Genomic DNA, 115343 nt, shown 5'->3' with positions numbered 1-115343 from the left:
TTATCTCTTACATAAATATCATAAGGTCCAATATCGGCTAATAGAATATTAGTAGTATTAATAGCTGAGAAATCAGCATCAGTAACTGTATTCCCAGAAGGAATGAAAGCATAGACAAAATTATTATCTCCACCTGATGCTGTCGCGGTTAATGAACCATCGGCACATAAACTTGCATTTACAGGCACCACACTAAGTGAAATTGTTGGAGCAATCGTTATTGATTGTATTGCTGAAGCACAACCATATTGGTCATTTACTTCAACATCATAGGTTCCTTCAGATAAATTACTGAACGTATAAGTTAAGTCGGTTACAGGAGAAGGTGTTTGCCATGCTCCGCCGTTAATTCTAAATGAATAATTACCATTACCATCGGTTACAGTAGCTGTTACCGTACCGTTGCTTAGACCATCATAACATTGTGTAGCTGTTAAATCAAAAGCTATAGTATCTGGTTGAATTACGTTTACTGTTGTTGTTGAAATAACTTCACAGTTATTCTGATCTTTTACCCTAACGTGGTAATTACCAGCAGGTACATTTAGGAATTGTGGTGAGGTACTAAACGCTCTTACAATAGTATTATCTGTTAATTCTAATTGGTACTCATAACCAGGTGTACCTTCATCTGCAGATGCTTGTAAAGTAGCACCGGTATTAAAACATGTAAATTCTGCTTTTTGTTGAAGATCAGCTGTTAATGCGTTTGGTGATGTCAACGTTGCTGAAGTTGCTGAGGTTGCCGTACATGTATCATCGTCAATTTTTTCGACCATAATGTTATATGTACCATCTGTAAGGGTAGAAGGAGTAGTAATTGGAGATGTCGTTTCCGTTATCCAAGTTGTACCACCGTCTACAGAATATTGATATCCGAAAGTAGGATCGAAATTAGAAACCTCAAAACGAATACTACCATTATCGCTACCGTTACATGTAGGGTCGGTACTGCCTAAAATGGCTACTTCAAAAGTTTTTCCAGATTCTACAATTACTGAAATATCTTGTGTTTGTTCACATAATTCTGGAGTCTGTGACGCCTGAATATCATCTAATACCAAGAAGTTACCATTGTCACTATCAAGGTTGGTACGTAATACAACACCAACTGCAGTATTTGCACCAGGATTAAATGTTACTGTTCTTAAATGCCAGTCGTCTGCATTGTTATTTTGAGGAATAGCGGCAGTTGCCTGACTACTGATTACAGTACCTGAGCCATTAACTAATTCTACCAATATTTCTGGGTCGTTACCCGAAGCATTATCAATTAATATGTTGTAGGCGTAGAATGATATCGTTATTTCTTGATTAGCAAGTGCTTCTAAGCCTGTTCTTGACCATAGAACATTGTTATTACCTGCAGACGTACTTACCCCAATTGCCATAAATCTACCATCGGTTATACCTGAATGGTCATTAGGACTTCTCCAAGAAGCATTTGGGTTGGTTATTCTGTTTGTAACCGCATATTCAGCATTTACAAGAATTCCGGCAGGACCTAAATTACAGTCCGTATCAGTACCATCTTGTGGTTCATAGCAATATCCTGCGCCAATTTCCGCAATCTGTGTAGTTACACCAGCTCCAAAATCTTCAAGGAATAATGTGCTTTGAGAAGCAGCAATTGAACTTGTGTACCCAACTGTTATTGTTTGAGTACCTGAAGCAACATTATTGAATACATTACTATCTAATGGTGAGTTTTCGGTACCATTTAATTTATAGGTATATGTAAAGTCTGTAGTATTAGAAGGTGTAATTGTTACTACACCATCTCCATCGCACTCATACGTAATGTCATTCGTAAAAGTAGGGTCAATAGCGGCTGTAGGTACGGTTATTTCTAAATCTGTAGAACATCCTAAAGCATCTTTTATCGCTAATTGATAGTTACCCGGTGTTAATCGTTGCTCGTCAACTGCCGTAAACGTACTACCACCATCAAAACTATATTGGTAAGGTGCTTGTCCGCCACTACCATTTAAAATCTTTACTAAAGCAGTAGGGGTTGCTGCGCCAGATGTATCACATGACGCATCTTCTATAATAGAAGGTGAAGCCGTCAAAAGAAATGGTTGGGTAACTTCATACTCTAAAGTCTCTGTACATGCATTACCAGGATCACTATTGGTATCCATAACCGTAATGGTATAAGTACCAGCAGCTAAATTATTAAAGAAGTTTTCTGTTTGGTACGTTGCGCCACCATCAAGACTATATTGGTATGGTGCATTACCACCAGATGCGGTAATGGTTAATACAGAAGTAGCTGAATCGGCACATATAATATCAGTATTTGAAGCACTTATTGTAATAGTACCCAAATCTTCCATTTGTACGATATTCGATAATCCGTAACATCCATTATCATCTCTAATTACAAATACATATTCTCCATCTTCATTAGGTACATATGTTGAAGGGGTACCTTCATATCCGAATAAAAAGGATGGATTAGATGAGAAATCTGAATCTGGAATGGTAGTTTCGTCAGCGTATGGAGTAATACCATCTTTACTATAGATAGCATATTCGTACCCTGTTGTACCACCAGTTGCTGTTAAATTAATAACACCGGGAGTACATGTAATATTATCTTGATTTGTAGCTGTTAACCTCAGTTCAGGAATTTCGTCTACCGTAATAGTACTTTCGTCAGTACAACCGTCTGTTGTAGTGGTTACGATAACATAATCATCTGCTGAAAGACCTGTAAACGTATGCGTATTGTCAGAAGAAAGTAAATTATTAGCTACCAGGGCTCCTTTACCGCCGCTACCATTATCGAAGTAAAGCTCATAGCTATATTCTGGTGAAACGTTCAATGCCTGTATAGAAATTGTTCCTGCATCGGTACAATCAAATGGAGTTGTAGTGAGTTTTGTCTCAAAAATTCTTTCTGCAATACCAATTTCTTCGGTTTCGAACACACAACTGTTTTCAATTGGTGCACCTGTTGAAGGATTTAGTTGTGTAATCTGTACTTTATAAGTACCACTAGTTGTGATAGCAAAATTAGGACCTTGACCTGCGCTGAACGGTACTGCTATATTGTTATTTTCTACATCGAATAACTGGTAACCATAACCACTACCTAAGTCTATTACTCTTATTGAACCTTCGGTATCACAAATAATATCAGATGAATCTGGTTCAGGAATGTCTAAGGTATTTTGGTATGCATTGAAATAGAATCTACTAAAGCATCCGCCTTCATAACCTATAACTACTCTATATTTACCACTATCGGTTACAGTAAAATTATCTGCATCTGTTTCTTCGTTCCATGTCCAACCACTAGCTGTATTTGCACAATCATCACTTACATCGCCACAAGTAGCTACATTACAACTGGTTTCGTCAAGTCTTTCCCATTTAATACTCAAAGCATCGGTTATTCCTAATTGAATAAATGCACTATCAGTATCACCACAAAGAAATATATGTGGCATTGAGTTGTTGTCATTTGAACAAGTTACGATTTCACCTTGAATATCATTATCAGGATTACTGTCGCCATTAACTTGGTTAAAGTAACTGATGATCGGGTTGGTCTGTGTTTCACCATAACGCTCTACGGTGATTAATTCTGTGTGGTTGGCACAACCAGCACCTGATGTTTTCTCAACGATATAGTTACCTACAGTAGTTACTGTCAACGTGTTTGAAGTACCATCATCTAAAATAGTATCTCCAGAATCTATAGACCCATTATTGTTGTTGTCAATTGCCCAAGTGTATGTATCAAAACCTAAACCGGCAGAAAGTGTTCCGCTAACGCCACAAAGTTCTACTGTTCGTGCAACATTACAATTTGCCAATGCATCAGATACATTGTTGGCCGCTACTTCTAAAGTTGTGGTACATGCACCCGCAGGGTTGCTACCATCTTCGTCTGAAAAGGTGTTGGTATTTAATGTTCCAGAATAACTGGCATATGCGTTATTCTCTAGTTGAGAGGCACAAGCTGCTACGAATTCAGAACAGTCGCCTGCAACAGAAACCGTTATTTTAATCTTATACTCGGGATCATCAATTTCAACTAAAGTATTTGGTATCGTAAATGTTATGGTTCTAGTACTTTCTTCATAACTACTAGTTACACCTGGTGCATCATCAATATTTATATCATCTAAACTTACATTGTCTGGTAATACATTTTTGATTGTAAAACCAGTTGCATGATCATCGCCTGTATTCTGAAATCTTAATACATAGTTGTAAGTATCGCCTAAATCTACATCTTCACCATTTATATCTGTACCACCCAATAATTCAGAAGTGTTACCCAATACAATTACCGGTGCAAATACTTGAGTATAAGACGCTGCATTTACAGTACCATCGGTTGGGTCAACTGCAGGAACTCCCGTTCCATATTCACCGCCATCACCACCGTCAGTTGCATCATCTTTATAAAATTCGTTGGCATCACTACACCCGTCATCATCACTATCTAAATCTAAATGATCAGGATAGCCATCCATATCGGTATCTAGATTCGCACAAAATCCAGAAAAGGATGCTGTATTGTAAGATAAGAAGGCAACATCTGCATTTGAACTTAGTTGTAATCGTAAATAAGCAACGTCTGCTAAACTAGCAGCTGGAATACCAAATTCTGACAATTCTACTGTAGCCAAACGGTAATCTCTAGTGGTATTATTATAGAAGATGCTTCCGTTTGCGTGGTAAATATCTAATCGATACCTACCTACAACATTAGCAAGTGCTCCTCCGCTGTAAGCTTGCACACGTACGGAGTTACCTAGTGGAGCACCAGTTGCATCATAAAGACTTACAACATGACCGACACCACTTGGGTCTGCAACTTGGGTTAATAATATATCTGGTATGCCATCGCCAACGTTAGTCGCTACGATAGGGTCTATTTCATATGTCCATGTATCACCAATATTAACAATACCAGAACCAAGATCTAGTCCGTTTTGCCCGTGAGTCAATAACGGATTCAATGGATCTGTAGATGGGTCATTTACAATGGTCAATCCCAGAGAATTATCATTATTACCATCATTTAAATTAGCCTCAAATGTAGCCTCGTTATAGATGGTATTTGAAGGAGGCAAAGCCATCCAGGTAGATTCTGTGGCTGAAATATCTGAAAATCCATCGTTATTCGAGTCTATGCCATCTGATAAACCATTTCCGTCGGAGTCATTAAGGTTGTCGTCTGCTACCCCAGTGGTAAAAGTGGTGCCTCCAGAGGTGAATGCCAATAATTCATGTGATAAGTTTGGTAAAACTGGATTTATTGAAGTAGTAGAACTTCTCCAAAAACCATAGGAATTGGTGAAAATTTCTGTTATCGCAGTACCACCTTGCACAGTGCTTGATGGTGAAGTGAAATTTACATCATTAGATATGATACACATTTGTTCAATGGAATCATAAATACCATCATTATCATCATCTAAATCTACGCTATCTACAACGCCGTCATTATCGAAATCGTTATGTACTATAATTCGAGCCGAGGGCTCATCTCTTGTAATATTGGCGTCCGTTTGGTTTTGAGTATTGGTAGCTATATTAACGAGGTTGAGTAAAGGCAAGATATCTATTTCGTCTGCAGTTACTTCTAAAGTCAAAAATGCAACTTCACCAGGTGCCAATGTTCCGATATTCCAAACACTTCCATTCCAAGATCCTGTTATGGTAGAAGCCTGTTTCAAGGTTAACCCTGCAGGAATATTATCAGTTACCTGAAGATTAGTAATTGGTAAATACCATAAATTCTCTGCTCTAATGGTAAATGTTGCGGTTTCCCCCTCTGTAATCTCAGGTTTGTCAACTGTTTTTATAATTTGAACATCTGGCTCACAATAGAAAATTTTAATGGTTTGGGAGTCGTACGTACACGGTCCTTTTGTACCTCTTACATAGTAATCACCTGCAATGGTTGCGGCATAATCATAAGCATTCGCTCCAGGGATGGCAACACCATCAAAAAACCACTGGTAGGCATCAAAATTATCATCAGAAGCTTCGAAAATACTTGAACCAGAAAAACATTCTCCCTCTGTACCACCATTAATTTGTAAAACAACTTCTGGTACGGTGTCGAATCCTGAGAAATAACCGGCAACACCACGAGCACCATTAAATCCAAAAAAACCAATAGCCATTGGTCCGGTTGAGGTTACATTAATGTCACCATCTAAATTAGGAATATAGAAAGTTTTCCAATCATCAGAACCTGCAACAGGATCAGAAGCGGGTTTGGAAACCTCTACGCCATCTTCATATACTTTTATATTTGCATCGATAGTATTAACAGAAGCAATAATTGTCAAACCTCCAGTAACATCGGTACCAGCCATATTTCTAATATCTGGAATGTTGTCCATTACATCTGGTAATAAACAGTTAACCGGGGCTACAAAGTTTAAACCTTGGGTGTAATTTGCTGCTGCACCAGCTAAACTTTGGTATGCATAAACATCTTTAGAAGTTTGTACGAACATATTTGCACCTGCAGAATTACTTGAATAATAGGTGCTAGGTATTTTGAAATATTCGCCATTATCAATAGTAGCAATTGCAGTTGTACCACCATTTACGAATACTTGTGTGTTATCTGCTGTAGCAATTACTAGAGGGAATTCTGTAAGTCCGCTAGAAGAACCATTACCTCTTATAAATACATAATCTTTACCTAATTTATTAATAGGTACTGGTTGATCTATACCGGCATCTCTATGGCTTTGACCATCTTGACTACCAAAGTTCATAGATCCATTACTGATTACAATATCTTTTGTAGCTACAATAGAAGCACCGATCCAACCATCTTCGTGAGCCTGTGTTGGTGAAGTACCTATATAAGTTTCATACACAAAAGATTCATTGGCATTTAATGTTATGGTATGTGAGTTAGCAGTTATACCAGCTCTGTTATTACCTACTCTAAACTCACAACCAGGGTCATAACCAGATAAGACAACTGTGGTGTTGTCTTCGGTTGCCATAATACCAAGGGTATTAGATTTAGATACTTGAGCACCTTTGTTAGGTACACCTCCCCATTTAAAATTGGTACCCATTGCTTGTCTACCCTTTGCTGTCAGTGAAGCAGCTTGTGCAGCAGAGTTACCTCTGTAGTTTACATAGAATTTTTCTCCACCTGCAGAAATAAAACGTAAACCACTATTAGAAAGTACCGTACCAGTGTTCGCATTAGTTACAAGGGTAATATTGTTATCACCATTAGCTAAGGTCCATACACCAGGGTTAAGTCTGTCAATGGTAAATGTTCTTACAATTGTGTTAGAAGTACCTTGATAAGCGTAAACGTTGAAAGGCGTGGTTTCTGGAGTAGATAAATGAATTGCTTGGTTCTGTATAGCTTGGTTGTTTAGACCTTGCTTCATTGGTGGTAAATAATGAAGATCGCTTAATTGCGCTGTCCCCAAAAAGGAGCTGAATGCAATTAGAAAAAACAATAAGAATTTAATTTTCGTTTTAGTCTGAGTAATCATCGGTATGGTTTCAAGTAGTACTAAAACAAATAAAGCAAGCTTTTTCCTCTTGGCTAAAAAAATGTTGTATACTGGCTAATTATGTTGCCGTAAGCGTTAATTCTATATGCTTGATAAAAATTAATTAAGTGAAATGATTAATTTGTAAGTAAATTTGAAGCATGTCAGAAGAAAGATTAATGTCAAAGAAAAAACCTGCTTACCCTGTAAGTGAGGCTTTAGATGGCTACTTGGAACACTATAGCAGAAAAATTGAAATCCCAATTTTTTATGACGATTTACTTCGGTTTTCTGGGTCGGTTGTGGTGTATGATAAAAATGATGAAGATACCCTTTGGGTACGTGCTTATTATTCAGAATTTGATCGAAAAGAAATAGACGATAGTTTAAAGAAAGTTTATTCTATTTTACATTCTGATGGAAGCGATAATATTCATCAATATTTAAATGTTGATGCGGTCGATTTCTGTACGTTTGGTAACTCGAAGCCTTTTAGAATTAAAGTCAGAAATATTTTGAACGATAACTTCACTTATTTCTACGTAAAAAAGACGGATGCATCTCGTATTTATGGCTTAGAATTAGAGCATATGCTTTCACCTTACAACTTAAACTTTTTGGTGTATAAAGACACCTTAATTGAAGAGCATATAGCAGGTATACCAGGCGATGAATTTATAAAGCATAATTTACCGAAATGTACCCCAAGAGAAAAAGCGCAACTGGCAAAAGAATTTGTAAAATTCAATGAACGTTGCATGATTCGATTATTAGGCGATATGCGTTCATATAACTATGTAATTGTGCCTACGCATGATTTTGACCATGTAGTGTATAAAATACGTGCTATAGATTTTGATCAACAGTGTTTTGAAGGAAAACTGAAAGTCTATAGACCTCAGTTTTTCAAAGAAAATTTTCAAATGGTTGAGTTGGTTCGTAAAAAACTAACACACGATTCTGTAGATCAATATAAATTAGAAGAACGTTCAATGGTCGCCAAGAGAATTTTAAGTTCTGGAAACAGAATTAAAAAATTACGAGCGATCTGTAAAACCGATGAAATTTCTACCCCAGAAAATATAGCGATGTTAAGAGAACAGATTGAAGTTCTTACGATGGATATGGACTTTCAGACTTGTGAAACTATGGGCGAAGTACTAGATTTAGCATTGAATTTTGTTCGTAGAAATTATGAAGATGTAAGTGTAAAACAAATTATAGAACACAATATTAAAATCAATAACTAAAATATATTTTAGTAGTCAGGTATTTAAAAAGCCCTTTATTTTCTTAAGAAAATAAAGGGCTTTTTTACTTATTGCAAGTTCAGCGAATTTAGGAAAAACTAGCTCTTTTGTTCTTTGTTAAAGTATACTAAGTAGTAATACATTTGTCTTTCTTCATCCCAACCTTTTTCAACAAATTTCTCTGCAGACTCAGGGTTAATGAAATCCATTTTAATTTGAATATTGGTATCCAAATTAATAACGTTCTTTATCTTTTTACGAGCATCTGATACTGCCTTGTTGGCAATGTCGAAGGTAGAAACATCTTCAATACTAAATTTCGGACCTTTCTCTGCTTTGTAATGTTTAAATTCAGGAATCAATTCCGGATTTTCCATTACCTCGTTTAAGAAAGTGGACTCTTCAAAGGAATCATTTTTTGCAAAGTGGTTTACAGCACGGTTCATAAATAAAACCTCTTGTTGCTTGTCTTCTGCTGGTAAAACAACCTCTTTAGCAAAGTCTTGACAAAATTTTAAATAGTTTTTTGTCTTAAAGTTGTCATCTGAAAGTGGTTCAACACCTAAAAAGTTTTCTATCCAATACTTCGTGTCGTACTTATTGCTATCTACTGAAAGTACTTTGTAACCCTCTTCTTTTTCGACATTGAAAATTAAACACCCTTTATCTAATTTATTGATATTGATACCTTGTTGTATAACGATATCTAAATTGCTATTCTTTTCTTCGAACTGAATAAAATCGTGTTTTAACTCACTTTTGAAGATACCAATGGCATCTACTTTTTTGTTATCTAGAAGTAATCCAGAAAGGAAAGCTACATATACTTCACCACTTTTAATATGTGGGTGATTAGATTGTTCGAATAATAAAGAAGCTACTTTTTTGGAATTTAAATGAGCCTTAGAAGGATCTTCAAAAACTTCACTTACTATTTTGTATAATTCGTTAAATTCAACATCAACCTCATTAGCCAGTTTATAGTAATTTTCTTCCTTTTCTCTAAAAGGCTTAAAAAAGTATTCTTTTAGTAAACCAGTAGTTTCATCGTTAAGTCTAAATGGTTCTTCTGAAAGAAAAACACCTTCATTCTTATTTTTGTTACCAACTCTATGTATAGAAATACTTTCAATTTGGGTAGCATATAGGTTAATCATAAAATGTTCTAAATTAAATGGTTAGTAAGCGAAAATATATTTTTTACTCGATAATTGAGATTTAAATGCTCCGACGCTTGCATCGAAGTGTAAATTATGTTTTCAATTCGATGCCTTGCGGACTTGCCCCGAAGTCATTTACTGAAATTTAGTTCCAATTTTCATCGAAATCTAAATCGTCGTAATTTTCAAAAGTATCATCGAAATCGAAATCGCTTTTCTCTGCTTCAAAATTCTTTTCTGGCGGAGTTTCTGGTAGCTCACCAAATGTAAAAAGTACATTAGGGTAAGAGCGGCCATCTTCATTTTCTTGAATATCTGCAAGCTCAACGAAAAACGTCCACATGTTCATGAAATCATAAACGTATATCAGTTTTGGGTTGTTCTCGGTCATAATATCCTCTAAAAAGGTTTCATTCATTAACCGTACATCAGAACCAGATTCACTCATATCAAAAAGCGCAATCTCTTCGTCTTGTTTCCACTCTTCATCACAGGTATAAAAAGAAGCCATTTCATTACCTAAAAAGCCAAATGCCTGAGTAATGGCATTATGAAATTCTTCTAATGAATTGTGGGACTCAATCTCTAAATCTCTGAAAATATCTTCTTCAGCGTCTAGAATTATACGAATTTTATAAATCATACCTTAATTTTTGTGGGTCGGCAAAGTTACGAAGTTTTCGAATCTTTTCTAGGCATTAATGCATCTAAAAGTATGTAGAATTGAACTCCGAATAAGATAGAAGCTAAAACAAGATGTAACGGCTGACTAGCAAACGGAAAATCTAAATAGTTCATGGCAATACCCGTAAATACTTCAACTACCAGTAAAAACAAGACCCAGTAAATTTTAAAGTGACCTAAATCTAATTTTGTAATTCTATATGCTAAGAATGCGTTTATTAATAGGACTAGGATAGAAAATGAACGGTGTATATAAAATAGTAGTTCAGGGTTTCTCAACCAATGATCTCTGGCATTATAGCCGAAAATGTCTATTTGCTCGTCTATAAATTGTCGTACTTGAGTACCCATAGCAATTTGAACAAGTGTCAATACTATTGCTATAATGCTGATATTCAATACTAATTTATCGTATTTAATACGTTTATTCTCTTCATTTGCTAAATAGATAACATAAAGTAACATCGCTACGATTACTAATGCCATAAGCATGTGAACGGTTATTTTTGCGGGCTCTAAAACTGAGTATACAACCGTTGCGCCTAACCAAGCTTGAAAAACCATGCCTACAACCACCAACCATGATAGAATGGGTATACGCTTTTTCTTCTTCCAAAATTTAATAGACATTATGGCTAGCAGTAGTGTGGCGAGACCGGCTAAGGCACCAAAAAGCCTATTTATATATTCGATCCACGTGTGCCATGGGTTGAATTCAGCGTAGTCATGCTTAGTATAGGCTTCCCAATTTGCCGAATTGAACGAATCTTTTGTAGTAAACGATTCTTTAGAAACCTGTAAGGTTTCACGATAAATAATTACTTGACCTTTTTCAAATAATCGGTCTGGTTGCCATTGTATTTCGGTTACTTCTGTTGGTGGTAGGTAGTAGCCAAAACATTTGGGCCAATCTGGGCAACCCATGCCGCTGCCTGTCATTCTAACTACGGCACCTGCGACAATCACTAAATAAACTAATACCAAAGATGTTTTGGCAACTTTTCTAAATGTAATATCCATAAATAATATCCATTCTATTTTGTACTCTGTAGACCTAATTCAGCACCCTTAAGATACATAAAATCTTGAGCAGCTTTATATTCATTCGGAATTTCTCCTTCTAAAATTGCTTCTTTAATCGCTTCTTTTATAATTCCGATTTCCTTTGATGGTTTCAAAGAAAAAGTTTCCATTATTTCTTCACCACTAATAGGTGGTTGAAAGTTTCTAACATGATCGCGAGCTTCTACTTCTTCAATCTTTTGGCGAACAACTTTAAAATTTTGATGATACTTACGCTGCTTTTTGGGATTCTTAGTTGTGATATCAGCTTCGCACAAAGTCATTAAATCTTCTACATTATCACCGGCATCAAAAACCAATCTACGCACCGCTGAATCTGTTACATAATCTTCAGATAGTATAATAGGTCTTGAACTCATTAAAACCATCTTTTGAACGAATTTCATTTTTTCGTTCAATGGCATACGTAAACGCTTGAATAATTTAAAGACCATTTTAGATCCTACGAATTCATGTCCATGAAATGTCCAGCCAATTTTTTTATGGAATCTTTTTGTCGGTGCTTTACCTATATCGTGTAACAAAGCAGCCCAACGTAACCACAGGTCGTCTGTTGCTTCAGATATATTATCGACTACCTCTAAAGTATGCCAAAAGTTGTCTTTATGCTTTTGACCTTCAATTTCTTCTATACCTTGTAGGGCAGTTAATTCTGGTAGAATTAACTCTAGTAATTCTGTTTTATGCAGTAGCGAAAAGCCTAAAGAAGGTTTTTTACACAGCATAATTTTATGAACTTCGTCTAAAATTCGCTCATTAGAAACAATTTTTAGACGGTCTTTATTTTCTGTAATCGCCTGTAAAGAAGGTAGTGCGATTTGAAAATCTAATTGGGTAGCAAAACGAATGGCCCGCATCATACGTAAAGGGTCGTCTGAATAGGTAATACCTGGTTCTAGGGGAGTTTTTATAATCTTGTTCTCCAAGTCGGCAATACCGCCAAAAGGGTCAAGAAGCTCGCCGTAGTTCGATTTGTTCAAGGAAAGCGCCAAAGCATTTATGGTGAAATCGCGTCTTTTTTGGTCATCTTCTAAAGTGCCATCTTCAACGATAGGTTTGCGACTATCGCGCTGATAACTTTCTTTACGTGCACCAACAAATTCAAGTTCGATACCATCACTTTTAATCATGGCAGTACCAAAATTCTTAAAAACCGATACTTGAGGTTTGCCTTCTAATTTAGAAGCAACTTTTTCGGCAAGTTTAATACCGCTGCCAATGGCAACGACATCTATATCTTTAGGTATGTTACGTTTTAAAAAATAATCTCTTACAAAACCTCCAATAACATAACAATCTACAGAAAGTTCTTCTGCAGCTTCTGAAATAATCTTGAAAATTGGGTTGTTTAAAGCGTCTGTATAGCTCTCTTGCATGTTCTTAATCTCGAATAATCTTCACCGTACCATCATTAGCTAATCTAATAATTGACGAGGCGGAGCTATTCTGTTTCTCACGATGCAAATTTACCACATAGTCTACACCTTTTAAAATGGCTGTATCTATATTTTGGAAAGATTTTGGGGTACGCTGTCCAGATACGTTGGCAGATGTAGAAACAATGGGCTTTTTAAACTTACCAATTAGGTATTGGCAGAATTTATCAGAAGCGACTCTTACGGCTAAAGTATTGTCTTCTGCTATTAAGTTTTTAGCCACACCACGGGGTTTATCGAATATTATAGTCGTCGGCTTAGTTGCAAGGTCAATAATATCATAAGCAAGATCAGATACCTTTTCAACATGCTTTTCGAGCATAGCATCATTGGCAACTAAACATATTAATGCTTTGCTGTCTTCGCGTTGTTTTAATTTATATACCTTTTCAACAGCTTCTTCATTAGTAGCGTCACAGCCAATGCCCCAAATGGTGTCGGTAGGGTAGAGTATGAGTCCGCCGTTTTCTAGAACTTCTATGCATTTGTTGATTTCCTCTGTCATTTGTTTTTGGTTGTATTAAAGAAAATTGTTGGGTGTTATGTTGAAGTAGTTAGTTAAAGCTAGCCATTGGGTCTTGTTCTTATCTCCTCCAATATTCGATTTTTTTAGAGATTGCTTTTGTGACCCAATAATGGGTATAGGTGTTTTAGCTTTGTTCTTTGCTTGCAAAGAAACAGTTCCTTTTAAATAAGCCATGGCTTTAAACCATAAGTCATCTGCTTTTGGTGCCAATTCTAAAAATAATGTTGAATCGGTTACTTTTTCTGAAAGAGATTTTGGTGGATATAAAACACCCTCGGCACCAATTGGTATTACGGCAGATTCCCTAAATTTTAGGTTTTTATCAAAGACCCAGCTCTTATACGATTGTAATTCGCCGTCATTATTATATCTAATATATCTAGTCTGATTAGCTATGATTTTTTTTGGATGTGATAGGTGTTCTTCATGCAATAGTCGAAGCCAGTTTGGTCTATAAAGCATATCATCATCACAAGTAACAATTATATCATTGGGAAATAATTTTAAGCTATGAATAAGTTTTCTGTGAGAACAAGTTAAATCAGAATACATGATTTCAAATAAATCACTTTCTAAAATAGTTAGTTTTTTGGGTATTTCATTTCTTAAAGAATGATGTAACCATAAAATTATTTTCTTTGGTCGTGCATCTTGATTTAAGAGACTTCTTATTGTTAAATGAAGGGTGCCTAACCTTGAAGGAATGGAGGTTAAAGAAACAATTACCGGTATTTCTTTCTTGTCCTCGGTTATCATACTTTTAGACGAAAGGGCTAAAAGTTTAACCGAATTGTAAATTGATACAGGAATTTCTTTTAACTTCATTTTACAATGCTGTAATTTGTCCCTTTATTAAGAGACCGTCTTTTCTAGCTCAAAGATAGATAAGAGTTTTATATTTTTGCAGTAATTTGAAACGTAGCATGGAGATTCCTAAAATAAGTATCATCGTTAGTACATATAATGCCGAAGAGTGGCTGAAGAAGGTGCTATGGGGCTTTGAGCAGCAAATATTCAAAGATTTTGAAGTTGTTATTGCTGATGACGGATCTAAGGCACCTACTAAAGAATTATTGGCAGAGATGGCTAAAAAGGTGCATTACCCAATTGTGCATGTTTGGCAAGAAGACGATGGCTTTCAAAAATCTAGAATATTAAATAAAGCGGTAACTGCCTGTTCTGCAGATTATATTATTATGACCGATGGTGATTGTATACCTCGAGAAGATTTTGTTCAGGTGCATTACATTAATAAAGAACCAGGTTATTTTATTTCTGGTGGATATTACATGCTACCCATGAATATTTCTAAACTAATTACTCTTGACGATATAGAAAATCAACGATGCTTCAATATTCAATGGTTGAAGGATAAAGGAATACCACAGACTTTTAAAAATAACAAGCTTACTGCTAAAGGATTTATTTCTAAAATTTTAAATAGGGTTACACCGACCAATGCAAGTTGGAACGGACATAATTCTTCTGGGTGGAAAAAAGATATTGAAAATGTAAACGGCTTCGATGAGCGTATGCAATATGGCGGTCAAGATAGAGAGCTAGGTGAACGTTTGTTCAATTTCGGACTAAAGTCTAAGCAACTACGTTATAGTGCTGTTTGTGTGCATTTAGACCATAAAAGAGGGTATAAAACACCAGAATCTATTGCAAAGAATGTGGGGATAAGAAATGCTACTAAAAAGGAAAAAAGCGTGTGGACGTTTTACGGCATTACTAAGTAATACGCAAGTTCATTTTTCTGTTCTAATCTTTTAAGTTCATTATAGCGTTCTAAAACACCCAGTGAATTTAAGTAACAAATTGTAAAACCTTTTTTACCATCTAGTATACCAAGACGTAAGATGTAATGGTTGAAAAATTTCCAGCCAGTTTTTAAAACCATCATTACATAGCTAAACTTCTTTTCTTTATAAAAAGATTCAATAGCTTTTAAACGACCATATTTCAGCATTTTACCTTTGTAATCTTCGTAGTTCTTGTAACAATAATGAGTCAGTTTTTCCTTTAGAATACCAGAAGTACCATCAACGTCTAATGTTTCATGAACAATTTTGCAGTCAGAAAATATAGCTTTACTTTTTCTAAAAAGTCTGTAGTTTTTATCGGTTTGCCATCCGCTGAAATTCAATTTTTCATTCTTGAACATGAACTGGCGATAAAACCAAAATGCTGCAATATCAGTATCACTAGCTACAGTCTCTGAAATTTCATTTTGTAAAGCATCAGAAACAATTTCGTCAGCATCTAAAAATAAAACCCAGTCATTAGTGGCTTGTTTTAATGCAAATGATTTTTGAGCGGTAAAATTCTCAAACGGATTTTGAATAACTTTTACTTTCGGGTGGTCCTTTAAATATTCAAAGGTACCGTCGGTACTAAAAGAATCAACTACAATAATTTCATCGGCAAAAGAAACTGATTCAATACACTTTTCAATGTACCCAATTTCGTTATACGTAATTACTAATGCGGTAAGTTGTTCCTTTTTGTTAATCATACTTTCCAATTTGATAGGTTTGCTCTAATCGGAGCGAACAAAGTTATAACAAAAAAAGAATTAAAAAATTGTGTAAAGCAGTAAAATTCTTACACGATTGAAATCCAACGTTATAGCATGGTTCAGTTTATAAGAGGGCGTATTTTAGAATGGTTGCGTTCAATTATCAAAAAGTTTTTTAGTTTTTGCTAACGCTGCGCCAATAACCTGGTGCATATCGTAATACTTGTATTCTGCTAGCCTACCACCAAAAATCACTAAGTCTTTGGCAGCCTTGTTCTTATACTGTAAATACCTGTTATTATTCTTGTCATCGTTGATTGGGTAGTACGGTTCAGAGTCGGTTGAAGCTTCTAACGGATATTCTTTTGTAATGACTGTTTTCTTCTGTTGCCCGAACTCAAAATGCTTGTGCTCTAAAATTCTTGTATACGGTATTTCTGCCTCGGTATAATTGATGACAGCATTACCTTGGTAGTTATCTATGTCTAAAATTTTATGATCGAAACGTAACCCACGATATTCTAATTTACCAAATTCGTAGTTGTAGTATTCGTCAATTTTACCTGTAAAAACAGTTTTATGAGCCATGTTGTCAAGAGCTATTTTATCTTTAAAATAGTTGACACCTAGCTGTACGTCGATACCTTCTAAGAGTCCGCCACTTAATTCGTTATATCCTCCTACAGGTATGCCTTGGTAACTATCGTTGAAATAATTATTGTCGAAGGTGAATCTTAAGGGTAGGCGTTTAATTATGAATGCAGGTAATTCAGTGGCTTTTCTTCCCCACTGTTTTTCAGTGTATCCTTTGATGAGCTTAAAATAAATATCTTCGCCAACTAGCGAAAGTGCTTGCTCTTCGAGATTTTGTGGTTGTTTTTTTTGATATTTCTTACTTTGTTCGTCAATGATAGATTTAGCCTCTGCAGGAGTCTTAGTACCCCATAGTTGATAGAAGGTATTCATGTTAAAAGGTAAATTGTACAATGAACCTTTATGGTTGGCAACCGGTGAATTGGTGTATCTATTAAACGGAACAAAGTCATTTACATAGTTCCAAATCTTCTTGTCATTGGTATGAAAAATATGCGCTCCGTAGGCATGCACATTAATATCCTCTATCTTTTTACAAAAGGTATTTCCACCAATATGTTCTCTTTTATCTACTACTAAACAGCTTTTTCCTCTTTTTTTGGCTTCATGGGCAAAAACTGCTCCGTATAAACCGGCGCCTACAATAAGAAAATCATACTTTTTAGTTGACATCATCCTTCAATATTAAAAGCGCAAAGATACTGTTTGAGAAGGAAATTAGTTAACACGAAAAGGTTTACTATAATTGAAATTTTATATTTCATATGTAGTTTTATATCGTTAAAATTGCAATGCTTAAACCATAAATAATAACTGAATGAATTCTGATAATCTCTATTATATTTCTAGGAATTATAAATTTTCAAAAAATGCAGCTTCCAAACCAAAAATGGATTGCGAGACTGTTCTAGAAAAGAACGGATTCAAGAATTTGGGTTTTAAGCAAAGTAATCACCCCAGTTCGGCAATAGGTGCTGTTATCAGCTTTTTCGGAATAACAAAAGGATTGTTTCTACTACCAAGAAAATCAGTTTTCTGTATGCAATATCCGTTAAGCAAGTTTTTTGGATATATAACTAGCATTGTTTCTATAAAGAAATGTACCCTTATCATTATTATACATGATGTGAAGTTTTTAATGGGAAAGTCTACTGATTTGAAAGGTGAGATGGCAAAATTCAATAAAGCCGATTTTATCATCGTTCATAACGAATCTATGAAAAAGTGGTTTCAAGAAAATGGATGTACTGCACAATTGGTAAGCTTAGAATTGTTCGATTATATACATGCAAGTAATAAGCATGCAACACTCAACACACCTTATGATGTAGTTTTTGCTGGCGGATTGGGTAAAGAGAAAAGTGAATTTTTATATAGTATGGACAGTCTAAATCCGTCAAATTATAAACTGAAGTTATATGGTAACGGTTTTAATGCGGCCGATGCTGAAAGAGATAATTCTATTTTAGACTACCAAGGTGTTTTCCCGCCGGACGAGGTAATTGATGAAATACAAGGTTCGTTTGGTTTAATTTGGAACGGTAATGCATTGAATGAATGTTCAGGGGATTTCGGAAAGTATCTGTTATATAATAATCCGCATAAAACATCTTTATATCTCTTGTGTGGACTACCTGTTATTGTTTGGAAAAAAGCTGCAGTTGCCAAATTTATTGAAAAAGAACAGGTTGGTATCACTTTAAATTCTTTAGATGAACTTGATGCTATTTTAGCAAACCTTGACCCAAAAGATTATGCAACTATGGTTTCTAATGTAGAAAAGGTAAAAACCAAAGTTGCCTCTGGTCATTACCTTTCTCAAGCTATTACTAAAGTAGTAGAATTGGTTTAAAAATTAAACCGCAACATCATACTCTCTAAGTGCATCGTTCAATGATGTCTTTTTGTTTGTGCTTTCTTTTCTTTTTCCGATAATTAATGCACACGGCACTTGAAATTCTCCTGCCGGAAATTTCTTGGTATAACTACCAGGTATCACTACTGAACGAGCAGGTACAACACCTTTTGTTTCTACGGGAGTTTCACCGGTAACATCGATAATCTTGGTACTCATCGTTAAAACAACATTGGCTCCAAGTACTGCTTCTTTTTCAACTCTAACGCCTTCTACAACAATACAACGAGAACCAATAAAGGCACCGTCTTCTATAATAACTGGTGAAGCTTGTAAAGGTTCAAGAACGCCACCAATACCAACACCACCACTTAAGTGAACATTTTTGCCGATCTGTGCACAACTACCAACAGTTGCCCAAGTATCAACCATAGTACCTTCGTCTACATATGCACCGATGTTTACATAACTAGGCATTAAAATAGTACCTGGTGCAATATATGCGCCATGTCTTGCTACCGCATTTGGTACAACACGAATTCCTTTTTCCTTGTAACCTCTTTTCAAGGGCATTTTATCGTGGTACTCAAAAATACCAGCTTCCAAAGTTTCCATTTTCTGAATAGGGAAATACATAACTACTGCTTTCTTTACCCATTCGTTAATTTGCCATCCGTCCGTAGTTGGTTCGGCACATCTTAATTTTCCGATATCTAAAAGGTTAATAACCTCTCTTATGCTATCTTGGGTAGCAGATTCCTTTAAAAGGTCTCTGTTGTCCCATGCTTTTTCTATTTGTGCTTTTAATTCTGTCATTTTCATAAAATTTTCTCAAATATAAGTTGAAGTACAGTAATTAGCCATGCGCATGGGCACATATAACAAATTATCCTTTATTTTTGCCAAAAATTAAGTTTGGGAAAGATTCTTGCAATTGATTACGGAGAAAAACGTATTGGCTTAGCGGTTACTGATGATATGAAAATGATAGCATTCGGATTAACGACTGTTGCCACTGCCGAAATCTTTGAATATTTATCTGATTATATTTCCAAAGAAAAAGTAGAAACCATTGTGGTAGGCGAGCCTAAACAAATGGATAATACCGCATCTGAATCTGAAGTGCATATTGCTCCGTTTTTGGTAAAGTTGGCAGAGAAATTTCCAACCATACCGATTAAAAGACATGATGAGCGTTTTACATCTAAAATGGCTTTTCAGACTATGATAGATAGCGGATTAAAGAAGAAACAAAGAAAAAACAAAGCATTGATTGATGAGATCAGTGCTACTATTATATTACAAGATTTTTTAAAAACAGTATAAATGATTTTACCCATTATTGCATACGGTGATCCCGTATTAAGAAAAGTAGCGGATGATATTGATAAAGACCATCCAAAACTGAATGATTTGCTTGCTAACATGTGGGAGACCATGTATAATGCTAGTGGTGTAGGTCTTGCGGCTCCTCAAATAGGATTGCCAATTCGTATATTTTTGGTTGATACGACTCCCTTTTCAGGTGATGAAGATTTAACTGAAGAGGAACAAAAACAGTTAGACGGTTTCAAGCAGGTATTTATTAATGCTACTATTGAAGAAGAAACTGGGGAAGAATGGGCTTTTAACGAAGGTTGCCTTAGTATACCAGATGTTCGTGAAGATGTAAGCAGAAAGGATACCATTAAAATCACTTATTTAGATGAGAATTTTAAAGAGCATGAAAAAACCTTTGATGGCTTATTGGCTCGTGTTATTCAGCACGAATACGATCATATAGAAGGTGTGTTGTTTACCGATAAATTATCTGCACTAAAAAAGAGAATGTTAAAAGGAAGATTAACCAATATTTCTAAAGGAAAGATTAACGTTGACTATCGCATGAAATTTCCTGCGATGAAAAAAGGACGTTAAAATGCCTTTATTATTAATAGAAAAGTGTAATATTTGTCCACTTGAAATTTTAAAATAGTTTATGGGGTTAGAGAAAATTTTATCAGTTGCAGGAAAACCAGGTTTATATAAATTGATTACACAAACCAGAACAGGTTTTGTGGCTGAGTCTTTGTTAGATGGAAAAAGAATAACAGTAAGCTTACGCAGTAGCGTTAGTGTATTGTCTGAAATAGCTATTTATACGCTTGAGGAAGAAGTGCCTTTAAGAGATGTGTTCAAGAAAATACAAGAGAAGGAAAATGGTGGTAAAACATCTATAGGCCATAAAGAAGAGAAAATTAAATTAGAAGAATACTTTTTTGAAGTACTACCTGACTATGATGAAGATCGTGTGTACGTTAGTGATATTAAAAAAGTTATTCAATGGTATAACATTTTAACTGAAAATAAGATTACTGACTTTTCTAGTGAAGAGGTTGAGAGTGAAGAAGCTTCTGAAGAAGAATAGTTTTTCTTACATAATTTGAATAAAAAAGCCCTTATGGGCTTTTTTTTTGTTTAATACTTAAGGTTATGTGTGTTATTAAACTGTTCATCTATAGTTTTTTACCATTCATCTATACCTTTCTTTTATCCATCATATATCAATTCAAATAAGATATTAAATGCTGCAAATTTGTGGTGTAGCTAAATAGCCATAACAAAATTTGATAAATATGATTGAAAGTGATTTTGAAATTAATTGTGAATTGAAAAGTGCTTTTTTCGAAAATGCATATTCGCCTTTTGTGATTTTAGACAGAAATATGAATTTTGTTGATGTAAATCAAGCTAGTGTTGATACTATTGGTATTGAGAAAGAGAATTTTATAGGTAAAAGCATGCTAGACATATTCCCTTATTTAGAAGGGACAGAGCGGTACGATGCTTATAAGAATGTTTTAGATACAGGCGTGCCGTTTGGTTATGATGAGTTGTTATTTAAAGGTGAATTTACTGAAGTAACATTTATGTCTAGGGCATTTAAAATTGGAGATTACTTAGGTATTACAACTCTAGATGTAACGAATGTAATTGATACCGTTCAGAAATTAAAAAGCACTAAAACTTCATTAATAGAGGTCAATGAAAATTTAAAAAAGAAGAATCAAGAGTTAGAAGATTTTTCATATGTAGCAGCACATGATTTAAGAGCCCCGCTGACCAATTTAAAGAGTCTATTGCGAATGGCTTTAGAGACTAATATTAGTCCTAATGAAGTTATGCCAATCGTTGAAAAAATGAATGTGGTTACCAAAGTAATGTGCGATAAAATTACAGCCTTAAATATGGTGATTGCTACAAAGTCTAATTTTGGAGCACCTAAAATAGAATTAGAGTTTTCTGAGGTTGTAAGTAAATTAAAAGCTAGTTATTCTAAAGAAATAATAGAAGGTAGAACAATCATAAAAGAAGATTATTCAGCATGCCCTTCGATCAATTATAACAAGATGCAATTAGAGACAGTTCTTCAAACTCTTATGTCGAATTCTCTTAAGTATAGGCACCCTAAAAGAAAACTTAGTATAAAAATTGAAACAAAAGAAGTCAATGGTAAAGTTCAATTATCGTTTAAGGATAATGGACTAGGCTTTGACCAGGAGTTTTCTGATAAAATATTTGCCTTGTTTAAACGTCTACATACTCATGTTGATGGTTTGGGTGTTGCACTGTACATCATGAAAATTATTATTAGTGAAAACGATGGCGCAATTGATGTAAAAAGTCAAGTAAATAAAGGAACAGAGTTTATCGTAATTTTTTAAAATAAATAATCAAAACCATAATTAAAACCCCACAAAATGATACGAATATTAATAATTGAAGACGATGAGGTAACGAATTTTATAGCTAAAACAAATCTCGAGAAATTTGGATATAAAAACATTACTATAGCCTTAAACGGTCAACTAGGACTTGATCATTTAAAAACTAATGCCTGTCCTGACATAATTTTACTGGACATCAATATGCCTGTTTTAGATGGATGGGATTTTCTTGATAAGGTAAACGAATTGAACCTATGTTCAGATATACCTGTTGTTATAACTACATCGTCATTTAGAAATGATGATAAATTAAAGGCAGATGGTTATCATAATATTATAGAGTATTTAGAAAAACCTATAAATTTTCAGCATTTAAATACTGTTCTAGCTACGTTAAAATCGAAAAAAGTTGAGTTGTAATTAAAAAGCCTTGAATTTTTAAATCAAGGCTTTTTATTATGAAGTGTAATTCGTTAGTCTTTTTTTATGACCTCGTAAGTGTAGTCGCTCTTCTTCCAATCTATTAATTTAGAAGGGTAGTACTTCACATCCATTCTGTCAAGAAATGGAGCTTGGTCTGCTAATCGTACTTTGTAGTTTTCCCAATCTCTATTTTCTTTAATACTCCAGCTTAATTCAGAATAGCCGATAATTCTTGGAAAAGCTAAGTATTCAAGCTCGTCTATATTACTTATGGTTTCTGACCAAAGTGGTGCTTCTACGCCTAAGATATTTTCCATTGGTATGCCATATTCTTCGGGTGACCAAATGTATGCGGTATCTACAGGTATGTAAGCTGCCCAGTGTAATCCGAATTTAGATAGGGTGTCATATTCCATATCTAAATATGCCTTCTTAGCTGGAGAAACGATTATTTGCATTCCTTTATCTACCGCTTTTTTAGCATTCTCTTCGCTTGCCCACCATTGGGAAATAGAAGTGGAATCTACATCGGCAATGGCAACTTCATCCCAACCGATCATTCGCTTACCATGCTTCTGTACTATTTTTTCAACCTTATTAATGAAGTATATATAATCTTTCTTTTTAGTAACGTGACTCTCGTCGCCACCAACGTGAAAATATGGACCGGGAGTTATAGCAGAAATCTCTCTAACCACATCGTCTATAAAAGAATAAACAGTGTCCTTATGAGTGTCAAAGGTGCTAAAGCCAACGCGCATGCCTTCATATAGTTTAGGCGTTTTTCCGTTCCCATTCAAGAAAGGGTAAGATACAGATACTGCATTAGTATGACCAGGCATATCAATTTCAGGTATAATAGTCATGTACCTTTCTGCTGCGTAACTTACAATCTCTTTGTAATCTTCTTGAGTGTAGAATCCGCCAGATTCACCACCAACTTCAGTACTACCGCCAACCTCTGTAAGTTTAGGCCACGATTTAATTTCAATTCTCCAACCTTGATCATCACTAAGGTGTAGGTGAAGCATATTTATTTTATAGTATGATAGCAGGTCAATATATTTTTTAACATCATCAACACTAAAAAAGTGTCGTGCCACATCTAACATAGAACCTCTATATGCAAAATTTGGGTTGTCGGTTATCTTACCCGATGGTACAGGCCATATTTTCTGCAACGCTAAAGTATCGTTACTTTCTAATGGTACTAATTGTCTCAAGGTTTGAATACCTCTAAAAGCACCTTCTGCTGTGTTAGCGTTTATGATAATAGAATCTTGATTAATATATAATTGATATGCCTCTGGCGCTGCCAGATCTGTGCTATCGCTTTGGTTAATGTAAATAACTCGTTCTACAGTATTCGCACCTTCAGTATTTACAGGTATGGTCAGGTTAATTTTATCTTTTAGTTTATCTGCTAAAAAAGTACCTACTTCTTCAAAACATGTAGCATCTTTAGAGGTATAAATTGCGGTAAATTGATCTAAAGCAAAAGCGGAGTTTGTTGGTATGGTTTTTAAAGGCTTAGGTATTAAGCTAGCTTTAGATAAATCTGTCGTTGGCATAGCAATGCGTTCTTTCTTCTCTTCGCCACAAGCGATTAATAAGAGTGTTAAGCTTGCAAAAAATAGACTTCGAATACAAAAGGTCTTCATTGTGTAGTGTAATTAGGGTTGGTTTACTAAATCTTTCATGGCTTCATACCAAATATCGTAACCTTTTTGGTTCATATGTAGGCCGTCTTCAATAAATATATCGGTTTTTAGCTTTCGTTTGTTCAACATAGGTTTCCAAACATCTACGTAAAACAATTGTGGGTCGTTTTTAGTAAAACGTTCCATTTTTTTATTCAACCGCTTATATTTTCCTCGAATCTTCCATCTGCTGATGCTTGGTTTTGCCGCAATTAATATAACCTCAGTGGCAGGATTTTTAGATTTTATTCGACGGATGATCTCTGCAGTCGTATCAAGAACATCAGCAGGACTTTTATCTGCCCATAAGTCATTATCACCTTCGTAAATAAATACTTTTTTAGGGTTATAGGATAAGATCAATTCATCCATGAATAGCAATAAATCTGATGCTTGCGAGCCGCCAAAACCACTATTTACAATTTGATGGTTCGGAAATTCTTGTTCTAACTTTCTCCATAATCGTACACTAGAACTACCAGTGAAGACAATGGTTTCTTTGCTGGAGTCCCAAATGCTGTCGTATTTAACAGTGATATCTTTTACTTCATTTGTAAATACATTTTCTGTTTGTGCGAAACTTGCAGTTGATAATAAAAAGGTGCAAAATGTAAGAATTGCAATTGAGTTTAAGTTTTTCATCTGTGGTAGTTGATACTATGTTATTTATTCGCAGCTACAGTAAAACCTTCTGTTAATGCCCATCGGTAAAACTGAGATATCCAATCATCTGATGCTAGATTTTGAGTTTTCATGCCAAAACCGTGTCCGCCTTTAGAGTACATATGCATCCCGGTGATCTTTCCCTTTGTCAACCATGCCGAATATAAATCTGCACTAGGTTTTGCTAATCCTAATGGGTCATCCGAAGCACATATAACTAACATTGGTGGTGCATCTTCTGGTACGGTATATTCACCTATAACGGTCATCCAAGGGTAAACAGGTATTATAAAATTAGGCTTGTTTGCTGCTGTATAGCTAAATGTTACACCCATTGCTACTGCGCCACCCGCAGAAAAGCCCATAAATCCAATTTTATTGGGATCAAGTTTCATATCAGCTGCGTTGGTTCTAACATACGTAATAGCAGCAAGACCATCTGCAATAGACAATGGTAAAACAGGGGTAACCCTTTCTCCGATCTTCGCTGGGTTATTGACGCTTTCATCAGATATTTCTTGTATGCCGTCAACACCAGTAGGTACCAACCTATATTTTAAAACGAATGCGGTAATTCCTTTTTTATTCAACCATTTTGCGACATCTCGACCTTCACTTTCAATGCTTAAACCGTAAAGTCCGCCGCCAGGTGCAACAATGACACTGGTGCCATTTGGTTGGTCTGCTTCAAAAACTTCTAACCTAGGTACAGCTACGTTGGTGATTACCTTTGTTTCCCAAATATCTGAGTAATATTCTTTTTCAGCTGTCGACCAATTTACATTTGAATCAGATTCAAACGGTAAGTCTACCATTTTCTGGGCAAGTATGTTCATAGAGGTAAAAATACAAGTAAGTAGAATAAGACGCTTCATAGTTGTTGATTTTATTGAAGGGTTTCAATAAGCATAAATACTAAGGCAGCTAAAACTCCGCCGATTATAGGTCCAACAATTGGTACCCAAGCATAACCCCAATTACTATTTCCTTTATTTTTAATAGGAAGAATAGAATGCAGTAAACGCGGACCGAAATCACGAGCTGGGTTAATGGCGTAACCCGTTGGTCCGCCTAGTCCAAAGCCAATACCCATAACCAATAATGCAACTGGTAACGCGTCTAATGACCCTAGTGAAATTGAACTGTCACCCATAGTGCCGCCGGCTATATAAAATACGCCAAATACAAGGGCAAAAGCTCCAATAATTTCAGTCATTAAATTCCAAAACGGACTCTTAATAGCTGGTGAAGTGGAGAAGGTGGCTAAAATTGCATCGGTATCTTCGGTGGCTTCGTATTGTTTTTTATAATTAAGCCAAACTAAAAAGTTACCCATCATGGCACCTAAAATTTGTGCTACGATATAACCTGGTACTGCTGCCCAAGAAAATTTTCCGGCAACGGCAAGCGCTATGGTTACTGCAGGGTTAAGGTGAGCTCCACTGGCATCGGCTGAAATGTATACACCAATAAAGACGGCGATACCCCATGCAAGAGAAATGCCCGTCCACCCGGCATCGGCTCCTTTTGTTCCTTTTAATACAACGTTGGCAACAATTCCATTTCCTATAAGAATTAGCATTGCAGTACCGATAAATTCAAAAATATACGTAATCATAGTTTGGTTGGATTTTAAGTCGTTTAAGATAATTAAAATCAAGGAATTAATAAGAAATAAAACCCTTTGTTGAGTAATTGATAATTATAACTATGTAATTGTGTGAATTTCAATATAATGTCTATCAGAATTATATTTGGAAACTTTATTAGAGTCGAGATTTCGAGAAATTTATAAAAATCGGATGCGTGATGCTATCGACGTATTATAAATTGTTTTGCCTACCTTCAATATACGATTAACCGATTTTATTATGCTCATGAAAAAATATACCTATTCTCTTTTTACTTGTCTAGTGCTACTTTTTGTAAGTTGCTCATCTGATGATGATACTACTATAACGGACGATAGTGCCTTGGTTATAGGTACGTATAGCTTGACCGAAATAAATGTGAATGTCGCCCAAGATGTTGATGAAGATGGTACTGCTTCTAATAATATGTTAGATGAGCTCGATTGTTTGAATGGTACGTTGATCATTAATGTAGACGGTACATGGGATCTTGATTTGGTAGCACTAAATATTACCAGTGTAACCGGTGATTTTTATGCTATTCGCTGTGGTAGAACTGATAACTTCACCGGTAAGTGGACTTTTCAAAGTAGTGTGCTTGATTTAAACGCAACTAATTTTAGTACCATGGTTTTAAATTCATCTGTTTTAACCGAAGGCGTAAATGAAGATTTGCCAGGAGTTTTAAATAGAAAATTTACAAAGCAATAAATCTAATACCTAACACCATGTACATTCATTTGCAAGGTATACACCGAGCCCATTGCGGTAATAAATAATATATCTTGATTTTTACCACCAAACGTAACATTGGCTGTCCAGTTTTCATTGATTGGTATATTCTTTAACTGTTTACCTTTTGAATTGAAAATGGTAACACCTTCGCCTGTTAAGTAGATATTACCTAGGTTGTCAATCGTCATACCATCTGAACCCATGTCTGTAAAAAGTTTACGGTCACTTAAAGTGCCATCTTCTTGAATGGAGTAGGAGTATGTTTTTTTGTCACCTATATCTGCGACGTAAAGTGTTTTGCCATCTGGTGTGCCAATTATTCCATTAGGTTGTGCTAAACCTTTTGCAACTATTGAGATATTCTTTAAATCTGGTGAAATATAGTAGACATTTTTTTCTTTTATATCAGCTTCGGTCCTTGTCCAGTATTCTCTTTGGTAATAAGGATCTGTAAAATAGATGCCATCTTTTGTATCAACCCAAATATCATTAGGTCCGTTTAATTTTTTATCTTCAAAATGTGTGATTAGCGTGTCAATTTCACCTGTTTTATGAATTCGCCATAATTCATTTTCATTATCGGCAGCTGCCAATAAATTTTCATTATTGTCGAAATACAAACCATTTGCCCTACCTGACGATTCCATAAAAGTACCTATAGAGTTGTCGGCTTGGTTCCATTTTAGAATCTTATCATTCGGTTGATCGGTGAAATATACGTTACCATTTTTGTCTGATGCCGGGCCTTCGGTAAAGCTGAAATTATTAGCAACTTGCACTAGTTCAGAGCCACCGGTAACCAATGCCTTCTGTTGAGATTTACAAGAAACTATTGCTGTCAACAATAGAGAAGTAAAAATTAATCGGTTATAAATTTTCATATATGCGACTATAAGTTCTTTAAGTAGTTCATGTTATGCATCATGCTATCAAAAGGGGTACTTGCGTATTCTTCTTGTTCTATATAAATATGTTGAAGACCAGACAGTTCTTTCATTTCAAGCATTAACGGAACATCAAGTATACCCTTACCGAATTCTGTACTTACTTTTTCATGCATATCCATATCTTTTAAATGCCAAAGCGGAAACCTTTGCGGATATTTTTTGAAATAGTTCAACGGGTCTTTTCCGGCAATGACTACCCAGCCCAAATCTAGTTCCATATGTACTAAATCTTTTTGGGTATTATCCATAAGCACATCATAAAGTACTTCTCCGTTTTCAGACTCAAATTCGTACTCGTGGTTGTGGTAACCGAATTTTAAACCATGCTTTCTACAAGCTTCGCCAGCTCTATTAAACTGCTCTGCTACTTTTTTGTAATTATCTACCGTTTGTCCGTCAGATGGTAATGAAGAACATATTAAATATTCTTGACCAGAAGCAACGGCATCTGCCATGGTTTGTTCAAATTTATCATCTAAATGTACATGACCACTGGTGAGTGACATACCTAGTGCTTTACAGGTTTCACCCATTTGAGCGGGCGTCATTCCGTAATAATACCCTTTAGATGATCCGGCACTTTCAATTTCTTTAAAACCTAGACTTGCAATTTTTTCTAAAGTTTTCATCGGGTCGGCAAGCATGTCATCTCTAAAAGAATATAACTGAACGCCATAGCTTGAATTTCTAGTAGTTGCCATTGTTATTTGTGGTAGTAGTACTGTGGCTGCACTTAATAGACCAGCATTTTTTATAAATTTTCGTCTTGTATTCATTGGTGTGGTGTATAATGTTGTCGTTTGATTTTTTAAGCTATCTAAAATCTGCTTGAGTAATGCTGATAGTCTCAAATAATATTGTGATTTTAAATGTACGAAAACTAAACAGCATTTTTAGTGCGGCAATTAGTGGTTGTGTATTTTTGTAAAAATTTTAGGCATGAATAGTAGGAAAGAACAATTGGAGGCATTAGACAGGCTATTGACCATAATGGATGAGTTGCGAGAGCAATGCCCGTGGGATAAAAAGCAAACCATGCAATCGTTAAGACACCTTACCATTGAGGAAACTTATGAGTTAGGCGATGCTATTTTAGATAATGACCTTGATGAAGTTAAGATGGAATTGGGTGATGTGCTTCTCCATATTATTTTCTATTCAAAAATAGGATCAGAAACCAATGATTTTGATATTGCAGATGTAGCAAATGCTATTTGTGATAAGCTAGTGAATAGGCACCCGCATATTTATGGTGATGTTAAAGTAATTGATGCCGAAGATGTAAAAAGAAATTGGGAACAGATAAAGCTAAAAGAAGGTAAGAAAAGTGTTCTCGAGGGTGTACCAAAAAGTTTACCTGCACTAGTCAAAGCTAGTCGAATTCAAGATAAAGTTTCTGGTGTTGGTTTTGATTGGGAAGAACCGCAACAAGTTTTTGAGAAAGTTCAAGAAGAGCTTGGCGAACTACAAGTAGAAGTAGCGGCTGGTGATATCGAGAAAATTGAGGCGGAATTCGGCGATGTACTTTTCTCAATGATTAATTATGCTAGATTTCTAGGTGTCAATCCTGAAAATGCTCTAGAGCGAACCAATAAAAAATTTATAAAACGTTTTCAATACCTTGAAGTCAAGGCAAAAGAAATTGGTAAAGAAATGAATGATATGTCTTTAGAAGAAATGGATGTGTATTGGAATGAGGCAAAAACTAAAGATTAAAAATTATTGCTTTAGTTCTACATTCATAATTCTCGCCAAATCTCTATGCTTAATCGGTTTTATAAAATAATCTGTTATTTCTGGATATGTTTTGGCGTGATCAACATCTTCGCCATTTATAGACGAGGTTAACATGATGATTTTTATTTTCTTATCAATTTTTTTTGCCACGGTTTGAAAATCTTTAACAAAATCAAATCCATTTAAAATGGGCATGTGTAAATCGAGGAAAATAATATCTGGTAGTTCGTCTAAAGAAGCATACTTATCTTGAATCAGTTTTAATGGTTGTACTGAATCTGGAAAATCTACAATTCTAGAAATTGACAATTGATTAAGATATCGCTTCATTACATATTTGGAGATATCGTCATCGTCGATAACCCAAACCAATGGTTCTTGGTTCATAATAATGGTAATTAATGGTCCTAGGTGTGTTTGTACTAATAACGGCCGGTTATAGTATAATAGTATCTGTAAAGTGTATAGATGAACAATTTACAAGTATAGATAGGTTGTATTTATGTGTGTATTTGTTTAGTATAGTGTTGGTTTACAGTATTTTAATTTTGTCATTGTGCTTATTTCTTATTCTGCATTTTTTTTCTGTAACCTTTTGTTTAATAGATGAACTTAGCTCAAACGACTTCAGTTAAGTTCACCTTTATTACATCATATTATTGATTATTTAACCTAAATTTTGCGAATGTAAATTGTTCAATTAACGGTACCTTTACCAAAAAATTAGTTTAGGTTTTGTTACAGAATTACACCAAAGAATTTCGTTATAATATTAAGCTTTCCGTTCCTGTCATTTTAGGAATGTTGGGCCACACCTTTGTGCAATTGGCAGATAATATTATGGTCGGTCAATTGGGTACGGCAGAACTGGCTGCGGTATCTTTAGGTAACAGTTTTGTTTTCGTGGCCATGTCTTTAGGTATTGGTTTTTCTACGGCAATTACGCCTTTGGTTGCCGAGGCCGATGGAGCGGGACTTAAAGAAAATGCTAAAAGTGCTTTAAAGCATGGACTGCTATTATGTACTGTTTTAGGGTTGTCATTATTTGCCCTCATTTTATTGGCAAAACCCATCATGTATGCTATGAAGCAGCCTATTGAGGTAGTTGATTTGGCATTGCCATATTTAGATTTGGTGGCTTTCTCATTGGTGCCTTTAATAATTTTTCAAGCATTTAAACAATTTTCCGAAGGCTTGTCTCAGACCAAATACCCCATGTATGCAACTATCGTTGCTAACGTCATTAATATTGTTTTAAACTATCTTTTGATTTTTGGAAATTTCGGATTTCCAGAAATGGGTATAGTTGGTGCTGCTATTGGAACTTTGATCTCTAGGGTTTTCATGGTACTTTACCTTTGGTTTATTTTAAAAACGAAAGAAAAGTTTAAGTACTATGTAACCGGATTCAATTTTGCAAAAATTGAAAAAAAGGTGATGAAAAAGATTATAGAATTAGGTTTTCCTTCTTCTTTACAGATGTTTTTTGAGGTTGGTATTTTTACATCGGCAGTTTGGTTAAGTGGTGTTCTCGGTAAAAATGCCCAAGCAGCCAACCAAATAGCACTTAACTTAAGTAGTATGGCCTTTATGTTCGGTATGGGGCTTGGTATTACTGCCATGATTAGGGTCGGCAATCAAAAGGGATTGTCAAACTTTAAAGAATTACGACGAATTGCACAGTCTATATTTCTATTGACTTTCTTACTCGAAATTGTATTTGCCGCGCTTTTCTTAATAGGTAGGCATTGGTTTCCGTCGTTATATTTAGATATTGATGACATGACTAATTTTGCTGATAACACAGAGGTATTAGTCATTGCCGCAGAACTATTATTGATTGCAGCTTTTTTTCAAATATCAGACGGTATTCAGGTAGTTGTTTTGGGTGCTTTACGTGGGTTGCAAGATGTGAAAATACCTACCGTAATAACGTTTATTTCGTATTGGTTAATTGGTTTTCCTGTCAGTTATTATTTATGTCTTCATACAGATTTAAAGAGTACCGGAATTTGGATTGGTTTACTGACCGGACTAACGGCATCTGCTATTATGTTGTATCTTCGATTTAATTATTTAACTAAAAAATTAATTGCCGCGTAACAGTCTATTTATGATTGTTGTCAACAATTACATTTCAACTTATAGATTACAATTTTTATGGAATTTCCGAAATTTTTATTAGGTGATAATACAGATTACCCTACAGCAATATTTGTAGTACACACCGAGTTTCCAAGGTTTATAATTAACCTAGAAGATGATGAGGTAGAATGGCTTGAAGAATTCTCAAAGGAAGATGAAAAGGAATTGGAAGAAGAAGCTGAAAACTTGATTAAAGATGCAACTGCATTTTATGATCGAGAAGTGTCTAGATACGAAGATTAACGATTATGCTTGATGCGCTTTTACAGTTAGATAAAGACTTTTTTTTATACCTCAATGGGTTGGGTACGCCCCAATGGGATACTTTTTTTCAGTTCATCACCAATAAACTGAGTGCCTTACCTCTCTATGTATTCTTGCTGATCCTTTCGTTTCAGAAATATGGGGGAAAGAAAACAATGGTACTCTTGGTATCTATTGCTCTTTTAATAACGGTTACAGATCAACTAGGTAATTTTTTTAAGTACGGTGTAGCTCGATTACGACCTTGTCATGATCCCGAAGTTGAACCTTATATGCGTTTAGTGAAAAGTTACTGTGGCGGCAAATTTGGTTATTTTTCTGCCCATGCGTCAAATTCATTTGCAATAGCAGTATTTTTTGGTATTATTTTAAAATCTAGTATTAAATATTTAGGGGTGTTTTTAGTACTGTGGGCAGCCTTGGTAGCATTTAGCCGAGTATATATCGGAGTACATTTTCCACTTGATATTATTACTGGTGCTGTAATAGGCTCGCTATTCGGTTGGTTGTTTGTAAAGTTATTTATATTTGCACTTCGCAAATTCTCCCTATGATATCTAATCTAAGGTACTGGTTTTTAATTCTTTTAATTTTCTTGGTATACGTTGCAGGTATGTTTGTAACGTTGTTCGAAAATGATTCTGCACAGTTTTCTGTGATGGCCATGAGAATGGTGCAAGAGAATGATTTTTTTAGCCTTTTTAAAGGTCCTGAAGAGTATTTAGATAAGCCCCACATGCATTACTGGCTAGCTGCCTTATCGTATAAAATATTCGGTATTCATGATTGGTCTTACCGTATTCCAGGCATATTATCCACTTTATTAGCAGCCTATAGTTGTTACGGCTTAGGTAGTCTACTTTATAATAAACATGTTGGTAAACTTGCGGCATTAGTTTTTATGACTGCACAGACTATTGTTTTGGGTGCTATAGACGTTCGTACAGATGCTGTGTTAACCGGCTTCAGTATTTTAGCGATTTGGCAACTGGCAAAATATATTGAGAAGGGTAGTGTGTCGGCTATTGCAATTGGCGCTTTTGCAGCAGGTATCGCTTTCTCTACCAAAGGGCAAATCGCTCTGTTAGTAATAGGATTGCCCATACTTTGTCATTTGTTTTATACAGGTAAATGGAAAGCGTTTTTAAGCTGGAAAGTACTATTGGCGTTGTTTGTATTTGCAGTGACGATAACACCCATGTTATATGCTTATTATTTGCAGTTTGATCTGCATCCAGAAAAGGTGATACGTGGTAAAGATCATCGTAGCGGTATATTTTTTATTTTTTGGGAACAAAGCTTTGAACGTTTAAGCGGTGAAGGTATTGGTAAGAATAGTAGCGATTACTTCTTTTTCTTTCATACATTCTTATGGGTTTTTCTCCCTTGGACGATATTAGGGATTACGGCATTTTACACTAAAATACAGGCATTTATAAAACATAAATTTAAGAACGTTCAAGATTCTGAATTTTTAACTGTTGGCGGAATCACTTTAATTTTTATTATTATCAGTTTTGCGCAATTTAAATTGCCACATTATTTAAATATTACTATTCCACTTTTTGCAGTTATAACTGCTGCTTATATCTATAATTTATACACGGAAAACAAAGAAAAAACGCTGAAGTATTTAATGATAGGGCAGTACTTTGTGCTTAGCATCGTATTTATAGCTTCAGCATTAATATGCTTTTATGTCTTTAAATTAAGAAGTGCAGTGGCATATGTATTTTTAATTGGAGCTGCAATATTGATCATCTATTATGCCTTAAAAAGGGAAGGTGTTTATATGAAGTTGATAACGATTTCGGTCTGTGCATCATTACTTTTGAATGCTGTTTTGAACTTACATTTTTATCCTAATTTATTAGACTACCAAGGTGGGTCTTCAATGTCTAAAGTAATTTCAGAGAAAAATATTCCTGTAAATCGAGTTTATAAAGTAGGTAAAGACTATACGTGGTCTTTAGATTTTTACAATCAGTTTCCTGTTCAAATTACGACCGCAGAAGGTTTAAAAGACAAAAAAGATGTTTGGGTATATGTCAATGATGATGAGATGGCTATGCTAGAGGATAAAGGCTTTGATTGGGATTCTCAGCTCTCTGTTGATCAATTCAGAATAACGCGTTTGCAAGGCAAATTTTTAAATCCGAATACACGTAAGAAAGTAACTCGTAAAATGCACTTATTACATATTTATTAAACCCTATTCGTTGGCTGAATGGTTTGAAGTATGTGCCAATTCTAATTTAATCTTCTTAAAGTGATACCATACACCAATAAACGAAACCAAAGCTGTTATTAAGAAGAACAGCACACTTACGCCAACAGATATATTTTGGTCTAGCCCCAAAAGTTTTGCGCCATAGAAGAAGGTTACTTCACGGCTTCCTATGCCTCCTAATGTTAATGGTACTACTGCTACAATAGATGAAATCAAGAAAATGATGAGATATGAAATTTGATTCATTTCAATATTAAGGGCAAGCAAAATAAACCAAATACAAATTAATTGTGCCAATTGTACCAGCGCAGATAACGCTGTTGTTTTCCAGAATATGGGTAGTACATAATTAAAAAACTTCTTGTTCAATAACCAAAATACGATAACTGATATTGGTATAGCTGAAAGGAAAATCCAACGATAGCCATTTAATATTTCAGCATTATGAAAAGCCAATAATGCGCAGGCATATATGAATAGTAATAATAGTCCGCCAAGACGATCTAGGACTAGCACACTCACCATTCTTTTGGTTTTGACATCAAAGGTTTTCTTAAGAATATAGCCTTTGTATGCATCGCCACCAATACCACCAGGTAAAAATAAGTTGTAGAACATACCCAACAGGTAAAGCTTAAAATTGCTTGCATTTGTAAGCATGATGTTAAGCCTATGAAAATATAGATTTAGGCGTATTGCCCCAATGAACTTAGAAAGTATAAAGAATATGGCTGCTAAGATTAAGTAAAGCGGATTACTCTTAACCAGTATGTCTTTTATCTCACTTACGTTTATTTTAGTAAAAATGAAATAAATTAAAACGGCACTGATCAGTACTTTTAACCCGGTGGTTACTTTCTTATTTAACTTCGCCACCTACACTTACTTTTTTAATGCGGTATGGTCTTTTGTTCTGAGATTCATAATAAGTACGTATTAATAATTCCATTACAATACCTATTGTGAATAGTTGAATACCTGCAAATATCAACATCATACCAAATGTCAATAAAGGTCTTGTGCCAATATCTTCACCAAAACCTAACTTAACGATTAGCAAATAAAGATTAATAAGAACACCGGCTGAAATCATTAAAAAACCAGAGATACCGAATAGGTGAATTGGGCGTTGAAAGTATTTACGAATAAAAAGTAATAGCATCATATCTGCAACTACTTTAAAAACGCGCTCTAGTCCGTATTTAGAAACCCCTGCATGACGTGCATGATGTTTTACTGGTACTTGCTTTATTTGTCCGCCTTCAAGAAATGCCAGTAGGGTAATAAACCTGTGCATTTCACCATATAAATTTAAGTCTTTGGCTATATCCCTAGTAAAAACTTTTAAGGCACAACCGTTATCTTTAATATCTAATTTGGTAACACGGCGTACCAGAAAATTAGCAATTTTAGAAGGTATTTTTTTAACAAGAGAATCTTTCCTTTTTTGACGAATACCGGTTACTACATCATATTCACCACTAACGGCATAAGTCAGCATTTGAGGAATATCAGACGGATCGTTTTGCAAATCCCCATCCATTGTAATAATATATTCTCCTTCGGCATAATCAAGACCTGCAGCCAGGGCTAAACTCTGTCCGTAATTTTTCTTCAATTCAATTAAATGAACCTTATCATCTTTAAGACCTTTTACTACTTTTTTGGTGTTGTCGGTCGAGAAATCATCTATATAAATAATTTGATAATCGTAGCCAACCAAGCTTTCGTGGATTTTCTGTGTTAGAAGAGCCGCATTGTCTTGTTCGTTATATAAAGGAACAACTACCGAAAGTAGGGAAGTGGTAACAGGTTGCATTGGGTTGTTTTTTGAATAGGTGCAAAGTTATGTTTTTTATCCTTAAGATAATGTACATGAATGAGAGTTACATTCTAAAGGGTTTAGTGCTGTTTTAAAGCCTTCAAGAGCTTTTCTGCAGCTAAAAAAGGAGAGATATTACCGCTAATTACTTCTTTTTTTAATTGTGGTAACATTTCTTTGGTCTTCGGATGCTGGTAGAATTCAGTTAATAGTTCTTGTTCTAGATATTGAATTAACCAATTTTCATTTTGCTGTTGTCTGTTAGCATTAAAATATCCGGATGCCTTCATGTCTTCGCAATAGGTATCTATTAACTGCCAAATTTCGTCTAGACCTCTATTTTCAATTGCAGAACAGGTCAGCACTTCCGGAGTCCAACCATTTTCTTTGGGCGGAAACATATGTAATGCTCGAGTAAATTCCATCCTAGCAAAATCCGTTCGTTTTATATTATCTCCGTCCGCTTTTGTAATAACAATAGCATCTGCCATTTCAATAATGCCTCTTTTTATACCTTGTAACTCATCACCTGCACCAGCCAGTTTCAATAATAGAAAGAAATCTACCATATCGTGAACAGCGGTTTCGCTTTGTCCAACACCAATAGTTTCAATTAAAATGCAATTAAAACCTGCCGCTTCTAAAATAAGAATGCTCTCTCTTGTTTTACGGGTAACGCCACCTAATGAAGAGCCAGAAGCTGAAGGTCTTATGTATGCATTAGGGTTTTTAACCAACTCTTCCATACGAGTTTTGTCACCTAGTATACTACCTTTTGTTCTGCTGCTAGAAGGATCTACGGTAAGCACGGCGACCTTTTTACCTAAATTGGTTAGTATGCCACCAAATTGTTCTATAAAAGTACTTTTACCGGCACCTGGTACTCCAGTTATGCCAATTCTTATAGAATCATGCTTTTTTGAAATACAACCGGCAATAATTTCATTTGCGATTATGCGGTGCTCTGGCTTGGTACTTTCTACTATGGTGATAGCCTTACTTACTATGGCAACATTATTGGCATAGATACCTTCAAGAAATTCTGATGTGGTAAGATTGGCTAAATTCATTGTAACAACTTATATAAATGTAAGTGGTATAAAGGTACTATTTGTAAATAGGAACCATAATTTTAGTAGCGTCCCACTCTAGACTTAAAAAATCTTGAGATGTTTGATTCTCATCTATATGTTCAAAATTTATAGATAAATCTTCTACGGGCTCCACTAATTTTTTCACCGGCACTTCTACTGTGAGATAATCAAATTTATCTTCATGGGTAGTTTGGTTGCCATCAACACTGGTAACACCCCAATCGGGTATTTTTGAATTAAAAATAACCTTCCAACTATCTTTATTAGGTATAGTCCATAAAGAATACTTGCCGGCAGGTAATGTCTTATCGATAATATGAATAGGTTGGGTTGTTGTAAAGGTTGTTGGCTCATTTGCTCCTGTACGCCAAATTTTGCCATACGGCACTAATTCTCCGAAAACAACCCGCCCTTTTTTTGACGGACTAGAATAATCTACCTCTAGTTCACTACCTTCTAAATCTAAGAGTGTTGTTTTAGCGGGACTGAATTTTTTGGCTTCGCTATGTATGTAAGGTATGACTACGAAATAGCCCAGAGCTACCAATACTACAATACCTATGATGATTTTTTTTAATAGTTTCATTTAAGAAAAAGATATACCCAAACTATGGTTAGCTAGGAGTAACAATATCAAATTTAAAGATAGATATGTTATTGTAAATATCGCCAGGTCTTAAGAGGCTTTTAGGAAAATCTGGTTGATTAGGTGCATCTGGGTAGTTCTGTGCCTCAAAACAAATTCCAGGAAAATCTGGCGGAGTATAAACTACCAAAGCTGGTTGGTTGGTATATACTTTCATGTTTATACCAGAGGTCTTTGATTGAATTTCTGCAACTTTCTCATTACCAATATCCTTAACAAAAATAGAGTCTAACCTTTGCACACCTATTTTTCGAGGTAAAAGAAAATCGTATTCCGTTTTACGAACAGGTATAATATCGCCTGTAGGTAATAAGTTTTCTTTGGTTTCTAATTTATAAGGGCAATTTAATTGTAATTCATAATCATCTATGTACGGATCGTTATCTAGTTTAAAATAAGAATGATTGGTAAGGTTTATAACCGTACTTCTATCCGTAATTCCCTCATAAATAATTTGCAATGCGTTATCCATTAATTTATAGGTAACGCTAACAGATAAATTTCCTGGGTAGCCTTCCTCTAAATGTTTGCTGACATAGCTCAATTTTACGAAAGGTTTATCGCTTTGATTTACTTCATCTATGATCCAATATTTTTGATGAAAACCTTCTTTACCGCCATGTAGGTGAACCCCATCTTCTTGAAACACATCGTATCGAGTTCTATCGATTATAAATCCGCCATTAGAAATTCTTCCTGCATATCTACCTACACTGGCTCCTAAAACATTATCATCTAAACGATATCTACTCGGGTGGTTGTACCCAACTACTACATTGGTGTACTCGCCATCAGCACCTTTTACAAGTAATTTTTGAATGGTAGCGCCATAATCAAGCACCATGAGTGTTATATAGGCATTGGAAATTGTAACTTGTTTCAAAGGGAATATTTAATAATGTGGTGTAAAAATAAAAATTTTTGCAACATTCTATTTTTTATATCGTCCTTATTATAGAAACAAACCAAAACCAATCCAATTAATTCATGTTTCAAAGCAATATTGTAGAGAAATGTATGGCAAATGACCGTGCGGCACAAATGAAGCTGTACAGGAAGTATTGTGACGGCATGTACATTGTAGCAATGCGTTTTGTAAAAAATGGAGATGATGCAGAAGATGTTTTACAGGAGTCGTTTATTAAGGCTTTTCAAAAAATACATCAGTATAGTGGCGATGTAACTTTTGGTGCATGGTTAAAACGCATAGTGGTGAATAAGAGTATCGATTTTCTCAAATCAAAAAAAGATAAAGAGGTTTCGCTAGATGAAGGTTATATGCAAGTTGTTGCAGAAGATGATAATTGGAACGTACCAGTAGCAATTAGTATTGAACAAGTTAAATGTGCAATTGATGAATTACAAGATAAATACAAATACGTAGTGCTAATGTTTTTGGTCGAAGGATATGACCATCAAGAAATAGCAGAGGTATTAGAAATTACAGAATCTGCCTGCAGAACAAGATTATCGCGCGGTAAAGGTCATTTAAAAGAACTATTAAAAGGAAAAAAATATGGAACAGGATCTTAGGGAAATGTTCAAAAAGGATCGGGAAGGGCATAAGCATAGTATTAAGCATGGTCATGAAGAGCGCTTTTTAAAGAAGTTAGAAAAATCGACACCTGCACAAAAGAAAACTGATAAAGGTTGGTTGAAAATAGCGGCATCTGTTGCGGTAATCGTAAGTATCGGTTTAGGTTTTTTGTATTTCAATAAAAATGCAGATAACACGACAACTGTGGTTGATAATGCTAGTACAGAGGAACAAAAAGCTGAATTCACATTCGGAGATCTTTCCCCAGATTTAAAGAAGGTTGAAAGCTATTATGTAGCCAATATTAATATGGAACTGGCAAAATTAGAGGTGTCGCCAGATACTAAAGAGTTGATCGACAGTTTTATGGAACAGCTCAATAATTTAAATATTGAATACAAGACGTTAAACATAGAGTTAAAAGAATTAGGACCTAATGATCAAACCATTACGGCACTGATAGAGAATTTACAATTGCGATTACAGTTATTACAGAAATTAAAAAGAAAGTTAAACGAATTAAAATTATCAAAAAATGAACAGATCATTGACAACAGTATCTAAGCAACTCATCATTGCGTTGGGTCTATTAACTTCTACGTCGTTTTTAGCGCAAGAAGAAAGTAAAACATTTCAAGAGCGATTTATTGTGGCAGAAGATGCCGTGGTAAATATCAATACCAGCTATGCCGATATTGAATTTGAAACTTGGGATAAAGATGAGGTGGCTATTACAGCCACCATTACCCTTGAGGGAGCCACAAAAGAGGAAGCTGAGAACTATTTTAAGAATAGCCCTATTGAGATATTAGGTAATAGTAAAGAGATTAAAATATCTTCAAAATCTAAGAATAATGATTTCTTCTCAAGTTTTGATTCTGAAAATATCTATAATCATGGTGGCATGCGAATAGAGGTTCCAGAGATTGCATCGTTCGTAGTAAGTGTACCTCAGATAGCTCCTTTTCCAGAAATGCCGCCATTACCATTAACTGAAGCCTATACATTTGATTATGAAGAATATCAAAAGGATGGAGATAAGTACATGAAAAAATGGCAAAAGAATTTTGAGAAGAGTTTTGATAAAAAACATCAAAAACGATTACAAGAATGGGCTGAAAGTGTGAAAGAATCTTTATTCAATGAAAAGCGTGAAAAGTATGAACTCAGACGTGAAAAATTAGTAGAAGAAAGAGAAAGATTAAGTGAACAGCGCAATGAACAAATTGAGCAACGTCGCGAAGAGTTAGAAGAGAAGCGTGCTAACGCAGAGAACGAAAGAGAAGAACTTCGAACTTTTATAAGCTCTTCTAGAGGTAATGCAGCAGATGTACCCAATGTATTTTACTTTTCAAATGAAGGGGAGCAAAAGAATTTTAAAATCAAAAAGACCATAAAAATTAGCTTACCAAAGTCAACCAGAATAAAAATGGATGTACGCCATGGTGAGGTTAAATTAGCTGAGAATACCAAAAACTTGAATGCGAAACTTTCGCATTCAAGCCTTTGGGCAGTTACCATAGATGGGGAAGAAACTACTGTTTCTGCCTCATACACTCCGGTAACAGTTAAAAAATGGAATTACGGTCAGCTTAGCACTTCGTATTCAGAAGAAATATCATTGTCAGAGGTGGTTGAATTACAATTACAGGCAACCTCGTCTGAGGTTACTATTAATAAGTTATTCAAAAACGCCTTTGTAAAGAATGATTTTGGTGCAGTGCACATTCTTGAAATGGGTAATGACTTTGAAGAATTAGATATTAGCGTAAAAAATGGGGAGTTAACGGTAACAATGCCAAAGGTGGCTACCAATATTTATGTAAAAGGTAATTCATCGACATTGAAATTACCAACAGGTTTACAGATTGTAGAAACTAAAAACGGAACTACCACTATTCATAAAGGGCATCACTTAAAAAATAATAGTAATCGATCTATTATAATTACATCAGATTATAGTGAAGTAGTGCTGCAATAGTTATTTTACCAATTGTAAGGTTCCAAACACATTGGCATCTATCCATCCCTTGTTTTTATTCTCACCTGCTACAAATACAGAACCTATTAAGTTCTCGCGCTCTTCGCTACTATCATTATCTGCATAAGCTAGGGCAAAACCAATTTTCTTATTCTCGGTAAGCACAACTGGCTTTATATTCGGGTCATCATTATATACACCAGGGTACACTTTTACAAACATTTCCCAATAAGTAGTATTACCTTCTGTTTGATGTTTAGATGTAATATGATCGTTGTATAATGTCGGTTTTTCATCAACACCTAAGTCTACCACATTACCGTCTAAGGCTACGTGATAGGTAAAAGCATTGTGGTTGAATCGGTGTTGCCCTCCAGAATTATCTTCATCTACATAAACGATTACACAATCATCGTTCCACCAAAGTTTTAAGGGGTCTTCAGTTTTATCTAGAATAGTATTGTCAACTATTTCTAGTAGAAGATAGAGTCCGTCTTCGTTCCAAGCAATTTTATATCTACCATTATAATCATCATGATCAAAAGGACCACCGATCCAATTTTGATCAATAGGTTTCCAATCTAATAAATTCCAATAGTTTTCTATAGCTCTGCCATCTAGAGTAGGGGCATCTTTAATATAAGAAACTTGGGTAGCTTGAGAATTTTTCTTGTTCTTAACTTCTGCACATGAAAATACGCCTAAAAGAAGTAAAAGGTAAATAGTCCATTTCATAATACTGCTTTGGAATCTATGGTTCAAAAATACCATTTTCTTAAGTTATGTAAGATTAATAGTACTTATTTAAGTGGCGACAAGATATAATAAAATATAAAGAACCTACTTATTCTTAGGTTAACTGATGTGCTTTGTAATTATTGTACAGTCTGTGGCACAAAAAAAAGCATCCCGAACGGAATGCTTTTATATGAAAATTTTTGGGAGATCTTTTAATGGGCACTCTTCTTCAGATAATCTCCAAAGTTCTCTTTAAATCTATTTAATCTCGGTATAGAAACGTTTCTAATATACGAGTTGTTAGGATTGTTCTTTTCATAATTTTGATGATATGACTCTGCCTTGTAAAATATAGTATAAGGTACAACTTCTGTGGTAATTGGATCATTATCATACACTTTTTTATCTGTAAGTGCCTGAATATAACTCTCAATGATATTCTTTTGCTCATCGTTCTTATAAAAAGCGATGGATCGATATTGTCTACCACGATCCGGACCTTGTCTATTTAATTGAGTTGGGTCATGAGAACCAAAGAATACTTGAACCAATTGGGTGAATGAAATTTCATTTGGGTCGTAATATACTTCAACAGCCTCGGCGTGGTCAGTTTTACCATAACCTACTTCTTCGTATGTTGGGTTCTTTTGTTCCCCGCCTGCATAGCCAGAAACCACTTCTTTAACACCTTTTACACTTTCAAAAATAGCTTCTACACACCAAAAGCATCCGCTGGCAAAATAAGCGGTTTCGTATTTACTTAATTGTTGCGGACTCAATTTTACTTCTTCCTCAATCTCTTCGTGTTCCGTTTCTGTAATTTCTGTGTTTTCAGAAATGGTATTTTTCTTGACTTTAGATTGGCAACTGGTCGCAATCAAGGTCGCGCAGGCCAATAAAGTGATTTGTAATAATTTCATAACAATTTTCTTTTAGCAATTTGTAGGTAATTTACAAAGACCTTACGAGGAAAAGGGTTAAAAAATGTTAAGGAGAATAAAGGATATTATATTTTTGAGAAATGAATACATTACTTCAAGCTCTAGAATCTTACGCTGCAAAAACTATCTCTATTTTAGATACCACTATTTCATCTGACTTATATGTGCCATTAGATCTTTCTAAATACAATGAAGCTTTGATGGATTTAGATATTACTGATCATGCTGTTTGTCAAGCTTACATCGATGATGTGCTTAAAAGTAAACAAGGTGTTATCGCCTACGGCGGATATTTAGAACAAAGAAACTTATATAATGATAAGGAAGGTTTTACCTCTAGCAGTAAACCTGTTCGAAATATTCATTTAGGAATTGACTTTTGGTGTGATGCCGGTACTAAAGTCATTGTGCCGTTAGACGGAAAGGTTCATAGTTTTAAAAACAATACCACTATTGGTGATTACGGACCAACTATTATTTTAGAACATGTTTTAAATGAAATTACCTTCTATACCTTATATGGTCACCTAGCTGTAGATTCTTTATCAGGCTTTTATAAAGGTAAGATCTTTAAAGCAGGAGATGTGCTCGCCACCCTTGGTACACCCGATATTAACGTAAACTACGCACCGCACCTTCATTTTCAAATTATAAAGGACTTAAAAGGTAACGAAGGCGATTACCCAGGTGTATGTGCTGAAGGGCAGCTATCCTTTTATAAAGAGAATTGCCCTGATCCGAATGTGCTATTTAAGTTATTATAAAGTACAAAGTACAAAGTACAAAGTACAAAGTACGAAGTATTAAGTCTGAAGTTCGAAATATTGAAATTAGAAAAGAGAATATAGAGAATAGACCTTTAATGGTGCCATTGTTGAGTATAAATTTAGCAAGGTTAAATTTATACTCAACCAACAACCAACAACCAACAACCAACAACCAACTTCTATTTTCTCTATTCTATCCTCTCTTTTCTTTTTTTATAATTCAGTTTATCGGTTAACGACATCAATTATCGGTAAGGTGTTTTTGAGACGTGTGTCGTTTATCGATGCGATTTTACACTTAATCTGAAGTTGTGTCAAGTAACGAGAATTAGGGGTTTTTCAGCGATTCATCACCTAGTAAAACAAGGTCTGCGGCGTTCTATTATTGTAACATACGCAAGTCATGAAAATAATAATAGCAACAATCTTCATCATCTTTTTAAGCTTCACAGCTCAAGCACAGAACACTACTGAAGAAGTAAAGGTTGAAACTATTGAGATGAGCATCGTTACTGAAACAACAAACGAAGTAAAAGCTAATACTACTTTAGAAGTAGCTAGATTATACAAATTCAAAAACTCTAGAATCAAAAGAGATTTAAACTTCTTAACGAAAGCGAACAAGCCTAAGATGGCTTAGTGTTTTTAGTATTTAGTAATAAGTACATAGTGTATATCGGTTGTTAGAAAATAGAAAATAGAAGTTAGAAAATAGACTTCATAATAAATTTTAAGAGTGGATTTAGTAAAGCTATACTGATTTTGTGTTTAACAACGAACAACGAACAACGAACAACGAACAACGAACAACGAACAACGAACAACCAAAATCTAATTTCTCAATTCTATTCTCTCACCTCTATCTTCTCAATTCTCATTTTTAAACTCCCCTCTTGTAGTCCTCCTATCTTGCATAAAGAATATTTTGTAAGAAAAAACATATTAAATCGATGAACTGCATAAATACGGGGTCTAGTGGAAGATTATTTTGTAGGAAAACGGACTACAAAAAGAAGTAATACATCGAAAAGTAAACTTTTCATCGTAAAAACCGTACCTCTTGTCGAATTCGAAATACGTTTACTTACAAGTAGATGGTTATCTATAAACCAAATTTACCTACTTTATTATGCGTACAATTATTTTTTTACTCCTTGTTATCTGTTTGGGAACCCAGTCCCAAGCACAATCGAAGTCACCAGACATCAAAGTACAGACTATTGTTATGCCCATGGCAGATGTAACAATAAAATCTGACGTAAACGCTCAGGGTTTTCAAACAGCTGCAAGGTTTTACAAAGTCAAAAATGCAAGAGTTAAACAAGCCTTACTTTTTAGAACAAGAATACGAACAGTATCTCTTGCCTAGTTTAATTCTTCTACAAGTTCCTCGGTTACCTCTGTTCCCCCTTGAGGTAATACAATGGTTTTTAAAATTTCCCAAACATTTTCTGTTACTATTCGCTGCCCTTCTGTAGTTGGGTGAATGCCATCTTCTAAGTTCAATTTCGGAATACCGGCAACACCTTCCAATAAAAACGGGATCAACCTTATATCATTAGATTCTGCCAAGGCAGGATACATCATCTTAAATTGAGAAGCATAATCTGCACCCATATTTGGTGGTATTTGCATACCTGCCAATATTATTTGAGTTTCCGAATTTTTTTCTTTCACCATTTCGATCATCGATTGCAAATTATTCATAGACTCTGTAATGGGTATTCCTCGCAATCCGTCATTGGCGCCCAATTCCAAAACAAAAATATCTACTGGCTGATTTAGCACCCAATCTAAACGATTTAATCCGCCAGAGGTAGTTTCTCCGCTCAATCCGGAATTTATAACCTTATAATCCAAGCCTAAAGAATCTAATCGTTGTTGAATTCTATTTGGGAATCCTTCCTTTGTATCTAAGCCATAGGCAGCGGTAAGGCTGTTTCCGTAAAACAATATCACGTTGTCATCCGCAGAAATAGCTTCCTTTTCAACACTACTTACAGCTTCTGTTTGGGTGTTAGGTGTTTTCTTTTCTGGAGTTTCCCCACATCCAACGAATAACAACACCACTAAAAAATAACGAAACTTTAATACTTTCAACATAGTCTTACCTTATTAGATTCCAAATCATTTGTTTATTTTGTTGTCTTGTACCAAAATGATTTATGACAAAGATATTAAACGTACGTAATCTAAAGAAAACGTATTCAAGCGGATCTAAAAATTTGACAGTAATTGATGATATTACTTTTTCTATTGAAGAAGGTGACACTTTTGCTATTGTTGGTCCGTCAGGTAGCGGCAAAACCACATTATTAGGACTCTGTGCCGGATTAGATGAAATCAACGAGGGCGTAATAGAACTTTGTGGAGAGGATTTAAGTAGATTGAACGAAGATCAACGTGCACTTTTAAGAAATGAAAAAGTGGGATTTATTTTTCAAGACTTTCAATTACTACCAACTTTGACTGCTTTAGAAAATGTAAGTGTACCTCTAGAATTACAGGGAGCCGCCAATGCTTCTAAAGATGCGATGGAACTTTTAAATAAAGTTGGTTTGGCTGATCGTCATGATCATTACCCATCTCAATTGTCTGGTGGTGAACAGCAACGGGTTGCCTTGGCAAGGGCATTTTCTAACAAGCCTTCTATACTTTTTGCAGATGAGCCAACGGGTAATTTAGACGAGGAAACTGGTGAAAAGGTCATTAAATTATTATTTGATCTTAATAAAGAAATGGGCACTACATTGGTCATTGTTACTCATGATTTAGAGCTGGCAAACCTGAACAAGCATGTATTACGACTTAAAGGTGGTAAAATAGTAATCAACGAAACCACTTCTATATCTTGAATCTAACACAGAGAACATCAAAAGCATCATTTAATTGGTTGTTGAAAATGGCCTGGCGCGATGGCAAAGCTAGCGGTAAACGACTGTTATTATTCATGGCATCTATTATTCTAGGTATCGCAGCAGTGGTGTCTATACAATCTTTTAGTGATAACCTTAAAGATAATATCGGTTTACAATCAAAAGCACTCATGGGTGCTGATTTTCTTATAGATAGCAATCAGCCTGCAAACGAAAGGGTAACAGAATTAATGGATTCTTTAGGTGGGTACGATGCTAGAGAAGTCAATTTTGCCTCAATGGCGGCATTCCCCAAAAGCCTAGCTACAAAATTGGTACAAGTACGGGCTATCGAAGGTGATTTTCCTTTTTATGGGGAGTTAGAAACTGAACCTGCCTCAGCTGCAAAAGAATATTTAGAAAAAGGCGGAGCGTTGGTTGATGCCACCGCAATGCTTCAATATAATTTAAAACCAGGCGATAGTGTAAAGTTGGGTACAACCACATTTGCTATTGTTGGGTCTTTAATCACGGCACCTGGTAGTACTGGTATTGGTGCGACAGCTGCACCACCCATTATTGTACCATTTCGTTTTATGGAAGAAAGCGGACTCTTGCAACGTGGTAGTCGTTTGGGGTACAATTACTATTTCAATAATGATAAGGCAGATTTAGAAGCACTGAGTAAAAATGTAGATCCATTATTAGATGCCGAAAATGCAGATATGGACACCCATACCGATACTAGTGAGCGATTAGGTCGCAGATATGAAAATGTAGGTCGGTTCTTAAATTTGGTTGCATTTATTGCACTTCTTTTGGGGTGTGTTGGTATTGCTAGCTCTGTTCATATTTATATAAAAGAGAAACTAAAGGCAGTAGCAGTTCTTAAGTGTTTGGGTGCTACACGTAAACAAACCTTTCTAATCTACCTGATTCAAATTGCAGGAATGGGATTGTTGGGCGGACTTATAGGTACCGTGAAAGGCTTGTTGTTGCAACAGACTTTTCCGCTTATACTTCAAGAGTTTTTGCCTTTTCAAGTAGAAATATCAACTTCTTTTCAAGCGATATTTGTTGGCTTATTGTTAGGTGTATGCATGTCGGTTTTATTTGCATTGTCGCCATTAGTAAATACATGGTTTGTTTCGCCTTTACAGGTATTACGCGTGCAAGAAGATACGAGTAAAAAGGCAAGACCTTATCAAATTTGGGTTGTGGTTGCCATTGTTCTTTTTGTATTATTATTCGCTTTTTGGTTATTGGGCAGATGGGAGTTCGCATTGAGTTTCGTAGCAGGTATTTTGGTGACATTTTCCATTTTAGCGGGAGTGTCAATTTTATTTATGCGATTGATTAAACGCTATTTTCCGAAGTCTTGGAGTTTTGCCGCTCGACAAAGTTTGTTGAATTTATTCCGACCAAATAATCAGACTGTAGTATTGGTTTTAGCTATTGGGATTGGTACGTTTTTAATAAGTACATTATATTTTACAAAAGATTTTCTTCTTGCAAAAACCTCGTTCGAAGCGAGTGCTGAGAGTCCGAATTTGATATTATTCGATGTACAGACAGACCAACGAGATGCTGTAGCAAATACCATTACTCCGAAAGGATTACCTGTTATAGATAACATACCGATTGTAACCATGCGTTTAGAGCGTATAAAAGATCGAGACGTTAATGATATTCGATTAGATACTACAACTAGAGTTAACAAATGGATTCTTAGCCATGAGTTTAGAACGACCTATAGGGATTCTATGATCGGTTCTGAAAAGTTGTTGGAAGGGGACTGGATACCTTCTGTTGATCCTAATGCCAAAGTAATACCTATTTCGTTGGCAGATAATGTAGCAAATGATGCTTTAGTAACTATTGGTGATACCTTAATATTTAATGTTCAAGGTAAACTAATGACTACGGTAGTGGGTAATATTCGACAAGTAGATTGGGCACGTATGCAACTCAATTTCTCTATTGTCTTCCCTAAAGGAGTGTTAGAAAATGCACCACAGTTTCATGTGGTGACTACTAATGCACCAGATAAAAAGTCTTCAGCTGATTTACAACGAGAGCTGGTTAAGAAATTCCCCAATGTATCTATCATCGATTTAAGACAGGTAGTAACCTTGGTTGAAGACATTTTAGATAAGATTTCATGGGTCATATCTTTTATGGCATTCTTTAGTATTCTTACCGGTATTATTGTGTTGATAGGATCTGTTCGAAACAGTAAATACCAACGAATTCGTGAAAGTGTTTTACTAAGAACACTTGGTGCTCAGAGTAACCAAATATTAAAAATTAATGCTTTAGAATATTTATTTCTTGGTGTTTTGGGCAGCGGGGTAGGAGTGTTGCTTTCTTTACTAAGTAGCTTTCTACTAGCATATTTTATTTTCGATACGCCATTTATTCCGTCGTGGGTGCCATTTTTAATTGTTTTACCTGGTATTACGTTATTAGTTCTTGCCATCGGTTTAATGAATAGTAGAGGGGTCTTGAATAGTCCGCCATTGCAGGTGTTGCGAAAAGAAGGTAATTAAGAAGGTGTTTTTCAGCGGAAATGCTAACAATTGCATTTTTACTTTTCTACCTTTAATAGCATGAAAAAGCAACTATTCTTTTTATTGGTGACTACATTATTGGTATGCTCTTGTGGTGCTGAAAGTGTAAAAGCAGATTTGATAATTACCAATGCCAATATTTGGACAGGTAATACCAATTCTCCAAAAGCCGAGGCTATGGCTATAAAGGCAGATACTATTTTGGCTATTGGCTCTTTAGATGAAATTCAAAAGTTTAAAGGTTCAAGTACTGAGATTAAAGATGTAGGAGGAAAATTCATCACCCCAGGATTTATAGATACTCATGTGCATTTATTAATGGGAGGTAATAGTCTTTTAAGTGTACAATTAAGAGATGCTAGCACAAAGCAGGAATTTATTGATAGAATTTCTGGGTTTGCTAAAAAGATAAAATCTGGTCAGTGGATTGTTGAAGGAAATTGGGATCATACGCTTTGGGGAGGAGAGTTACCTAATAAAGACTGGATAGATGAATTTACTGGTGATAATCCTGTTGCTATTTACAGAATGGACGGTCACATGATTTTAGCCAATTCAGCAGCACTCAAAATTTCGGGTATTGATGAAAATAGTCCCGATGTAGAAAATGGGGAAATTGTTAAAAATCCTGATGGTACTCCCACTGGTATTCTTAAGAGTGAAGCTATGTATTTAGTTTTGAATAAAATACCAAAGCTTACTGATTCGGAAAAAGAAGAAGCCCTAAGTGCAGCCCAAGATTATTTAGTTTCTCAGGGTGTAACCACCGTACATGATGTAGATAGTTTAGGTGGTTACGAGATTTTAGATAAAATGAATTCTAATAAACAACTGAAGGTAAGAGTGTATGCTGCTGATCCTCTGAAGTATTGGAAAACAATTTCTAAGGATACAAAAGATTCAAAATGGTTGAAAAATGGACTCATGAAGGGTTTCGTAGATGGGTCTCTAGGGTCACATACGGCAGCTTTTGATGAACCGTATTCAGATAAGCAAGATGATAATGGTCTGTTTATTGTCGATGTAGATAGTTTAGGTAGCTGGATTTCTAATGCCGATAAAAAGCAATTGCAAATTACCGTTCATGCTATTGGTGATCGGGCAAACAGTACTATTCTAAACATATATGATAGTGTAGTTCAAAATAACGGTAAAAATGATCGACGATTAAGAATAGAACATGCGCAACATTTGAATGTAGAAGATATCAATAGATTTTCTAAACTAGATGTTATTACCAGTATGCAACCTTATCACGCAATTGATGATGGTAGATGGGCAGAAGAGCTTATCGGACATGAGCGAATTAAAACTACCTATGCCTTCAAATCAATATTAGATGCAAATACAACTTTAGTGTTTAGTAGTGATTGGCCTGTGGCACCTGCTTCTCCATTATATGGTATGTACGCAGCGGTTACCAGACGCACATTAGATGGAAAGAATAATGATGGTTGGGTTCCTGAGCAGAAAATTAATGTGGAACAAGCATTAGCTGCATATACAAAAGATGCTGCTTACAGCTCTTTTGATGAAGATGTAAAAGGAACATTAGAACCAGGCAAGTTGGCTGATTTTGTTATTTTGAGTGATAATGTACTTGAAGTAGAACCAACAACTTTAAAAGATGTGAAGGTCTTGGAGACCTATGTTGGTGGTAAAAAGATGTACGGCAATGATTTAGATGCTAATAGATAATACATAAAATGTACTGATATGAAAAGAACAAAAGCTGATTGATTTAAGGCTTCATGTCTATTCGCCTTGGGTAGGTTTACCCATATAAATATAATGTATATGATTTGTATTAGGATCAAGAAATCGATACAGCTGTGTTCGTATTGTTGGTATTTGAAAGTCTTTCTCATCATAAACCTCTAATAATAGTGATGCGTAATCTGAACGAGAAAATTCTTTTTTTTTGGCAGCAATTTCAGATGCTCGTTGATTAAAAGCAATGCTTTTTGGTTGCGCTTTATTTCTATAGCTTATTAATGGTACTGACTTCATAATATTTTTGAGTTCATAATTATAGCGCTTAGAATTTAGCGATAGCGAATCAACTAAAGCAAAATCACTAACTACTTCATAAGTACTATCATTACTTATTTTGGTTAAAAGGTTGACGTAACTTTGATAGCTGCCATCCGAAACTACTTTTTTAATAATAAGTTCTAGCTCAAAATCATCTAATACTTTTAGTAGTGCTGTATGGTATTCTGGATATTGTTTGGCAATGGCGTTATTAATTGCTTCATCGTATGTTTCATTAGTCTTTTGGGCAGAAATTTCATTTATAAATAAAAGGAATATCGATACGAATAGGAGGGTATTTGATTTCATTAGATAAGAATAATCTGTTCTATCTGAAATATAATAATTTATGTTGTATTCAATTAATAATTTTAAAGTAAACTATTTCAATATGTCCACTTAAAAGGAAATGCGCTTCATCCTTTTAAATTTAAAAGTCATTTTTGACTTAATTATCGATAAATCTCTCACTTTATGTGATTTGTCAACTAATCGACATAGCTTTGCGCTTTAATTACAAAAGTGATTGTTATGGCGTTGTTTACCGATTTGAAGATTTCTAGAAATTTAGAGAAAGCCTTGGCTGATTTAGGTTTCGAAAATACAACCCCAATTCAAGAGGAAGCTTTCCCTATTGTAATGAGTGGTAGCGACGTTGTTGGTATTGCTCAAACAGGTACAGGTAAAACATTTGCTTATCTGCTTCCTATTTTAAATACACTGAGTTTTTCTAAAGAAATTCATCCAAAGGTTATTATTCTAGTACCTACGCGTGAACTAGTTGTGCAAGTAGTGGCAGAGGCAGAAAAATTAGCTAAATATGCAGGCATTCGTGTTCTTGGTGTATTTGGTGGTAAAAGTATGTTGCGTCAAAAAGAGGCTCTAGCTTTAGGTACAGATGTTCTCGTAGCAACACCTGCAAGATTGTATGATTTAATTCTTACTAAAGCCGTACAATTGAAACAAGTAAAGAAACTTGTTATTGATGAGGTCGATGTAATGTTAGATTTAGGTTTTAGGTTTCAGCTCGTAAATATTTTTGAGCTTTTACCACAGAAGAGACAGAATATCATGTTTTCGGCCACGATGACCGATGATATTGAATTGTTTATAACTGATTTCTTTACCGGTGTTCAGAAAATTGCGATTGCCGTTAGTGGAACTCCACTAGAAAATATTACCCAATACGGGTATGCTACACCTAACTTTTATACGAAAGTAAATCTGTTGGTCAGTTTATTGCAAAACGAAGAAACGTACCACAAGGTACTAGTATTTGTTTCAAGCAAACGTAGTGCCGATTTACTCTTTAAAGAGTTAGCAGAATTTTTTAGTGAAGAAATATGTATTATTCACTCGAACAAAACACAGAACTATAGACTACGTTCCATTAATCAATTCGACGAGGGAAAGAATCGTATTTTAGTAACTACCGACGTTATGGCTCGTGGATTAGATTTACAAGAGATATCTCACGTTATAAATTTTGACACGCCTAAATTTCCAGAAAACTATATGCACCGAATCGGTAGAACGGGTAGGGCAGAGAAAGAAGGTACTTCTATTCTGTTATATACAGAGCAAGAAGAAGAGGCTAAAGATGCCATTGAAGATTTAATGTCACATAAAGTCAATTTATTACCATTACCTAATGATGTTAAAATTGCAACGCAACTTACTTTCGACGAGCAACCTAAACATAGAGAGCACGAGAATCCTTTAAATATTAATGAAGATGAACGTGGAGCTAGTTTTCACGATAAGTCTGATAAGAATAAAAAGGAAAACCAAGGTGGTTCGTATAAGCGTATCATTAAAAAGAAATACACGAAATCTAAAACTCGTGGCGATAAGAACTACGGTAAACGCGGTAGACACAAATTTTAAACTCACTTACTTCTTCATTTTGAGGCTTTGTTTTAGTAGCAAAGCGGTCTGATATTGCTCAGTTTTGAGCAATTAGTTACTTAGATTTAAATTTATATTACCGATAAAATGCACAGCAAGTCGGTGAGGTGTTTTTAGGTCAAAAACCGTTCGTCGACACTTTTTGTCGATTCATCTCAGATTTTTACACTAGCCGAAAATTATAGCAGTTTAGCGAGGTCAAGGTGCTTAATCGTAGACCTCAAAGTACTTTTACATTGTTCAACATTACGATATGAAAGCACTTGTAACCTTACTAATAATAATTTTCGCTGGCGCATTAGCAATAGCACAAACTCCCCAAACAGATGATAAAGTTAACGCTACTGAAGTGGGTATTGATTTGGTTGATAGCCATGACGATATTAGCAACGAGAAAACGATTACAATTACTGATGAAACGTCAATAGCACGTTTGTACAGATACGCAAATGCTAGAGTTAACAAAGAATTAGCGTTCGCTACCAAGAAGTCATACGGTAAGTTGGCATAATCTTTGCTCTATATACTACGGTGCAATTAAGCACTTTATAAATTTTCAACTATGATGTTACTTTCAATTATAATACCAGCACTTATTGTTATTGCAACTATTGCTTTTACTTCAAAAAACGAAAAAAAAGTACGTCCAATTAAAGTTCCGGTAAACAAACGTAAGTTTTAATTCTTTATACCAGGCTGCTTAATAGTGTAGTTACTTTTAGCTTTAGCCTCATCTACTTGTCTTTTGACATCTGCCAATAATGCTTTAGAATCATAAACGATTCCATCTTTAACGGTATATTTTACGCCGCCAACACGAACCACCTCGTTATCATCGGTCAGTTTTATAGCTCCTGTGCCATATAATACTTTGAAATTTTGAAGCGGATTTTCCTCTACAATGACAAAGTCTGCCAATTTGCCTATAGTTACCGAACCTAATTTGTCATCCAAACCTAATGCTTCAGCTCCGTTTAAGGTTGCAGATTGTATAATTTCTAACGGATGAAATCCTGCTTCACGCATAAGTTCTAGTTCTCGTATGTAAGCAAAGCCGTATAGTTGGAATATGAATCCGGAATCTGATCCTGTTGTTACTCTACCACCTCTATTTTTATATTCATTGATAAAGGTCATCCACAGTTTATAATTCTTTCTCCAGGCAACTTCTTGCTCTGTACCCCAATCATGCCAATAAGAACCGTGAGATACTTTACTAGGCTGATAGAATTCCCATAAAGAAGGCAATGTATAATCTTCATGCCACTCAGCTCTTCTAGCACGCTGTAGATCTCTACTAGCTTCATAAATATTGAAAGTAGGGTCTAAGGTGAAATCCAGCGCTAATAATTCATTCATAACATTATTCCAATGCTCAGAATATGGTTCTGCAGCTTGTTCCCATAATTTCCCAGCATTTTCAAAGCGATCTTGTTCATTTTGATAGTTATAGTCCAACGGAAAATCTTGTACGGTTCTGTCATTAAACAGCGCTTCAGGTAAACCGTACCAATGTTCCATTGATGTTAAACCTGCTCTGGCGGAATGTAAAACATTCCAACGGGCTACACTCATTTGTGCATGGTGGCAGGCAGAACCTAAACCTAACTTTTTATTTTCATCTAAAGCTGCTGCCATAATCGCAGGTTCGGCACCAAAGAATTTAATACCATCAGCTCCTTTTTTAGCGTTCGCGCGTACCCATTCTCTTGCCTGTTCTGCAGTAGAAATCGGAATATCGTTCAACGGATTGAATGATTTACTCGTTTGCCCGAAAGCAGTATATGAAATAATGCGCGGGGCGATGATTTCATTTTTCTCGCTTTTATGTTTTAAATCCATCGCAATGTCAATACCTCTTCCTGCAACTTCACGTACGGTAGTTACGCCGTGAGCCATCCAAAGTTTAAATACATAATCTGGGTCTGCACCTTGGGCATCTCCGCCAATATGGGTATGCATATCTATAAAACCAGGCATTAAATACATGCCGGTACAATCTAATTCTTTGCCACCTGCTTTTAATTGCGGTCTTTTAGCATCATCGATAGCGACACCTGGGTAGCCAACAACTTTTACTTCTTTTATGATGTTATTTTCAACTACGATATCTATCGGTCCTTGTGGTGGCGCACCGTTGCCGTTAATAAGCATAACGCCTCTAATGATCAATTGAGAATGTGGACCGTCGCCTTCTAACGATTGTGCAAATATGGGTGTTGTCATTAAAAAGACAAAAACCAATAGTACTAGTGCTTTTATTTTTATCATTTTGCTGTATTAATTATTAGTAAGCTTAGGTTAATCTTCAGATGGTATATTTATCTTATCCCCTAGAAAAAGTGCATTCAAAAACAATCTATTGGTTCCATACCATGATCCTCTAAAATTAGGGTTGTCTGCAAAAAGAACTACGCGACCACTGCCTAATTTACTAACAATAAGAGATGCTGAATTTAAGATGTTTTCTTGCATATTCTTTTCGGTAATAAAGCCATCTATATGTGGATTTTTAGAATATTTAGCAATTGTAGCATACGAGTTTTTACTAGGGGATAACCAAACCGAGTTGTTTTTATAAACAGGGATGTTGTTATCTCTATACCCATAGGCTAATGGGTGTGTAATATCTAGGTCAACATTTAAGATCACCCCACCAAGACTTTCTTTACCAATATTTTCGCGAGCATCTCCGTATGGTTTTCTTACAGCGAGTTCGGTTGAATCTTTTTCAGTTTTGGTAAGTTTTTCTTTTACTAACTTTTTCTCAATGGCCCATTTACTTGCTGTACCTATAGTTATAAGGGTATTACCTCTACTAGTCCAATCTTTAATTTTGGACAGTTGTTTTTCTGTAAGGTTATATTTTCCAGAAACCATAACCATTGTATTGTACTTGTCTAAACTGACCTTGTTGAAATTGCGCATTGGTATTTTAGTAATAGGCATATGAACACGAGTATCTAGCAAATGCCAAACTTCCCCAGCTTCATAAGAGCTTACACCATCTCCAATCAACATAACAGCTTTAGTTTTTTTAATTGGTGAAATATTGCCGCTTCCTAAATCGACACCTTCTAAACTAAGTCCAGAATCTACTGCATAAATAGGTACATCGAATTTTTCTTGCGCTTCTTTAATGCTTTTGTACACTGTAGCTGCATCTCCTTTTTGTAAGCTTACAGGAACTAATACAGCCCCATAATTGAAATTTTTGGTTTCCTTTTTAGTTTTTATGCTAAATAACTTTGCAGCTGAAGATGCAACAATACCTTTTTTCTGTAAATAGACAAGTGCGGCAGGTACATTGTAATCATCCCAGTCCATTACATAGGCGTAGTTTGATTTTTGAACGGGACTGATAGAAATTAAATTTTCTGTTTCGGTGATTTTGTCGCCAAGGTTAAGTGAGTTTACCGACTTATACTTCATATTATAAAAGTTGGCTACCGACCATGCAGAGGCATCATAATAGACACTATCTCTGTATTTTTCATAGGTTTCAAACATTGTTTGCACCATTCTGTACTGCGGCTGTTGTGTAGGTACAGTAAATGAGTCTCCAGAACGATAAACGTCTATCTTATGAAGCAATAACTTATCTATAAAAGCCTTTGTTCTGTTTTTGTCATGAACATCGCCAAAAGTATATCCCTTAACTTTACTTTTAGCAGCGTTGGTTAAGGCGCTCTTAAAGAATTTTTGCTGATACTTACGCATATATTCTTTGTTGTTAACTGCTGTTTTTACCGTTGTTATTCCAGAAACGTATTGGTTTCTGATTGTAAAAGCAAAAGTAATCTCCCCGAATGCAGTAGTTTGTCTATGACCCCTAGAACTGGCTTGCTCAAATAATAGCCCAAGACCACCTTGAAGATCTGGATATGAAGACCCATACCCAGGGTAGGTGCCGTCAAATACTTCTTTTGTAAAGTAAAGAGATCCAATACTATCTAAACTTTTAGAAAATTCGTTACCAAAGAGTGTATTCAAATCTTCGTAATTTTCTTTAGGCATTATTGGGTCAAACGATGCGTTAGTTTTCATTGGTTCAAAGAAATAGGTGCTTTGCGTACCCATTTCATGAAAATCTGTAACAACATTTGGGTACCAGTTATGGTACCAATTTAATTTACCTCTACTTTCTGGGTTTATTGCTAATAACCAATCTCGGTTTAGGTCAAACCAATAATGATTTGTTCTTCCCATTGGCCAGTACTCATTGTGTTCAACATCTTGTGGGTCTGCAACTTCGGGACTTCCCTGGTATGTGTTTGCCCATTGCGTATGTCTATCTCGCCCATCGGGGTTAATTGTTGGGTCTATAAATATGACAGCGTTTTTTAAATAATTTAATATTTCAGGATTTTCTGAAGCGGCAAATGTATAGGCTGTAAGTAATGCTGCCTCTGAACTAGAAGGTTCATTTCCATGAACATTGTAAGCTAGATTAATGAAGATTGGAACGTCATTATAATTGGAAACTGATTTTGTAGGATCAGTAAAAGCTAAATGGTCTTCTTGCAGTTGATCTAGGTTGCTTAGATTCTCTGGAGCGGTTACGGTTAACATTAATAGTTTACGCCCCTCATGCGTTCTGCCGTACTCTGCTATCGATGCTCTGTCAGAAACTTCGGCTAGTTTTTCTAGATAGGCCACAATAAGGTCATGTCTTGTATGGTGTTCACCTATACCGTAACCTAAGAATGCCTCGGGAGACGGTATTTCAGAATTGAAAGGTTGAAATTTTTGATAGAAATAATCTTGTGCTGAAATGGAACTCCCATAAAGGAATACCAATAGTAGTAATTTTTTGATCATCAAGCGAGGTTTGAATGTTAGTCGCTTAAATATAGGTATTACTATAAAGATTAGCTAGCATTACTATGCTTCCCTTTAATTATTACGGTAGTGATAAAAATTGATTATTGAATTTATATTGTTGGAGATAATTGTTGCTTTATTTCTTGAAACTGTATAATGTAGTTAGTTCCTTTTTTAGCATCATCACGTTGTATCGTTCCTCTTAACTGTCTTGTAAGATTATGTATTAATTTTAAACCTAAAGATTTTGTGGTTTTGTAATTAATAGTTTCTGGGAAGCCGATACCATTATCGCCAATCTCTAAGATATAGCAATTTTCTTGTTCCAAATCTTTCTGTAATTTGATACTTATTGCACCTTCTTTATCACTTTCAATACCATATTTTAAGGCATTGGTCAAAGTTTCATTGATTAAGAGGCCTAAAGGAATTGCGGTGTCTATACCTAATTTAATATCGGGAATATCAATGATTAGATCTACGTTATTATCATTTCCTTTTATGGAACGAATTAAATATTCGCCTAATTCTTGTACGTAAGATTTGTATTCAATGTGGCTTATGTCATTACGCATATATAGCATTTCATGTACCATAGCCATGGCGATTACTCTGTTCTGAGTACTCTTTAAAAGCCCTTTCATTGGTCCTGCTTCAATATTTCTAGATTGTAGGCTTAATAAACTAGAAACGGTCTGTAAATTGTTCTTGACTCTATGGTGTACCTCTTTTAATAGATTCTGTTTTTCATGTACTTGATTTGACAATTCTTTTTTGGAACTGTACATGGCATTATAGGTTTTTAGAAGGGTTTTGCCTAAGGTGTTTCCTAAAATAAATACTGCAAATAGTATCGATACAAGACTAAATACTGAACTTGATTCTTCTGGAACTAAATTTTCTGTAATACGTAATTCTGGTATGGACTGTGTAAAAACTAAAAGAATCAGTACCGTTATGATATTAAAATATACCCTACCGTATCTAGTACTATTTATGAATCCGCCAAATGCGATTAACGGAATCATGAATATGAACGGGCTATTAATTCCGCCACTATAAACGGTTACTGCTACAGCGGTAATTAAACCTATAATAGATGAAAAATTAAAAGTAGGTACTATGTTTTTATGAACTTTAAAATATAAAATATTTATAATATTCAATACTGCAAAGCCAACAAGTAAAAAAGGTATTACTTGGGTTATGTTCAATATAAAATAGCATAAAGCTCCAAAAAGGATGGAGATAATGCTAGTGGTATAATTTACCCTTAAAAAAAGTTTGGTTTTATCCTGAAGACGTTCTTTGTCAATGGTAAATCCGGGCATAGATATTATTTAGGTACTATAAAATATACGAATTACGTAATGTAAATCTAATTATGTTTTTATCATTATGCTAGTATTTTCTACTTTAGTATGATAAAAACCAGTATTATTTTTCTGAATTACATATTTTTTTAGCCTAAATAATGGTTAAAAATATTAAATCAATTGTTAATTGTGGTTTTCTCTGCATTATCATAAAATAGAATACTATTTTCATTCTTTTCTATGTCGTTTATTTATAGCTTGTTAGAAAGAGTAAACAAAAAAGGCACCCAATTGGATGCCTTTTTTAATACTAATACTATTATCTAATTTAATCTTGAGTCAACACCCATGAACCGTTTTGTAAAAGTGGCTCGGCTTGTTTGAACTTTACCGTTTTACTCTCACCGCTCATTACATTTTTGATAGTAACGCGTTCGTTACGACCAATTTTTGGTTGTTCTCTAGTGATGGTTTCAGTTACTGAAGGACGTTCAGCCTGATTTTGACTAACCGCTCTACTACGTGCCGCTAATTCATCACTATTAGGAATTTCCTCTTTTGACGTCTGTAAGTTTTCTTTAGGTTGAACGTTTCTCTCCTCTTGAATCGCATTAGGATTTTCTGAAGGTAGTTCTCCTTTAAATAAGAAAGAGACAACATCTTTATTTACTTGTTCGATCATCGACTTAAAAAGTTCAAATGCTTCGAACTTATAAATTAATAAAGGATCTTTTTGCTCGTGAACAGCTAACTGTACCGATTGCTTCAACTCATCCATTTTACGAAGATGTGTTTTCCACGAATCATCTATAATAGCCAATGAGATATTTTTCTCAAAATCGGTAACCAATTGCTTACCGTTACTGTCATATGCTTCTTGAAGGTTAGTTACTACATTCAAGCTTTTTATACCGTCAGTAAAAGGAACTACGATACGCTCAAAGTTATTGGCGTTATCTTCATGTACCTTTTTAATTACAGGGAAAGCTGCTGCAGCATTACGCTCCATCTTGTCATTATAATACTCGTAAGCTGCCTTATAAATTTTACCCGTAATTTCTTGAGCGGTCATTTTATCAAATTCAGCTTCATCTACAGGTGATGTGATAGAGAAGTATTTGATTAATTCAAATTCTAAATTCTTAAAATCACTTGCAGCTTTATTGCTTTCTACGATTACCTCACAGGTGTCATAAACCATATTGGCAATATCTAGCTTTAGACGCTCGCCTTGTAATGCATGACGTCTTCTTTTGTATACAACTTCACGTTGCGCGTTCATAACATCATCATACTCTAAAAGACGCTTACGTACACCGAAGTTATTTTCTTCAACTTTTTTCTGAGCACGTTCAATAGATTTGGTCATCATGCTATGCTGAATAACTTCACCATCTTCCAAGCCCATTTTATCCATCATCTTAGCAACCCTGTCAGAACCGAATAAACGCATTAGGTTATCTTCTAACGAAACATAGAATTGAGAGCTTCCTGGATCTCCTTGACGTCCAGAACGACCTCTTAACTGTCTATCTACACGACGAGAATCATGTCTTTCTGTACCTATAATTGCTAGTCCGCCTGCTTTCTTAACAGCATCAGACAACTTAATATCAGTACCACGACCAGCCATGTTGGTTGCTATAGTTACAATACCCGCATTACCAGCTTCAGCAACTACATCTGCTTCTTTCTTGTGAAGTTTCGCGTTCAGTACATTATGTGGCACTTTACGAACACTCAATAATTTAGATAGTAATTCTGATATTTCTACAGAGGTTGTACCTATCAATACAGGTCTGCCTGATTGACTTATTTTGGTGACTTCCTCAATAATTGCATTGTATTTTTCTCTTTTCGTTTTGTAGATAAGATCATTTTTATCTTCTCTAGCGATAGGTCTGTTGGTAGGGATTTCCATTACATCTAACTTGTAGATTTCCCAGAATTCGCCAGCTTCTGTAACAGCAGTACCCGTCATACCAGCAAGTTTACTGTACATTCTAAAGTAGTTCTGTAAAGTAACCGTTGCAAAAGTTTGAGTTAATGCTTCGATCTTTACATTCTCTTTTGCTTCAATTGCTTGGTGTAAACCGTCAGAGTATCTACGACCGTCCATAATACGACCGGTCTGCTCATCTACAATCATTACTTTATTCTCCATTACCACATATTCCGTATCCTTTTCGAATAGGGTGTAAGCCTTTAATAATTGGCTCATGGTATGTATACGTTCACTTTTAATAGTGAAATCTTTAAAAAGCTCTTCTTTAAGTTCAGCTTCTTTTTCAATTTCAAGATTTTGATTTTCAATCTTGGCAATTTCTCCACCAATATCTGGCATCACGAAGAAATCTTTATCCTGCTCACCCGAAATATAATTAACCCCTTTATCGGTCAATTCTATTTGGTTGTTCTTTTCATCGATTACAAACAACAAGTCTTCATCAACAACTGGCATTTCCCTGTTGTTGTCTTGCATGTAATAATTCTCTGTTTTCTGAAGTAATTGTTTTACTCCCTCTTCACTTAAGAATTTTATTAATGCTTTGTTTTTAGGTAAACCACGATATACACGTAGCAAAAGAAATCCACCTTCTTTAGTATCACCTTCTGCAATTAATTTTTTAGCTTCTGCTAATACACCAGTTAAATGCTGACGTTGCTTTCTTACAATTTCGTCAACCTTTGGTTTTAGTTCATTAAATTCATGACGATCACCTTCTGGTACCGGACCAGATATAATCAATGGCGTACGGGCATCATCGACCAAAACTGAATCGACCTCATCGACCATGGCGTAATTATGTGGGCGTTGTACCAAATCTTTTGGAGTATGCGCCATATTATCTCTCAGGTAATCGAATCCGAATTCATTATTAGTACCATAAGTAATATCGGCATTGTAGGCTGCTCTTCTACCATCAGAATTTGGTCTGTGGTAATCGATACAATCTACAGATAGGCCATGAAATTGAAATATAGGTGCCATCCAAGCACTATCTCTTTTTGCTAAGTAATCATTAACGGTTACTAAGTGAGCACCGTTACCACTTAAGGCATTTAAATATAAAGGAAGGGTAGCAACAAGGGTTTTACCTTCACCAGTATGCATCTCTGCAATTTTACCTTGGTGCATGGCAATACCACCAATAAGTTGTACATCGTAATGTACCATATCCCAAGTAACTTCTTTACCTGCGGCATCCCAAGAATTTTTCCAAATAGCATTGCTGCCTTCAAGAGTGACATATTCTTTCGAACCTGACAACGTTCTGTCATATTCAGAAGCTGTCACTTCTAAGGTTTCATTATTAGCAAAACGCTTTGCAGTTTCCTTTACTACAGCAAAAGCTTCAGGTAGTAATTTGTTCAAGGTCTCTTCAGAAATGGTATAAGATTCTTCTTTTAATCTATCTATTTCTGTGTAAAGATCTTCGTTTTTGTCAATGTCGGTAGAGTTTTTAACCTCTTCTTCTAAAGCACTTATTTGATCTGTTTTCTCTTTAATAGATTCTTGAATAGCCTTCTTGAACTCTATAGTTTTCTGCCTAAGTTCATCGTGACTTAGGGATTCTAACTTCGATTCGAATGACTTTATTTGGTCTACTAAAGGCTGTAATTCCTTTACATCTTTTTGTGACTTATCACCAACGAATGCCTTTAGGATGGAATTAATGAAACTCATATATTTTAAACTATTAGAATTGAAGCTTTTCTGACTATTATTCTAGTAAGAATAGCTTTCAAAATATTTTATATTCGACAATTATAATCGATGCTGTTTAAGAGCAAAAGGTATTCCAGTCTTGATAATTGGACAGTTTAACCTAATAACCTGCCAAAATTACATAAAAAAAAAGCCTCCGAAGAGACTTTTTAGTAGATATTATGATATCGAATATTAATATTCGTCCTCGTTCCAGAGGTAGTCTTCTTCCGTTGGATAGTCAGGCCAGATCTCTTCGATAGATTCATATATTTCGCCACCTTCTTCTTCCATAGATTGTAAATTTTCTACGACTTCAAGAGGGGCTCCAGTTCTGATGGAGTAATCTATTAACTCATCTTTACTTGCCGGCCAAGGTGCATCACTTAAATAAGATGCTAATTCTAATGTCCAATACATAGTAATTATTTAATTTTAATTTTTTGCAAAAGTAATTTTTAAATTGAGACAGCAAAGAAATTAATAATAAATTTCATGTTTATCTCGTACTTTTTTTGCATTTGTTTATTGATAACGAATAAATTACGGAATTATTAGTCCTTTTTTTTAGGAATCCATTTTATTTCATCCGCTTGTAAATCATAAGACAATTTTCGTGCCAATACAAAAAGATAATCTGAAAGCCTATTGATAAAAGATAGCACATTTTTATCAAATGGCTCGGTTTGAAATAGTAAAGTTGAAATTCTTTCGGCTCTTCTACAAACCGTACGGGCAATATGACAGTATGACACTGTTGTATGACCACCCGGAAGTATAAAATGAGTCATAGGTGGTAATTGACTATCCATTTCATCTATAACCTGCTCTAAAAAATTGATTTCAGTAGTACCTACCTTTGTTATTTTCAATCGCTCTTGACCGTTTTTGAGTATTTCTTTTTCTGGGTCCGTAGCTAAAATAGCGCCTACTGCAAATAAATGCTCTTGAATTGCTGTAAGTTGTTGCTGATAAATTGGGGAGATGTCTTGATCTCTAATCAGACCTAGCCAAGAATTCAATTCATCGACCGTACCATAGCTATCGATACGAATGTGATGTTTAGGTACACGAGTGCCTCCAAAAAGTCCGGTAGTGCCGTCATCTCCTGTTTTGGTATATATTTTCATTTTATAAATTATAGAAAGTCGGGGTGTAAATTATTTAATAATAGATAGTGAGAATTATTAAGATATAAACTCTGAACGGTTAATTCTCTTTCTTGTCTTTACGTTCGTAATCTCCCATGAATTTTCTTGATTTTCGATCGCTAGATTTACCTTTACTGGTAATGCGAATAGCTAAGTAAATAGCGAAAACAACACCTAGGGTAATATAAATAGTATTACTGCTCATTAAAAATTGCTTTAGTCTAAAATTACTGGTTTATATCCGTATTTTAAAATCTTCCTTTACTTGTTCTTTTCTGAAAAATAGGGCTCCGCAATAAAACATATCTATAGAAACACGAACGTGATTTGATTTTGTAAGATGTTTCCAGGTTTCCAGGTTTTTTCTATTGGTATGTATATTATCTAAGAATAGCATGCAATCATTAGATAAATTGCTGATATCTAAGTTAGTGTCGCTAAGGTCAGATATGTTACATACGATAAGGTCGGCACTATTTTCTGTGATTGAAATAATTGCGTAGTGTTGTTTTATAATTTCTTCGGATGTTTTAAAATCCCCTATTAGACGTATGGAATCGTATTTAAAATAGGCAATACTTTTAATAATCACCTTTAGGGTTGCCGGAAGCTTTAATTCTTTTTTTTGATAAAGGCACTTGGTAATATAATCATACACGAAAGGGGAATGAATTCCGTGCTGATTGTTAGAAGTAAGAAGAAATTTAATATGAGATATAAAACGAAACACTAGTTACTTTTTCAAATTTTGACAAAAGTAAAGATTGTCAATGAACTTGAGTTTGATTTTTGAATTTGAACTTGAGTTTGTATTTAAAAGTAGGTTTATGGTAAGAAATGGGGTAGGTATAAGATTGGGACGAAAAGGGTATTTATAAATGGGATTAAGAAAGTTTAGCGTTGTTCATTTTTGTAGAGAATTTTAAAGCCTTGATTACTCTGTTGTTTTTGTTCTTGTACAATCTTGCAACTTCGATTGTGTTTTCAGTTTCGATTGTTGGAACAACGATATCATTACTTTCAATTGTTTGAACCATCTCTACTTGTATAGTTTTGATCTCTAAAGAAACATTCTCGTTGTTAGCTTGCGCTTGAACTAAGAAAGTAGAGAAGAAAAGAGCGGTTAAAAGAATAATTGATTTCATAATATTTGTTTTACACTGCTAAAGTACAGGGATGAACAAACATATTTTGCCGCTCGTAGTTGGGCGTCATTTAACTATAGACGAATGGTAATTTAGGTTCGGTTATTAAATTCATAGAAGGTGAAACAGGAGAAATACCGAGGATTTAATAGTGTGCTTAATAACCGTGTGTATTGATGTTACCTACTTTATTATTTAAACAGCAGCTAACAATTGAACGAATGTATAATACTCGGTTGAGCGGATGTTTGAACTTGAACTTGAATTTGAACTTGTATTTAAAAGTAGGTAATGGTAAGAAATGGGGTAGGCGTAAGATTGGGGCGAAAAGGGTAATTTAAAATTGTATTAAGAAAGTTTAGCGTTATTTAATTTTGTAGAGAATTTTAAAGCCTTGATTACTCTGTTGTTTTTGTTCTTGTACAATCTTGCAACTTCGATTGTGTTTTTAGTTTCGATTGTTGGAACAACGATATCATTACTTTCAATTGTTTGAACCATCTCTATTTGTATAGTTTCGATCTCTAAAGAAACATTCTCGTTGTTAGCTTGCGCTTGTACTAAGAAAGTAGAGAAGAAAAGAGCGGTTAAAAGAATAATTGATTTCATAATATTTGTTTTACACTGCTAAAGTACAGGGATGAACAAACATATTTTGCCGCTCGTAGTTGGGCGTCATTTAACTATAGACGAATGGTAATTTAGGTTCGGTTATTAAATTCATAGAAGGTGAAACAGGAGACAGATCGAGAATTTAATGGGGTACTCAATTACCGTAGGTATTGGTGTTGACAGCTTTGTTTTTGTGATAAGCTAGCTATTGATAGAATATATGATATAAGGTTGAATTTGAATTTGATTTTTGAATTTGAACTTGTTTCTTGAACTTGTTTCTTGAACTTGAACTTGAACTTGAACTTGAACTTGAACTTGAGCTTGAACTTGAGCTTGAACTTGATTTTTGAACTTGATTTTTGAATTTGAACTTGAACTTAAAAAGTAGGTAATGGTAAGAAATGGGGTAGGCGTAAGATTGGGACGAAAAGGAAATTTAAAACGGTATTAAGAAAGTTTAGTGCTGTTTAGTTTTGTAGAGAATTTTAATGCTTTGATTACTCTGTTGTTTTTGTTCTTGTACAATCTTGCAACTTCGATTGTGTTTTTAGTTTCAATTGTTGGAACAACGATATCATTACTTTCAATTGTTTGAACCATCTCTACTTGTATAGTTTCGATCTCTAAAGAAACATTCTCGTTGTTAGCTTGCGCTTGAACTAGGAAAGTAGAGAAGAAAAGAGCGGTTAAAAGAATAATTGATTTCATAATATTTGTTTTACACTGCTAAAGTACAGGGATGAACAAACATATTTTGCCGCTCGTAGTTCGGCGTCAATTAACTATAGACGAATGGTAATTTAGGTTCGGTTATTAAATTCATAGAAGCTGAAATAGGAGAAAGATAGAGAATTTAAAAGTGTGCTTAATAACCGTAAGTATTAATGTTATCTAGTTTTTGTGTTATACCGAAGCTAACTATTGCAGCAAAGTACGATACATGGTTGAATGGTTATTTAGATTTGAGGGTGAGTTCGATTTAGTATTAAATTTTGAACCTGCATTTGACTCTTGAACTTGAACTTGAGTTTGAACTTGAACATGCTTTTTGAGCTTGAACTTGATTTTTGAATTTGAACTTGATTCTTGAATTTGAACTTAAAAGTAGGTAATGGTAAGAAATGGGGTAGGGGTAAGTTTGGGGCGAAAAGGATATTTATAAATAGTATTAAGAAAGTTTAGCGCTATTTAATTTTGTAGAGAATTTTAATGCTTTGATTACTCTGTTGTTTTTGTTTTTGTACAATCTTGCAACTTCGATTGTATTTTCAGTTTCGATTGTTGGATTAACGATATCATTACTTTCAATTGTTTGAACCATCTCTACTTGTATAGTTTCGATTTCTAAAGAAACATTCTCGTTGTTAGCTTGCGCTTGTACTAAGAAAGTAGAGAAGAAAAGAGCGGTTAAAAGAATAATTGATTTCATAATATTTGTTTTACACTGCTAAAGTACAGGGATGAACAAACATATTTTGCTGCTTGTAGTTGGGCGTCATTTAACTATAGACGAATGGTAATTTAGGTTCGGTTATTAAATTCATAGAAGGTGAAACAGGAGAAATACCGAGGATTTAATAGTGTGCTTAATAACCGTGTGTATTGATGTTATTTAGTTTTTGTTTTATACCGAAGCTAACTATTGCAGCAAAGTACGATACACGGTTGAATGGTTATTTAGATTTGAGGGTGAGTTCGATTTAGTATTAAATTTTGAACTTGAACTTGATTTTTGAACTTGTATTTAAAAGTAGGTAATGGTAAGAAATGGAGTAGGTATAAGATTGGGACGAAAAGAATATTTGAAGTTGTATTAAGAAAGTTTAGCGCTATTTAATTTTGTAGAGAATTTTAAAGCCTTAATTACTCTGTTGTTTTTGTTCTTGTACAATCTTGCAACTTCGATTGTATTTTCAGTTTCGATTGTTGGATTAACGATATCATTACTTTCAATTGTTTGAACCATCTCTACTTGTATAGTTTCGATCTCTAAAGAAACATTCTCGTTGTTAGCTTGCGCTTGTACTAAGAAAGTAGAGAAGAAAAGAGCGGTTAAAAGAATAATTGATTTCATAATATTTGTTTTACACTGCTAAAGTACAGGGATGAACAAACATATTTTGCCGCTCGTAGTTGGGCAGCATTTAACTATAGACGAATGGTAAAAATCATTCGTCTACGGTTAATGTAGTTGTAAAATGTATTCGGAAATTAAGGTGTTAGTGGAGTCTAGCCCTCCATTAATGCTGAAAGCTCAAACCAACGTTCGGTCTTACTTTCAATAGTATCGGTTACTTCTTTAAGTTCTATACCTAGGTCTTTAATAGCATCACCACTTAAAGATCCATCAGTAAACTTTTCTTGTAGCGTAACCTTCTTTTTTTCTAATTTTTGAATTTCGCGCTCTAGTTTTTTAAACTCCTGTTGATCTGCATAAGATATTTTCGGTGAAGCATCTGGTTCTTTCCAACTAGTTTTAGGGGCGCTTTGAATTTCTTTCTGTTCGCGTTTCTCTAATACTTGACTGTCTTCGTATGCTCTGTAATCTGAGTAGTTACCTGGAAAATCTTCTACAACTGCATCACCTCTAAATACAAACAGGTGATCTACAATCTTATCCATAAAGTAACGGTCGTGAGAAACTACCATTAAACATCCTTGAAAATCCATTAAAAAGCTTTCCAATACATTTAGCGTTACAATATCTAAATCGTTGGTAGGCTCATCTAATATTAAGAAATTTGGATTCTGAATTAATATAGTACATAAGTATAGTCGCTTACGCTCACCACCACTTAGTTTATCAACGAAATCGTATTGCTTTTTTCTGTCGAAAAGAAAACGTTCTAATAACTGCTGTGCTGAAATCTGTCTGCCTTTCATTAAAGGAATGTAGTCTCCGAACTCACGAATCACATCAATTACTTTTTGACCAGGTTTTATGTCAATTCCTTTTTGCGTGTAGTAGCCGAATTTAATTGTTTCACCTACAATTACTTTACCGCTATCTGGTTGGTCGCGACCACTTAATATATTTAGAAAAGTAGATTTACCCGTTCCGTTTTTACCAATGATACCAATACGCTCTCCTTTTTGAAAAACATATTCGAATTTGTCTAGAATAGGTTTGTCAGGGAAGGATTTCGATATTTTATGAAGCTCAAGAATTTTACTGCCCACACGTTCCATATTCAATTCTAATTGAACTTGGTGATCTTTTCTACGCTGACTTGCCTTGTCTTTGATTACTGCAAAGTCATCTATTCTCGATTTAGATTTTGTGGTACGGGCTTTTGGTTGCCTACGCATCCAATCCAACTCTTTTTTAAATAGTAATTCTGTCTTATGCTGCTCTGTGGCTTCCTGCTCTATACGGGCTTCTTTCTTTTCTAAGTAGTAAGAATAGTTTCCTTTATACGGATAAAGCTTTCCGTTTTCTAACTCAATAATTTCATTACATACACGCTCTAAAAAGTAACGGTCGTGCGTTACCATAAATAAGGTCATGTTTTCTTTGGCGAAGAATTCTTCTAACCATTCGATCATTTCTAAATCTAAATGGTTGGTCGGCTCATCTAATACTAAAAGATCTGGTTTGTTAATTAGCGCATTGGCAAGTGCCAAACGTTTCTTTTGTCCACCAGAGAGTTTGCCAACTTTAGCATCTAAATCTTCTAGTTTTAGCTTCGAAAGAATCTGTTTGTATTGGGTTTCAAAATCCCAAGCTTCAAAACGATCCATCGCATCAAATGCTTTTTGGTAAGCATCTGCATCTTCAGGGTTTAATAATGCCTTTTCGTAATTGGCCAATACGGTCAATACTTCATTGTCTGAAGCGAAAATAGTTTCTTCTACAGTTAAGTTCGGATCCATTACCGGCTCTTGATCTAAAAAGGAAACGCGTGTAGATTTACGGTAGTTCACCTGGCCAGAATCGGGAGTGTCAGCTCCTGACAATATATTAAGTATAGAAGTTTTTCCTGTACCGTTTTTAGCGATTAAAGCAATTTTTTGGTCTTTATTGATCCCAAAAGATAGGTTTTCAAAAAGAACATTTTCGCCATAGGATTTCGAAATATTTTCAACGGTAAGTAGATTCATGTAAAGTAACTTGATTTTATTTTTTAGTTAAATATGTACTCTTAAAATAATAGATGAGATATAAATAACGGATAGCTAGTGCTAATAATACGATGATTAGTAATATGGAAAACACTTGAATTTTGAACATCCAAAGTATACAAGTGATACCTAATAATATGGTTAAAAATATGATGTAAGTGATCATCCATGACGGAATCTGCTTTTTTATCATCATAAATGCGATTACTATATTCGGGGCAAATGCCCATAGCGAATTAAAGTTTGCCTTGGTGGCCAAATGGTCTGTACCAACCCAAAGGAATAAAATTAGAACACCTGCTAACCCCGTAACTGCGAACAGCCCGAAGTCTAACCATTTATTTCTTCGCAGGTTTTTATAATCGGTATAGGTAATGTAGCAAACTAGAACTAGCAGAATACTAAGCCAAAATAAAGGAGTTAAAAATATTAAAGAGCGATATTCTTGTTCAGGAATATCCAATAGTATCGACTCACTTTTAACTATCGGCTTACCATTTAATGTGGTATGTTTCATTTGTTCATACACATAAATAGGTAAGAACAAATGTTCGTATGGCGTTGCCTCTCTATCAATTACAGAACCTAATGCAAGGTCAATGCCGAAATTAGACCATGAATTCGGATTCAATTTCAAACGTATCAACTCCCGAAATGTCAATTGATTTTCTAAGTAATTGTAATCAAATTTAAATGTACTCCCTAAAGTTTTTTCAAATACCAGAGGTATTCTCGTAGCACAATTATCAAATAAGAAATCGTATTTATATTTCTTGTTTTTAGGCAGTAAGTTGTGCTCTAGAAAAGTGACAATCTGGTTGCGTTGTTCTAAGTCAAGATCTAAAACTTGCTCTCTAATCCAGCGTTTTTCTTGTTGGTATGAGTAATCGAAATACTTAAAAGGAATTCTAGAGATGGTGTACGATAACTTACCTCTTGTGAAATTTAAATAGAAATTAGGGTCTTCAAAATCATATGTACCGTAACCGTAAACTTCGTCGATGCCTAAAGTTGGGTCTTGTATTCGTATCGCACTATGTCCGAATTTGGCTGCTAAATCTTCACCAGTGCCTACGGTCAATAAACTGATTTTTGATAATGGAGATAGTTGTGCATTTTGAGAATGTCCCCAAAATGCAGTAAAAAGTAGAATTAAAAAAGTGATTTTTCTGAACATACTTTTACTAGCGCATAGCAGCTGCAAAGATGCGAATAATAACAGACTTCACAGATATTGGTTTTTTATAATTTTATGGAGATTAACTATTTATTTAAAGTACTCTTTTACAGAAACATAAAAGCCACCTCTAGAGGTGGCTTTTTAAATACTTATTAAGATTTTAATTGCTATTCAATAGTAACAATTAAATCGTCTTGTTTTACCATGCTGCCTTCTTTTAAGCTGACAGAAGTAACCGTACCAGCTTTAAAAGAAGTTACGGTAGTCTCCATTTTCATAGCTTCAATTACAAATAAAGGATCGTTCTCTTTTATGGTTTGACCTTTTTTGACCAATACCTTGTATAAAGAGCCTTGTAGCGGAGCTCCAATTTGGTTCGGGTTCTCTGAATCTATCTTTTCATTCGATTCGATCTTAAGATTTAAAGAAGTATCTAGAACATCAACAAATCTATTCTCTCCGTTTACTTGAAAGAATACCGTTCGCATGCCTTGTTCATTAGGTATACCAACAGAAAGCAGTCTTACGATTACCGTTTTACCCGGTTCTAATTCAATTAAGGTTTCTTCACGAAGTTTCATTCCGTAGAAGAAATGCTTTGTTTGTACCAGCGCTAAATTGCCATATAGCTTATAGTTTTCATGGGCTTTTTCAAACACTTTTGGGTATAAGGTGTATGAAAGAAAATCTTCCATTTCAATAGCACGGGTAAAGCCTTTTTGAAACTTCTTTTTAAAGGCTTTAAATTCTTTGTCAAAATCAGTTGGTGCTAAATGTGCATTTGGTCTGTTCGTGTATGGTTTTTTGTTCTTAAGAATAATTTTTTGAAGTTTCTTAGGGAATCCGCCAACTGGCTGACCTAAATCTCCCATAAAGAAACTTATTACAGAATCTGGGAAAGATATTTCCTCACCACGTGTCATTACATCTTCAGTAGTTAAATCATTAGTTACCATGAAAATTGCCATGTCACCAACCACTTTTGAACTCGGTGTTACCTTAATAAGGTTACCAAAGAGTTTATTTACCTCGGCATACATCGTTTTTACTTCTTCAAATCTGTCACCTAAACCTAAAGCAGTTGCTTGTGGTCGCAAATTCGAATACTGTCCGCCAGGTATTTCATGTGAATACACCTCTGCTGTTCCCGCTTTTAATCCCGATTCAAAAGGATAGTACAATTCTCTTGTATCTTCCCAGAAGTTAGAAAATTGATTCAGTTTCGGCATATCGAACTCATGTGCTCGTGGCTGACCTTTCATCATCTCTACTACAGAGTTGAAGTTCGGCTGAGAAGTTAATCCAGATAATCCGCCTAAAGCGACATCAACAACATCAACCCCAGCTTCAATTGCTTTCATGTATGTTGTGGTCTGTAAAGATGAGGTGTCATGCGTATGTAAATGTATCGGCAGCTTTACCGTGTCTTTTAACGCTAAAACCAATTCAGTAGCGGCATATGGTTTCAATAGACCTGCCATATCTTTTATGGCTATCATATGCGCACCTGCGTTTTCTAAATCTTTCGCAAGCTGTGTATAGTATTTTAGGGTGTATTTGGTTTCGTTGACATCTAATATATCGCCAGTATAACTTAAGGCTGCTTCGGCAATACCGCCAGTTTTATTACGTACATAATTAATACTTGGTTCCATCGCTTTTACCCAGTTCAACGAATCGAAAATTCTAAAAATATCGACGCCGTTTTCCCAAGATTTTTCAACGAACTTTTCAATTAAATTATCAGGGTAAGCTTTGTACCCAACCCCGTTAGAACCACGAAGTAGCATTTGAAATAATATGTTCGGCACTGCTTTACGTAATTCGCGTAAACGTGTCCATGGACTCTCATGTAAGAAACGCATACAAACATCGAAGGTTGCGCCACCCCAAACTTCCATACTAAAGGTATTTGGGTGATTCTTTGCATAACTTTCTGCAACACGTAACATATCATACGTACGCATTCTTGTTGCTAATAATGATTGGTGCGCATCGCGCATGGTAGTATCTGTAAAATGAATTTTCTTTTCATCCATCAACCATGCACAAAATTTCTCGGGACCCATTTCGGTCAGCATATCTTTTGTTCCTTTCGGATGTGCTTCTAGCGGATTGAATTTTGGAACTTTCGGATTTCTGAAAACTTTATTCTGATCAATATACTTGACATCAGAATTTCCGTTTACAATTACTTCTGCCAAAAAATTCACCACTTTCGATGTTCTATCTTGTGGTAATTTTATTTTGAATAGGGCAGGAGTATTCTGAATGAAATTAACAGTTACCTTACCATCTTTAAAAGTAGGATGCTGAATTACATTCTGAAGAAAATGAATATTTGTTTTAACCCCTCTAATTCTAAATTCTTTTAATGCACGTACCATTTTACGAGTAGCGCCATCTAAGGTTCTACCGTGAGACGATACTTTTACCAACATCGAATCAAAAAACGGACTCACTTGATACCCTTGGTAAATACTACCGGCATCTAAACGAATTCCCATACCAGAGGCACTTCTATATGTAGTTACCGTACCATAATCGGGCGTAAAATTATTGCTTGGATCCTCTGTGGTTAAACGACATTGTAATGCAAAACCATAAGTGGCAATGGTTTCTTGACCGTATATTTTGATTTGCTGACTGTCTAACTTATAATTTCCTGCGACGAATATTTGAGTTTTAACCAAGTCAATGCCAGTAACCATTTCGGTAACGGTATGCTCTACTTGTATTCTGGGGTTTACTTCAATAAAGTAAATATTATCATTTGGGTCAACCAAAAATTCTACCGTACCAATATTGTTGTAGTTAACCTCTTTGGCAATATTTACGGCGTATTTATATAGGTTTTGTTTTACCTCTTCACTTACATTATGCGAAGGTGCAATTTCTACCACTTTTTGGTGGCGACGTTGCACAGAACAATCGCGCTCATGTAAATGGCGAATATTACCGTGATTATCGGCAACTATTTGAACTTCTATATGTTTAGGATTTTCGACATACTTTTCTAGAAACATGGTGTCATCGCCAAAAGCGTTTAGCGCTTCGTTTCTGGCAGAATCAAAATTCATTTCTAAATCTTCATCTTTTCTAATAATACGCATACCACGCCCACCACCACCAGAAGCAGCTTTTAACATTAGCGGATAACCAATTGTCGCAGCTTCAGATAAAGCCACTTTAAGATTGGTCAATTGCTTTTTGTTGCTTTCTATAATGGGTACATTACATTTTACGGCAACTTTTTTGGCGGTAATTTTATCACCAAGAGCATCCATAACTTTTGGATCCGGACCTATGAAAATTATGTCGTTTGCAGCACATTGTCTTGCAAATTCTGAGTTTTCAGAAAGAAATCCGTAACCTGGGTGAATGGCATCTACATTTTTAGCCTTTGCCAAAGCTATAATTTGCGGAATGTCTAAGTAAGGTTTTAAAGGCTGATTGTCTTCGCCAATTTGGTAAGATTCATCGGCTTTATTTCGATGTTGCGAATAACGGTCTTCATAGGTGTAAATGGCAACTGTTTTAATATTTAGCTCAGAACAGGCGCGCAATACACGAATTGCAATTTCACTTCTGTTGGCTACTAAAACCTTTTTAATCTTCATTTTTGGGCAGTGTATTTAATGGTTAGCGTTTATATATATTTGTTATAAAACTTTATTTTTTCTCTGAAATTGTTACAAAGGCTATAATTTAATTCTAAAATAGCAACTAAACAATACTATGCATGCATAATATTTTACGTTTGGAGATTAATTTGTGATATGATGAATTAAAAGGTAGTTTATATTTCAATACAAAGAACTTAAGTGGTTGTAATTTTGCTTGTTAGATTGCTTTTATTTTAAATAATATGAGTTTCATGGCCATTTGCTAATTACGCTAATGTTCCTTTTTACGGTTCAATGTCTATACCACCACATAATTATATTAATTTAGAGCCATAATTGTGCTGGGGTATTGTGCCTTTCTGCATTTGTGATATTAGACCGACTATTATGAAAAAACATATTCCTAATTTTATTACCCTTTTGAACGTCTTTTGTGGTTGTGTGGCTACCATGTTCGCTGTTATGAATAGATTAGAACTTGCTGCAATATTCGTTGCAGTTGGTATTTTCTTTGATTTTTTTGACGGATTAGCTGCGCGTGTTTTAGATGTAAAAAGCGAATTAGGTCTACAGTTAGATTCTTTGGCAGATATGATTACTAGCGGATTAGTACCTGGTATTGTTATGTTTCAGTTATTGGCAATGTCTCAAACTAGCGGATGGGGAGATGGTTCTCACTTTTTTATGGAAGCCGGTAAATTTCAATACATACACTTAATACCCTTTTTAGGCTTTATTATTACCATGGCATCGGGTTATCGTTTGGCGAAATTCAATATTGATGAAAATCAAACATCTTCTTTTATTGGTTTGCCAACACCTGCTAATGCACTTTTAATACTTTCATTACCGCTTATCCTTTTATACCAGAACAATGATTTTTTAAATAGTATCATTCTTAATCAATGGTTCTTGATCATCTTAACATTGGTGAGTGCATATTTACTAAATGCTAATTTGCCGCTCTTTGCTCTAAAATTCAAGAATACAAGCTTCAAGGATAATGCTATGCGTTATATCTTTCTTATCATTAGTCTTGTGCTAATCGTTACCATGAAATTCATGGCTATTCCCTTAATTATTCTGTTTTACGTAGTAAGTTCTGTCATACAAGAGAGACTTTAAACGTAGATTTATTTAGGTAAAACGATTATGGAAAATGAAGAATATGAGTTTTGGTTAAGCGGACCTATTGAAGGTGTGCCAGATTTGCTGCAACCTGCAGCTCATGCATTGTTGCAATCTGAACGTGAACTGAAAAAATACACTGCAGATTTCCCTAAAGAATTATTATGGGCAAAAACGGCTGGTAGAGCTTCCGTGGGTTTTCATATGAATCATATTACGGGAGTTTTAGATAGAATGTTGACCTACGCAAAAGGGGAATCACTATCCGAAGCACAATTTCAATTTCTTAAACAAGAAGCTGTCTTTAATTTAACTACTGAAGTTGCTGACTTACAAAAGCAATTTTCTGCAAAAGTCGAGGAGGCTTTAGCATATTTCAAAACAATTTCAGATTCTTCACTAACCGAGAAAAGAGCTGTGGGTAGAAAGAAGTTGCCATCTACCGTAATCGGACTCCTTTTTCATGCTGCAGAGCATAGCCAAAGGCATATTGGGCAATTATTGGTGACTACCAGTGTATTACAATCAAAAATATCTTAGTCCGTCATTTAACCAGAATAACTTTATAGCATGAATACATCGGTAGTAATTATCGGCGCAGGATTAACGGGTTTGCTAACTGCATATCGTTTACAAGAACTAGGTTTTGATGTGAAGGTGTTAGAAGCACGAGAAAGAATTGGTGGTAGAATTAACACTATAGAATCTGGGAAGGTTAAAGTTGAAATGGGTGCTACTTGGTTTAATGAAGCTCATTACCATTTATTAGATGTTATTGAAGAATTCAAGGTTCCGTACTTCGAACAATTCATGACCGGTATCTCATATTTTCAAACGTTTTCAAATGTCCCGCCACAAGAAATTGCAGTACCAAACGACAGCCCTAGTTACCGATTTAAAAACGGAACAATAGACCTGCTAAATTCCATAGCTGCTAAACTGAAACCAAATACTATCTTTTTAAATGAAGTGGTTAACGAGGTAAATGTGCTTGATAACAATGCTGAGGTAATAAGCAATTCCCGCACATTATATGCAGATATTGTAATTACTACATTACCACCTGCAGCATTAATAGATCAAATAGAATTTTCTCCCGCGTTACCAAATGATATAATTTCCTTAGCAGAACAAACCCATACTTGGATGCAAGACTCCATAAAAGTTGCCTTAACGTATAAGAAGCCATTTTGGAGAGATCAAGGAAAGTCAGGTACTATATTTAGTAATGTTGGTCCGCTTACAGAATTCTATGATCAATCTAATGTGGAAAATGAGTCGTACGCACTTGTTGGTTTCGCTTCTGGTAGTTGTGCTCGTTTCACTAAAGAACAACGAATAGAAAAAATTGAAGCACAGTTGAAAATGGTTTTCGGAGAAGAGGCTTTGCAATACGAATCGTATCTAGAAACGCCTTGGTACAATGAAGAATTTACCAAATCGAATAGGCAAGAAGGTAACTTATTTCCGCATCAGAATGGGGGACATGCACTGTATCAGGCACCTTTATTTGAAAGTAAATTATTTATTTGTGGTGCAGAAACCTCAAAACATCACTCTGGTTACATGGAAGGCGCTATTTTTGCAGCTGAATCTGTTGTTGCAAAACTGAAAAGATTGCACCTAACGCAGTAATACATACATGTCAGTTACCTTATTATCATCCCCATTACAGGGTTTTACCGATTTTAGATTCCGCAATGCGTTCCATAAATATTTTGGAGGTATTGATACGTTCTACGCGCCATACATTCGTTTGAATGGTAAAATGGTGATTAAAAACTCGTATCAGAATGATTTACAGCCAGAAAATAATACTACGTTAGAGGTTATTCCGCAAGTAATGACGGGCGATGCTGATGAGTTTCTGTTCGTTGTAAAGTATATTCAAAGTTTAGGGTACAAAGAACTGAACTGGAATTTAGGTTGCCCGTACCCAATGGTAACGAAGCAAGGTATGGGTAGCGGACTCATTTGTAATCCTGAGAAAATAGATCATATTTTAAAACGTGCTCATGAAGAAACCGATGTGGTGGTTTCTATGAAAATGAGAATGGGGTACGAAAATGCAGAAGAAATTTTAGATGTATTTCCTATTCTAGACAAGTATCCATTAAAGAATATTGCCATTCACGCCCGTATTGGTAAACAATTGTATAAAGGTGGAGTAGACCTTGATGCTTTTCAGAAATGTGTTGATAGTACTAAGCATAAACTATACTACAACGGCGATATTACCACGGTAGCAAAGTTTCAAGAAATGCAAGAACGTTTTCCTTCTATTGACCATTTTATGATGGGAAGAGGATTAATTGCCGATCCATTTCTACCAAGTATGATTAAGAATAATACCACCGAATACCCAAAAGATCGTTGGAAGATTTTCTCAGAATTTCACGATACTATTTATCATCAATATGATGAGGCATTATCTGGACCGACACCTATTAAAATGAAAATGCGTGGCTTTTGGGAGTATTTTGCGTTAGCAACTTCTAATCCGCACAAAGCATTCAAGAAAATAAAGAAAGCTAATAATCCAAAGGCATATCAGCAAGCGGTACGTGAGATATTGAATAATGAATAAGCGAACAGTTATCTTTGCGGCATTGTTCTAAAATAACTTTGTGAAAGACCTTCTTTTAATAACACCACCTTTTACCCAATTAAACACTCCGTATCCGGCAACGGCATACATTAAAGGGTTTTTGAATACAAAAGATATTTCTTCTTTTCAGTCCGATTTAGGGATTGAGGTTATTTTATCGCTTTTCAATAAGAATACCTTTCAGCAGCTATTCGATATGGCTTTTTCTTCGGATGCTATAGTTTCTGAAAATTGCCAAAGAATTTATGCGCTGCGCAATGATTATTTGAAAACGCTAGATGCAGTTATTCTTTTTCTACAAGGAAAAAATGATACATTAGCGAGGCAATTATGTACCGATAATTTTTTGCCACAAGCTTTTCGTTTTGAACAGTTAGATGATTTAGAATGGGCTTTTGGTAATATGGGTATGCAAGATAAAGCCAAGCATTTGGCAACCTTATATCTTGAAGATTTATCAGATTTTATCGTAGAATGTATTGACCCTAATTTCGGATTCAGTAGATATGCTGAACGACTTGGTCGTAGTGCGAATTCCTTCGATGAGCTTTATAATCACTTAAATGATGCGCCAACGTTTATTGATGAATTGACACTGAAATTACTAGCTAAGCAATTAGAAACTGTACAACCTAAATTGGTGTGTTTTTCGGTTCCTTTTCCGGGTAATTTATACAGTGCTTTTCGTTGTGCTCAATTTATAAAAGCAAATTATCCTCATGTGAAAATTGCCATGGGTGGCGGATTCCCAAATACAGAACTACGTAGCCTTACCGATATTCGAGTGTTTGAGTTTTTTGATTTTATAACCCTAGATGATGGTGAGCTTCCGTTAGAACTGGTGCATCAATATGTGGTGAATGGGGAAGGGGAGTTAAAACGTGCTTTCATTTTAGAAGATAATAAAGTCATTTACAAGAATGATAGTCTTAGACAAGATTATAAACAAATAGATGTTGGCACACCAGATTATGCTGACCTACAATTAAGCAATTACATTTCGGTCATTGAAATTGCGAACCCAATGCATAGCCTTTGGAGTGATGGTCGATGGAATAAATTGACCATGGCACATGGTTGCTATTGGGGTAAATGTACTTTTTGCGATATCTCTTTAGATTATATAAAAATATACGAGCCTGTTGCTGCTAGTCTTTTGGCTGACCGTGTAGAAACATTAATGACCCAAACAGGAGAATCAGGATTTCACTTTGTTGATGAAGCAGCACCGCCATCATTAATGAAAGCTTTTGCATTAGAGATATTAAAAAGAAATTTGACCATCACTTGGTGGACGAATATTCGTTTCGAGAAAAACTTTACGCAAGACTTATGTTTTTTGCTGAAAGCATCGGGTTGTATTGCGGTTTCTGGAGGATTGGAAGTAGCATCAGATAGACTTCTGAAACTCATTGATAAAGGCGTAACGGTAGAGCAAGTAGCGCAAGTAACGCGAAATTTCACCGAAGCGAACATCATGGTACATTCGTATTTAATGTACGGCTACCCAACGCAAACCATTCAAGAAACGGTAGACAGTTTAGAGATGGTTCGCCAGTTGTTCGAATTAGGGATCATACAATCAGGTTTTTGGCATCAGTTTGCATTGACAGCTCATAGTCCGGTTGGTTTGCATCCCGAAGAATACGGAGTAATGCCAGATTTAAAATCCATCAGCTTTGCAAATAACGATATTGATTTTAAAGATAAAACGGGAGTTGATCATAGTAAGTTCAGCTTCGGATTAAAGAAATCGCTCTTCAATTTCATGCACGGTATCGGTTTTGATATGAGCTTGCAAGAATGGTTCGATTTTAAAATTCCGCCTTCAGCCATATCTGCAGATTACATTTATAATTGCCTACAACAAGAGCATCTATTAAGTACAAAATCAACCGCAAAAATTGCTTGGATTGGTCCGATGCCTATTACTGCCCAACGTGATAAGAAGAAAAAAGGAATGACATGGCAGCAATTGGAATTGGGTTTTCATACCAAGACTGATATGTATGAAATTACGGTAGATAAAGATAAAGGCGAATGGTTGCTATCTACTTTAGAACAATTGAAACCTGAGAATAAACCTGTAAGTTACGGTCAGTTAAAAAAGGACTACGAATCTCGGTTAGAAGATTTTGAGCTGTTTTGGTATTCTAAACAAGTAACGGGTTTGCGTGACCACGGACTATTGGTTCTTTAATTAAAATAGATAGTATGGTGCCTAAAATTATTGATTTACAAAGTAAAAATCTTGTAGGTCTTTCTCAAGAAATGAGTTTGATCGATAATAAAACTCCAGAACTTTGGAAAGGCTTTAGGCAGCGTAGTAAGGAAGTTTTAAATAGGTCATCTGATGATTTTATCTCTTTGCAAGAATATCCTTCAGACTATTTTCAAGTGTTTTCACCGGCTAAAAAGTTTGTAAAATGGGCTTGTGTTGAGGTTGAAGATTTTGATTCTGTTCCTGAAGGAATTAATAATCTTGTTTTAGAGGGCGGATTATTTGCCGTTTTTAATTACAAGGGGACTGCAAAAGATGCACAGGTATTTTTTCAATATATTTATGGGGAATGGATTCCTAATTCAGATTATAATTTAGATGACCGTGCTCATTTTGAAGTGCTGGGTGCAAAATATAAAAACAATGATCCTAACTCAGAAGAAGAAGTTTGGATTCCGATAAAAGCGAAATGAAAAACCCCGAAAAAGCGCCTTGGTATTATTTGTTGTTATTAATTTTAGCAGGGGAAAGTGTTTTTATTTTGCCTTTTGTATTGCAACGTGTTTTTAGACCTACAGTATTAAAAGTATTTGAACTGGATAATGTTTCTCTCGGACTCTGTTTCTCTGTTTATGGTTTCGTTGCCTTGGTGTCGTATTTATTAGGCGGACCGTTAGCAGATAAATATCAACCTAGAAAATTAATCGCCATAGCGCTGTGGATGACTGCTTTAGGCGGACTAGTTTTTGCCACATTCCCAGATTATTTGACCTTACAGATTTTATACGGCTTCTGGGGTTTTACTACTATTTTCTTGTTCTGGTCACCTATGATAAAAGCTACGCGTGTATGGGGCGGTAGTGGTTCTCAAGGTAAAGCTTTTGGTTTTTTAGATGGCGGTAGAGGTTTGGTTGGTGCACTTTTTGGCACTCTAGGCGTTCTTGTCTTTTCTCATTTTATGTCGGCAGATTTAGAAGTTGCCACTTTAGAGGAAAGTAGATTTGCATTTCGGTATGTGATATTGACATCTTCAGCTATAGTTTCGATTGTAGGTGTTCTGGTTTGGTTTTTTATGCGATTGCCTGCAAGTCTTGAAAACGATATTGTCGTTGAAAGAATCACCGTTTCTCAAATTAAAGAAGTACTTCGCTTACCTTCGGTTTTACTTTTAATGATCATAATTCTTTGTGCCTATGTAGGATATAAAATCACCGATATTTTTTCGCTTTATGCGCAAGATGTTATGCTGTACAATGAGGTGGAATCTGCAGAGGTGGGTACGTTTTTATTATTCGCAAGACCAATAGTAGGTGTTTTTATTGGAGTTATAGCAGACCGTTCTAGACCTAGCTTATTTTTATTATTAGGTTTTGTGGTCGCGCTAATTGGGTCTTTAATATTTGCATCTGGCATGGTTGCCGATGTTTCTTATTTCATGTTCTTATTCTCCATTATGATTGTGGCACTAGGGGTATATGCAATTCGTTCTTTATATTTCGCGGTAATGCAGAGTGGTAAAATTCCGCTAGTATTGACAGGTACTGCGGTGGGGTTAATTTCGTTGATAGGGTATACTCCCGATATTTTTGCTGGTCCGGCAATGGGCTATTTGTTAGATGCGTCACCAGGATTAAAAGGGCATCAACATGTATTTTGGATGCTAGCTGTATTTTCATTTATCGGGGGAATAGCGGCGTTTAGATATTTTCAACTTTATGGCAAACCATTCAATGAAGAATCCAAAAAATCTTAATTTATTATTATCGGGAGTTATAGTCATCATCGCCGGTATCGTCTATGGTGGTCACCCAACGTACATTATGCCCGAACTTTTGGGTTTTGAAGTGGTTGATTTAGAGCTAAAGAATATGTTACGTGCGGTAATGGGAATTTATATCGGCGTAGGGCTGTTTTGGGTATTGGGGTCGCTTAAAGCTAAGCTTTGGTATGGTGCAACTTTATGTAATGTGCTCTATATGGGCGGAATTTCTTTTGGTAGAATAGTAAGTACACTTTTTGACGGAGTTTCACCATTATTCACTCCCGCATTAATTCTAGAACTATTGTTCTTCGGTTGGGGATTGTATAATCTTAAAAAATATAAAGAGTAGACTTTTAAGACTGTTTCCTAGAAATCTAACTTCTTCTTACGAAGTTCAAAGTTTTGGCCTAAGTATACTTTACGTACCATTTCATCTGCAGCCAATTCTTCTGGCTCACCAGACTTTAAAATACCACCTTCAAACATGAGGTAAGAACGCTCTGTAATAGCGAGTGTTTCTTGTACGTTGTGATCGGTAATAAGTATACCAATGTTTTTGTCTTTTAACTGCGCTACAATACGCTGTATGTCTTCTACAGCTACGGGGTCAACCCCTGCAAAAGGTTCATCAAGTAGAATAAATTTTGGATCGGTAGCTAAAGCTCTAGCGATTTCCGTTCTTCTTCGTTCACCACCAGATAATAAATCACCACGACTTTTACGAATATGACCTAAACCGAACTCCTCGATAAGCGACTCCATTTTCATGTGTTGCTCTTTCTTGCTCAGTTTTGTCAGTTGAAGTACGCTTAAAATATTCTTTTCAATACTTAGCTTTCTAAAAACAGATGCTTCTTGTGCCAAGTATCCAATACCGTTCTGTGCTCTTTTGTACATGGGGAATTTTGTAATCTCCATGTCATCTAAATAGATGCTGCCACCATTAGGTTTTATAAGTCCAACAATCATGTAAAAGGAAGTTGTTTTACCGGCACCATTTGGTCCAAGTAATCCTACAATTTCACCTTGGTTTACCTCAAGAGAAATTCCTTTAACCACCCTACGACCTCTGTAGGACTTCATTATATTGTCGGCACGTAACTTCATGTTTTCAAATCTATTGGTTATTGGTCTGTTAGAAAAGTAATTAGGGATTATTTAACCTTGTTGGTTTTCTAATTCTTCCCAATACTCGTAAGCTTTTCGTAAATGTGGTATAACAATAGTACCGCCAACCAATGTAGCAATACTTAGCGTTTCCATAATCTCTTCTTTAGAAACCCCTTCATTATAAGAACTCTCTAAATGATATTTTACACAATCGTCGCAACGAAGTACGGTTGAGGCTACAAGACCTAATAACTCTTTAGTTTTAACGTCTAAAGAACCTGCAGCAAAAGCGTTGGTGTCTAAGTTAAATATGCGTTTTACAACTTTATTATTATCAGCCAACAACTTCTCGTTCATCTTAGAACGGTAGGCATTAAATTCTTCAATTTGGTTTGACATTTCTATTTTTCTTTTTTTCTTTTTCAGCTTTTTTTCTTTCTTTTCTCAATACCATTCCAGAAATATAAATACTTATTTGATATAAAAATATTACTGGTATAGCAACTATAATTTGACTTGTAACGTCTGGTGGTGTTATCACCGCAGAAAGTATTAGAACAACTACCAAGGCAATTTTTCTGTACTTCTTCATCAATTCAGGTGTAACCAAACCTACTTTGGTCAAAAAGAAAATGATGATCGGTAATTCGAATAAAATACCACAAGCAAGCACAGATATTTTTAATGTACCTATATAAGAATCTAAATCGAACTCGTTTAATACAGAATCACTTACTACGTAAGATCCTAAGAAGTTAATAGAAAGTGGCGCTACGATGTAGTATCCGAATAAAACACCGATAAAAAATAAGATAGAGGCAATTAGTATAAATCCTCTTGAATTCTTGCGTTCGTTCGCATGAAGACCGGGACTAATAAACTTCCACATTTCATATAAAATATAGGGAAAGCCAAGTATAACACCTGCCCAAATAGAGGTCCAGATGTGGGCTGAAAACTGTCCGCCCATTTCCCTACTCTGTATTGAGAATGGAAATTCATCACCACAAAAAGAGGAATCAATTACTGTAAAAGATTGTACTTTATTTAACCACGTAGCGATATCACAAAAAAAGCGATACGTCGGAAAATCCATATTTTTAGGTCCGAAAATAATAGTGTCGAATATGAAACCTTTCATCAAAAATGCAACACTTCCAATGATAACAACAGCTAATACGGATCTAATTAAGTGCCATCTTAATTCTTCTAGATGATCAAGAAATGACATCTCGTTTGGTGGCGTGGTAGTTTTGGAACTCATTATAAAATACCTTCGTTTATTAAATTATGTAAATGAATAACGCCAACATAAATATCCTTATCCATGGCCAACAATTGTGATATTCCCTTTTTTTGCATGTGCTCTAAAGCTTTAATAGCCAAAGTGTTTGCTGGTATGGTTTTAGGGTTTTTAGTCATGATGTCTTCGGCAGTTAAGCCTTTAATATTATCATGTTTGTTTAGCATGCGTCTAATATCGCCATCGGTTACGATACCGACAACTTTTTCGCCATCAAGTACAGCAGTTACCCCTAACATTTTTTTAGAGATTTCTACAATTACTTTTTTAACCTCCTCATCTTTTTGAACTTGAGGTACTTGGTTTTTACTTACTAAGTCTGCAACTCTTAAATATAATCTCTTGCCTAAAGATCCACCTGGGTGGTATTTTGCAAAATCTGAACTGCTAAATCCTTTGATTTCTAAAAGCACAATTGCAAGGGCATCACCCATAACTAATTGTGCAGTAGTACTCGTTGTAGGTGCTAGTCCGTTAGGGCAAGCTTCCTTATCAACATGTGTATTTAAAATATAATCTGCTTGTTTTGCCAAAAAAGAATCGGTGTTACCGGTCATGGCAATTAACTTGTTCGTACCTCTTTTTATTAGTGGAACCAACATTTTAATTTCGGGTGTATTTCCACTGTTAGAAATGCAGATTACAACATCATTATCTTGTACCGTTCCTAGGTCTCCATGTATAGCATCGCCAGCATGCATGAAAATTGCGGGAGTACCCGTAGAATTCATGGTAGCTACAATTTTTGTGGCAATGATAGCGCTCTTTCCGATACCAGAAATGATAACGCGCCCTTTTGCTTCAATAATGCAGTTTACGATACTAGCAAAATCATCGGTTAAAAGAGAGGAAAGTTGTGCTATAGCATCACGCTCAGTTTCAATGGTTTTTTTCGCTAAGCTAATAATGGTGTCCGTTGCAATCAATCTATTATTCAATTTATGGATTGTATTCCTAAAAGAATGTATTATCTTTAAGATGACAAAATTAAACAAACTTAATTTTAAATGCCGATTATCGCATAATAATTTAGAAACGCCTAGCTAGGCAAATTGTAATTTTGTTCACTTATAAATTTAAAAGTAAGTAGTGTCCCCTTAAATGTAAAATGTGACTGACAGTAAAGAATTTGACAATATCGATTTACATTCCTCATTAAAAAAATATTTTGGTTTTTCTCAGTTTAAAGGACTTCAAGAGGAAGTAATTAAAAATGTTTTAAGGCAGAATAATACGTTTGTAATCATGCCAACAGGCGGTGGTAAATCAATGTGTTATCAATTGCCGGCCCTTATGCAAGAGGGTACGGCGATTATAGTTTCGCCTTTGATCGCTTTAATGAAGAATCAGGTAGATGCCATACGTGGTATATCTTCTGAAGTAGGAATTGCCCATGTGCTAAACTCCTCATTAAATAAAGGAGAGATAAAACAGGTAAAACAAGATATAACTGATGGTGTTACTAAATTGTTATACGTAGCACCAGAATCGCTGACTAAAGAAGAGAATGTAGAATTCTTGCGTTCAGTTACGGTTTCTTTTGTTGCTGTAGATGAGGCACATTGTATTTCTGAATGGGGTCATGATTTTAGACCTGAATACAGAAATCTTAAATCTATAGTAGAGCGATTAGGAGATAATATTCCGATTATTGGTCTTACAGCTACCGCTACACCTAAGGTACAAGAAGATATTATTAAGAATCTAGGTATTGGTGGTGCGAAGTTATTTAAAGCTTCGTTCAACAGACCCAACCTATTTTACGAAGTACGTACCAAGACAGAAAATATTGAAGCTGATATTATTCGTTTTGTAAAACAAAATTCGGGTAAATCAGGTATTATATATTGCCTTAGCCGTAAAAAGGTTGAGGAATTAGCACAAGTTTTGCAGGTAAACGGCGTAAGTGCCGTGCCATATCATGCAGGTTTTGATGCGAAAACAAGATCAAAATATCAAGATATGTTCTTGATGGAAGACGTAGATGTTGTAGTTGCTACCATTGCCTTTGGTATGGGTATCGATAAGCCAGATGTACGTTTTGTAATTCACCATGATATTCCGAAAAGTATAGAGAGTTACTATCAAGAAACGGGTAGAGCCGGTCGTGATGGTGGCGAAGGGCATTGTTTGGCATATTACTCTTATAAAGATATTGAAAAGTTAGAAAAATTTATGTCCGGTAAACCAGTTGCTGAACAAGAAATTGGGAATGCACTGTTACAAGAGGTAGTTGCTTATGCGGAAACTTCGATGTCTAGACGTAAATTCATGCTTCACTATTTTGGTGAAGAATTTGATGATATTAATGGTGATGGTGCCGAAATGGATGATAATACCAGAAACCCTAAAGAGAAAGAAGAAGCTAAAGATAATGTCGAAAAGCTGCTTAAGGTTGTAACGGGTACAAGTGAGAAATTTAAATCTAAGGAGATTGTAAATACATTGCGTGGTAAAATGAATGCCATTATTTCTTCGCACAAAACCAATGAAAAAGAATTTTTCGGAATTGGTTCTGATAAAGACAAAAGTTATTGGATGGCATTGATTCGCCAAACCTTGGTTGCTGGGTTTCTTAGAAAAGAGATAGAGCAATATGGTGTATTACACGTAACTGATAATGGTAAGGAGTTTTTAAGTAAGCCATCATCTTTTATGATGACCAAAGATCATGTGTATAATGCAGAGAATGATAATGCAATTGTAGGTGCTGCCAAATCTGGTGGTATTGCCGATGAGAAATTATTGAAGCAATTAAAAGATTTACGAAAAGCGCAGGCTAAGAAATTAGGTGTACCGCCGTTTGTAGTTTTTCAAGATCCTTCTTTAGAAGATATGGCATTGAAATACCCTATATCGCATGAAGAGTTATTAAATGTACATGGTGTAGGTGAGGGTAAGGCAAAGAAATACGGTAAACCTTTTCTAGCTTATATTAATGCATATGTAGAGGAAAATGAAATCATAAGACCAGATGATCTTGTGGTAAAAAGCACAGGAGCTAATTCTGCTTTGAAATTATATGTAATACAAAATGTAGATAGAAAATTACCTCTGTCTGATATTGCTTCTTCTAAAGGATTAGAAATTCCGGATTTGATTAAAGAGATGGAGCAGATTGTATACAGTGGTACGAGGTTGAATCTTAATTATTGGATTGATGATATTTTAGATGAAGATCAGCAAGAAGAAATTCATGAGTACTTTTTAGAGTCTGATACAGATGATTTAGAGGAAGCGATGTCTGAGTTTGATGGTGAATATGAAGAAGAAGAATTGAGATTATACCGCTTAAAATTTATAAGTGAAGTAGCGAACTAAACGCATACTCTTAAGTTTATTGATATTATAATTTTTAGAAGTCTAGTATATATAGAAAATTGTATTCTATGTATACTAGACTTTTTTTATGCTTCAAGTTTTAGATTAATTGACGGTTATTGAATTATTATTGTTCTTAATAGGCTGAATTACAGTTAATTAATTTTTGTTTAACTCTTTTACTAAAATTTTAAACAAAATTTAAGATAATCTATTTTAGTTCCGTCTTACATTTACAGAAATCTAAAAAAAAGAACTATGAAAATTTTAAAAATTACAATGTTAAGTGCGCTAATGTTATTCGTAACAACTATTTCTGCTCAGTCAGAAACTATTGTAGATGTAGCAGTTGGAAATGAAAATTTTACAACTTTAGTAGCAGCGGTTACAGCGGCTGATTTGGTAGAAACGTTAAGTAGTGAAGGTCCGTTTACAGTATTTGCTCCAGTTAATAGTGCATTTGAGGCTTTACCTGATGGTACAGTTGAATCTTTGTTAGAGCCAAGCAGTAAAGATGCTTTGAGCGGGTTGTTAACGTATCATGTAGTATCTGGTAAGTATATGGCTGCAGATGTTATCAAAGCAATTACAGATAACAACGGTTCTTTCGATGTTAAAACTGTACAAGGTGGTACAATTGTTTTATCATTGAATGGTGATAAAGTAATGTTGAAAGACGAAAAAGGAAACATGGCAACTGTAGTAATGGCAGATGTTGCTGCTAGCAACGGAGTTATACATGCTATTGATGGTGTAGTAATGCCTAAATAAGTACAACACCCTTTTGGTAATAAAAATCCCTTTGTAATTCTAATATTAGAATAGCAAAGGGATTTTTTCTAAACACTACTTAAAGCTTTAAAAATTTTCTAACGTGCAGCTGTACCGCCAATAATAGATTTATCTTTTCGTAATTGTCTTTGTATTTTTTTGATGGCAGATTCTATAGATTTTTCTGGTTCTATAATATTATACGCTCCCCAGAAATCTGGGTCTGCAAAACCGATAGCTTCATCACTTAATATAATAGAAGACTTCATTCTATCTTTATATTTTGGGAATGCGTTGTCAGTATTCTTTTCCCAATCGGTAATAGCCATTTCACAGTTCATGCTGTAAACTGAATTGAACAAACGCTTATCCCAATTGATCTTGAATTCTAACAATACATTGCTATACCCATAATACCATTTGCCATCTTTTTCTCTATAATCTACGCGATACGATACTTCTGTTGGCCACACTTCTGCATTCTTTGGCTTTCTTCTCACAAACATTTGAGACGCCAATCTTTTATCTGTAATATTAAGAGAGTAAATAGCACTGGTTAAAATCTTGTTTTCAGCATCTATATATAATTTACCATTATATAGAGGATCGATTATTTCAGGCTTTTGCTTAAAATCTATTACATATATCAATTGGTCATTTACCCGTGTAGAAGTATCAAAAGAGAAATCATAATAAGCTAATGTCTCGGGAGTGAAAATGTAATTTGGATATTTCACCATATCTACAAACAGAGTATTGAACGGACCACCTTGTAGTTTTAATGCTACAGTATCTAATTTGGTGTAGTCAGTACTTTTTCTTGCCTTGTAAAGCTCAAGAGCATCAGTCTTTTTAGATGAATAGGGAGTTTTGTAAATATTTACTACTGCTTCAGACAAGCTTACATTAGTTCTTCTTTTTTTAATTGTCTCCCTGTAAAATGCCGTCATCACAGTACTTTCATTTAGGTAATTGTCACCTTTTCTATCTAAGGTTTCTTTTACCAGTGCTTCTGCATCATTTGGGGCGTCAATGCTAGCTTCTGATAATGCCATGACAAATTCATTCATGAAGATTTTGTTCTTCTTCAACTCTAATTCGGCAATGGCGATTTGCTTTGTTTTATATCCTAAAAATGAAATTGTCAGTTTGTTTTCTGTATACTCATTGGGGACTTTTAAAGAAAATTGTCCTTCTGAGTTGGTGATGGTGGTTACATTGGTGTTGTTTATCGTAAGTGTTGCAAAAATTAATGGTTTCTTGCTGTCAGCGTCTAAAACTTCACCTGCATATTCGGTGTAATTAGTAGTTTGTGCCACGATGGTGTCGACTCCGATTCCTACGAAAAGAAGAAATACTAATATATACTTGACGGAATAATGTCTTGTTGAAAAAATGTTCTCTTGTGACATGATGTTAGCTTTTCTTTTTAATGTAGTGATTTATAAAGAATTACAGCGATAATTTCTGTTAAATCGTTACAGCTGTGAATGAAGGAATTTTGATGGATTATTTATTACTATCAAATGTTTTTGATGATGTACTCACCAATCTATTTATTTCTTTCAATTCTTCTTCAGTTAAATCTCTCCATTTACCAACGGGTATATCTAACTTAACATTCATGATTCTAATACGTTTCAATTTCTTAACCCTATAATCTAAATATTCGCACATTCTACGAATTTGTCGGTTAAGACCTTGAGTAAGAATAATACGGAATTGATAGGTGCTCACTTCAAAAACTTCACATTCTCTAGTTACTTGGTCTAGCACAGGTATTCCTCTTCGCATCCTATTCAAAAAATCTATGGTTATAGGTTTATCTACCGTTACCAGATATTCTTTTTCATGGTTGTTACGAGCGCGAAGTATCTTGTTGACAATATCACCATCATCGGTTAAGAAAATGAGTCCTTCGCTTGGCTTATCTAATCTGCCTATCGGGAATATACGCTTCGGGTAATTAATGTAATCTATAATGTTATCTTTTTCAACCCCAGTATCTGTGGTACAAACGATGCCTACGGGTTTGTTGAATGCCAAATAGGTAGATTTTCCTTTTGATTCTTTTATTAATTCACCATCAACCTTAACCACATCGCCAGCTGAAATTTTAGTACCCATTTCCGGTACTTCTCCATTAATAGTTACTCTGCCTTGGTCAATTAATTTATCCGCAGCCCTACGTGAGCAATAACCTGCTTCGCTGAGGTATTTGTTTATTCTGGTTTTATTGGCATTGTCTTGCATAGTCTGCTTGCTGTTTCTAATGTTGTTTTCGATTCACTTCTTGTTGGTATATCTCGCGACCTAATTGCGCTAAAAACGGAATTCCGATTTCGTCATACTCATAAGCGTCGTCATTAAAGATACCATCTTTGTTTACTAAAATTGTTGCAGTTAAAAGAAAGTCTATATTCTTTTCTGTGTCCTTTATATATGCGCAGTCCGTTAGCGTACCGTAAGCAAATCCTACTTTATTATAAATTTCAATATGCTCGGGTATATCTTTCTTAGTATCGCCATACATGAAAAATTTACAATAGCCATCATAATATGTTGTTGGATCATAACCAACCTTTTGAGGTACGGTATGCATTGCTTTTAGTAGAAGAGCTCGTTGTTCAGAATTAATATCAAAACGTTCTGATGCATCGAAATTCTCTGGGAATACTACTCGCTTTAATAGGTTATGTTGTGATTGAATAGGATAGTAGTTTTTTTGACTAAAATCGAATGGTTCTTCAATTAGCTCATCGTCTTCATAATAACCTATTCCTTTTTCAATGTCTAATAGTTCTAGCTTCTCAGGGGTTTTATTTAGTATAGACTTCGTGATGCCCGTTGTTGAGTCGTTTAAATAAATAATTAGGGGTTTGGTTCTTAAATCATCTGAATGATATCCCAATCTATGGCTAAGTCTAACAGGTGTTATTCCTTTGTTATTTAAACTCTTATTGATGGCTTCGAACCCTAAGAACTCGACCAATCTATTATTTGCTAAATTATCGCTTACCGCAAAAATTTCAGAGATGTCATTTGCTACAGTACTTTCAATAGTATCACCTTCTATGTAATATTTGGTGTTTATTGTTAAGCTGTCTATTTGGTTGAGCTTTTCTAAAGCTAACACTGCAGTTGGGAATTTAACTGTGCTCGCAGGATAAAAATACATGCTATCGTTTACCTGAAAATCATAGTCGGTAAAAATGACGCTATCATTTCTTCTGTCAATTTGTGTGTATCTAATTTGAACTTGATAGTCTTCAATGCTGTCCATAACTCTTTTAATTCTAGAGTCATCAGAAGAAAGGGCTACTTCAAGAAAATTTAAATTCTGCTTTTCTTGAGCGCAAGAAGATAAAAGAACACAACATATGAAAAGAAGAAACTGCTTCATGTTATTATGTTAGTTTTATGGGGTGTAGACTTCGCCACGGTGAGGTTTTAATAAATCTCTGACTGCAATCATCTCTTTTTCTTCTACAACCATAAATGCAATGCTATACATATCATTTAGTTCTTTAAAACCTGTAATATTCAAAGCGGTTTTCTCAGAAGCGATGAATTCATTTAGGTGTTTAACATGATGTTCTGCCGTTTTTAATGCTGCAGGACCTCTAAAATCCCATATTAGTTTTATCTGTCGGTTCAAGAATATGTAGTATTAGATTATAAAAATAAGTAGGCAAATTTACCTAAAAAATGGCAGTTTATAACCAGTTTCTAATGACATTACTATTTTGTGAATCGCTATTTTTAATTGATTATTAGCTATTTGTTATATCTTGTAATCCCTAAAAACGTGTTAAGTAAATCATTAAGTATTTGCACACGATTTGGTTATTACTATTTTTGCTCGATGTTTTTTAAGAAATCAATGTTTTTACTACGCAAATTTTATCCTATTGTAACGATAGGGCTAATTTCTATTGTCTTCGTTTCATGCGACGGTCTTTTTAAGAAAGATGAAGAGAAGAAGGTCATTGCTAGAGTGGGGGAGTCTTTTTTGTATCAAGATGACCTAGCTCCGTTATTAACTGAAAATATGACCAAAGGCGATAGTGCTTCTTTTGCTATCAACTATATAAATAATTGGGCTTCTAAGCAATTGTTGTTATCTAAGGCTAAGATTAATTTATCTGAAGAAAAACTAGCGGAATATAATGCGCTGGTAGATGATTATAGAACTGAATTGTACACGAGTGTCTATAAAGAGGCTTTGGTAGCACAGGCTACAGATTCGGTTATTACTGATGAACAGTTAAATACGTTCTACGAAAATGCCAAAGAGAATTTTAAACTGAAAGAAAGAATTGCAAGAATACGTTTTGTGGCTCTGCCAAAAGGTTTTTTAGATCAAGATGAGGTCGGTAAGCGATTAAAAAGATTTAAAAAAGATGACATTCGATATTTAGATTCTATTGGCGTTCAGTTTACTAAATTGAATTTTAATGATTCTATTTGGGTACGTTACAATAGAATATTCGAAGAAATACCTCCGATAACGGCAGACAATGCCAGTAAGTACTTAAAAAATTCACAATTTTTTGAATTGGAGGATTCAATCGGGGTATATTTGGGAAAAATAGAGGAAACTAAAGATGTTAACGACATTGCACCTTTGTCCTTTATTAAGCCTACAATTGAACAAGTATTATTAAGTCGTAGAAAAATGGACTACCTACGCAAATTAGAAACTGAATTACTAGATGAAGCAATCAAGGATAATGAATTTGAAGTTTTCGAAAACAAAAAATAGTATTTACATAGGCGCAGTTTTACTGTTCTCAGGTATTGCAACAGCGCAAGACTCTATACCAAGTGTTTCAGTCGATGAGGCTGAGCCAATGGAAGCTATCGCAGAAGCGGCACCTGTAAAGAAAGACTCTTCAATTAATTTTAATAGAATTAAACTAGATGGTATTGCCGCAGTTGTTGGTGATTATGTAATCTTAGATTCTGATATTGAAAAAACACTTATTGATCTTAAAAGTCAAGGTGCATCTACAGATGATATTACCCATTGCGGACTTTTAGGTAAGTTGATGGAAGATCGTTTGTACGCTAACCAGGCTGTTCAAGATAGTATTTTGGTTTCAGATGATGAAGTAAACGCTACTGGTGATCGTCAATTACAGTCTTTAGTACAACAAATTGGTTCTATGGACAAGGTGTTGAAGTACTACAAGAAAACTGACGAAACTAGTTTTAGAGAAGAACTTTATAAGATTAACAAGTTACGTATGCTGTCTGAGCGTATGCAGCAAGATATTATTAAAGAGATTGAAATTACACCTGAAGAGGTTCGTCAGTTCTTTAACAAGATTCCTGAAGATGAGCGTCCGGTATTTGGTGCTGAGTTAGAAATTGCACAAATTACTAAAGAGCCAGAACCATCTGAAGAAGAAAAGCAAAGGGTTATAGATAAGTTGAATCAGATTAAAGCAGATGTTGATGATAACGATTCTAGCTTTAGTGTAAAAGCTATTTTGTATTCTCAAGATCCTGGTTCAAAGTCAAAAGGTGGTTTCTACAGTATTACGAAAGACACCGGTTTTGATAAGAAATTTAAAGATGTCGCTTTTAGTTTAAGAGAAGGTGAAGTTTCTGAGCCGTTTGAAAGTGCTTTTGGTTACCATATCATTTACATTGAAAAGATTAGAGGGCAAGAGCTAGATTTAAGACACATTTTGGTTATACCAGAAATATCTCAAAATGTATTGGATGAAGCGAAAGCGGAGTTAGATAGTATTCGTAAGAAAATTATTAATGAAGAATTTACGTTTGCAGAGGCTGCTTTAAATTTCTCTGATGAAAAGGAAACGAAGTTTGATGGTGGTTTACTACGTAATCCGGTAAACTTTGATTCTAAATTTGAATTGACTAAAATGGATCCTACGTTATACAACCAAGTACAGAACTTGAAGGATAATGAAATAACATATCCTGTATTAGAAGAAGATCCAAGAGGTGGTGCACCGAAATATAAAATTTTGAAGATTACCAACAGGTACGATGAGCATGTTGCCGATTTCTCTAAAGATTATACGAAGATTCAAGAATTAGCGCTTACTGAAAAGAAATACAACGCCATTAAAAAATGGATGGATAAGCATATTGAAGATACCTATATTAGTGTAAACGATGAGAACAAAGATTGTGAGTTCGCTAATAAGTGGGTAAAAGAATAAATATATGTCAGACGTTGCAGCAATAGAACGCCTAGTAGTAAAACATGCTGAGCTTAAAAAGGAAATAGCCAAGATCATTGTAGGTCAAGATGAGGTTATTGAACAGATACTGCTTTCTATTTACACAGGTGGTCACTCATTGTTGATTGGCGTGCCAGGCTTGGCAAAAACTTTAATGGTAAATACCATTGCCCAAGCAATTGGTCTTGACTTTAAAAGAATACAATTTACACCAGATTTAATGCCAAGTGATATTCTTGGTAGCGAAGTATTAGACCAGAACAGAAACTTTAAGTTTATAAAAGGTCCGATATTTTCAAATATTGTTTTGGCAGATGAGATCAATAGAACTCCGCCAAAAACTCAAGCAGCACTTTTAGAAGCGATGCAAGAGCGCGCTGTAACCATTGCTGGTCATCAGCATAAATTAGATTTACCATACTTTGTATTGGCGACACAAAATCCAATTGAGCAGGAGGGAACCTACCCTTTGCCTGAAGCTCAGTTAGACCGTTTTATGTTCGCTATAGAATTAAAATACCCATCTATAGCCGAAGAAATTCAAGTGGTTAAAAATACTACTGCCGATAGAAAGCAAGTGGTGAACCCGCTATTCAATTCAGAAGATATTATTGCTATTCAAGACTTGGTACGTAGAATACCAGTTGCAGATAATGTTGTAGAGTATGCGGTAAAATTGGTAAATAGTACAAGACCTAACTTAGACTCAGCTTCAAATTACGTAAAACAGTATTTAGATTGGGGAGCAGGACCAAGAGCATCTCAGAACCTTATTTTGGGTGCAAAGGCAAATGCCGCTATTCATGGTAAGTTCTCTCCAGATATAGAAGATGTACATGCCGTTGTTAAAGGTATACTGCGTCATCGTATCATTAAAAACTACAAAGCAGAGGCTGAAGGTATAAGTGAAGAGGATATTATAAATAATCTACTTTAATAAATAGTCGACTTTCTGCATTTTTGTAAAGAATTAAACAAAATGATTATTAGTATTGTTTAATATCTATCAACTTTCTACTTCATTTGAGAAAAAGCGTTTAATCATACTTATTTAATTTTAAATGCGTTCTATATTACGTAATTTTACGGAATTGCGTTAACTTAAAATTAAAGAACAAATGACAATTAATATTGATGTTATTAGAAGATTACACTCAATTCTTATCCGATAAGCAATTAATTTATAATCAATATTATCTGTCAAATTGTAGTTGTTGTGATGCTATTTTCATTTAGAAGTCTTCAGAATTAAATATGGAAATCAACTCAGCAATTTCTCAACAAAATTAATATTCAAATCACTTTTTAATGAGCATTTATAAAGATTACTTAAAGGAGATTGACGAACGTAAAGTTCAAGGTCTTCACCCAAAGCCGATTGATGGAGCTGAATTACTTAGCAAAATTATTGAGCAAATTAAAGATGTCGATAATGAGTATAGAGAAGATTCTCTTAACTTTTTTATCTATAACGTTTTACCTGGTACCACTAGTGCTGCCGGTGTTAAGGCTAAGTTTTTAAAAGAAATTATTTTAGGGGAAGAGTTAGTTAAAGAAATTACTTCAACTTTCGCATTCGAACAATTGTCTCACATGAAGGGTGGACCTTCGGTAGAAGTGTTGTTAGATTTGGCGTTAGGAAATGATACGACTATAGCTACTGAGGCTTTAAAAGTATTGAAAACGCAAGTTTTCTTGTACGAAGCAGATACAGAGCAATTAGAAAAAGCATATAAAGCAGGAAATGCCATCGCTAAAGAATTGATAGAGAGTTATGCTCAAGCAGAATTCTTTACAAAATTGCCAGAGATTGATGAAGAAATAGAAATCGTAACTTTTGTTGCAGGTATCGGTGATATCTCTACAGATTTATTATCTCCAGGCGCAGATGCACATTCAAGATCAGATCGTGAATTACATGGTCAATGTATGTTTGAGCATAATAAGGATCAGCAAAACGAATTATTGGCATTAAAAAAGAAACATCCTAATAAAAGAGTGATGTTAATTGCCGATAAAGGAACTATGGGAGTAGGGTCTTCAAGAATGTCTGGTGTAAATAACGTTGCGTTATGGACAGGGATTCCTTTTAGTAAATATGTACCATTTATTAATTATGCTCCAGTAATTGCAGGCACTAACGGTATTGCTCCAATTTTCTTAACAACTGTTGGTGTAACAGGTGGTATTGGAATTGATTTGAAAAACTGGGTAAAGCAACAAGATGCAGACGGAAATACTATTGTAGATGAAGAAGGAGATGCCATCTTAAAAGAAGAATATTCTGTAGCTACAGGAACAGTGTTTACTATAAACACTAAAACAAAAGAATTATTCAAAGACGGTAAAGCGGTAAAAGATATCTCAACGGCTTTAACTCCACCAAAAAAGGAGTTTATTAAAGCAGGAGGGTCTTATGCCGTAGTTTTCGGTAAAAAATTACAAACTTTTGCTTGTAAAATTTTAGGAATAGATGTTCCTCAAGTGTATGCAGAAGCAAAAGAAGTTTCTATTGACGGACAAGGTTTAACCGCTGTCGAAAAAATATTTAACAGAAATGCGGTAGGTTCTACTCCGGGTAAAACATTACATGCAGGTTCAAACGTAAGAGTTGAAGTAAACATTGTAGGTTCTCAAGATACTACAGGTTTAATGACCTCTCAAGAATTAGAGATGATGGCTGCTACAGTTATTTCTCCTATTGTTGATTGTGGTTACCAATCAGGGTGTCATACAGCTTCCGTTTGGGATGATAAGTCAAAGGCTAATATTCCAAGATTAATGAGGTTTATGAATGACTTCGGATTAGTTACGGCGCGTGACCCTAAAGGTAAGTACCATGCAATGACCGATGTTATTCATAAAGTATTGAATGACCTTGCGGTTGATGATTGGGATGTAATCATAGGTGGAGATTCACACACACGTATGGCTAAAGGTGTTGCCTTTGGTGCAGATTCAGGAACAGTTGCTTTAGCATTAGCTACAGGTGAGGCTACAATGCCTATTCCAGAATCGGTAAAAGTTACCTTTAAAGGTGAAATGAAATCTTATATGGATTTCCGTGATGTGGTTCACGCAACACAGCAACAAATGCTAAACCAATTTGACGGAGAGAATGTTTTTCAAGGGAAAATAATTGAAGTTCATATTGGTACCTTAACTTCAGATCAAGCGTTTACGTTTACAGATTGGACTGCTGAAATGAAAGCAAAAGCATCTATTTGTATTTCGGAAGATGATACGTTGATTGAATCATTAGAAATCTCAAGAGATCGTATTCAAATTATGATTGATAAAGGGATGGATAATCCTAAACAAGATCTTAAAGGATTAGTTGATAAAGCAAATAACCGTATCACAGAAATTAAAACGGGAATTAAATCGGCATTAAGACCAGACGCAGACGCTAAATATTCTGCAGAAGTAGTTATCGATTTGGATATGATTGTTGAGCCAATGATTGCTGATCCAGATGTAAATAACGAAGATGTATCTAAACGTTATACACACGATAACATTAGACCTTTATCTTATTATGGAGGGACTAAACAAGTGGATTTAGGATTTATTGGATCATGTATGATTCATAAAGGAGACATGCAGATTTTAGCTCAAATGTTAAAGAACATTGAGAAACAACAAGGAAAAGTTGAGTTTAAAGCTCCTTTAGTTGTTGCGCCTCCTACATATAATATTGTTGATGAGTTAAAGGCAGAAGGAGACTGGGCAGTTTTAGAAAAATACGCTGGTTTCGAATTTAATGACGATGCCCCTAAAGGAGCAGCTCGTTTAAAGTACGAGAACATGTTATACTTAGAGCGTCCGGGTTGTAACTTATGTATGGGTAACCAAGAAAAAGCTGAGCCAGGAGATACAGTAATGGCTACTTCTACACGTTTATTCCAAGGAAGAGTTGTAAAAGATACAGGTGAGAAAAAAGGTGAATCTTTATTGTCATCTACTCCAGTAGTAGTCTTGTCTACTATTTTAGGTAGAACTCCTACTTTAGAAGAATACCAAGCTGCAGTTGATGGTATTGTACTTACTAAGTTCAAGCCTTCGAGTAAATTATTGGTTGTATAATTAAAAGAAATAATTATTTTATATTAAAAATGCCTGAGTTTTAACTCAGGCATTTTTTATTACAATTCATTTATCAGTGCTAGATTTTAATAGTACAGTAATTTTAATAACCAATATTAAACCGCATTTTTCCAATCTAAAAGAATTTGCTTAGCAAATGTTTCGCATTGATTTAAAGTGTCTTTTATGTGGTCTAATGTAGTATCTGGGTTAATAAGGCACATTCTAATTACCACTTGGTTTTGTAAAATAGTAGTTACTAAAAGTGCTTCTTTTGATGCCACAACTCTCGCTGAAATTTGTTGATTTAATTTATCTAATTGTTCTTCAGATAATTTTGATTCTAACGGATTGTATCTAAAATTAATAATTGCCAAAGTTGCTAACGAAACAATTTCCCAATTACCGCTTTCTCTTAAAAGATCTTCTGTTTTATCGGCTAAATCAATATTATAAGTAATTGCTTGTTTAAAGGCATCTAAGCCATACGTTTTTATAGACATGTAAAACTTTAAAGCTCTAAACCTTCTAGTTAATTGAATACCGTAATCATAAAAATTAATTTCTGATTCGTTACCTTCTATATCTCGTAAATATTCTGGTTTTTCGCTAAACGTATTACTTAGCCAAGATGCATCTTTTACTAAAAGGCATCCGATTTCATAAGGTTGAAAAAACCATTTATGTGGATCTACGGTCAAAGAATCTGCACGCTCAATACCTCGTAAAGCCTTACTGCCTTTTTCTGATAAAATAGCAGCTGCGCCATATGCTCCATCAATATGAAACCAAAGATTTTCTTTTTCACAAATATCGGCTAAGGTGTCTAATGGGTCTACAGTACCTGTATTTGTGGTACCGGCAGATGCAATAATGCAAAAAGGTTTTCTACCTTCTATTTTATCTTTTGCAATTTCATTTTTAAGTTTATTGATGCTTATTTTAAATTCTAAATCTGTAGGTATTATTTTAATCTGTTCTTTCTTAAAACCTAAAACCCTAATTGCTTTAATGTTTGAAGAATGTGCTTGGTCTGATAAATAAATGATGGCGTTCGAAAAATCGTCGCCACATTTTATTCTTCTTGCAGTTACTAAAGCCGTTAGATTTGCCATAGAACCACCGCTTGTGAAAATTCCGCCACCTTTTTTTATGGGGAAACCGAACATTTTCAACAACCAATTTAGAGTGACGATTTCTAATTCTGCTGCTGCAGGAGCAACAATCCATCCACCAGAAAAAATATTAAAACCTGTTGCTAAAGAATCTGAAATAGCACTTATAAAATTACTAGGTCCGGGTACAAAAGAAAATGATTTTGGATGACCAGAAATATTAGAGTTGGGTATTACATTATCCATAACAAAGTCTAACACTTCATCTGCAGGCATTCCTTTATCTGGCGCTTCTTGTAAAAAAATAGTATCCATTTCTTTTCTAGAAGCAATACTAACAGGGTTTTTACTCTCAATTTCTGTATAATGCTCAACAATTAAGTCTACAATTTTATAACCATAAGATTGCATTTCTTCTTTTGATAAGTGAAAAGGTGATTTCATGAATTTTTTAATTTTCTGTAAAATACATGAAGTAACCCAATTGGTTTAGAAAAAAGCATTAAAATATAAGGTGAATTTATCTGCAATACTTTGTAGATCATTTGATGTTGCAGAAAATGAAGCCGTAGTTAAGGGTATTGTTTTACTGTTAATAAGTCTTACTATGCGGTAATGATTGAGATGAATTGGATGTAATTGATGTAGTATAAGTAGCTTGAGTGCTCATAATCAAGCTTCTTTGATTCAATTTTTTACAGTCATTCTTTATTTCAAATGTGGTTTCAAAATCATCGTACATTTCGTATCTTGTACAGATAAGATAGATTAACAATTTTTATAAATAGATTTTATGGCTTTTGACATAGATATGATTAAAAAAGTTTACGCTTCCATGTCGGAACGTGTAGACAAGGCAAGAGAGATTGTAGGTAAGCCTCTTACCCTTTCAGAAAAGATTTTATATTCTCACTTATGGGATGGCATTCCTAATAAACCATTTACAAGAGGTAAAGATTATGTTGATTTTGCTCCGGATCGTATTGCTTGTCAAGATGCTACGGCTCAAATGGCTCTATTGCAATTTATGCAAGCAGGTAAGCCGAAGGTTGCTGTACCAACTACGGTGCACTGTGATCACTTAATTCAAGCTAAAAATGGTGCTACTGCAGATTTAAAATCGGCGAACACTACAAGTGCGGAAGTTTTTGATTTCTTAGAATCTGTTTCCAATAAATACGGAATAGGTTTCTGGAAACCAGGTGCTGGTATTATTCACCAAGTTGTATTGGAGAATTACGCTTTTCCTGGAGGAATGATGATCGGTACCGATTCGCATACTGTAAATGCAGGTGGGTTAGGTATGGTCGCTATAGGTGTTGGTGGTGCAGATGCTGTTGATGTTATGGCAGGTATGGCTTGGGAACTTAAATTCCCTAAACTAATAGGGGTAAAGTTAACCGGAACTATTTCTGGATGGACAGCACCAAAAGATGTAATATTAAAGGTTGCCGAAATTCTTACCGTTAAAGGTGGAACAGGAGCAATTGTTGAATACTTTGGTTCAGGTGCAAAATCTTTATCATGTACAGGTAAGGGTACAATTTGTAACATGGGTGCAGAGATAGGGGCAACAACTTCTACTTTTGGATACGATGAATCTATGGAGCGTTATTTAAGAGCTACCGATAGAGCTGATATTGCTGATGCTGCAAATAAGGTAAAAGAGTATTTAACTGCAGATGATGAGGTTTATGCAAACCCTGAGCAATATTTTGATGAGGTTATTGAAATTAACTTGACTGAATTAACACCATTGTTAAATGGTCCTTTTACTCCAGATTTATCTACGAAAGTTGGTAAAGACATGACAGAAAAGGCTACTGAACACGAATGGCCGTTAGCTGTTGAATGGGGATTAATTGGTTCTTGTACCAACTCTTCTTATGAAGATTTATCTAGAGCTTCTTCAATCGCACAACAAGCTATTGATAAAGGAATTAAAATGAAGTCTGAATTAGGAATTAACCCTGGTTCTGAACAAGTACGATATACAGCAGCCCGTGATGGTATTCTTGGAATATTCGAGAAATTGGATGCTAAGATTTTTACAAACGCATGCGGACCATGTATTGGTCAATGGGCACGTTACAGTGATCCTAAAAATGCACCAAAGAATAGTATTGTTCACTCTTTCAATAGAAATTTTGCAAAACGTGCAGATGGTAACCCTAACACACACGCATTTGTAGCTTCGCCCGAAATTACAGCGGCAATTGCAATTGCAGGTAGATTAGATTTTAACCCGATGACGGATACACTAATCAACCAAAAGGGAGAAGAAGTAAAGTTCGATGAGCCTACAGGATGGGAATTGCCTCCTAAAGGTTTCGCAGTAGAAGATGCTGGTTTTCTTGCACCTGATGAAGATGGGTCTGGTGTAGAAGTTAAAGTGGCTTTAGATTCTGAACGTTTACAATTGTTAGAGCCGTTTACGCCTATAAAAGACGAAAGTTTAATGGGTACCAAATTGTTGATTAAAGCATTTGGTAAGTGTACGACGGATCATATTTCTATGGCAGGACCATGGTTGCGTTTCCGTGGGCATTTAGATAATATTTCTAACAACTGTTTAATTGGTGCTGTTAATGCATTTGGTCATAAGACCAACTTTGTTAAAAATCCATTGAACGGTGAATTTGGTGGTGTGCCAGATACTGCACGCGCTTACAAAGCAGCAGGTATAAGAACCATTGTTGTTGGTGATCATAATTACGGTGAAGGTTCTTCACGTGAGCATGCTGCAATGGAGCCACGTCACTTAGGTGTTGCTGCAGTAATTGTAAAGTCATTTGCACGTATACACGAAACAAACCTTAAAAAGCAAGGTATGTTAGGGTTGACTTTCGCTAATGAAAGCGATTATGACCTTATTCAAGAAGATGATACATTTAATTTTACAGATATAGCAGAATTTGCTCCAGATAAGCAGTTAACCGTTGAGGTTGTTCATGCAGATGGTAGTAAAGATGTAATCAAAGTAAACCATACTTATAATGCCGCACAAATTGGGTGGTATAGAGAAGGTTCAGCTTTAAACGTTATTAAGAGGGAAAACGCCTCATAATTCAACAACTCAAAATTTGTAAGGAAAACTCCTGATATTAATCAGGAGTTTTTTAGTTTTGACCCCTATCTAACTTTTATGACCAGACAAACGGTTTTTACCTTATTGATCATTGCTTTTGTAATCTCTTTTTTCGTTACCCCATTGGGTGATTATAGCAAGATTATGCTTAACAGGGCATTTGCCACTTCCCCGACAATTATTAAATCTGAAAATAGAGGTAAAGTAACTGACTATGATTGGAAGCTAAAAGATCAGAATTGGAAGTTCTTTAATTTTGAGGAAGCAAAAGGTAAAGTTACATTCATTACTTTTTGGACTTCATGGCATATGCCTTCTCAGGCGCAGTTAAAAGACGTACAGTACCTTTACGATACTTACGGCGATAAGATGAAGTTCTATGTAATTACCAATGAAGAAAGAGCTCCTGTTGAGCTTTTTATGGAAGAGCAAGGTTACACCTTCCCCGTAACCTATCAAATAATTGGTGAACCAAGTCCGATTTCATTATTAAAACCACCAGGGTCTTACCTAATAGATAAAACGGGTTCAATAGTAATACACCAAAATGCTATTGCTGATTGGGATAATGATAAAGTTGATAAACTTCTAAATCAACTTATAGCAGAATAATCTGCTTTCTAGTTCTACTAATCACTATTTCTTAAAATACTTAAAGGGTACAAACAACATACCGAAGCATTCGCCATCGCCTTTGCCGATATGTTTGTGATGCATTTTATGTGCTCTTCTAACACCTCTACTATACCAGTTATTTGCGTTTCTGAATAGTTTAAAGCGTTGGTGTATAAAGATATCATGTACCAAGAAATAAGCTATACCGTAAGCTAAAATTCCAAACCCTAATGGATAGCCGTACCAAAAACCAGTGGTACCTGAGTAGAATAAAGACATACTTACAATCGCATAAAAGATGAAGAAAAGGTCGTTTCTTTCAAACCACGAGTCGTGGTCTTTTTTATGATGGTCGCTATGTAGGCTCCAAAGAAAACCATGCATTACATATTTATGCGTAAACCACGCCATGAATTCCATGAACAAGAATGTTCCTAGAAAAATCAATATTCCAATAACTATATTCATTATACCAAGTTCATTTTAAATTTAACATAAGAACGAGCTAGTAAACCAAATTTCTGATAATTAGGAACCCTTATTCTAGCATTCTTAATTTCTAGAGATGGTGTGCTTTGTAGCTTATTTAAAAGTTTATAATAATATTTATACGCTGTATATACTCCGAATTTTGCATCCGTAGGTAAATTTACAATTCCTTCATATCCTTTTTTGAAATCTGCCTTTATTTCTTCAACGATACGTTTTTTAGAAGCTTCATCTAATTCTTTCAAGTTCGTGTTTGGGAAATATGATCTATTCAATTCCTCAAAATCAGCTTTTACATCTCGCAAGAAATTTACTTTTTGAAAAGCGGAACCTAATGCCATTGCCGATTCTTTTAATCGGTTATACTCTTCAACATCACCCTTTACAAAAACCTGAAGACACATTAAGCCAACAACATCTGCAGAGCCATATATGTATTCTTTGTATTCTGCATCGGTTCTGTAAATATTCTTCACCAAATCCATTCGCATACTTTTCATAAATGAATCAACCAAGTGCTTAGGTATATTGTAGGCATGATAGGTATGTTGAAAAGAGTTTAAAATAGGATTAAGACTTATTTTATCTCGTAAAGAAGCTTCAAGTTCTTCTTCGAATTTGTCGAAAAGAACTTCTTTGTCATAATCATGGAAGGTGTCTACAATTTCATCTGCAAAGCGAACAAAACCATATATATTATAAATATGACCACGTATAGATGAGTGCAACATCTTGGTGGCTAATGCGAAAGACGTGCTATATCGTTTAGTAACAATCTTACTGCATTGGTATGAAACTTGATCAAAAGTATCTTTCATAGACTAACTAATTATCTTTTATAATTAATTCTGACACTAATTTACCGGAGATTAAAGCGGGTGGCACACCGGGACCAGGCACAGTCAGTTGTCCTGTAAAATATAAATCAACTACTTTTTTACTTCTTAAATTAGGTCTCAAAAATGCAGTCTGTGTTAAAGTATTGGCCATACCGTATGCATTGCCTTTGTATGAATTGTATCGTTCTACAAAGTCATTTACACAGAATGTTTCTTTGAATATAATATTTTTTCTAATGTCTTGCCCAGTTCTTTTTTCAAAACGATCCATAATAATGTCAAAATATTGACTTCTCAATGCTTCGGTATCTTCAAGAGCAGTAGCAATTGGTACTAGAAAAAATGCTGTTTCGCAACCATCGGGTGCCATACTTGCATCTGTTGTAGATGGAAAATTAGCATAGAATAGCGGATTGGTTGGCCATTTTGGACTGTCGTAAATTTCTTTAGCGTGTAGCTCAAAATCTGTATCAAAAAATAGGTTGTGATGCTCAACGTTTTTCAGTTTCGTATCAAGCCCTATGTAAAATAATAATGAAGAAGGTGCAAATACCTTTTTGTCCCAATAGTTTTGAGAATATTGCTGGTATTTTTCATCTAACAAGCTTTCTGAGTGGTGGTAATCTGCTCCGCTTAAAACAACATCTGCAGTATAGTTTTTGCCATTGCACGTAACTCCGGTTGCTTTACCGTTGGTTACTTGAATTTTCTCAATCGGCGAATTGATGTTTACTTTGACGCCAAGTTCTTTTGCAAGACTTTCCATAGCCTTAATTACTTCATACATACCACCTTTTGGGTGCCATGTACCTAAGCCAAAATCTGCAAAATTCATGAAATTATAGAATGACGGAGTATTGCTCGGTTTAGCGCCAAGAAACAATACAGGAAATTCTAAAGTAGATACCAATTTCGGATTTTTAAAAGACTTACGTACTTGCGAACTAATAGTTTTAAAAAATTGGTCAACTTTTAAAATGGTTTCTTTGGTTACCAATTCTAAAGGTGAAAGTCCCGGTCTTAGAACTACTTTGTTAATCGCAATATCATAATTCTCTTGTGCTTTATCGATAAACTTTTTTAATGCTTTTGAGCTGCCAGGTTCTATTCTTTCAAACTCCTCACAAATTTTATCCATATTATCGCCAATGGTGATAATATCGTCACTAAAGAAAATTTTATAAGCGGGGCTTAGCTTGTCTAGATGGTAATAGTCTGATGTTTGTTTATTAAAATCGGCAAAAAACTTATCAAAAATGTCTGGCATCCAATACCAACTCGGGCCCATATCAAACGTAAATCCGTCTTTTATGAATTGAGAAGCCCTACCACCTACAGTGTCATTTTTCTCATATATAGAAACATCCCAGCCAGCTTTTGCCAAGTAACATGCCGCTGATAGTGATGAAAAACCAGAACCAATTACTATGCAACTTTTATTCATTTGTATCAAAGAGATTATAAATTGTTAACCAGATTATCTATAGAAGTAAATGTTCTACAAAATTTAGGTTTTGTAGCCTCTTCAATAAAATTTGTTTGTCTACCTAAGATCCAAAAATTAGGGTTGTTATATTCGGCAACTAGCTTAGAGAAATCTTCTAAATACTTGTTAATCTTGTCTTTTTCTGGAAAAACCGTAAAATAGGATACAAAATAGATGTCATCGAAATACTTCAAAACATCTTCTAGATTCTCCATAGGTATTGTCGGACCTAAATAAATGCACTTATAACCTTTTAGAATAATCTCATAATTGATATAAAGTAAGCCTATATCGTGTATTTCATTTTCAGGTAAAAATGCAACAAAGACTTTGTCTTTCTTGGTAGGCTCTAAATGTTGAAGCTTTTCGGTATTAATAAGAATTTTTTGTTTGATCAAACTACTCATAAAGTGTTCATGTGCAGGACTGATAGTGTCCGTTTGCCAAAGAAGACCTAATTCGTTTAACAGGGGTACAAACGTTTCTTTAAAAATCTCTCGAAACGAATTTTCGCTCAATAAAGCATTATAGGTATTAAAGAACATCGTTTGGTCAAAATTGACCATTGCCAATTTAAAGGCGTTAATCGCTTGACTCTTATGACTGTGTTTTGCTACTATTTCGCGAACAACATACGGAATATCTTTATCAGATATCTTGGCGATTTTAGATATTTTGTGTCCATTATTATACAACAATGTAACATTAAGTAACTTTTGTAGGCTCGAAAGACTATAGGTTCTAATGTTTGTGTCGGTACGCTCAGGAGATAAAAGATTGTATCTTTTTTCCCAAATTCTGATAGTATGTGCTTTAATACCAGAGAGGTTTTCAAGGTCTCTAATACTAAACTGCTTTTTTACATTGTTCATGATTTCTGAAAAAGGATTAAACAAATCTACAATTTATTAAAATGTATTAGGGTACTTGATAGTTAAAATTATCAAAATAAAATTTCGATAGCGGTCAAAATCATTAGTATTTGTATAAATGGTTAATTAGGTATTTGACTATTATCTTTTAGGTATAGGGGTTTTACAGAAAAAAGCAATATTTAATTTTAAACAAAAATGGAAAATACCAAAATCATTAAGTAATAACCATAGTAATTAATCAATAATATTAACGTTACAGTTATATTAAATATATAGATTATGCAATACCAAAAGATGCCGGCCAATGATGAACTTATTGAAACGGGTGACTTACGTAGAGTAAAAACCTTAAAAGACAATAAGGTTCGATTTATATTACAGAATAGAAAGATGAAAATGTTAGCTATAAATACAGCTGACTTTATAGATTTGCCTCGCCTTGAGTTTGATTTAAGCTACAATAAAACTTTAAATCATGAAGAACTATTTGATAAGCTATCAGAACTAAAGAACATAAAAGGACTCGGATTAATTAAAAATGCAATTAAAGAATTACCTGAAAGTATAGGAAAGCTCAAAGGGATTGAAATTCTTGACTTAAGGAGTAATAGCTTAAAAAAACTGCCATCATCTTTTTCGTCTCTAGATTCATTGACTTTTTTAAATTTAAGAAACAATAATTTAACGACATACCCTGAAGAAATAAACGGATTTGTAAATCTTAAATATCTAAATCTACGTTTCAATAAACTAAAGAAATTACCGGCTGTTTTTTTCAATTTAAAAAATTTAGAAGAACTTGATCTATCATCAATGGGTTTATCAGTTTTACCGCTAGAGATAGGAAACTTGACTAATTTAAAGGTGTTGCATCTCGAATCGAACAAATTAAAAACATTACCAAAAGAAATTACTAAACTAAAAAACCTAGAAGCTATTCATTTAAAAGGTAATGCTGAACTTGACCTAGAACAAGTATGTACTGTCTTGGCAGGGTTACCTAAACTAAAAAATTTAAGTTTTCGGCAGTGGAAACTTCAAGATTTACCAGAATCATTGGGAGATATGACCCAGTTGGAATCTTTAGATTTGGAAGAAAACAACCTTGTTGTACTTCCTGATTCTTTGAAGAAACTGAAAAATTTAAAAGAGATAAAATATCAAAATAATCCGGAATTAAATCTTGAGTCATTAATAGTCAATTTAGCAAGTTGGCCACAAATTAAAGAATTCAGGTTTTATAGAACATCATTGTATAGTGATGAGGAAACTCTTCAAGATTCACCTAATAATTTAGGATTACTTAAAAATCTTGAATCACTATCATTTAGTTATATAAAGGGGTTGAAAAATATTTCTGAAACAATAGGAGAATTAAAACAACTTAAGACATTGAATGTTTTAAGCACGGGAATAAGTGACCTACCCCAAACCATTGGTAAGCTTGAACAATTGGAATCTCTTGTTGTAAGAAATAACACTAATCTTACTCAAATTCCAGAATCATTATACGACCTAACCGAACTAAAAGAATTGCATTGGCTAGGTAATGGTTTAGACCTTAATTTTTTTAAAGTAGCAGCTTTTAAGAAGCTTGAAATAATTACAGTTGGTACAATATCAAATGAAGATTTTAAACTTCTATCACAACTTTTGAACTTAAAAGAAATTTATTGGCGTGATGAGGAAATGACTAGTTTTCCTGAAGAGTTTTACAACTTGAAACATATTGAAACGATACGATTTTCAGCTTTCCCTAACCTAGATATTGATCAGGAAATTAACAAACTGGCTAAAATGGGTTCCATTAAAAAGCTAGAATTTAACTATCAAAAATCTCAAACTTTAGATTGGTATATTGAAAATCTTAAGAAATTTCCAAACTTAGAATATGTTCAAATTGTAACTCAAGATAAAGTTATTCCATCATCGATTGTTGATTTGTCATTTATAAAAGAATTAAAGATAGACATACAAGGAAATTCTCATTATGATACCAAAGACATTCAATTGCCACTTGAATATGCAATTTTACCTCAAGGTTGGATAAAGTTTACTAGGCTGTTTAAGGTGCTTAAAAGTGATGAAGAAGCGCTTGTAACAATTGATAAACTGCAGATTAAGTCTAAGCAAGAAAGAATGATTGCTTTTGCCCTATTATCAGGCTACTATAAACCCCTTTTTAAAATACTAAAAAATCCTTTTCAAGTTGGTTTTGTAGAAGGTGCTGAAGTGTATATATCTGGTAAACCAAGTATGGGAACACTTAAGGAGCTTAAAGATATACTTCACCAAAAAGGGTTTAAAATTAAAACAAAACCTGAAGGTGTTTCGTATGTTCTTGTTAACCCTAAAGTTAATATGAAAGATATTGAAAAGTTATTTAATAAAGGATTTAACTTTTTTCTTGAAGACCATTTAAAAGATCAGTTGATTGAAGAAGATACGCCCTATTTATTAGAAGAAAGCAGTACAGAACTTATACAACAGATCACTCGATTATTGAAAGCCAAAGATGAAGATAAATTATCTTTAATACTCTCTATAATTGAAGGCGGTGGTGCTAATAGATTAATTATAAGCTACCTAGTGGCTATTCATTTATTTCATACAGATATTGGTATAAGAAAAACGTCTCGTAACCTTTTTAAGAAATATGCTTCATCTGATTTACAAAACCATATAAAAAATACTTGGAAGGATAGTTACAAGAAAAAAGAGCTTGAGGGTTTTAAAAAGGTATATCATCATGATGAAATTGATCTTTGTGCTTTTATTTTAGCCTTTAAAATGATCAGATGGCACCAGGCCGATAAAGAAGGAAAAATTAATGACAACTTTTTAAATTGGTTTGGGCGTGTTTATCTTGAAAAGGTAGCGCAAAACCAAATTACCGATTCGTTGAACGAATGTGATTTTATTCACACTTTGAGAATAATGCCTTCTGAACCATTAAGTGAAGATTTTTTAAAGAATAAAATAAATGAACTACCGCTTCATACTTTAAATATCGAGCAATCAATGGAGTGTTTTCCCGCTTCGTTTTTAGAAATACCAACGTTAGAAAAACTTAGTATTGGTCATTGGAAAGCTTCTGGTGAAATTTGTGTTCCTGATTTATCCAAAATAAATACAGCTTTAAAAGACTTAACTATTACCAAGCTAAATATAAAAGATGAGGACCATTTAAAGGGCTTAAAAAATATAACTCGATTACATTTAAACTATACGGGTCTATCCAATATTTCATTTATTGAATCCTTTAATAAATTAGAATTTTTAAATTTAAGTGACAATCAAATTAAAGAGCTTCCTTCGTTTATTGAAAAATTTGGATCTTTAGAATTTTTATCGGTTGATCAGAATCCGTTAGAAAATGTTACAATTAATTTTAGCGAACTTAAAAAGTTACGCATCCTTAATTTGTCAGATTGTTCATTAAAAGACTTACCAGATACTTTTGAATATTGTTTGAGGCTTGAAGAGGTTACATTGAGAAATAATGAATTAACATGTCTACCATTAAGCTTATTCAGTACTAAAGGTGTGTCTTATAGTGGTCGAACTATAAACGCACAAAATAATCATTTGTCTTCGATAGGGAAAGTGGAGCAAGAAAAGAAGCACGGCTTTTTAGGATCTTTATTTCAATCGAATGAAAATAAAAACCATGATTTAGGATCTGTAATGCTCAATAGAATTAACTTAAATCAAAATGACTTTAAAGAGATTCCTTCCTTATTCTTTTCTTTTAAAGAGATACGAGAATTAAATCTGCAGGAAAATGCTATTGAAAAAATTCCTGATAACTTCGAAAAACTAAAGGTTGATCAAATACAGTTAAGTAAGTCAAATATTTCGAAAATACCTATTTCAATATTTAAATCTGAAGCAAAATATATTAGTATACTTAGCGATGCTGACACTATTGATATACCTAACGAAAGTGATATTCCGTTTCATAATTCCAGAATATTTGTTGATGGCTCTGAACAAGAAAAAGAGAAAATGACCAACTTTAGAATAGCGGTAAACGAAAAACAAAATAGATGATTTTATGAGTGTTGATACTGGAAGAATACTTGAAGAAGTCACAAGAACAAGCATATCCTTATTATTAAAAGAGCCTTTTTATTCTCATTTATTTAGTTGTATGAATAAAATAGTTGTTGATTCAGACAACGATGTGCAAACAATGGCAATCGGTATTACCGATAATGCCCATACTTTATATATTAATCCTTTATTTTGGGACAATTTCTTAACTGACGAAGACCATAGGTACGGTGTTATTAAGCACGAGGTACTGCATATCATTTTTAAACATACTTTGGTTAATCCTAAAAGCTATAATAAGCACCTTTTAAATATTGCTATGGATTTGGTTGTGAATCAATTTATAGAAAGAAAGCAATTGCCAGATGAGTCTCTTTTTTTAGAAACATTTCCAGAATTAGAATTTGAAAAAGATAGAACCTTTCATTATTATTATGATAAGCTGTTAGCGCTTAAAAATGATATAAATGGCAAGTATAAAGATTCGGTAGCAGCAGCAAATTTGAATAGCATAAAAGAAAAATCACATGGTCTTAATAGACATGATAAATGGTTTGAAATTTATTCGCAAAATAATATAGATAAAACCTTAACAGAAGCCCAAATAGACAACCTCATTAATATTGCGAACAATAAAACTTCTATTAAAGTTTTTGGAAACTTACCAGCAGGATTACGTCTGTGGATCGAAAAAATACTCATTAAACCAGTACCCTTAGTTGATTGGAGAAGGGTTGTCAAACTATTTTCAGAAAGCAGTTGTAAAACCAAAATTAAAACAACGTTAAAAAGACCATCAAAAAGGTTTGGAACGGTACCAGGTATTAAAATAAAAAAACTTAGAAAATTATTAATTGCAATTGATACTTCAGGCAGTATTAATAAAGCAGAGTTATCTGATTTCTTTAGTGAAGTATATCATATTTGGAGACAAGGTGCAGAAATAGAAGTTGTTGAATGCGATGTTGTTATAAAGCGGTCTTATGCCTATAAAGGTGTTACTCCTACTTTTGTAACGGGCGGCGGCGGTACTGATTTTAATGCTCCTCTAGAATACGGAAACAGCAATTTTAAACCAGATGGGTTAATATATTTTACTGATGGATTTGCACCAAGACCAAAAACACATGCACGCTTTCCGTTATTGTGGGTTATAAGTAAAAATGGCATTGAAGTAGATAGTAACGATTTTAAACATTTACCAGGCCGTAAGGCAAAATTATAAGCATAAGTTAATATGGAAAAAAATAAGCAATTTAATTACATAACCTATGGCGCTACTGTAAATGCAGACCTTGTAAGAGTTTTTTTAAAACATTTAGTAACAAGTAGCTTTAACCAAGAAAGTGAGAACCGACCCACACCAGCTTGCATTTGGGGAATGCATGGAATTGGAAAAACTGAGTTGGTTAGAGAATTTGCCAATGAGAATGGGTTTGAATTTATTTATATAGCACCTGCGCAATTCGAAGAAATGGGCGACCTAGTAGGAATGCCACAAATTAAAAATATCAATGACAAAAACAGTACCCATTTTGTAGCACCCGATTGGGTACCTACCAAAGAGGGACCAGGTATTTTGCTAATTGACGATATTAATAGAGCTGATGATCGAATTTTAAGAGGTATTATGCAACTACTTCAGAACTATGAACTAGTGAGTTGGACATTACCTAAAGATTGGATGATAATTTCGACTGCAAACCCTGATGGTGGTGATTATTCTGTTACCACAATGGATGATGCCATGCTAACAAGAATGGTCCATATTTCAATGGAGTTTGATGTAAAAACATGGGCGCGATGGGCAGAGAAAAAAGAAATAGATCCAAGGGGTATCGCTTTTGTTTTAAATTATCCAGAAATTGTTACCGGTCAAAGAACAACCCCACGTTCATTAGTTCAGTTTTTTCAATCAATAAGTACAATCACTGATTTGAAAAAATCTCTTGACCTTGTTAAAATTATTGCCGATGGCTGTCTGGATCAAGAAACTTCGGTGGCATTCATTAATTTTATTAATATGGATTTGGATAAGCTCATCGCTCCTGAAGAAATACTTAATACTCCCGATTTTAAAATGATAAGTGGAAGACTAAAAGTGTTGATAGACGGCAAAACAAAACGAATGGATATATTATCAGTAATTCTTACCCGCTTAACTAATAATCTACTTTATAATAAAGGTGAGCTAAGTAATAAACAGTTCGATAACCTGCATAAATTTATAATGTTACCATTTATACCTAACGACTTACGTTTGGCAATGGCTCAAGACTTAGTGAACTCAGATAGAAAAGATTTAAAAAGACTTTACGCTATTCCTGAAATTGGTAAACTTATTCTAACAAAAATGTAAAATGCTATGTTTAAAAAAATCTTTAATACACCAGGGAAAACCGAAACAGAATTAAAAGAAACTGATGCCGAGCATGCAGAAGAAACAGTAGATTATTCTGAATTTGTATTTTATAAGGAAACACATCTTCAAATTAGAGATTATAAAAAAAAGCTGTCGGTTTTACCTAATGATTTTTTTGAACAATATGCAGGTGCAACTTCATTAGAAATAAATGCTTTTGACTTGATAGAAATTCCAACTTCTATTACAGTCTTGAAAAAATTAAAAAGAATATCTTTTTCAGGTGGTAAATACAAGTCATTGCCAGATTTAAGTGAATTGAATTTGTTGGAATCAATTTCCATAGATAGAAATAACCAAATTAATTTAGACAAGGAGATTGCTAAAATTCAGCATTTACCAAACTTAGTATATTTTAAACTGGGTAGTTATAGAGGGAAAAAGTTTCCGAGTGTCATATCCAAATTAAAGACACTTAAGCATCTTGGTCTTGGTTATGGACTTGAGAAA

100 protein-coding genes (2 of these 100 running past the window's edge) are annotated in these 115343 nt (G+C 34.8%); 45 read left to right on the top strand and 55 right to left on the bottom strand.

Features of this window, described 5'->3' with window-relative positions; all coding sequences use genetic code 11:
- A protein-coding gene (locus tag QSV08_RS10660) for a T9SS type B sorting domain-containing protein (RefSeq protein WP_324023193.1) crosses the window boundary here: on the bottom strand, positions 1–7508 show its 5' portion. The gene continues 5323 nt to the left of window position 1, outside the view; 7508 of the gene's 12831 nt are visible here — the first part of the coding sequence; the start codon lies at positions 7506–7508; the stop codon falls past the left edge of the window.
- Between the two features lie 161 nt (positions 7509–7669).
- Here QSV08_RS10660 and QSV08_RS10655 point away from each other — a divergent pair, with 161 nt between their 5' ends.
- Positions 7670–8758: a hypothetical protein gene (locus QSV08_RS10655; protein WP_324023191.1), complete on the top strand. Its 1089-nt coding sequence runs from the start codon at positions 7670–7672 to the stop codon at positions 8756–8758.
- 98 nt (positions 8759–8856) lie between these two features.
- Here QSV08_RS10655 and QSV08_RS10650 read toward each other — a convergent pair whose 3' ends face one another.
- From QSV08_RS10650 to QSV08_RS10625, 6 genes are all read right to left on the bottom strand, one after another.
- Positions 8857–9915 carry a nucleoid-associated protein gene (locus QSV08_RS10650; protein ID WP_324023189.1) on the bottom strand — a complete coding sequence of 353 codons (1059 nt, stop codon included), beginning with the start codon at positions 9913–9915 and terminating at the stop codon, positions 8857–8859.
- A 148-nt stretch (positions 9916–10063) separates the two neighbouring features.
- The gene (locus QSV08_RS10645) at positions 10064–10561 is read right to left on the bottom strand and encodes an IS1096 element passenger TnpR family protein (protein WP_324023187.1); all 498 of its coding nucleotides are present in this window, start codon (positions 10559–10561) and stop codon (positions 10064–10066) included.
- Between the two features lie 26 nt (positions 10562–10587).
- A complete protein-coding gene (locus QSV08_RS10640; RefSeq protein WP_324023185.1) occupies positions 10588–11622 on the bottom strand; it encodes a COX15/CtaA family protein in 1035 nt (344 codons plus the stop codon).
- A gap of 14 nt (positions 11623–11636) precedes the next feature.
- Positions 11637–13061 carry a CCA tRNA nucleotidyltransferase gene (locus tag QSV08_RS10635; protein ID WP_324023183.1) on the bottom strand — a complete coding sequence of 475 codons (1425 nt, stop codon included), beginning with the start codon at positions 13059–13061 and terminating at the stop codon, positions 11637–11639.
- Between the two features lie 4 nt (positions 13062–13065).
- On the bottom strand, positions 13066–13626 hold the full coding sequence (locus QSV08_RS10630) for an L-threonylcarbamoyladenylate synthase (protein ID WP_324023182.1): 561 nt from the start codon (positions 13624–13626) through the stop codon (positions 13066–13068).
- A gap of 15 nt (positions 13627–13641) precedes the next feature.
- The gene (locus QSV08_RS10625) at positions 13642–14472 is read right to left on the bottom strand and encodes a glycosyltransferase family A protein (RefSeq protein ID WP_324023180.1); all 831 of its coding nucleotides are present in this window, start codon (positions 14470–14472) and stop codon (positions 13642–13644) included.
- A gap of 98 nt (positions 14473–14570) precedes the next feature.
- Between QSV08_RS10625 and QSV08_RS10620 the strand changes: the two genes are divergently transcribed.
- Positions 14571–15389 (top strand): glycosyltransferase family 2 protein, encoded by an 819-nt coding sequence (locus tag QSV08_RS10620; protein ID WP_324023178.1) that lies wholly within the window; start codon positions 14571–14573, stop codon positions 15387–15389.
- Here QSV08_RS10620 and QSV08_RS10615 read toward each other — a convergent pair.
- Together QSV08_RS10615 and glf are read right to left on the bottom strand one after the other, a co-directional pair.
- Entirely contained in the window at positions 15371–16165 is a 795-nt protein-coding gene (locus QSV08_RS10615; protein WP_324023176.1) for a glycosyltransferase family 2 protein, read from the bottom strand. The genes QSV08_RS10620 and QSV08_RS10615 overlap by 19 nt on opposite strands.
- A 159-nt stretch (positions 16166–16324) precedes the next feature.
- The gene (gene glf / locus QSV08_RS10610) at positions 16325–17437 is read right to left on the bottom strand and encodes a UDP-galactopyranose mutase (RefSeq protein WP_324023174.1); all 1113 of its coding nucleotides are present in this window, start codon (positions 17435–17437) and stop codon (positions 16325–16327) included.
- Positions 17438–17651: 214 nt separating this feature from the next.
- Here glf and QSV08_RS10605 point away from each other — a divergent pair, with 214 nt between their 5' ends.
- A complete protein-coding gene (locus QSV08_RS10605; RefSeq protein WP_324023172.1) occupies positions 17652–18614 on the top strand; it encodes a beta-1,6-galactofuranosyltransferase in 963 nt (320 codons plus the stop codon).
- 3 nt (positions 18615–18617) lie between these two features.
- Here the strand turns inward: QSV08_RS10605 and QSV08_RS10600 are convergent, their stop codons facing one another.
- The gene (locus QSV08_RS10600) at positions 18618–19433 is read right to left on the bottom strand and encodes a 2,3,4,5-tetrahydropyridine-2,6-dicarboxylate N-succinyltransferase (RefSeq protein WP_324028367.1); all 816 of its coding nucleotides are present in this window, start codon (positions 19431–19433) and stop codon (positions 18618–18620) included.
- A 99-nt stretch (positions 19434–19532) separates the two neighbouring features.
- Between QSV08_RS10600 and ruvX the strand changes: the two genes are divergently transcribed.
- The 5 genes from ruvX to QSV08_RS10575 all read left to right on the top strand — a co-directional run bounded on the left by ruvX (position 19533) and on the right by QSV08_RS10575 (position 22744).
- Positions 19533–19943: a Holliday junction resolvase RuvX gene (gene ruvX, locus QSV08_RS10595; protein ID WP_324023171.1), complete on the top strand. Its 411-nt coding sequence runs from the start codon at positions 19533–19535 to the stop codon at positions 19941–19943.
- The gene (gene def / locus QSV08_RS10590) at positions 19944–20534 is read left to right on the top strand and encodes a peptide deformylase (protein ID WP_324023169.1); all 591 of its coding nucleotides are present in this window, start codon (positions 19944–19946) and stop codon (positions 20532–20534) included.
- Between the two features lie 61 nt (positions 20535–20595).
- Positions 20596–21024, top strand: a complete 429-nt coding sequence (locus QSV08_RS10585) for a DUF5606 domain-containing protein (RefSeq protein WP_073243370.1) — start codon at positions 20596–20598, stop codon at positions 21022–21024.
- Between the two features lie 208 nt (positions 21025–21232).
- Positions 21233–22321, top strand: coding sequence for a sensor histidine kinase (locus QSV08_RS10580; RefSeq protein ID WP_324023167.1), 1089 nt, complete (start codon positions 21233–21235; stop codon positions 22319–22321).
- Positions 22322–22357: 36 nt separating this feature from the next.
- Complete coding sequence (locus QSV08_RS10575) at positions 22358–22744, top strand: response regulator (protein ID WP_324023165.1); 387 nt, start codon at positions 22358–22360, stop codon at positions 22742–22744.
- Between the two features lie 53 nt (positions 22745–22797).
- On the opposite strand, the gene QSV08_RS10570 is transcribed toward QSV08_RS10575, so the two are convergent.
- Genes QSV08_RS10570 through QSV08_RS10555 form a run of 4 tightly spaced genes read right to left on the bottom strand, consistent with a single transcriptional unit; the run spans position 22798 to position 26758 of the window.
- Entirely contained in the window at positions 22798–24408 is a 1611-nt protein-coding gene (locus tag QSV08_RS10570) for a family 20 glycosylhydrolase (RefSeq protein WP_324023163.1), read from the bottom strand.
- Positions 24409–24420: 12 nt separating this feature from the next.
- Positions 24421–25089 (bottom strand): SGNH/GDSL hydrolase family protein, encoded by a 669-nt coding sequence (locus QSV08_RS10565; RefSeq protein WP_324023161.1) that lies wholly within the window; start codon positions 25087–25089, stop codon positions 24421–24423.
- 20 nt (positions 25090–25109) lie between these two features.
- Entirely contained in the window at positions 25110–25985 is an 876-nt protein-coding gene (locus QSV08_RS10560) for an alpha/beta hydrolase (RefSeq protein WP_324023160.1), read from the bottom strand.
- Between the two features lie 11 nt (positions 25986–25996).
- On the bottom strand, positions 25997–26758 hold the full coding sequence (locus QSV08_RS10555) for an MIP/aquaporin family protein (protein ID WP_324028366.1): 762 nt from the start codon (positions 26756–26758) through the stop codon (positions 25997–25999).
- 223 nt (positions 26759–26981) lie between these two features.
- On the opposite strand from QSV08_RS10555, the gene QSV08_RS10550 reads away from it, so the two are divergent.
- Entirely contained in the window at positions 26982–27452 is a 471-nt protein-coding gene (locus tag QSV08_RS10550) for a hypothetical protein (protein ID WP_324023158.1), read from the top strand.
- Between the two features lie 2 nt (positions 27453–27454).
- Here QSV08_RS10550 and QSV08_RS10545 read toward each other — a convergent pair whose 3' ends face one another.
- On the bottom strand, positions 27455–28357 hold the full coding sequence (locus tag QSV08_RS10545) for an SMP-30/gluconolactonase/LRE family protein (RefSeq protein ID WP_324023156.1): 903 nt from the start codon (positions 28355–28357) through the stop codon (positions 27455–27457).
- Positions 28358–28365: 8 nt separating this feature from the next.
- Entirely contained in the window at positions 28366–29199 is an 834-nt protein-coding gene (locus QSV08_RS10540) for a sugar phosphate isomerase/epimerase family protein (protein ID WP_324023155.1), read from the bottom strand.
- Positions 29200–29362: 163 nt separating this feature from the next.
- Between QSV08_RS10540 and mazG the strand changes: the two genes are divergently transcribed.
- Entirely contained in the window at positions 29363–30139 is a 777-nt protein-coding gene (mazG, locus tag QSV08_RS10535) for a nucleoside triphosphate pyrophosphohydrolase (RefSeq protein ID WP_324023154.1), read from the top strand.
- A gap of 3 nt (positions 30140–30142) precedes the next feature.
- Here mazG and QSV08_RS10530 read toward each other — a convergent pair whose 3' ends face one another.
- Complete coding sequence (locus tag QSV08_RS10530) at positions 30143–30547, bottom strand: response regulator (RefSeq protein ID WP_324028333.1); 405 nt, start codon at positions 30545–30547, stop codon at positions 30143–30145.
- A gap of 348 nt (positions 30548–30895) precedes the next feature.
- On the opposite strand from QSV08_RS10530, the gene QSV08_RS10525 reads away from it, so the two are divergent.
- Genes QSV08_RS10525 through QSV08_RS10510 form a run of 4 tightly spaced genes read left to right on the top strand, consistent with a single transcriptional unit; the run spans position 30896 to position 34778 of the window.
- On the top strand, positions 30896–32263 hold the full coding sequence (locus tag QSV08_RS10525; protein WP_324028332.1) for an MATE family efflux transporter: 1368 nt from the start codon (positions 30896–30898) through the stop codon (positions 32261–32263).
- 57 nt (positions 32264–32320) lie between these two features.
- Positions 32321–32548 carry a hypothetical protein gene (locus QSV08_RS10520; RefSeq protein ID WP_073243390.1) on the top strand — a complete coding sequence of 76 codons (228 nt, stop codon included), beginning with the start codon at positions 32321–32323 and terminating at the stop codon, positions 32546–32548.
- Between the two features lie 5 nt (positions 32549–32553).
- Entirely contained in the window at positions 32554–33123 is a 570-nt protein-coding gene (locus tag QSV08_RS10515; RefSeq protein WP_324028331.1) for a phosphatase PAP2 family protein, read from the top strand.
- Positions 33120–34778: an ArnT family glycosyltransferase gene (locus QSV08_RS10510; protein ID WP_324028330.1), complete on the top strand. Its 1659-nt coding sequence runs from the start codon at positions 33120–33122 to the stop codon at positions 34776–34778. Before QSV08_RS10515 ends, QSV08_RS10510 begins: the two co-directional genes overlap by 4 nt.
- Positions 34779–34781: 3 nt before the next feature.
- On the opposite strand, the gene QSV08_RS10505 is transcribed toward QSV08_RS10510, so the two are convergent.
- From QSV08_RS10505 to QSV08_RS10485, 5 genes are all read right to left on the bottom strand, one after another.
- On the bottom strand, positions 34782–35675 hold the full coding sequence (locus QSV08_RS10505) for a lysylphosphatidylglycerol synthase transmembrane domain-containing protein (RefSeq protein ID WP_324028329.1): 894 nt from the start codon (positions 35673–35675) through the stop codon (positions 34782–34784).
- A complete protein-coding gene (locus QSV08_RS10500) occupies positions 35659–36618 on the bottom strand; it encodes a glycosyltransferase family 2 protein (RefSeq protein ID WP_324028328.1) in 960 nt (319 codons plus the stop codon). Before QSV08_RS10500 ends, QSV08_RS10505 begins: the two co-directional genes overlap by 17 nt.
- Positions 36619–36701: 83 nt before the next feature.
- Positions 36702–37691: a methylmalonyl Co-A mutase-associated GTPase MeaB gene (gene meaB / locus QSV08_RS10495; RefSeq protein ID WP_324028327.1), complete on the bottom strand. Its 990-nt coding sequence runs from the start codon at positions 37689–37691 to the stop codon at positions 36702–36704.
- Between the two features lie 37 nt (positions 37692–37728).
- On the bottom strand, positions 37729–38301 hold the full coding sequence (locus QSV08_RS10490; protein WP_324028326.1) for a DUF2911 domain-containing protein: 573 nt from the start codon (positions 38299–38301) through the stop codon (positions 37729–37731).
- 28 nt (positions 38302–38329) lie between these two features.
- Positions 38330–39244, bottom strand: coding sequence for an aldose epimerase family protein (locus tag QSV08_RS10485; RefSeq protein ID WP_324028325.1), 915 nt, complete (start codon positions 39242–39244; stop codon positions 38330–38332).
- Between the two features lie 104 nt (positions 39245–39348).
- On the opposite strand from QSV08_RS10485, the gene QSV08_RS10480 reads away from it, so the two are divergent.
- From QSV08_RS10480 to QSV08_RS10470, 3 genes are read left to right on the top strand one after another with little or no spacing between them, the layout of a single operon-like run.
- Positions 39349–39894 carry an RNA polymerase sigma factor gene (locus QSV08_RS10480; RefSeq protein ID WP_324028324.1) on the top strand — a complete coding sequence of 182 codons (546 nt, stop codon included), beginning with the start codon at positions 39349–39351 and terminating at the stop codon, positions 39892–39894.
- Entirely contained in the window at positions 39878–40462 is a 585-nt protein-coding gene (locus QSV08_RS10475; protein ID WP_324028323.1) for a hypothetical protein, read from the top strand. Before QSV08_RS10480 ends, QSV08_RS10475 begins: the two co-directional genes overlap by 17 nt.
- Complete coding sequence (locus QSV08_RS10470; protein ID WP_324028322.1) at positions 40434–41879, top strand: hypothetical protein; 1446 nt, start codon at positions 40434–40436, stop codon at positions 41877–41879. Before QSV08_RS10475 ends, QSV08_RS10470 begins: the two co-directional genes overlap by 29 nt.
- Here the strand turns inward: QSV08_RS10470 and QSV08_RS10465 are convergent, their stop codons facing one another.
- Both QSV08_RS10465 and msrA read right to left on the bottom strand, forming a co-directional pair.
- The gene (locus tag QSV08_RS10465; protein ID WP_324028321.1) at positions 41880–42614 is read right to left on the bottom strand and encodes a sugar-binding protein; all 735 of its coding nucleotides are present in this window, start codon (positions 42612–42614) and stop codon (positions 41880–41882) included.
- Positions 42615–42829: 215 nt separating this feature from the next.
- The gene (msrA, locus tag QSV08_RS10460; RefSeq protein WP_324028320.1) at positions 42830–43537 is read right to left on the bottom strand and encodes a peptide-methionine (S)-S-oxide reductase MsrA; all 708 of its coding nucleotides are present in this window, start codon (positions 43535–43537) and stop codon (positions 42830–42832) included.
- Between the two features lie 101 nt (positions 43538–43638).
- On the opposite strand from msrA, the gene QSV08_RS10455 reads away from it, so the two are divergent.
- The 3 genes from QSV08_RS10455 to QSV08_RS10445 all read left to right on the top strand — a co-directional run bounded on the left by QSV08_RS10455 (position 43639) and on the right by QSV08_RS10445 (position 45694).
- Positions 43639–44322 carry a peptidoglycan DD-metalloendopeptidase family protein gene (locus QSV08_RS10455; protein ID WP_324028319.1) on the top strand — a complete coding sequence of 228 codons (684 nt, stop codon included), beginning with the start codon at positions 43639–43641 and terminating at the stop codon, positions 44320–44322.
- Positions 44323–44728: 406 nt separating this feature from the next.
- A complete protein-coding gene (locus QSV08_RS10450) occupies positions 44729–44965 on the top strand; it encodes a hypothetical protein (protein ID WP_324028318.1) in 237 nt (78 codons plus the stop codon).
- A 489-nt stretch (positions 44966–45454) separates the two neighbouring features.
- A complete protein-coding gene (locus tag QSV08_RS10445) occupies positions 45455–45694 on the top strand; it encodes a hypothetical protein (RefSeq protein WP_324028317.1) in 240 nt (79 codons plus the stop codon).
- Here the strand turns inward: QSV08_RS10445 and QSV08_RS10440 are convergent.
- On the bottom strand, positions 45691–46428 hold the full coding sequence (locus QSV08_RS10440) for an arylesterase (protein ID WP_324028316.1): 738 nt from the start codon (positions 46426–46428) through the stop codon (positions 45691–45693). The two genes, QSV08_RS10445 and QSV08_RS10440, sit on opposite strands and share 4 nt — an antisense overlap.
- A 62-nt stretch (positions 46429–46490) precedes the next feature.
- Between QSV08_RS10440 and QSV08_RS10435 the strand changes: the two genes are divergently transcribed.
- From QSV08_RS10435 to QSV08_RS10425, 3 genes are read left to right on the top strand one after another with little or no spacing between them, the layout of a single operon-like run.
- Positions 46491–47180 carry an ABC transporter ATP-binding protein gene (locus QSV08_RS10435; protein WP_324028315.1) on the top strand — a complete coding sequence of 230 codons (690 nt, stop codon included), beginning with the start codon at positions 46491–46493 and terminating at the stop codon, positions 47178–47180.
- Positions 47181–47227: 47 nt separating this feature from the next.
- Complete coding sequence (locus QSV08_RS10430) at positions 47228–49729, top strand: ABC transporter permease (protein WP_324028365.1); 2502 nt, start codon at positions 47228–47230, stop codon at positions 49727–49729.
- A 60-nt stretch (positions 49730–49789) separates the two neighbouring features.
- Complete coding sequence (locus QSV08_RS10425; RefSeq protein ID WP_324028314.1) at positions 49790–51448, top strand: amidohydrolase; 1659 nt, start codon at positions 49790–49792, stop codon at positions 51446–51448.
- Positions 51449–51505: 57 nt separating this feature from the next.
- Here QSV08_RS10425 and QSV08_RS10420 read toward each other — a convergent pair whose 3' ends face one another.
- Entirely contained in the window at positions 51506–52093 is a 588-nt protein-coding gene (locus QSV08_RS10420) for a hypothetical protein (RefSeq protein WP_324028313.1), read from the bottom strand.
- A 222-nt stretch (positions 52094–52315) separates the two neighbouring features.
- Here QSV08_RS10420 and QSV08_RS10415 point away from each other — a divergent pair, with 222 nt between their 5' ends.
- Together QSV08_RS10415 and QSV08_RS10410 are read left to right on the top strand one after the other, a co-directional pair.
- Positions 52316–53671 (top strand): DEAD/DEAH box helicase, encoded by a 1356-nt coding sequence (locus tag QSV08_RS10415; RefSeq protein WP_324028312.1) that lies wholly within the window; start codon positions 52316–52318, stop codon positions 53669–53671.
- A 274-nt stretch (positions 53672–53945) separates the two neighbouring features.
- Positions 53946–54203 carry a hypothetical protein gene (locus tag QSV08_RS10410; protein ID WP_324028311.1) on the top strand — a complete coding sequence of 86 codons (258 nt, stop codon included), beginning with the start codon at positions 53946–53948 and terminating at the stop codon, positions 54201–54203.
- 167 nt (positions 54204–54370) lie between these two features.
- On the opposite strand, the gene QSV08_RS10405 is transcribed toward QSV08_RS10410, so the two are convergent.
- From QSV08_RS10405 to QSV08_RS10330, 16 genes are all read right to left on the bottom strand, one after another.
- Positions 54371–55918 (bottom strand): amidohydrolase family protein, encoded by a 1548-nt coding sequence (locus tag QSV08_RS10405; RefSeq protein WP_324028364.1) that lies wholly within the window; start codon positions 55916–55918, stop codon positions 54371–54373.
- Between the two features lie 75 nt (positions 55919–55993).
- Positions 55994–58513 (bottom strand): M14 metallopeptidase family protein, encoded by a 2520-nt coding sequence (locus tag QSV08_RS10400; protein WP_324028310.1) that lies wholly within the window; start codon positions 58511–58513, stop codon positions 55994–55996.
- Positions 58514–58626: 113 nt separating this feature from the next.
- A complete protein-coding gene (locus QSV08_RS10395) occupies positions 58627–59847 on the bottom strand; it encodes a sensor histidine kinase (protein WP_324028309.1) in 1221 nt (406 codons plus the stop codon).
- A 313-nt stretch (positions 59848–60160) separates the two neighbouring features.
- Entirely contained in the window at positions 60161–63520 is a 3360-nt protein-coding gene (secA, locus tag QSV08_RS10390) for a preprotein translocase subunit SecA (RefSeq protein WP_324028308.1), read from the bottom strand.
- A 216-nt stretch (positions 63521–63736) separates the two neighbouring features.
- On the bottom strand, positions 63737–63961 hold the full coding sequence (locus QSV08_RS10385; protein WP_027064442.1) for a DUF2795 domain-containing protein: 225 nt from the start codon (positions 63959–63961) through the stop codon (positions 63737–63739).
- A gap of 134 nt (positions 63962–64095) precedes the next feature.
- Entirely contained in the window at positions 64096–64671 is a 576-nt protein-coding gene (locus tag QSV08_RS10380) for a cob(I)yrinic acid a,c-diamide adenosyltransferase (RefSeq protein WP_324028307.1), read from the bottom strand.
- A 79-nt stretch (positions 64672–64750) separates the two neighbouring features.
- Positions 64751–64897, bottom strand: coding sequence for a hypothetical protein (locus QSV08_RS10375; RefSeq protein WP_299796073.1), 147 nt, complete (start codon positions 64895–64897; stop codon positions 64751–64753).
- Positions 64898–64927: 30 nt separating this feature from the next.
- Positions 64928–65422 carry a hypothetical protein gene (locus tag QSV08_RS10370; RefSeq protein ID WP_324028306.1) on the bottom strand — a complete coding sequence of 165 codons (495 nt, stop codon included), beginning with the start codon at positions 65420–65422 and terminating at the stop codon, positions 64928–64930.
- A gap of 154 nt (positions 65423–65576) precedes the next feature.
- A complete protein-coding gene (locus tag QSV08_RS10365) occupies positions 65577–65837 on the bottom strand; it encodes a hypothetical protein (protein WP_324028305.1) in 261 nt (86 codons plus the stop codon).
- A 348-nt stretch (positions 65838–66185) separates the two neighbouring features.
- Complete coding sequence (locus tag QSV08_RS10360) at positions 66186–66446, bottom strand: hypothetical protein (RefSeq protein WP_324028304.1); 261 nt, start codon at positions 66444–66446, stop codon at positions 66186–66188.
- 453 nt (positions 66447–66899) lie between these two features.
- Positions 66900–67160, bottom strand: a complete 261-nt coding sequence (locus tag QSV08_RS10355) for a hypothetical protein (protein ID WP_324028303.1) — start codon at positions 67158–67160, stop codon at positions 66900–66902.
- A 460-nt stretch (positions 67161–67620) separates the two neighbouring features.
- A complete protein-coding gene (locus tag QSV08_RS10350) occupies positions 67621–67881 on the bottom strand; it encodes a hypothetical protein (RefSeq protein ID WP_324028302.1) in 261 nt (86 codons plus the stop codon).
- A 384-nt stretch (positions 67882–68265) separates the two neighbouring features.
- Positions 68266–68526 carry a hypothetical protein gene (locus QSV08_RS10345; protein WP_324028302.1) on the bottom strand — a complete coding sequence of 87 codons (261 nt, stop codon included), beginning with the start codon at positions 68524–68526 and terminating at the stop codon, positions 68266–68268.
- A gap of 155 nt (positions 68527–68681) precedes the next feature.
- Complete coding sequence (locus QSV08_RS10340) at positions 68682–70553, bottom strand: ABC-F family ATP-binding cassette domain-containing protein (RefSeq protein ID WP_324028301.1); 1872 nt, start codon at positions 70551–70553, stop codon at positions 68682–68684.
- 16 nt (positions 70554–70569) lie between these two features.
- On the bottom strand, positions 70570–71751 hold the full coding sequence (locus QSV08_RS10335; protein ID WP_324028300.1) for a DUF4105 domain-containing protein: 1182 nt from the start codon (positions 71749–71751) through the stop codon (positions 70570–70572).
- A gap of 170 nt (positions 71752–71921) precedes the next feature.
- A complete protein-coding gene (locus QSV08_RS10330) occupies positions 71922–75374 on the bottom strand; it encodes a pyruvate carboxylase (RefSeq protein ID WP_324028299.1) in 3453 nt (1150 codons plus the stop codon).
- A 393-nt stretch (positions 75375–75767) separates the two neighbouring features.
- Here QSV08_RS10330 and QSV08_RS10325 point away from each other — a divergent pair, with 393 nt between their 5' ends.
- Genes QSV08_RS10325 through QSV08_RS10290 form a run of 8 tightly spaced genes read left to right on the top strand, consistent with a single transcriptional unit; the run spans position 75768 to position 83448 of the window.
- Positions 75768–76505: a CDP-alcohol phosphatidyltransferase family protein gene (locus QSV08_RS10325; RefSeq protein ID WP_324028298.1), complete on the top strand. Its 738-nt coding sequence runs from the start codon at positions 75768–75770 to the stop codon at positions 76503–76505.
- Positions 76506–76532: 27 nt separating this feature from the next.
- Entirely contained in the window at positions 76533–77048 is a 516-nt protein-coding gene (locus QSV08_RS10320) for a DinB family protein (RefSeq protein ID WP_324028297.1), read from the top strand.
- Positions 77049–77078: 30 nt separating this feature from the next.
- Complete coding sequence (locus tag QSV08_RS10315; RefSeq protein WP_324028296.1) at positions 77079–78143, top strand: flavin monoamine oxidase family protein; 1065 nt, start codon at positions 77079–77081, stop codon at positions 78141–78143.
- A 7-nt stretch (positions 78144–78150) separates the two neighbouring features.
- Positions 78151–79095: a tRNA dihydrouridine synthase gene (locus QSV08_RS10310; protein WP_324028295.1), complete on the top strand. Its 945-nt coding sequence runs from the start codon at positions 78151–78153 to the stop codon at positions 79093–79095.
- Positions 79096–79135: 40 nt separating this feature from the next.
- Entirely contained in the window at positions 79136–81316 is a 2181-nt protein-coding gene (locus QSV08_RS10305) for a B12-binding domain-containing radical SAM protein (protein WP_324028294.1), read from the top strand.
- A 14-nt stretch (positions 81317–81330) separates the two neighbouring features.
- A complete protein-coding gene (locus QSV08_RS10300) occupies positions 81331–81810 on the top strand; it encodes a GyrI-like domain-containing protein (RefSeq protein ID WP_324028293.1) in 480 nt (159 codons plus the stop codon).
- The gene (locus tag QSV08_RS10295; protein ID WP_324028292.1) at positions 81807–83090 is read left to right on the top strand and encodes an MFS transporter; all 1284 of its coding nucleotides are present in this window, start codon (positions 81807–81809) and stop codon (positions 83088–83090) included. The genes QSV08_RS10300 and QSV08_RS10295 overlap by 4 nt, the downstream gene beginning before the upstream one ends.
- Positions 83068–83448: a DUF4345 domain-containing protein gene (locus QSV08_RS10290; protein ID WP_324028291.1), complete on the top strand. Its 381-nt coding sequence runs from the start codon at positions 83068–83070 to the stop codon at positions 83446–83448. Before QSV08_RS10295 ends, QSV08_RS10290 begins: the two co-directional genes overlap by 23 nt.
- A 17-nt stretch (positions 83449–83465) precedes the next feature.
- Here the strand turns inward: QSV08_RS10290 and lptB are convergent, their stop codons facing one another.
- The 4 genes from lptB to QSV08_RS10270 are packed head-to-tail and all read right to left on the bottom strand — an operon-like array spanning position 83466 to position 86435.
- Positions 83466–84206, bottom strand: coding sequence for an LPS export ABC transporter ATP-binding protein (lptB, locus tag QSV08_RS10285; protein WP_027064458.1), 741 nt, complete (start codon positions 84204–84206; stop codon positions 83466–83468).
- A 51-nt stretch (positions 84207–84257) separates the two neighbouring features.
- Entirely contained in the window at positions 84258–84608 is a 351-nt protein-coding gene (locus QSV08_RS10280; protein WP_324028290.1) for a carboxymuconolactone decarboxylase family protein, read from the bottom strand.
- Positions 84592–85473, bottom strand: coding sequence for a twin-arginine translocase subunit TatC (tatC, locus tag QSV08_RS10275; RefSeq protein WP_073243475.1), 882 nt, complete (start codon positions 85471–85473; stop codon positions 84592–84594). Before tatC ends, QSV08_RS10280 begins: the two co-directional genes overlap by 17 nt.
- Positions 85473–86435, bottom strand: coding sequence for a KpsF/GutQ family sugar-phosphate isomerase (locus QSV08_RS10270; protein WP_416382058.1), 963 nt, complete (start codon positions 86433–86435; stop codon positions 85473–85475). The genes tatC and QSV08_RS10270 overlap by 1 nt, the downstream gene beginning before the upstream one ends.
- Before the next feature lie 187 nt (positions 86436–86622).
- Between QSV08_RS10270 and recQ the strand changes: the two genes are divergently transcribed.
- The gene (gene recQ / locus QSV08_RS10265; protein WP_324028288.1) at positions 86623–88833 is read left to right on the top strand and encodes a DNA helicase RecQ; all 2211 of its coding nucleotides are present in this window, start codon (positions 86623–86625) and stop codon (positions 88831–88833) included.
- A gap of 279 nt (positions 88834–89112) precedes the next feature.
- Complete coding sequence (locus QSV08_RS10260; protein WP_324028363.1) at positions 89113–89604, top strand: fasciclin domain-containing protein; 492 nt, start codon at positions 89113–89115, stop codon at positions 89602–89604.
- 98 nt (positions 89605–89702) lie between these two features.
- Here the strand turns inward: QSV08_RS10260 and QSV08_RS10255 are convergent, their stop codons facing one another.
- From QSV08_RS10255 to QSV08_RS10240, 4 genes are all read right to left on the bottom strand, one after another.
- Positions 89703–91016, bottom strand: coding sequence for a carboxypeptidase-like regulatory domain-containing protein (locus QSV08_RS10255; RefSeq protein WP_324028287.1), 1314 nt, complete (start codon positions 91014–91016; stop codon positions 89703–89705).
- Positions 91017–91113: 97 nt separating this feature from the next.
- Complete coding sequence (gene rluF / locus QSV08_RS10250; protein ID WP_324028286.1) at positions 91114–91857, bottom strand: 23S rRNA pseudouridine(2604) synthase RluF; 744 nt, start codon at positions 91855–91857, stop codon at positions 91114–91116.
- 16 nt (positions 91858–91873) lie between these two features.
- Positions 91874–93007 (bottom strand): serine hydrolase, encoded by a 1134-nt coding sequence (locus QSV08_RS10245; protein WP_324028285.1) that lies wholly within the window; start codon positions 93005–93007, stop codon positions 91874–91876.
- A gap of 15 nt (positions 93008–93022) precedes the next feature.
- Positions 93023–93262, bottom strand: coding sequence for a hypothetical protein (locus QSV08_RS10240; RefSeq protein WP_324028284.1), 240 nt, complete (start codon positions 93260–93262; stop codon positions 93023–93025).
- A gap of 225 nt (positions 93263–93487) precedes the next feature.
- Here QSV08_RS10240 and QSV08_RS10235 point away from each other — a divergent pair, with 225 nt between their 5' ends.
- The 4 genes from QSV08_RS10235 to QSV08_RS10220 all read left to right on the top strand — a co-directional run bounded on the left by QSV08_RS10235 (position 93488) and on the right by QSV08_RS10220 (position 99908).
- Entirely contained in the window at positions 93488–94369 is an 882-nt protein-coding gene (locus tag QSV08_RS10235) for a peptidyl-prolyl cis-trans isomerase (protein WP_324028283.1), read from the top strand.
- Entirely contained in the window at positions 94338–95801 is a 1464-nt protein-coding gene (locus QSV08_RS10230) for a peptidylprolyl isomerase (protein ID WP_324028282.1), read from the top strand. Before QSV08_RS10235 ends, QSV08_RS10230 begins: the two co-directional genes overlap by 32 nt.
- 4 nt (positions 95802–95805) lie before the next feature.
- A complete protein-coding gene (locus QSV08_RS10225) occupies positions 95806–96759 on the top strand; it encodes an AAA family ATPase (protein ID WP_324028281.1) in 954 nt (317 codons plus the stop codon).
- A gap of 371 nt (positions 96760–97130) precedes the next feature.
- A complete protein-coding gene (locus QSV08_RS10220; RefSeq protein ID WP_324028280.1) occupies positions 97131–99908 on the top strand; it encodes a bifunctional aconitate hydratase 2/2-methylisocitrate dehydratase in 2778 nt (925 codons plus the stop codon).
- 116 nt (positions 99909–100024) lie between these two features.
- Here QSV08_RS10220 and QSV08_RS10215 read toward each other — a convergent pair whose 3' ends face one another.
- Positions 100025–101467, bottom strand: coding sequence for a pyridoxal phosphate-dependent decarboxylase family protein (locus QSV08_RS10215; RefSeq protein WP_324028279.1), 1443 nt, complete (start codon positions 101465–101467; stop codon positions 100025–100027).
- A 349-nt stretch (positions 101468–101816) separates the two neighbouring features.
- On the opposite strand from QSV08_RS10215, the gene QSV08_RS10210 reads away from it, so the two are divergent.
- Together QSV08_RS10210 and QSV08_RS10205 are read left to right on the top strand one after the other, a co-directional pair.
- Positions 101817–104090 carry an aconitate hydratase gene (locus QSV08_RS10210; RefSeq protein ID WP_324028278.1) on the top strand — a complete coding sequence of 758 codons (2274 nt, stop codon included), beginning with the start codon at positions 101817–101819 and terminating at the stop codon, positions 104088–104090.
- A 78-nt stretch (positions 104091–104168) separates the two neighbouring features.
- Entirely contained in the window at positions 104169–104723 is a 555-nt protein-coding gene (locus QSV08_RS10205; RefSeq protein ID WP_324028277.1) for a TlpA family protein disulfide reductase, read from the top strand.
- Between the two features lie 24 nt (positions 104724–104747).
- Here QSV08_RS10205 and QSV08_RS10200 read toward each other — a convergent pair whose 3' ends face one another.
- The 4 genes from QSV08_RS10200 to QSV08_RS10185 are packed head-to-tail and all read right to left on the bottom strand — an operon-like array spanning position 104748 to position 108412.
- Positions 104748–105194: a sterol desaturase family protein gene (locus QSV08_RS10200; protein WP_303598199.1), complete on the bottom strand. Its 447-nt coding sequence runs from the start codon at positions 105192–105194 to the stop codon at positions 104748–104750.
- Entirely contained in the window at positions 105194–106033 is an 840-nt protein-coding gene (locus QSV08_RS10195; RefSeq protein ID WP_324028276.1) for a phytoene/squalene synthase family protein, read from the bottom strand. The genes QSV08_RS10200 and QSV08_RS10195 overlap by 1 nt, the downstream gene beginning before the upstream one ends.
- Positions 106034–106040: 7 nt before the next feature.
- Positions 106041–107498 carry a phytoene desaturase family protein gene (locus tag QSV08_RS10190; RefSeq protein ID WP_324028275.1) on the bottom strand — a complete coding sequence of 486 codons (1458 nt, stop codon included), beginning with the start codon at positions 107496–107498 and terminating at the stop codon, positions 106041–106043.
- A 14-nt stretch (positions 107499–107512) separates the two neighbouring features.
- Positions 107513–108412: a MerR family transcriptional regulator gene (locus tag QSV08_RS10185; protein ID WP_324028274.1), complete on the bottom strand. Its 900-nt coding sequence runs from the start codon at positions 108410–108412 to the stop codon at positions 107513–107515.
- Positions 108413–108811: 399 nt separating this feature from the next.
- On the opposite strand from QSV08_RS10185, the gene QSV08_RS10180 reads away from it, so the two are divergent.
- The 4 genes in view from QSV08_RS10180 to QSV08_RS10165 are tightly spaced (at most 12 nt apart) and all read left to right on the top strand, a layout consistent with a single transcriptional unit that may run on beyond the window.
- Positions 108812–112468, top strand: a complete 3657-nt coding sequence (locus QSV08_RS10180; RefSeq protein WP_324028273.1) for a hypothetical protein — start codon at positions 108812–108814, stop codon at positions 112466–112468.
- 4 nt (positions 112469–112472) lie between these two features.
- The gene (locus tag QSV08_RS10175) at positions 112473–113696 is read left to right on the top strand and encodes a VWA-like domain-containing protein (protein ID WP_324028272.1); all 1224 of its coding nucleotides are present in this window, start codon (positions 112473–112475) and stop codon (positions 113694–113696) included.
- A 12-nt stretch (positions 113697–113708) separates the two neighbouring features.
- Entirely contained in the window at positions 113709–114830 is a 1122-nt protein-coding gene (locus QSV08_RS10170; RefSeq protein WP_324028271.1) for an ATP-binding protein, read from the top strand.
- A gap of 6 nt (positions 114831–114836) precedes the next feature.
- Positions 114837–115343 carry the beginning of a leucine-rich repeat domain-containing protein gene (locus tag QSV08_RS10165; protein WP_324028270.1) on the top strand. It continues 2049 nt past the right edge of the window, so the window shows 507 of its 2556 coding nt (coding positions 1–507); the start codon lies at positions 114837–114839; its stop codon lies beyond the right edge, outside the window.

It is taken from the genome of Maribacter sp. BPC-D8 (assembly GCF_035207705.1).
Classification (GTDB): Bacteria; Bacteroidota; Bacteroidia; order Flavobacteriales; family Flavobacteriaceae; genus Maribacter.
Note: the sequence above shows the minus strand (reverse complement) of the source record. Positions and strands in the feature narration are given on the sequence as shown.

Bases quoted from the DNA above. Each gene is read 5' to 3' on its own strand.
- QSV08_RS10350 (WP_324028302.1), bottom strand. From the start codon at position 67,881: ATGAAATCAATTATTCTTTTAACCGCTCTTTTCTTCTCTACTTTCTTA.
- QSV08_RS10455 (WP_324028319.1), top strand. From the start codon at position 43,639: ATGAATACATTACTTCAAGCTCTAGAATCTTACGCTGCAAAAACTATC.
- QSV08_RS10575 (WP_324023165.1), top strand. From the start codon at position 22,358: ATGATACGAATATTAATAATTGAAGACGATGAGGTAACGAATTTTATA.
- QSV08_RS10515 (WP_324028331.1), top strand. From the start codon at position 32,554: ATGCTTGATGCGCTTTTACAGTTAGATAAAGACTTTTTTTTATACCTC.
- QSV08_RS10225 (WP_324028281.1), top strand. From the start codon at position 95,806: ATGTCAGACGTTGCAGCAATAGAACGCCTAGTAGTAAAACATGCTGAG.
- QSV08_RS10210 (WP_324028278.1), top strand. From the start codon at position 101,817: ATGGCTTTTGACATAGATATGATTAAAAAAGTTTACGCTTCCATGTCG.
- QSV08_RS10585 (WP_073243370.1), top strand. From the start codon at position 20,596: ATGGGGTTAGAGAAAATTTTATCAGTTGCAGGAAAACCAGGTTTATAT.
- QSV08_RS10580 (WP_324023167.1), top strand. From the start codon at position 21,233: ATGATTGAAAGTGATTTTGAAATTAATTGTGAATTGAAAAGTGCTTTT.
- lptB (WP_027064458.1), bottom strand. From the start codon at position 84,206: ATGAAGTTACGTGCCGACAATATAATGAAGTCCTACAGAGGTCGTAGG.
- QSV08_RS10445 (WP_324028317.1), top strand. From the start codon at position 45,455: ATGCGTACAATTATTTTTTTACTCCTTGTTATCTGTTTGGGAACCCAG.
- QSV08_RS10570 (WP_324023163.1), bottom strand. From the start codon at position 24,408: ATGAAGACCTTTTGTATTCGAAGTCTATTTTTTGCAAGCTTAACACTC.
- QSV08_RS10325 (WP_324028298.1), top strand. From the start codon at position 75,768: ATGAAAAAACATATTCCTAATTTTATTACCCTTTTGAACGTCTTTTGT.
- QSV08_RS10180 (WP_324028273.1), top strand. From the start codon at position 108,812: ATGTTAGCTATAAATACAGCTGACTTTATAGATTTGCCTCGCCTTGAG.
- QSV08_RS10340 (WP_324028301.1), bottom strand. From the start codon at position 70,553: ATGAATCTACTTACCGTTGAAAATATTTCGAAATCCTATGGCGAAAAT.
- QSV08_RS10540 (WP_324023155.1), bottom strand. From the start codon at position 29,199: ATGAATACAAGACGAAAATTTATAAAAAATGCTGGTCTATTAAGTGCA.
- QSV08_RS10450 (WP_324028318.1), top strand. From the start codon at position 44,729: ATGAAAATAATAATAGCAACAATCTTCATCATCTTTTTAAGCTTCACA.
- QSV08_RS10635 (WP_324023183.1), bottom strand. From the start codon at position 13,061: ATGCAAGAGAGCTATACAGACGCTTTAAACAACCCAATTTTCAAGATT.
- QSV08_RS10215 (WP_324028279.1), bottom strand. From the start codon at position 101,467: ATGAAATCACCTTTTCACTTATCAAAAGAAGAAATGCAATCTTATGGT.
- QSV08_RS10415 (WP_324028312.1), top strand. From the start codon at position 52,316: ATGGCGTTGTTTACCGATTTGAAGATTTCTAGAAATTTAGAGAAAGCC.
- QSV08_RS10475 (WP_324028323.1), top strand. From the start codon at position 39,878: ATGGAACAGGATCTTAGGGAAATGTTCAAAAAGGATCGGGAAGGGCAT.
- QSV08_RS10200 (WP_303598199.1), bottom strand. From the start codon at position 105,194: ATGAATATAGTTATTGGAATATTGATTTTTCTAGGAACATTCTTGTTC.
- mazG (WP_324023154.1), top strand. From the start codon at position 29,363: ATGAATAGTAGGAAAGAACAATTGGAGGCATTAGACAGGCTATTGACC.
- QSV08_RS10500 (WP_324028328.1), bottom strand. From the start codon at position 36,618: ATGCAACCTGTTACCACTTCCCTACTTTCGGTAGTTGTTCCTTTATAT.
- QSV08_RS10430 (WP_324028365.1), top strand. From the start codon at position 47,228: ATGGCCTGGCGCGATGGCAAAGCTAGCGGTAAACGACTGTTATTATTC.
- QSV08_RS10520 (WP_073243390.1), top strand. From the start codon at position 32,321: ATGGAATTTCCGAAATTTTTATTAGGTGATAATACAGATTACCCTACA.
- rluF (WP_324028286.1), bottom strand. From the start codon at position 91,857: ATGCAAGACAATGCCAATAAAACCAGAATAAACAAATACCTCAGCGAA.
- QSV08_RS10170 (WP_324028271.1), top strand. From the start codon at position 113,709: ATGGAAAAAAATAAGCAATTTAATTACATAACCTATGGCGCTACTGTA.
- QSV08_RS10185 (WP_324028274.1), bottom strand. From the start codon at position 108,412: ATGAACAATGTAAAAAAGCAGTTTAGTATTAGAGACCTTGAAAACCTC.
- msrA (WP_324028320.1), bottom strand. From the start codon at position 43,537: ATGAAATTATTACAAATCACTTTATTGGCCTGCGCGACCTTGATTGCG.
- secA (WP_324028308.1), bottom strand. From the start codon at position 63,520: ATGAGTTTCATTAATTCCATCCTAAAGGCATTCGTTGGTGATAAGTCA.
- QSV08_RS10600 (WP_324028367.1), bottom strand. From the start codon at position 19,433: ATGACAGAATTAAAAGCACAAATAGAAAAAGCATGGGACAACAGAGAC.
- QSV08_RS10400 (WP_324028310.1), bottom strand. From the start codon at position 58,513: ATGATCAAAAAATTACTACTATTGGTATTCCTTTATGGGAGTTCCATT.
- QSV08_RS10255 (WP_324028287.1), bottom strand. From the start codon at position 91,016: ATGTCACAAGAGAACATTTTTTCAACAAGACATTATTCCGTCAAGTAT.
- QSV08_RS10650 (WP_324023189.1), bottom strand. From the start codon at position 9,915: ATGATTAACCTATATGCTACCCAAATTGAAAGTATTTCTATACATAGA.
- QSV08_RS10620 (WP_324023178.1), top strand. From the start codon at position 14,571: ATGGAGATTCCTAAAATAAGTATCATCGTTAGTACATATAATGCCGAA.
- QSV08_RS10615 (WP_324023176.1), bottom strand. From the start codon at position 16,165: ATGATTAACAAAAAGGAACAACTTACCGCATTAGTAATTACGTATAAC.
- QSV08_RS10230 (WP_324028282.1), top strand. From the start codon at position 94,338: ATGAATTTGAAGTTTTCGAAAACAAAAAATAGTATTTACATAGGCGCA.
- QSV08_RS10280 (WP_324028290.1), bottom strand. From the start codon at position 84,608: ATGTCAAACCAAATTGAAGAATTTAATGCCTACCGTTCTAAGATGAAC.
- QSV08_RS10320 (WP_324028297.1), top strand. From the start codon at position 76,533: ATGGAAAATGAAGAATATGAGTTTTGGTTAAGCGGACCTATTGAAGGT.
- QSV08_RS10510 (WP_324028330.1), top strand. From the start codon at position 33,120: ATGATATCTAATCTAAGGTACTGGTTTTTAATTCTTTTAATTTTCTTG.
- QSV08_RS10295 (WP_324028292.1), top strand. From the start codon at position 81,807: ATGAAAAACCCCGAAAAAGCGCCTTGGTATTATTTGTTGTTATTAATT.
- meaB (WP_324028327.1), bottom strand. From the start codon at position 37,691: ATGAATTTAGCCAATCTTACCACATCAGAATTTCTTGAAGGTATCTAT.
- QSV08_RS10530 (WP_324028333.1), bottom strand. From the start codon at position 30,547: ATGAACCAAGAACCATTGGTTTGGGTTATCGACGATGACGATATCTCC.
- QSV08_RS10205 (WP_324028277.1), top strand. From the start codon at position 104,169: ATGACCAGACAAACGGTTTTTACCTTATTGATCATTGCTTTTGTAATC.
- tatC (WP_073243475.1), bottom strand. From the start codon at position 85,473: ATGAGTTCCAAAACTACCACGCCACCAAACGAGATGTCATTTCTTGAT.
- QSV08_RS10395 (WP_324028309.1), bottom strand. From the start codon at position 59,847: ATGCCCGGATTTACCATTGACAAAGAACGTCTTCAGGATAAAACCAAA.
- QSV08_RS10360 (WP_324028304.1), bottom strand. From the start codon at position 66,446: ATGAAATCAATTATTCTTTTAACCGCTCTTTTCTTCTCTACTTTCTTA.
- def (WP_324023169.1), top strand. From the start codon at position 19,944: ATGATTTTACCCATTATTGCATACGGTGATCCCGTATTAAGAAAAGTA.
- QSV08_RS10245 (WP_324028285.1), bottom strand. From the start codon at position 93,007: ATGAAGCAGTTTCTTCTTTTCATATGTTGTGTTCTTTTATCTTCTTGC.
- QSV08_RS10605 (WP_324023172.1), top strand. From the start codon at position 17,652: ATGGATTGCGAGACTGTTCTAGAAAAGAACGGATTCAAGAATTTGGGT.
- QSV08_RS10470 (WP_324028322.1), top strand. From the start codon at position 40,434: ATGAACAGATCATTGACAACAGTATCTAAGCAACTCATCATTGCGTTG.
- QSV08_RS10550 (WP_324023158.1), top strand. From the start codon at position 26,982: ATGCTCATGAAAAAATATACCTATTCTCTTTTTACTTGTCTAGTGCTA.
- QSV08_RS10190 (WP_324028275.1), bottom strand. From the start codon at position 107,498: ATGAATAAAAGTTGCATAGTAATTGGTTCTGGTTTTTCATCACTATCA.
- QSV08_RS10640 (WP_324023185.1), bottom strand. From the start codon at position 11,622: ATGGATATTACATTTAGAAAAGTTGCCAAAACATCTTTGGTATTAGTT.
- QSV08_RS10330 (WP_324028299.1), bottom strand. From the start codon at position 75,374: ATGAAGATTAAAAAGGTTTTAGTAGCCAACAGAAGTGAAATTGCAATT.
- QSV08_RS10220 (WP_324028280.1), top strand. From the start codon at position 97,131: ATGAGCATTTATAAAGATTACTTAAAGGAGATTGACGAACGTAAAGTT.
- QSV08_RS10300 (WP_324028293.1), top strand. From the start codon at position 81,331: ATGGTGCCTAAAATTATTGATTTACAAAGTAAAAATCTTGTAGGTCTT.
- QSV08_RS10625 (WP_324023180.1), bottom strand. From the start codon at position 14,472: ATGAAGTTAAAAGAAATTCCTGTATCAATTTACAATTCGGTTAAACTT.
- QSV08_RS10355 (WP_324028303.1), bottom strand. From the start codon at position 67,160: ATGAAATCAATTATTCTTTTAACCGCTCTTTTCTTCTCTACTTTCCTA.
- QSV08_RS10545 (WP_324023156.1), bottom strand. From the start codon at position 28,357: ATGAAAATTTATAACCGATTAATTTTTACTTCTCTATTGTTGACAGCA.
- QSV08_RS10645 (WP_324023187.1), bottom strand. From the start codon at position 10,561: ATGATTTATAAAATTCGTATAATTCTAGACGCTGAAGAAGATATTTTC.
- QSV08_RS10290 (WP_324028291.1), top strand. From the start codon at position 83,068: ATGAAGAATCCAAAAAATCTTAATTTATTATTATCGGGAGTTATAGTC.
- QSV08_RS10365 (WP_324028305.1), bottom strand. From the start codon at position 65,837: ATGAAATCAATTATTCTTTTAACCGCTCTTTTCTTCTCTACTTTCTTA.
- QSV08_RS10175 (WP_324028272.1), top strand. From the start codon at position 112,473: ATGAGTGTTGATACTGGAAGAATACTTGAAGAAGTCACAAGAACAAGC.
- QSV08_RS10375 (WP_299796073.1), bottom strand. From the start codon at position 64,897: ATGAGCAGTAATACTATTTATATTACCCTAGGTGTTGTTTTCGCTATT.
- QSV08_RS10345 (WP_324028302.1), bottom strand. From the start codon at position 68,526: ATGAAATCAATTATTCTTTTAACCGCTCTTTTCTTCTCTACTTTCTTA.
- QSV08_RS10425 (WP_324028314.1), top strand. From the start codon at position 49,790: ATGAAAAAGCAACTATTCTTTTTATTGGTGACTACATTATTGGTATGC.
- QSV08_RS10440 (WP_324028316.1), bottom strand. From the start codon at position 46,428: ATGTTGAAAGTATTAAAGTTTCGTTATTTTTTAGTGGTGTTGTTATTC.
- QSV08_RS10565 (WP_324023161.1), bottom strand. From the start codon at position 25,089: ATGAAAAACTTAAACTCAATTGCAATTCTTACATTTTGCACCTTTTTA.
- QSV08_RS10465 (WP_324028321.1), bottom strand. From the start codon at position 42,614: ATGAAATGGACTATTTACCTTTTACTTCTTTTAGGCGTATTTTCATGT.
- QSV08_RS10420 (WP_324028313.1), bottom strand. From the start codon at position 52,093: ATGAAATCAAATACCCTCCTATTCGTATCGATATTCCTTTTATTTATA.
- QSV08_RS10480 (WP_324028324.1), top strand. From the start codon at position 39,349: ATGTTTCAAAGCAATATTGTAGAGAAATGTATGGCAAATGACCGTGCG.
- QSV08_RS10490 (WP_324028326.1), bottom strand. From the start codon at position 38,301: ATGAAACTATTAAAAAAAATCATCATAGGTATTGTAGTATTGGTAGCT.
- QSV08_RS10310 (WP_324028295.1), top strand. From the start codon at position 78,151: ATGTCAGTTACCTTATTATCATCCCCATTACAGGGTTTTACCGATTTT.
- QSV08_RS10260 (WP_324028363.1), top strand. From the start codon at position 89,113: ATGTTAAGTGCGCTAATGTTATTCGTAACAACTATTTCTGCTCAGTCA.
- QSV08_RS10315 (WP_324028296.1), top strand. From the start codon at position 77,079: ATGAATACATCGGTAGTAATTATCGGCGCAGGATTAACGGGTTTGCTA.
- QSV08_RS10335 (WP_324028300.1), bottom strand. From the start codon at position 71,751: ATGTTCAGAAAAATCACTTTTTTAATTCTACTTTTTACTGCATTTTGG.
- QSV08_RS10655 (WP_324023191.1), top strand. From the start codon at position 7,670: ATGTCAGAAGAAAGATTAATGTCAAAGAAAAAACCTGCTTACCCTGTA.
- QSV08_RS10410 (WP_324028311.1), top strand. From the start codon at position 53,946: ATGAAAGCACTTGTAACCTTACTAATAATAATTTTCGCTGGCGCATTA.
- QSV08_RS10235 (WP_324028283.1), top strand. From the start codon at position 93,488: ATGTTTTTACTACGCAAATTTTATCCTATTGTAACGATAGGGCTAATT.
- QSV08_RS10385 (WP_027064442.1), bottom strand. From the start codon at position 63,961: ATGTATTGGACATTAGAATTAGCATCTTATTTAAGTGATGCACCTTGG.
- QSV08_RS10560 (WP_324023160.1), bottom strand. From the start codon at position 25,985: ATGAAGCGTCTTATTCTACTTACTTGTATTTTTACCTCTATGAACATA.
- QSV08_RS10630 (WP_324023182.1), bottom strand. From the start codon at position 13,626: ATGACAGAGGAAATCAACAAATGCATAGAAGTTCTAGAAAACGGCGGA.
- QSV08_RS10195 (WP_324028276.1), bottom strand. From the start codon at position 106,033: ATGAAAGATACTTTTGATCAAGTTTCATACCAATGCAGTAAGATTGTT.
- QSV08_RS10435 (WP_324028315.1), top strand. From the start codon at position 46,491: ATGACAAAGATATTAAACGTACGTAATCTAAAGAAAACGTATTCAAGC.
- glf (WP_324023174.1), bottom strand. From the start codon at position 17,437: ATGATGTCAACTAAAAAGTATGATTTTCTTATTGTAGGCGCCGGTTTA.
- QSV08_RS10405 (WP_324028364.1), bottom strand. From the start codon at position 55,918: ATGACAACACCCATATTTGCACAATCGTTAGAAGGCGACGGTCCACAT.
- QSV08_RS10380 (WP_324028307.1), bottom strand. From the start codon at position 64,671: ATGAAAATATATACCAAAACAGGAGATGACGGCACTACCGGACTTTTT.